Here is a 115,343-nt window from a genome sequence, read left to right as displayed (position 1 = left end):
ATAAAAAGACGTTCGGGGACATAACCGATTTTTTCTTTGATAAATTTTAAATGCAGAGGAAGATAAAATTCCAGATTCTGAATTTCCTGCGGAGTGATATTATAACCAAATTTTATTTCAGTATGAATATCTTCCGTATTCACATTAATCGTTGGGAACTGGTTTTGAGAAATAATAAATTCAGGATCGGAATCTAAATATCCGTTGAAAGAATTGATGTTGTTCTGTTGAAGATTTCCTTCCACAAAATAATTAATCGGGAGATCAAAATTAACCGTCCAATGGGTATTGAAGTTCACCGATTCTTCGGTGTCGAGGTAATTTCTTTTAGAAATATTGTCCGGATCAAAATGATCCGGAACAATAAAGAAATATTTTAAAGCGATGTTGTTTTCAGAAGTTCCGTAACCTGTAAAATTTTTATCAGGAAGCTGAATCTGATACTGTAAATCTAATGTAATGCTTTCGCCAACTTGCAAAGGTTGATTTAAAACAAAAAATAAATTTTCTTCAGAAACATTGCTGACGGAAACGGGCTGATTCTTTACGCTATTAATTTTAAAATCTAAAATTTCACCTAATGCTTCCGGCTTTGCAAAATGGAGACTGTTATTTCGATCTTCGAGTTTTCGGTAGACCAAAGAAGTTCCTCTTTTGTTGTAAGCGGCCACCCAATTGAGAAGTTTAATGCTGTCTAAAGGCTTTCCAGAATGATTGTGGTAAACAATTTCCTGATTAACTTCCAGAATTTTTTTATTTTGAGATAATTTTGCAGCAATATAAATGCTGTCTTTTTGTGCAGAAACCTGTACAACTCCCCAAAACAAAATAAAACAAATACTAAACTTTTTCAAATTGATGATAAAGCATCAAATATAACTTATTTTAAATACAATAAAGATGATTTTACTGCTGAATTGCTTTTTTTTCTAAAGAACTCAAATAGGCTTTCCAACCTTCATTTTTGTAAGTTACAGCGGCTTCTCCAGGATTTTCAGATTTGTAAATCCCTCTTCCTACGATGATGAAATCAGTATGAAGTGTTTTGAAAACATGATCAGGTGTGTTATACTGCTGACCCTTTCCGTCTCCAGAATCTGCAAGGTTCACGCCTGGAGTAAACAATAAGATTTCTTCAGGAATCGCATTTTGAGAAACACCACCAATCACGTTTGGATGCGAAAGAGCAACTTTTAAAGCTTCTTCTCTGTAGCTGTTTGTGGTTAAAGTTCCTTTAGAAGACATTCCGATAATCGCAACAACGCCTACGTTTTTGAAACAGTCTAAAGATTCAAAACCGCCAATCACCTGAGAAGTGACGAAGTCTGCCCAATCTGTAATTTTGAAAACTCCGCTTGTAAACTGAAGTTCCTGGGTATTTCCAATGTCAGCAAATTTTCTGTCTTCCATTAATAAAAACTGATGTTTTGCAGCCAGTTCTTTCAACGGAACGATTGTATTTTGATAATCGAAATCTGAAATAATATCGATGTGTGTTTTTAAAGCAATGATGTGTGGACCAACTTTATCTGCCAATTCAAGCAGCTCTTGTGTAGTAGTCACATCTGCAGAAGCAATAAGGTTTGATTGTTTTGCTAAAGCAGTTTCTAATAATTTTTTTGAAACCGAATGTTGTGCATTTTCATACTTTTCCTGATATGAAAGTCTTGTTTTTTCTTCAAACTGGATGTGGTTTCCGGCAAGAAAATCCTGAATTCTTTTTACTTCTTCATCAGATAGTTCCCCTTCTTCCTGAAGAATAGTACAAACTTCTGAAATGTTGAAAAGGGTATGAACTCTATAACCTTTACTTTCCAAAAGCTGTTTACCGCCTTGTTCTCTGTCTAGAACAACCACGATATCGGCTACTTTAAGATCTTCTTGCTCAACTTCAGCAATGGTTTCTATCAAAGATTTTCCGGAAGTAATCACGTCTTCTACCAACAGACAGTTTTGCCCTTTCTGGTAAATTCCTTCGATTAATTTCTTGGTACCGTAGTTTTTAGCCTCTTTTCTTTTGATAATTAATGGAATATAGCTTTCAAGAGACATCGCCGTAGCCATCGGAAGTGCAGCATAAGGAACTCCGCAAATCAAATCAAAATTATCCAAAGGAAGCATTTCCAATAAATAATTGGCCAAATTTTTTAAAATTTTAGGATCTGAAGCCAGAGGTCTTAAATCAACGTAAAACGGACTTTCAATTCCGCTTTTTAAGGTAAATCTTCCGAATTTGATGATGCCAAGCTTGTAGCACTCTAAAAAGAATTCTTTTTTACTTTCCATTATTTTTTATTAGATGTTGCAAATTTAAGGAAATGATGTTAAAAGTCAATTGTGAATTTTGCTTCACGAGTAAATAGTGAATTTAAATTTGAAATTTTTATCAATATTTTAAAACTAACAAAGAAGTTGATTCAAATTCAATTTAAAGTTCATAAAAAAAACCATCCCGATTAGAAATGGTTTTGAATTTTAATTTACAATTTCGGCATCAATTATTTTTGAGCCCTCAGTGCCATATTTTCTCTCAGCTTCCCAAAGTAGAAACTTATCTACTTCTCTGATTAGTTTCGGAATTGCTAAAGATAATACCGCTAAATCATCTAAAACTCCCGCAACTATAACGAAATCAGGAATGATATCAATAGGAGAGATTACATAGAGAAGACCAACTAACGGTAGAATAAGATCTATCGATTTTACGGGGTATTCTCCTTTTCTCCACATTTTCACCATTCTGAAAATGTCAGGAATTTTTTTTACGAAGCCTTTGTGGCTGATAGCTTCTTTAGCTAAATTGAGTTTTGAATATTTCATTTTGTGTTTATTTTTAAAAATAATTTTAACTCTATAAATTTCGCAAATTCTATACCAAGTAATTATAATATTAAGTTAAAGTTATTTAATGATATTATCAATAAACTGATGGATAGATTCAGCGTCCCAATCAGTTGCAGCGTCTTCTTTAATGAGAATTCTTCCGTTTTCATCGAGTAAGAAAGTCGTGGGGAAGGCTTTCGGAAGTATCTTTTCAGAGATTGGGCTTTGGGCAATATATACAGGAACAGTATAATTATTTTCTTTTAAAAATTTTCTGACAGCTACTTCTTCATCTTTCATCGCAATTAAAACGAAGTCAATATTTTCCTTTCGTCTATCGTATAATCTTTGGATTGATGGCCATTCTTTTCTGCATGGCGGACACCAGGTTCCCCAAAAATTCAAAAAAACAGGTTTGTTTCTGAAGTTTTTCATATTGGTACTCGGAACATTGATTCCCTGAAGGTCGATGTCATAGTCATCAGCTTCAATATGTACAGCGTTTTCTACCGTTGCAATCGGGAAAAACAGATCTTTCAGAGAATTTCTGATTCCGGGAACTAAAAATATAGCTCCTAAAACAGCAAGTACAACGACGTATATAATTAATTTTTTCATGTTGATTTTTATTGTTTTAAAGGTTACATGGAATCGTTTACTTTCATATCTGTCTTGAAGCAAAACAAATTATGCGATTTCATAATAACTCTAAAATTTCCTGAATCGAATCTTTCCCCCTGTTTCTTGAATAATAAACCTGCAGGTCATTATAAAATGATTCTTTCGGGTATTCTTCAGGATTTGCTTTGAATTTTAATAATAAATCGTGTCCAAATTTTGGTCTTGGTCCCCATGAATTTCTCACATTAAAATCTTTGTCCAATATAATAACTTTTGGGATAGATTGTGTACCATTGGTCAAAAATTGATCAATCAGGCTACTGTCGCTGTCTCTAAGGAAAATTTTCACTTCATTTTGACCTTCAAAAAATTTCACCAAAGCCGGAACAGTTGCACTGGCATCACCACACCAGGCCTCAGAGATGATTAAAATTTTTCCGTCGAAGTTTTTTGATTTGAGTTCATTCAATTGTTCTTCGTCGATGACAAACTTCTTCAGCGTTCTGTCCATTCTCTGAATGCCGAGTTCGTAATAAGGTTTGTATTCAATGTCTTTTTCGTTGTCAGGATTATTCAATCTCTGATTGGCAATTTGAAGATATTCGTCGAAGGTTATGGCTTTGTCCCAGTAATTTTGCATTACCTAAAATATTTATGTTTAAAATTGATTTAAATTTCTCGTTTTGTTGATCAAAAAAAGATCGGCCAAAACAAAAGCCGCCAGACTTTCAACCACAGGCACTGCTCTCGGAACAACGCAAGGATCATGTCTGCCTTTTCCTTCTACGGTTACGGTATTTCCATCTTTATCAACACTGTTTTGAGGTCTTAAAATGGTCGCAACAGGTTTGAAAGCTACTCTGAAATAAATGTCCATTCCATTTGAAATTCCACCCTGAATTCCACCTGAAAGATTTGATTTTGTTGTAAAATCGGTGTTGAATTCATCATTATGTTCGCTTCCGGTCATCTTTGCGCCGCAAAAACCGCTTCCGTATTCAAAGCCTTTGCATGCATTGATATTCAGCATTGCTTTTGCCAATTCTGCCTGCAATTTAGAAAAAATGGGTTCGCCAATTCCAACCGAAACATTTTTGATGACACAAGTGATTGTTCCTCCAATCGTGTTTCCTTCTTTTTTGATTTCTTTGATTTTTGAAATCATTTTTTCGGCAGTTTCTGTATCCGGACAGCGAACTTCATTGCTTTCCGTTTTAGAAAAATCTAAAGCCTGATAAGGTTTTTCGCAGAAAATTTCACCTACGGAAGAAACATAAGCATTGATTTCAATATCAGACAAAAGTTGCTTCGCCAAAGCTCCTGCAACGACCCAATTGATGGTTTCGCGTGCCGAAGACTTACCACCGCCACGATAATCACGGATTCCGAATTTTTGATCGTACGTAAAATCAGCATGACTCGGGCGATAAGATTGAGCGATGTGATCATAATCTTTCGACTTCTGATTTTCATTTTCAATCATAAAACCAATCGGAGTTCCTGTAGTTTTTCCTTCAAAAATTCCTGAAAGAAATTTCACCGTATCACTCTCTTTTCTTTGTGTAACGATTGCTGACTGACCTGGTTTTCTGCGGTCAAGCTCGTATTGAATTTTGTCTATATCGACTTCCAGCCCTGCCGGAAAATTATTGATAATTCCGCCGTAGGCCAAACCGTGACTTTCGCCGAAAGTCGTCAGGCTGAGCAGATTCCCTAAAGTATTGAACATAGTACAAAATTACCGATTTTTATTCAGATAATAAAGTCTTTGAATGGTTACTGTCTATAGGAGTTTTTGATTTTTTCTGTGATTTTTTTGACCTGCTTTTGTTCTTCAGGATTCATTTTTTTTGAAATGAAACCTTTCCGGATGTCATTTTTATCAATAAGTTGAGGGAAAACTCCTGCCTTTTGATAGTCAAAAATATAACTTTCAGAAATCGCCGGAATAGGAGTGTCGAAGTTGAAGGGATATTTTTCTGAAACATTAAATTTTAAATTTCCTGCTTCAAAAGAATGATACTTTTTATTTTCGTAGGTTGAAGGTTTGTATAATTGCTTCCATTCAAATTTCCCCATAAATGATGACATTCTGAAACTGGGAATCAACTGTGCAAGTACACTTGGGAAAGCTATGAAGAAAATGAAAATTAAGCTTAAAAAAGAATAGGCAATCATAGATTTTCTTTTTGTGAAAAAATCTAAAAGCATCACAAAAATAATTACAAAAAACACATCAATAAAAAATCTGTATTGTGCTGAAAATAGTAAAACTAAAGCACTTTTTATAATCAATGAAATACAGATAAAAGTGAGCGTTTTATTTTTTTTAATGAAAGTAACAATAGTAAAAATAAGTAAACTCAGAACAAATAAAATATTGATCACTGATTTTATTCCATTTAAAAAAAACCAGTTTTTTATGTAATCGAATGTTGAAAATTTCTGAATTTCTTCGTAAGAATATTGGTTGTCGAAAGTTTTTTGGATGGCGTATTGAGATGAAGAATTTAACAATTCTACATTGGGTTTCCAACTGAATCCAAAATCAATCATTGAGACCGGGAAAACAGGATAGCCGAATGTCCAGATATTTTTAAAACAAAATAAAAAGAGAATTAAAATTCCTGGAAGGAAGATTTTAAAATGAGATTTAAGAATAAAAATAGAGTAGAGGAATGTCAAAATCGGCAACCAAATCATTGTTGGCTTTATCGCAAAAACAAAAACCGAAAATGCAAATAGCAGAGAAGTATTTTTATTATTTACTAAAATCTCATTTAATAAAATTAAAGAAAATACAATCACCGGCAAATCAGGACTTGGAGATTGGGAAAACAAGAACAATATTGGAAGAAAACATAATTGAATCCAGCTTTTGTTTTCAATGATGTATACTAAGTAAATGACGAGTAAAACTGCATTTATTCTTAAAAAAGGATCAAAGAAATTAGAAAATCCAGCTTCGAAAATATGCCAGATTGACATTTGTCCTAAGACAAGATCAAGGTTTGAAATACCTTTTACCAAACCGTATTCACGCAGCCATTGTATGCTCGGTAAATAATATCCAAAATGGTCTAAGATATAAGGATAAAACGAGCTGCAGAATAAAATAATTAATAAACTTAAAGTAAATAGAATATTATCCTTTTCTGAGAATTTATAAAAATTCAGGAATAATTTCTCTTTAAAAAAATAAAATAATCCAATTAAGATTGTGGGAATTTCAATAAAAATATTTAATGGAATAAAGAAAGAAAGTACTGTCCAAATCATACTTATTCCGAAAATTCCAAACACCAGTTTTCCTGAAATTCCTTCAAAAAGCTCATTCTTGAAAATAGTCTCTAGAAGTTTACCCCAGCCTAAAAGAGTGGGAATAATGATAATTGAAGTGAGTAAGATGAAAAGCATAAAAAAGATTGCCTAAAAATAAGCAATCTTTTTAAAGTTTTTGAAATGATTTATCTATTTTGGCTGTACTCGCCCACTTTTTCTATCCTGTGATCTACCCAAAGTATATCCTGTTGCACCACCAATGATACCGCCAACTACGGCACCACCACCACGGTTTTTCTTATTAACAATGGCTCCCAATGCAGCTCCACTGACTACCCCAATTGCGGTACCTTTCGCAGCTTCACTGATTCCTTTTTTCTTAGCAGTAGTTCCTTGTGAAGAACCGCCTCCGTTGCTTGCAACGCTATTATTAGAAGAAGGAGTGTCTCTGTACACCGTTCTTGTTTCTCTTATTACCTGTGGTTTTGCGGCTGCCACGGCTGCTTTCTCTTTCTGAACTTCCGCTATACTGTCGGTTCTTTTTTGTGTTTCGTAAGCAAATCTTTCTTTTTCAATAGCCAATTTTTGCTTTTCTATTTCAAGTTGTCTTGCCTGAAATTCTATTTTTTGTTGTTCGAGCGTCTTTTCTGCAACTTGATCGTCTTTCTTACAGGCTGTGAGAGTAATTACTGACACGAGTCCTGCTAACAATATATTTTTCATAACTCAAATTTTTAAAATTGATAAACTTTACAGCTTGTTGATGTGGTATGTTCAATTATGAAGCCAAGGTTTAGTTAAGAAAATGTTAAAGTTTTAAAGTTCTTAATTCAGAGACTCAGTGAAGGTCTTATTGAAAATAAAAAACTCCGATCAAAAGATCGGAGTTTTTTTGCGAGGTGCCTAGCGGATTCGAACCGCTGTAGATGGTGTTGCAGACCACTGCCTAGCCGCTCGGCCAAAGCACCGTTTAGAGTGGTGCAAATATAATGAAATTTATATTTTTTCCAAATTTTTCAGGCAATTTCTTTTGTTCCGATATTATCTATTTCGTTTTTGGCCTGTTTTTCAGCCATGTAATTTTTAAAGTTAATTACTCTGGTATCCGTCATAGCGTCGTGCAATCCATCTGTTCCGAAAAAAGTAAGAGCTTCAAACGGAATTACCCTGTAAAGACTGCGTAACAGATATTGCTTTTTGTTTGGCCTTTCTCCGTCAATACTTATGACTTTGGTTCCAGTTACATATTTTCCCGGTGTTTTTCCGTCAGAATAATATTCCCACAGATAAAAATAGATAAATGCAACCAACGCACCAATGAAAATATCCCAAAGAAAGCCACCATTATTAAAAAAGAAGAAAAATCTGCTGTATGTAATACTATAAAGTAATTGAGATATAACTGCCAGTATGATATGAATAACTGCAAGAACAATAAGATCAATTAAATTGTTGACAAATCTTGTTGGCAGCGAAGCTTTTTGTCTGTCGACAATTTGTAAATATTTTCTCATAATTATTACCAGTTTCTAGTTTTATAAAAAGTTTAAAATCCCTTTAAAGTAAATCTTAAATTGGCATTGGTGTCAATCACAGCCGTGATTCCGGAATCGTTTAGAAGAATCTGATGAGGCTTCAGATTAGACACTTTTCCCGTCATTTTAAGGCCTTTGTAATATTCTTTGTTAAAGGCTTCTTCGATGCTTTTTTTTGATGTAGTTTCCAATTCAGCGGTAGGAATTCCGTATTCGTCTTCAATCATTTTCACTATTTTTCCTTTGAAAAGAGAAGTGGCTAATTTCTGAAGGATGTTGGATGTTTTAAGCTTAAATTTTGTGTCCGAAAGTACTATTTTTCTTTTAGTTTCGTCATAAACAGGAATGCCCGAAATAAAAGCTGTTCCTTTCACATAACCTTCTGTGTCAGCTTCTATCATAATTCGGTTTGCTTCACCGTATACTTTGATACTCGAAATTTTTACCTTAGAATCTCTAATGTCAAATTCTTTATTTAGAAAAGTTTTTTTCGCAATATTTGTCGCTTCAGAAAACGGAATATTCGCAGTGGTCTGCAACACAAACTGGTCTGCTAGTAACGGAATAAAATTAAAATTCATTACTGCTTTTGCAGGTTGCGAAGCTTCAGGTTTTGTTCCTGTATAGGTTTCCGAGAAAATATCGATGCCGATGTTGGTGTTAATTTGATTTCCATAGAATTTTAACGGTGTAATATTGACATTAATTGGTGTGATTTTCAGCCAGGTATTATATTCCTCAGAAATATTAAAAGGTTGCGAAAATGCATTCCACGCCAAAACTGCATATTGTTGGAAATTCAACTGTGAAGCCATTTGCTGGTCTATCGTTTTGCAAAAATTATATTGTTGTTCCTTTAGACTTTTTTCAACCAAAGAAGTAATTGGAATTTGAATTTTTCCAAAATCTAGAACAGGTTTTTTCACCCATTTGAATCCCATCGGCTGAGTAAAAGTGCTGATAGACCAGTTGTTTTTAAAATCTAATGCCGTTTTAAAATACATGACCGTTTCAAAAGTCGTCTCCTGATATGTATAAACTCCCAATGTACCGATGCCCTTTTCTGCCCAGATTTTTAACGGAACTTCAATCAATATGCTCTGATTTGTACTTCCAACCAAGCGTATTGGTCGGGTTTTCCAGACTTTTACTTTAAATTGGTCATTATCATTGTCTGTGTAAGAATCATCTTGGAAAATCAGATCCTTTACCGAGGCATTAATCATATTGCTGATTTCCGACAACGGAATTGTAACAGGCATCGTAATGCTCGATTTTATTTTCGGAAAATTATAAATAGCATATCCGGACGTGTTACTCTGTCCAAAAATTACAACAGAAAGAAATAGAAATAATATGTTAAATATCTTCACTATGTTTTGCTTTTTTTAAAACTGAAAATTACTCAATTTCCGTAATTCCGCCTAATAAAAAACTTTTTTCCAGCTCAATACTTGCGCCTTTCATTTCACCTTTCATGGGCGGACTGGTTTTGGTAATTCTTAATTTGATGTAAGAAATCTGATTAAATTTCTCGTTGATTTTGGTAATAATTCTTCCTGCAACATGTTCAAGTAATTTAGATTTAATCTTCATCTCGTCATGAATGATCTCATTTATATCCGCATAACTTATTGTATCATTCAAATCATCAGAAACTGCTGCATCCCACAAATCGGTATGGATTTCTGCATTTAAAATATAATACGTTCCGATGATGTTTTCTTCGGGAAGAACGCCGTGGTAAGCGTAGATTTTTACGTCTTCTAAGAATATTTTTGACATAGATTGTAGATATATTTAAATAAAAAAGTACTCGTTATGAGTACTTAGTGTTTTAGCAATTTCCTGGAATATATTCTCCTTTGGGGACACATACCGGACCATAACATCCTATGATGCATTCTTCAAAGGTTTCACACGTCAAATTGCAGATGAAATTAGGTCCGCCACTACCGTTAATGTTTTTTAAGCTAGTTCGGTTTAATTTTTTTAATTTTTTCATTATAGATATTTTTGTATTCCAAATATAATGAATTATTTATATAAAAATTAAAACCCTCAAAGAATAATTGTAAATTTATTTAATACTTTTCGAAAGATCAAGCATTGCTTCAATGGGCTTTAGTGCTCTAAGTCGAAGTTCTTCGTCGATAAGAATTTCAGGAAGTTCATATTTCATACACAGATACAATTTTTCCATTGTATTTCTCTTCATGTAAAAACATTCTGAGCAGTTACAGCTTTCGTCAAAAACCAAAGCAGGAATCAGTTCTTTGTGTGGTGCACGTTTTCTCATTTCGTGAAGAATTCCTTCCTCAGTAGCAATAATAAATTTTTGGCAGTCGTCTTTTTCCACAAAATTTAAAAGTGCAGAAGTCGAACCGATGAAGTGAGCCAGTTTTAAAACTGCTTCCTCACTTTCAGGGTGAGCGATCAGTTTTGCATCTGGATTTTTTGCCAACTGTTTTGCAATTCTCTCCATTGAAAAAGCTTCATGAACGATGCAGCTTCCATCCCAAAGAATCATATCACGACCCGTTTTTTGAGATAAATATCTTCCTAAGTTTTTATCCGGAGCGAAAATAATAGGTCTGTTTGTAGGTAAAGCTTCAATCACCGTTTCAGCGTTTGAACTGGTTACGATGATGTCACTTTCTGCTTTGGTTTCTGCGTTACAGTTGATATACGTTGCAATCAAAGCGTTCGGATGCTGCTCACGCATTTTTCTCAAACCTTCACCTGAACATCCGTCTGCCAAAGAGCAACCTGCCATTGTATCGGGAAGAACTACTTTCTTCGTTGGGTTCAGAATTTTTGCAGCTTCTGCCATAAAATGTACTCCACAGAATACAATCATGTCAGCATCCGTGTCTTTTGCCTGTCTTGCTAGTTGAAGAGAATCTCCAAGGAAATCAGCAATATCCTGAATTTCTCCCGGTTGATAATAATGCGCCAGAATTACGGCATTTTTTTCTTCTTTCAGTTGGAGAATGGCTTTTACCAAATCTTCTCCTTGAGGAATTGCGATATCTTTCAAATCTAAAAATCCTTTTACAGGAAGTGTAGATTTAGCTTTTTCTAATGTTTCGGTACTCATGTTGAGCTATGTTTTTGTTATCAAAATTAAAGGTAAGAAATAAGAAGTTAGTAGTGATTAAATTTGATTTTTTAACGAATCAAACTTCCATCATCCCGCTTCCAACTTCCAATCTTTATTTTCCGATAAAACTTTTTATTAAACTTTCTATTTCTATTTTTGCCTGATTCAAATCGTTGTTGATCACGATTTCGTCAAATTCTATCGCATAGGTAAGCTCTTCTTCGGCTTTTTCTACACGGGTTTTTATGGTTTCGGCATCATCCGTTCCTCTTGAATTCAATCTTCGTTCCAATTCAGCAATCGAAGGTGGTTCTATGAAAATGGATAATGCTTTTTCGCCAAAATATTTTTTTAATGAAATTCCGCCTTTTACGTCTACATCAAAAATAACAACTTTTCCCTGATTCCAGATCTTTTCTACTTCAGATTTTAAAGTTCCGTAATATTTATCGGTGTACACTTCCTCAAATTCCACAAAAGCCTCTTCAGAAATTTTCTGTCTGAATTCGTCAGGCGAAATAAAGTGATAATCAATCGCATGAATTTCACTTCCTCTCGGCTGTCTCGTTGTGCATGAAATGGAAAATTCCAGTTCCGGAATTGCTTCCAGAGAATGTTTTACCAATGTCGTTTTTCCACTTCCCGACGGCGCTGAAAATATGATGACCTTATTCATAAATAATAAGAGATAAATTATAATTGATTTTTATTCAACTTTTTACTTTTAACTTGGCTCTTTTATCTTTTTACAAAACGTTTAACGTTTGTTCTTTAATTTTCTCCAAATCATCTTTCATCATCACCACCAATTTCTGAATTTCTGCGTGATTGGCTTTTGATCCTAAAGTATTGATTTCTCTTCCGATTTCCTGTGAAATAAAACCAAGTTTTTTTCCATTAAAATCTTCATTTTCCATCACTTCAGAATAATATTTTAAATGCTGGGAAAGTCTAACTTTTTCTTCCTGAATGTCTAATTTTTCTGTAAAATAAGCCATTTCCTGATAGAAACGAGTTTCATCAACGTTCTCAAACTCTTTTAAAGTTTTCATGTAACGTTCTTTCACCGCATCAATTCTTACTTGCTCGTAAGGAACTACCTCTGCCAAAGATTTATCGATATTTCTAATGTTTCGTTCTAATTCTTCGTGAAGAATTTTTCCTTCCGTTTTTCTGAATTCCTGAAATTTATCAACTGCGTTATTTACAATTTTCGCCAAAGATTCCCATTCACCTTCCGTTAATTCGTCCGGTCTTGAAGTGATAGCATCCGGAAGTCTTACCGCCATTTTCAGGTATTCGAAATCCGGTCCGTCAGAAGCGATATTTTTAAGCTCATTCATGTAAGAATCGATTAAACTTCTGTTGATTTTCACATCATTGGTTTCTTCAAGATTCTCGATATTGATATAGCAATCTACCTTTCCGCGGATGATTCTATCGTTCAGAATTTTTCTTACTTCAAATTCTTTTTCTTTGTAACGTAAAGGAATCTTGATATTCAAATCAAAGCTCTTGCTGTTCAGTGATTTAATATCGATCGAAATTTTTTTCCCTTCAAAAACACCTTCGGCTCTACCGAAGCCGGTCATTGATAAAATCATACTTTTTTATTGTCGTACAAAGATAAACATTTAACTCTATAGTTTTGCTAAAGTAAAATGTCGGGAAGCTGGAAGCGGGAAGATAACAATGCTTGTGCTATTTAATGAATATTCATATTTTTGTCTGTTGGCAGAATATTGTAAATAATTAAATTTTAAACTTCCATCTCCCAGCATCCATCTTCCAGCAAATACTGTACTAAGAAAACTAACTCATTTTCGTAAATTAGCAGAGTGAAAAATAAAACTTTAATCTCTGTTGTAGGCACTACCGGAATTGGCAAAACAAAACTAGCTATAGAACTTGCTAAACGATTTAATACAGAAATTATTTCCTGTGATTCCCGACAGTTTTTTAGCGAAATGAAAATAGGAACTGCCGCACCTTCGGAAGACGAGCTTTCACAGGCAAAACATCATTTTATCGGTCAGCTTTCTGTAAAAGATTATTATTCGATCGGTCAGTTTGAGCATGATTCTTTGGAATTATTAGACCAGCTTTTCGAAAAATACGACATCGTCATTATGGTCGGCGGAAGTATGATGTATGAAAAAGCGGTAATTGAAGGATTAAATGATTTGCCTGAAGCCAACGAAAAAAATCAGGAAAAGCTGGAGGCTATCTGGAAAACTGAGGGAATCGAAAAACTTCAGGAAATGCTGAAAGATTTGGATCCTGAATATTATGAAAATGTGGATATTCATAATCAGAGAAGGCTTTTGAGGGCAATCGATATTATCTGGCAAACCGGGAAAACATATTCTGAAAATATTTCTGAAAGTACTACACCGAGAAATTTCAAAACAGTAAGAATCGGCATTGAGGCACAAAGGGAAATCGTTTATGACAGAATCAATCTGCGTGTTGATAAAATGATGGAAAACGGTTTGCTTGATGAGGCTAAAAGTCTTGACGAATTGAGAAAATCTCAGGAAGGAAGGAATCTAGCTTCACTCAATACAGTTGGTTATTCAGAACTTTTTAAATATTTTGACGGAGAATGGGATCTGGATTTTGCGGTTTCTGAAATCAAGAAAAACTCAAGAAGATTTGCAAAACGACAGTTGACTTGGTATAGGAAGGAAGAGAATATTCATTATATACAGGTTGGATATTCTGAAAGAGATTTTAGTGGGTTGATTGAATATATCATTGAGCAAATTCAAAATTAATTTTTTTTAAACGCAAAGTTTTATCTAAAAACTGTATCATTTTTAAGGATCAAAGAATAGCGACAATGTCGCCTAATGCAACAGCTTCGTCAGAATCAATTTTATTGATTCCAATCTTTGCTCCTTAAAAATTACGCATACCTTAAATAAGACTTTGCGTTTAAATTTGAACAATTAAGATTTTTATTAAGAAGTTAAGTTGAATTAAGAAAATATCAAATAGATTTTGAAAAGCATTGAAACTAAAAGCGAAGCTCAACTTAATATTTCTTAACTCCTTAAATAATCCTTAATGTTTCAAAAATGTTTAAACAAAAAAAATGCGATCCCGAAAGACCGCACTTCAAACAATATAATTAATTTACTACTTCCATCCGCCACCTAAAGCTCGGTATAAATCCACAATACTGCTTAATCTCTGTCTTTTTACGGACGCAAGATTAAGTTCAGCCTGTAAAGAATTTCCCTGAGCGGTAATCACTTCCAAGTAATTGGCCATTCCGCCTTTGTACAACATTTCGGCACTTTTGATTCCGTTTTTCAACGTTGTTACCTGTTCGCTTGCTTTTTGTTCCTGAACTTTTAAACTTTCATTAGAAACTAACGCATCAGAAACTTCACCAACTGCATTCAAAACAGATTGACGGAACGCCAAAACGTTTTTCTCCCTTTGAATTTTAGCAACATTTAAATCTGTTTTCAACTGTCTTTTCTGGAAAATAGGTTGTGTTAATCCTCCTAAAACAGAACCGAATAGTGAAGCCGGAATTGAAAACCAATTATCAACTTTAAATGAATTGACTCCGCCATTTGCGGTGATTTTTAATGCAGGATACATGTTTGCCTGAGCAATTCCCACCAGTGAATTAGATTCCAATAAAACCAATTCCTGTTGACGAACATCTGGACGACGGCTCACCATTGCTGCCGGAAGTCCCGCAGAAATATCCTGTGGTAAAGAAGTGTCAGACATTTCAATCGTTCTGTTGACTTTGTTCGGATTTTCACCGACCAAAATACTTAAAGCATTTTCCTGAATGGCAATATTTTGCTCCAGTTGAGTGATCAAAAGTTCTGTCGATTGTTTTTGAGCGGTTGCCTGCTGAACTCCTAATGAAGTCGTATCGCCACTTTGCCACAGTTTTTCTGTCAGAGACAGGGTATTGGTGCTTAAATCTAAATTTGATTTTGCAATCTGCAATTGTTTATCGAGCATCAATAAGTTATAATAACCCTGAGCAATCGCCGCAACAACTTGTGTCTGAATGGCTTTTGTCGCTTCGTAAGTCTGCAGATACTGCATTTTTGAAACTTCCTGCTGATTTTTGATTTTGCCCCAAATATCAGCTTCCCAAGATAAATTGAATGCTGCATTATAATCTTCAACGTGACTTTGACCTAAAAATAAATTTAAGCTTTGCCCATTCATGCTGTTCTTAGAAGGTTTTGAAATCTGTGCCGAAACTCCGAAACCAACATCAGGATATTGAAGATATTTTGCCTGTTTCAGTTTTTCCTGTGAAGAAGCGACCTGTTTTAAGGCAATTTGTAAGTCGTAATTATTTTTAATTCCTTTTTCGATTAAATCCTGTAAAATGGGATCATTGAAAAATTGTTTCAACTCCAAATTGGCTACACTTGCGGTATCGGCTGTTGCGGTATATTTGAATGTTTCGGGAAGTTCAGGTTTCGTTTCCTGATATGCCAATTTTGGCACACAAGAAACTGCACCCAATGCAATCCCAAAAGCGATGATTATATTTTTTACTCTTTTCATAAGTCTATATATTTAAATTGATCACAAAACTTTGAGTGATAAGCAAAGTTGTCTTTAGTAGGAGAAAATATTTTGCTTAATTTGAACCATTAAGAACAATTAAGAAGTTAAGTTAGGTTAAGAAAAATCAATAGATTTTTTAAGAATCGTGCTTCAAGCGAAGCTCATCTTCATATTCTTAACTTCTTAAACAAAATCTTAATGGTTCAGAAATTCTTTAAAATTAAATTTGAAGAAAAATTTTTGCGAATTTCAGATCTCAAAGTTTTGTTAATCATTTATTATTAATGTGCTGTTGCTAAAAGTTCCTCCTCCAATTTTTGTTTTTGAAGTCTTTTATTCTTTCTGCTTGGCATTTTTTCATGTAAATACTGGAATATCACGTACATCACCGGAATAATGAAAATCCCGAAGACAACTCCTGTAAACATTCCACCAACGGTGCTGATTCCTATAGAGTGATTTCCTTTTGCAGCTGCACCTTGAGTCCAAACTAATGGAAGCATACCGATGATGAAGGCAAATGAAGTCATCAGGATTGGTCTTAAACGTAATCTTGAAGCCTGAAGAGCAGATTCAATCAATGTTTTTCCAGCTTTTCTTCGCTGAACGGCAAACTCTACAATCAGAATCGCATTTTTCGCCAACAATCCGACGAGCATGATTAAACCAACCTGAACGTAAATATTGTTGTCAATTCCTGCCAATCCTGTGAAAGCAAATACTCCAAAAATCCCTGTAGGAATGGTTAAAATAACCGCAAAAGGAAGAATATAACTTTCATACTGAGCTGCCAATAGGAAATACACGAACAAAATACTTAACATAAATACAAAAGCAGTCTGTCCACCGGTTTTGATTTCTTCACGGGTAATTCCTGTCCATTCATAACCGTATCCACGAGGAAGTGATTTTTGGGCAACTTCTTCTACTGCTTTGATGGCATCTCCGGTACTGTAACCAGGTTTTGGAGTTCCGTTGATGGTCACGGCGTTGAATAAGTTGTTTCTTGAAACTGTTTCTGGTCCGAAAGTTCTTTTTAATGTCACCAAAGTTTTTACAGGAACCATTTCGCCAGTTTTATTTTTAACATAAATTCCTTCCATAGAATTCGCATCAGTTCTGTAAGGAATGTCTGCCTGAGCCATCACTCTGTAATATTTCCCGAATCTGTTGAAATCTGAAACGAAACTACTTCCGTAATAAATCTGCATCGTCTGCATTAATTCAGTTACAGAAACTCCCAATTGATTAGCTTTATCTGTATCAACATCAATCGTGTATTGAGGATTTCCTGCTGCGTACGTTGTAAAAGCAAAAGCAATTTCAGGACGTTTCATTAATTCTCCTATAAATGTTTGAGTGGTTGTTCCCAATTGTTCAAAAGAACCGTTGGTTTTATCCTGCAACATAAATTCAAATCCTGAAACGTTACCAAAACCTTGTACGGTAGGGAAGTTGAAGAAAAATGCGTTGGCATCTTTTACTTGTGCTACTTTTCCTGTCAAGCCCGCAGCAATCTGATCGGGATCTTTCACTTCACCACGATCTTCAAAGTCTTTCAGTTTAATAAAACCTGCGGCATAAGGAGAAGCGTTAGAATTACTGATAAAGTTCATTCCATCGGCAACCCAAAGGTGGTTTTTGGCTTTTTCACCGTTGATGATTTTATCAATTTGTTCAGTGGCTCTGTGCGTTCTGTCTAATGAACTTCCCGGAGGCGTATTCACTGCGTATAAAACAAATCCCTGATCTTCTGTTGGAATAAATCCTGTAGGAGCTTTATTAATTAAGAAAACACTTGCGGCTGTGATCAATGCTAAACCTGTAACGGCAACCCATTTATTTTTAATTAAAAATTTAAGGCTGTAAATATATTTTCTGGTCATTTTGTTGAAGCTCTTGTTGAAAGCATTGAAAAACTTCGCTCCAAAACCTTTTTTCTGACCGTGATCGCCATGTTCTCCCTGAGGATCATTTAATAATAATGCACATAAAGCAGGACTTAATGTCAAAGCATTAACTGCTGAAATCATAATCGCAATCATCAAAGTAAAAGCAAACTGTCTGTAGAAAACTCCCGCTGGACCCTGCATGAAACCAACCGGAATAAACACCGCACACATTACCAATGTAATAGAGATAATTGCCCCGGAAATTTCACTCATTGAGTTGGTAGTTGCCTGTTCGACTGGCATTCCTGTCTGTTCCATTTTAGAATGGACAGCTTCCACGACGACAATTGCATCATCCACCACAATTCCGATGGCGAGTACCAAGGCAAACAATGTCAACATATTGATACTGAAACCAAACATCTGAAGGAAAAAGAATGTACCGATAATTGCTACCGGAACTGCAATCGCAGGAATTAATGTAGATCTGAAATCCTGAAGGAAAATATACACTACAATAAATACCAAAATAAATGCAATCACTAATGTCTCAACAACCTGATGAATCGACGCATCCAAAAAGTCTTTGGAATTGTACATGATGATTGGTTCAACTCCCTTTGGAAGAGTAGTTTTCATTTGCTCAACCTGCTTTTCAATATCAGTTAAAATTTCATTTGCATTAGAACCTGCAGTTTGCAAAATTGCAAATCCTGCTACAGGTTTCCCATCCATTCTGTTGGCTGCGGTGTACGTGTAAGAACCGAATTCTACTCTTGCAACATCTTTTAATCTTAAAAACGAACCGTCACTATTCGATTTGATGGCAATGTTTTCGTAGTCTGCATTTTTGTTTAATTTACCTTTATATTTTAAAATATACTCGTAAGTTTCCTTGCTTCCTTGTCCCAAACGTCCCGGTGCAGCTTCAAGATTATGGTCTTTTACTGCTGCTAAAACTTCCTGTGGAGAAAGATTGTTGGCAGCTAAACGGTCTGGTTTCAACCAAAGTCTCATCGAATAATCTCTCGTTCCGAAAACCTGCGCCTGAGCAACTCCAGGAATACGCTGTATTTGCGGAATTACGTTGATTTTCAAATAATTCTGTAAGAAAAGTTCGTCATATTGTTTTGGGTCGTCACTTGATAATCCCATAAACATAATCATACTGTTCTGAACTTTCTGCGTCGAAATTCCCGCCTGTACAACCTCCTGCGGAAGCTGGCTCATCGCTTTCGAAACACGGTTTTGAACGTTTACCGCAGCATTATCAGGATCTGAACCTTGTTTGAAAAATACGCTCAAAGTCATGGATCCGTCATTACTTGAATTGGAGGTCATGTACGTCATGTTCTCAACACCATTCACGGCTTCCTCAATAGGAACAGCAACGGAGCGGGCAACAACTTCAGCATTCGCTCCCGGATAAAATGCCGTCACCTGTACGCTCGGTGGTGCAATATCGGGAAACAGCGTAATCGGAAGGTTGAAAACCGACATCGCTCCCAACAGCAATAATATAATGGAGATAACCGTAGAAAGTACCGGTCTATCTATGAATTTTTTTAACATAAGAAGTTTATTTTTTAATGTTATTTAAACTTTTAAAGAGCAGTTTTTTAAAACACTTAAGTTTTTTTTAGTTGTATAAATTGAAAACATAAAGTAGACTTGAGATGAAAAATCAAAGATTTTTTTAAAAACTTAAGTGTTCTTATTCTTCATAAATATTTTAACTAAAGATTTCTAAAGTGTTTAAAAATCTTCTCTGACTTTTGTGGTTAAAATTTAAACGCTTTTTACAAAGGTCTTGCTCTTAAAAGACTGTCAGAAGAAATCGCTTTTGGCTGAATGGTCACCCCATCTTTCAACGCTCCGATTCCTGTATAAACGATTTTGTCACCTGCGGCAAGTCCCTCAGAAATAAAGTAGTAACTGTCTGTTTTCCCAGAAATTGTTATTGGTTTGCTGGTTACTTTTTTATCTTTTCCAACAACATATACATAAGTTTTATCCTGTATTTCAAAAGTTGATTCTTGCGGAATAACAAGTGTGTTGGCAAACAATTGTGGCATACGAACTCTACCTGTATTTCCTGTTCTCAAAGCTCCGTTTGCATTTGGGAATACTGCACGAACACTGATTGCACCTGTGGTTTTATCAAACTGTCCGTCAACAATGCTCATCTTACCTTTTTCAGGATAGGTGGTGTTGTCGGCAATAACTAAATCTACCATCGGCATGTTTTTAAGTTTTTCGTTTAAGGTTGCTCCCGGATATTTTTTCTGAAAACCAATAAAATCCAATTCGCTTAAAGAGAAATATGCATAAATTTCGCTGATGTCTGATAACATGGTCAACGGATTGGCATCTGTTCTTGAAATCAAACTTCCTTTTTTGTAAGGAATTCTTCCGATGTAACCGCTTACTGGTGCAGTAATGGTTGTGAATCCTACGTTGATTTTTGCTCCACCGACTGAAGCTTTTGCCTGTGAACCTGCTGCAACAGCTGCTGCATAATTTGCTTTTGCAGTTCTCAGTTGTACATCAGAAACTACTTTTGCAGCAACCAATGGCTGAAGTCTGTCAACTTCCACTTTAGCTTTCTGAATGTTGGCGTTGGCAACCTGTAGATTGGCGTTTGCCATATTCATCTGCTCTCCGTAAGCTCTTGAATCTATTTTGAATAAAGCTTGTCCGGCTCTTACATAAGCACCTTCTTCTACATAAATTTTATCTAAATATCCGTCAACCTGCGATCTTATTTCCACATTGTTTTTTCCTTCCAATGCAGTTGGGAATTCTTGGTAAATAGTTGCGGGTGACGTAGTAACGGTAAATACGGGTAATTCTGGAGCGGGTGGAGCAGCATTATTGCCTTCTGCCGCTTTTGTACAACTTTGTAAAAAAATGATACTCGATATAAGTATGATTAATTTTGCTTTTGCGGTTGTTTTCATTTTAAGTTTTATTTTTTTAATGAAGTGTTAGATTATGTAATGTTGTTTTAATTTTAAATTATGTTATATTTTCTAACGGTGTTAATTAACAAAGCAAAAAAATAACATGATTTGAGTGGCAGATTATTTTGCTATTTCCATAGTTACAGTTTTTAATGTTGATTTTAAATATAAAGGAGGTTTTTGGTGTTATTTTTCTTAACAGTGTTAATGATAAGGGAAAAAAATTGCCAGAAATAATGTAAAGAAGTTATGTTTCATTTTAATAGATTTTCTTTTTTAATTTATAATAATTAAATAATGTTAATTATTCCGTGTTACTTTTCCTAACGGTGTTAATTTTTGGTTCAAAAAAAATTTACAATGATTTAATAAAGGCCGAAACCGTTTCGTCTAAAGTTGTTTTATTCATCGTTGAAGGAATGTCATCGTTTCTCATCATCATAATTGAGATCAATCCGTGAACTGCTGAAAACAGAGCATGAGAAGAGTGACAAGCATTGTTCTCATTTGAACCTTTCTTCTTTATAATTTCAAAAGTACAGTCATACAACATATCCTGGAAAGACGAAAATTCTTCTTTCATCAAACCTTTTCCGCTGCATTGCATTCCGAGACCGAACATCAATTGGTAATATTCTTTATTCTTAAAAGCGAAATTCCAATAAGCATCTACAATTGCGGTAAGTTGATCCTCTGGAGTTTCGTGCTTTTTCTGAGCTTTTATTAATTCTATTTGTAAGCAATGAAAACCATTGATTGATATTTCATACAAAATCGCTTCCTTGTTTTCAAAGTGATCGTAAACTACAGGAGCACTGTACTCAATTGCATCAGCTATTTTTCGAATAGAAAGTGAGCCCCAACCGTCAGTTTTAGCCAAAGTAAATGCAGCCTGCAAAATATTTGCGCGGATAGATTCTTTTTCTCTTTGACGACGTTCATGTAAACCCATGATTTTTATTTTACTAACAGTGTTAGCAAAACTACAAACATTTAACCATACCAACCAAATAATTTTTGACATTTAACTTCTAACAAAATACTTTGAAGAACTTTTATAATTGCCGTTTGCTGACAGAATGGGCGTTGGAGTAAGTTATATTTTAATTATTGTAAAAATTAATAAATGAAATAGCCTAACTCAATTAAATTATTGTTTTAGCAACAACTAAAAGAAATCTTATCTTTGTGGACAAATAAAAAGATATGAATACTCCCTCAAATATGTTGGCATTAGGCACAAAAGCCCCATTTTTTGAACTTCCGAATCCTTCAAAAAGCAATGAAGTACAGTCATTAGATGATTTGAAAGGTGAAAAAGGTACATTGGTAATTTTTATGTGTAACCATTGTCCGTTTGTGCTTCACGTTATCGATAAGCTGACAGAACTGTACGAAGATTATAATGAAGCAGGAATTGAATTTATTGCGATTAGTTCAAACGACGTAGAAAAATATCCTGCAGATTCTCCGGAAAAAATGATTGAATTCCAGATTGAAAGAAAATTTGATTTTCCTTACTTATATGACGAAAGCCAAGCTATTGCGAAAGCTTATGATGCAGCCTGTACTCCAGATTTCTTTTTCTTTGATGATAAATTAGATCTTATTTACAGAGGACAGATGGATGATTCAAGACCTGGAAATCATAAAGAAGTGACTGGTGAAGATTTGATTATTGCTTTTGAAAACCTTTTGATTGGCGAGCCACAGGAAGAAATTCAACGTCCAAGTATGGGATGTAATATAAAGTGGAAATAAATTTTGGTTGTTGGTTGTCAGTTGATGGTTTGTAACTTCAAAAATATATAAAGCTGTTCTATAATAAGAACAGCTTTTTTAATTTAATAGCAAGTGATCATTTTATTTACATTCAGGAAGCGATAATAAATTATTTTTTGTTGAGTTATCTGCTTCTGTTTTTAAATATTTGGTACCACTATAGGTTTCTGCAGTAATAACTTTAGCTCTATTTCCATAAGCATCTGTAACATAAGCATCCCCATTTTTATCCTTAATCCAGCTGTATATTTCTAAACGAGTATTTTTTCCTGTTTCTCTCGTTTGTTCATTAATCCAACCTAAATGTGTAATTGCTAAGTTTGGATTTTCGTGATGTCCGTTGTCTTTGTTAATGCATGTAATTTTAATTGCCATAATTTTGTAATTAAGATTGTTAATAAATTATTTTTCACGAAAATAACTTAAGTAATTTTTTTTACCTTACGGCTTTCCATAAAATGAATTTATTTTTAAAAACTAGCCTTAACCTCAGCTTCAATCTTCAAATCTACATTGACTTTATTGTGCGAGAAATTCTTCATAAACTCTGAAGGTGTTTTTTCTGTATATTTTTTAAACATTCTATTGAAGTAAGTTACATTGTTAAAGCCGCAACTGTAACTGCATTCTGAAATGCTTTTATCCTGCGCCATCAACAGGCATGCTTTGTTAATGCGATACCGATTCACGAATTCTGTAAACGTGATTTGGGTTGCTTTTTTAAAGAAATTACAGAACGCCGGAAGCGTAAGATTTGCCAGTTTTGCGACATCTTCAATATTAATTTCTTTGTCGTAGTTGTGTTCTACAAATGTGAAAATATTTTCCAGTCTTGTTTTGTTTTTTGAAATGATGGTATAGGGCATAATTTCGTTATTCAAAAGCTCGTAATCTTTAGATTTTGAAAGCTCAAAAAGGATTTCCAACAACAGTAAATATCTTTTATAACCTTCAGATTCAAGCATCAGTCTTAGTTTTGGAATCATTAATTTTTTGATCTTTCTGTGAAATTTTATACCGTATTTCGAAAGCTCCAATAAATCTTTAATAGATCTTGCTTCCACTTCCTGTTCCGGAAACTGCAGAATTTCCTGTCTGAATTGTAGAACAATTTCTTCATGCGGATCAATTGAATTTAAACCAAATCCTGAATGTGGAATATTTGAACCAATTAATACCAAATCTCCTCTCGTATAATTGCTTTTATGATAACCAACGTGCCTTGTTCCGCTCCCGGAAATTACGCACACGAGCTCAATTTCGGGGTGATAATGATATTCCCATTTGAATTCTGAGATCGGTGAGTTGTTGTGAATCGTGCGAAAAGAACTCTTTTCATCGGGGATTACTCGTTCAAATGTAACTTTCATTTAATTAATGGTATTTTGTTGTCTAAAATAATAATTATATTAATATAGTTCAAATATTCATTTACTATGTTAAATTAACGTTAACCAAAATGCTTCTATCTTAGCCACCAAGAAATTAATTAATGAAAAATTTCAACATCAAGGCGGTTCTATTTTTAAACTATTTCGTTTTTGCAATTCTTTTGAATTCGGTAGGAACGGTGATTTTACAAATGCAGCAAAATTTCGGAATTTCAAAATCTTCTGCAAGTGTTTTGGAAGGTTTTAAAGATTTACCGATTGCGATTTGCTCATTTATTTTAGCATCTTTTTTACCAAAAATCGGAATTAAAAAATCAATGTTAATCGCATTGTTTTTGGTAAGCTGCATGTGTTTTGTAATGCCATTTGCTAATGACTTCTGGTTTTTCAAATTATTGTTTACCATTGTCGGGATTTCTTTTGCTTTAATTAAAATTTCGGTTTTCACTTCCATCGGATTGGTGACAAATACAGATAAAGAACACTCAAGCTTTATGGGTTATCTGGAAGGGTTTTTCATGATTGGCGTTTTGGTAGGGAATGTTTTATTCAGTCTGTTTATCGATGATCTTAATCCCAAATCTACTCATTGGCTTAAAGTATATTGGGTTTTGGGTGGACTTTCTACATTGTCTTTTTTGTTTTTATTCTTCACAAAACTGAATGAAACGGAAGCGAAAAGCGAGAAAACAGATTTGTTGGGAGATTTAAAAAACAGCATCAGCTTATTCAGTTACAAAAAAGTACTGTTCTTTTTGCTGTGTGCTTTCCTTTTTGTTTTGGTAGAGCAGAGTTTCCAGACCTGGACTCCGACTTTTTATAAAGAAATTTTAAAAGTTCCGACCTCGATGTCTATTCAGGCGGGAGCGGTTTTGGCAGGAGCTTTTGCATTGGGAAGATTTTTATCAGGGTTTTTCTCTAAGAAATTCAGCTGGATTTATGTGGTTTCTTTCTGTGTAGTCGGCTTCGCAATAAGTATCCTGTTGGTTTTACCATTAACCCATAACATTCATATAACCACAAATACCAATTGGTTCAATGCTCCGCTCGTCGTGTATTTATTTCCATTAATGGGCGGATTGTTGGCACCGATTTATCCGAGTATCAACTCTGTAATTTTAGCATCAATTCCGAAATATCTGCACAGTGCAATGGCAGGTTTAATAGTCGTTTTCTCAGCCATCGGAGGTACGGTAGGTTCTGTCATAACCGGTTTTGTGTTTCAGGAATTCAGCGGACAGCAGGCGTTTTATCTTTCATTGATTCCGCTATCGTTGTTGATCGTTTCTGCAATGATCATGAATAAATTAAAAATAAATCCTAAAAAATAAAGATGAATAATCAACTATATATCAACGAAATTCAGACTCTTTTTGATGAGGTTCAAAGGTCTCAGATTTTTGAAGACCAAAAAACAATGACGGATGCAGTTCCATTATTTTCTGTTGCTGAAATTAATTCTAAATATGAAAATGAAAAAAATGAAAAAGGTTTTGATTTGAAACAATTTGTATTGTCAAATTTCGATTTTTTAGGAGCTAAAATTTCAATTAAAAGAGAAGCTCAATTGCCAATTGATGAGCATATCGAAAAACTTTGGGACGAATTGACAAGAACGGCTTATGAAGAAAAAGGAACTTTATTGAAACTTCCAAAGCCGTATGTCGTTCCGGGAGGTCGTTTTAACGAATTTTTTTATTGGGACAGCTATTTCATTATGCTCGGTTTGCAGGTTTCCGGAAAAGTGGAAATGATGGAAAATATTATTGAAAACTGTTCTTATTTAATTCAGACAGTTGGTTTCGTGCCGAACGCGAGCAGAACTCATTTTCTAAGCCGTTCTCAACCGCCATACTTTTCGTTGATGCTTGATTTACTTTTTGAAACCACAAAAGATGAAAATATTTATATTAAATATCACGACACGTTAGAAAAAGAATATGCTTTCTGGATGAATGGCGAAAAAGATTTAGAGAATGGTTCAAGTATAAAAAGAGTAGTGAAAACTGTTAACGGAGATGTTTTAAACAGATATTACGACGCAGAAAACGAACCACGTCCTGAAAGTTATTTAATTGATATTGAAGACAGTGAAAATGCTGGCGAAGAATTTTACAGAAATATAAGAAGCGCCTGCGAATCAGGGTGGGATTTTTCCAGCAGATGGTTTGCAGACGGAGATACAATTCAGACAATTGAAACTTTAAATCTTACTCAGGTTGATTTGAATTGTCTTTTATGGCATTTAGAAAACACTTTAGCAAAATCTTCATCACTTCAAAATTTAGCTGAAAAAGGAAAATGTTATTCAGGAAGAGCAGCGAATAGAAGGCAGATGATCGACAAATATTTCTGGGACGAAAATTCAGGAACTTATAAAGATTATCACACCAGAAAAAATACAACAACACTGTCCGAACATATTGCGGCTCTTTATCCTCTATTTCTTGGTCTAGCGAGTGATGAACAGGCGAAATGTGTTGCTAAAAATATTGAAGAAAAATTTCTTCATCAAGGCGGATTGGTTACTACGACCAAAAATTCAGGTCAGCAATGGGATTTTCCAAACGCTTGGGCACCTTATCAATGGTTAGGTTTTCAATCAATGAAGAACTATGGTTTTGATTATTTAGCCGAAAAAATTAAAAACAATTGGTCTTCAAACGTTGAAAGAGTCTATAATAATACCGGAAAATTGATGGAAAAATACAACGCTTTAGATATAGAAACCGTTGCAGGGGGAGGAGAATATCCTAATCAGGACGGCTTCGGATGGACGAATGGCGTTTATCTTAAATTAAAAAATAATTAAACAAACTATATAAAAACAATTTGGCTATGAAAAACAAATCAATCTTTTTGCTTGCCGGAATTGCTACGCTTTATTTCAATAATACGTATGCACAAGAAACTCCACAGGATTCTACAAGAACTGCATCTATTGACCAGGTGGTCATCACAGGTAACTCCAGACCAAAACCAAAAATCGAATCGAGTACGGCGATTTCTACGTTCAGTGCAAAAGAAATTCAGAAACAAAACCCGATCAGTGCTGCTGCTTTATTGCAGAGAGTTCCCGGTTTTGCGGTTGAAACTTCCGGTGGTGAAGTAGGAAATAACCTTTTCGCAAGAGGGATTCCTTCTGCCGGAGCTTATGAATTTGTACAGGTTCAGGAAGATGGACTTCCGGTTTTTGAAGACGGAGCGTTGCAATTTGCAAATGCAGATAACTTTTTCCGTGTTGACAATTCTGTTAGCAGATTAGAAGCTTTGAGAGGTGGTTCAGGATCTATTTTTGCAACCAATTCTCCAGGAGGTTTAATCAACTTTATTACGAAAGAAGGCGGAAACGATTTCAAAGGAACGGCAAAATTAGAAACAAGTACTTACGGTTTGATGCGTACAGACGTCAATGTTGGCGGAGCTTTGGTTCAGGATAAATTATTCTTTAACGTTGGTGGTTTTTACAGAACCGATGACGGAATCAGAAAAACTGGTTTCAAAGCAAATCAGGGCGGACAGATCAGAATGAATCTGAAATATGTCTTTGATAAAGGTTATGCTAAAGTTTACTATAAAAAATTGGATGACAGAAATACATTCTACCTTCCGATTCCTTTGGTACAAAATGGAAATGATCTAAAAGAATTTAACGGATTTGATGCTAATTACGGAACGTACAGCTACAGAAATATCAGCCAATTAAATATCCCACAAGCGGGTGGAGGTTTTTTCAGTAGAAATTTAGAAGACGGAATTCATCCGAAAGTTGATGTTTTGGGGGCTGAATTTAAATATGACTTAGGTGGAAATTTCTCTGTTTTAAATAAAACAAGGTATACTAATATCGACATGAATTATACCGGAATTTTCCCGGCAGGCGGTCCGCAAACTGCTGCAGATTTTGCAAGCTCTTATGGAATTACAGGCAATAACTTCCAATATTCATCAGTAAGTTCTGGTGCAGTTATGAATCCGGCTTATGTGCAGAAATTAGGTTTCTGGGCAATCGACAAGCAGATGAATAATTTCGTGAATGACTTACAGTTCAGTTATAAATTTGATAAAGGAAATGTAACGGCAGGTTTCTATAAATCTAACTGGAAATCTCATCAAAACTGGAATTGGAGTAATATTTTAGCAACAGCTTCGGACAAACCAGAGTTATTAAATTTAGTGGATACTTCTCTTGCGCCAACAAGTACAGGTTATTCTAAAACATACAACGGAGTTACAGAAATGTCTTTCTTGTTGAGAGATTCTCAGGTTCAAGGGAGTTTGAATGATCTTTATGCAAATTTAGACTTCAATATTACAGATGATTTAAGCTTCAATGGAGGAATTCGTTACAGCCGTGATTTCTACAAAGGGTATGGTGTCAACACAACTTCCGGAAATTTAAATAATTCTGGCTTGACAACAGACGGAACGCACAGTTTTTTAACGACAACTGCGGATGATAATATGTCTGTTTTGGGGAATAAATTCACATATTGGAATTATGATGTCAACAGAGTATCTTTCACTACGGCTTTAAATTATAAAATTAATTCAGAAAATGCAGTCTATGCACGTTTTTCTAATGGTTTCAGATCTCCGAATGAAGAAGCGTACTACAATAATATGATGGATCTTTCAGCAATAAAACCTGTTACGACCAATCAATTAGAAGTTGGATACAAATACTACTCAAGAACTTTTGATATTGCGGTAATTCCGTTCTATTCAACATTGAAAAACTTATCGTTTACCGATGTTTTCTCTGACGGAACTTCAGAAAACAAATTTGCCAACACTAGCAATTTTGGGGTAGAATTAGAGGGTTATGCGAGATTGTTTAATAATTTATTGGAAGTAACTTTCAACGGAACCATTCAAAATCCGAAATACAAAGATTTTACAGGAAATAATGCGGACGGATCTACATTTAATTATGATGACAACACCGTAAGAAGAATGCCTAAGTTTTACTTCAATATCGCTCCGGCTGTAAATATTACTAAACAATGGAGAGCGTATGCAAGTGTAAATTATTACGGAAAACGTTTCCAGGATGAGAAAAATGCGCAGACATTGCCTTCATTCTCAGAGGTAGGAGCGGGAACTTCTTATCAGTTGGGGAAAATCAGATTTGCAGTTGACGGAACAAATATTTTCAACACCATCGGAATTACAGAAGGTGACCCAAGAGCAGGATCTCCATCTGGAGACGGAACGATTATGGCAAGACCGATTATGGGGGCGGCTGTAAGAGCTTCGATTACTTTGGATTTCTAAATAATTATTCTAAATATTTAAATTGAAAACCGTCGGAATTTATTCTGACGGTTTTTATTTTTAAGAGATGCTTCGACTCCGCTCAGCATGACAATTCTAATACTAACTGTTTTTATTTTAACAGATTATTTGTAGCGATGTCATGCTGAGCTTGTCGAAGCATCTCAATATTTTCAAGACTCTAATAAAACCCTAAAACTCTCATGTATTCGAACCCAAACTTCTACTGAAAAAACGGATTGTACTCCTTCTCAAAACCAATCGTTGTAGGATTTCCGTGCCCAGAGAAAACCTGCGTTTCATCATTAAGAATAAAAAGCTTGGTTTTAATTCCTTCAATTAGCTGCTCATAATTTCCTTTATATAAATCTGTTCTTCCGATGCTTCCTTCAAATAAAACATCACCGGAAATGATAAATTTCTGAGTTTCATTGTGGTAAACCACACTTCCAGGCGAATGTCCCGGAACGTGATAGATTTTAAATTTCTCGCCGTCGAAATCCAATTCATCATCTTCGTTTACATATTCTAAATCAACGTTTACTGCAGGAATCTGAAAACCAAATCTTATTCCGCTTGCCTGAAGCATATCCAAAACTTCTTTATCATCTTCATGCATTGTTACAGGAACTTTATACGTGTCAAATGCCCATTGTAAACCTAGAACATGGTCGATATGAGCATGAGTTAAAATGATTTTTTCAATCTTTAATCCGTTTTCTGTGATGAAACCTTCAATTGCTTTGCTTTCCTGCTCGTTCATATTTCCCGGATCGAGCAGCCATGCATTTTTGTTTTCATTAAAAAGAACGTAAGTATTTTCACTTGCAAAATTGAACACGAAAGCCTGTATTTGAAACATATTCTGAATATTTTTTTATCAAAAATACAATATTCTTTAGAGATTCGTTATCTTCGTCATAATGAAAACGTTGCAGATATTTTTACTCAGTTTAGGTTCTTTAGCTTTCGGGCAGAACATTCAAAGTATTCAGTTGTTTAATCCTCAGACGAATGACGAAACGCCGGTCATTACAATGAACCAGCAGTTGGTGTTGAGTTTTGATGATTTGACTAATTCTAGTACAATTTACAGATACACCATCAAGCATTACGACAGAAATTGGCAGGACGATAATCTTTTCTTCACGGAAATTGCCAATGGAAGCATGAATGCATTGCTCGATCAGTTTGAATATTCTTTCAATACGATACAGCCTTACACACATTATAAACTCAATTTTCCAAATGATAAGATCAGACCGAAAATTTCCGGAAATTTTGAAATCATCGTTTATAAAGATTCTGCAGACAAACCACTGTTTACCAAAAGATTTTCTTTGGTGGAAGATCAGGCAAATTTAGCTCTGAATATTTCAAGAATTGCAGATGCGAGAAATCCGAATGTCAATCAAAGGGTAGAGGTGCAGGTGACTTCAAAAGGCGGAGATCTGTCAGGAAATGTGAATTCTATGACGCTGAATGTAATGCAGAATAACAATCAGAATATGACGATTACTAATCTTAAACCGAGTTCTACTTTGGGAAGTCAGATTTTGTTTCAGCAGATGAGTATTGTGTTTCCCGGAAATAACGAGTTTTATTATTTCGATAATAAAAACATGAATATGCCTGCAGATATGGTGCAGGAAACGGGTTTGAAAGATGGGGTTAATCAGACTTATCTTCATCCGGTTTGGGCGTATCCTTTAAATTATCAATATCAACCAGACGTTAACGGAGCATTTTATTACCGAAGAAATGATTTAGGTTTAGAAAGAAATGCAGAAAGAGAAGCAGATTATGCCTGGGTTCATTTTTCTCTAGATTCTGATCCGATGGATAAGGAACTGTATGTCGTGGGAGGCTTTAATAATTTTAAAGCAAACAAAGAATCTCAAATGATTTATAATGCAGAAAAGAAACAATATGTCGCAAAAATTTTCCTGAAACAAGGTTTTTATAATTATATTCTCGCAACCAAAGAAGCCAACGGGTCTTTGAATTTGGGAGAAATCAACGGGAATTTCTGGCAGACAGAAAATCTTTATCAGGCATTTTTGTACTATAAACCTTTCGGAAGAAATTATGACGGATTGTTGGGGTATGGGGAATTTAGAACGCCTGTGAGATAATTTGAAATTTCACAAATGATAAAAATTTTTTTAAATAAAAAAACCTTACAAATTTTCCATTTGTAAGGTTGCTGTTTTAAGGTGTACAAGACCTTTACAGATAAAATCAAACTATATAATAATGTCAAAAAAAGTCGTCAATTAAATATCTTTTTTTAATTCTTAAAAATGGCAGTAATAAAAAGGCTGTCGTTGTCTTCAAACAAATAATGAATGTTGACAGGAAAATTTTCGGTTTTGTAAACCTGAATTTCCTTGCTTTTTATATCTAATTTCTCGTAGTTACTTAAAATAGTGTTGATGGATTCTTTTAAATCATCCAAAAAATACTTGTCTTTATTGTGTTCCTCAGCATTAAAAACCCTCATCAGCATTCGAATGTCATTCTTTGCAATTGATGACAATAAAACTTTCATTACGCACAGATTTTTTCTAATTCAGAGATGCTTTCAAAGAAATCAAGTTTAGTCTTGTTATTTTCAGAATGAAACTGAATTCTTTGAGAAACTTCCTCCAATTGAAACTGCGGAACATTAGATTTTGGAGTTGTATCTAAATTTTCCACGATTCTAATGAAAGCCTCTGCAAGTTCTGGAGTGAAACTTTCAATTTTTCTTTTTAGAATTTCTATACTTGAGTCCATTATTTCTAAATTTTTAAATTGTCCCTATCTTTTGATATGGTAAAAGTACAAAAAAATATCAAAAAACCAAATTAACCCCTATTAAATTTTAAATTATTTTAAAATAAATATGTTTTTAATTTAAATTGGTGTGTTTTTGAGGGGGTGTTCCCAAAATAAATAGAAAAAGGACATTTGATTGCTCAAATGTCCTCTATATTTTTAAAAATTGAATTTAAACGAAATAAAACTCGTTCAGTTTTTCTTCGCAAAGTGTTTTTACGACATCAATCCATCGGTCTTCGTCATTTAAACAAGGAATGTAATGGAAATTTTCTCCGCCACCATGCTCAAATTGATGTTTTCCTTCGACTGAAATCTCTTCCAAAGTCTCCAGACAGTCAGAAACAAAAGCCGGACAAACTATAGCAAGGTTTTTAATTCCTTTTTTTCCAATAGTTTCTAAAGTTTCGTCAGTATAAGGTTCCATCCATTTATCTTTCCCCAATCTTGATTGGAAGGTGACCATCACTTTTTCTTTTGGTAATCCCAATTTTTTAATCACAGAATTGGTCACGTCAAAACATTGATGACGATAGCAAAACTGATGACTCGGATTATTCTCACGCGAGCAACAGTCGTTCAGATTACAGGTATTCGTAGGATCGGTTTTATAAATATGTCTCTCGGGAACGCCGTGATACGAAAACTGTAATGCATCAAAATTTTCAGGAAGTTTTTCTCTGATGCTTTCCGCAAGACAGTCGATGTAAATTTCTCTATTGTAAAAAGGCTGAACATAATTGATCTTAACTCCTGGAAATTTCTTTTTTCTTACTTCTTCTGCTTTGTCAATCACCGTTTCAGTTGTGCTCATCGCATATTGAGGATACAATGGAAATAAAACAATTTCCGTTACACCTTGATCAACTAATTTCTGAATTCCGGCTTCAATGCTTGGTTGAGCATATCGCATCCCGATTTCTACAGGAACGTCAACCAATTTCTGAAGTTTTTTCTGAATTTTCTGAGTGATGACAATCAAAGGCGAACCTTCATCTGTCCATACTGTTTTATAAGCTTCGGCAGATTTTGCGGGTCTTGTATTTAAAATAATTCCCTGAACCAAAAGTGCACGGAAAAACCATCGGTAATCAATCACTTTTTCGTCCATTAAGAACTCGTCTAGATATTCTCTTACATCAGGTACAGAGGTTGATCTTGGTGAACCGAGATTGACTAATAATATTCCTTTCATTCTATATATGTAATGAGTAATTGGTAATGAGTAATATCAAGTAAAGAAAAATTACTTTTACTCATTGCTTATTTCTTGTGTTTATCCGTTAACTGCTTCTACTCGTTCTACTAAATCAGGTAAAAATTGTTTCAGAATATTTTCTATACCGCCTTTCAATGTAGCTGTAGAACTTGGGCATCCCGAGCAAGCACCCTGTAGAAGCATTCTTGCTGTTTTTGAAGATTCGTCGTATTCCATTAAAGATATTTTTCCACCATCGTTTTCTACTGCAGGAGCCACATATTCATTCAGAATATCAGAAATTTTTTGCTCATCGTCTGTGTAATCTCTATTGATGATTTTCTCTACCGGATTTTCATGTTTTTGAGATTCTATTGTCGAAATTACTCCGCCAGTCTGCAAGTATTCAGCAATAAAACCACGCACAGCCATCATTACCTGATGCCATTCTACAGAATTATCTCTTGTGACAGCCACAAAATTATCAGATATGAAAACTTCTTTAGCAAAATCGAATTCAGTAAATAGAGCTTGCGCCAAAGGAACTCCTTCAGATTGTTCTCTGGATTTCACTTCTACAAATCCTTCCATCAATATTTTGCTCGAAACAAATTTCATCACGTTTGGATTAGGAGTCATCTCCGCATAAATTTGAACCATTTCCTTTTTCTTCTGAAGATAAATTCTTGGGTTTGCCAAAAGCTCGTCCTCAATTACATTTTTCAGGTTTTCGGCAATATGTTCCCATTCTACGGTATCCTGTTTTGCAATGGCTACAAAATTAGCAGTGATAAAAATTCTTTCCACAAAAGGATAGTTGAAAACTTCCTGTGCTAAAGGGATTTCTGATATATCTGAATTTCTGTCCAGTTCTAAAGACCCTGGAATCAAATTGTAATCAGCTACAAATTTCATCACTTTTGGGTTTTCTGTTGGCTCTATAAGAATAGTATGCATTTTTTCTTTAAATTTGAGATACAAAAATACGGATTTAGAAGTTAGAAGTCGGAGGTTAGGAGTTAGATTTTTGCTATCACTGTAATTTAGAATTTGTGATTTCATGTTTAATTTTTAATTGGCTCATTATCAAATTTCAAAATAAAAATATGGCACTTGTAAAAGAACTTTTAGGAAAAACACCGCAGATCGGAGAAAATACTTTTTTGGCAGAAACCGCAACGATCATTGGAGATGTGGTGATGGGGAAAGACTGCAGTATTTGGTACAACGCAGTGATAAGAGGCGATGTAAATTATATCAAAATGGGAGACAAAGTAAATGTACAGGATAATGCCATGCTGCATTGTACTTACGAGAAATTCCCCTTGGAAATAGGAAATAATGTTTCAATTGGTCACAACGCAATTGTTCATGGATGCAGAATTAAAGACAATGTTTTGATCGGAATGGGCTCTATCGTAATGGATGACTGTCTGGTTGAAGAAAATTCTATCGTTGGTGCGGGTTCTGTAGTAACGCAGGGAACTCATATCAAATCTGGTGAGGTTTGGGGCGGGGTTCCGGCAAGAAAAATCAAAGATATTTCTTCCGCTTTGCTTGAAGGAGAAGTGAATAGGATTGCAGATAATTATGTGAAATATTCTTCTTGGTATAAAGAATAAAATGAAATTATTCAATAGAAACTGGCTTTAGCTCGTTTTCAATAAAACAAAATCAAACGGCTTTAGCCAAAAACTTATCAACGCAAAAAATACAAAAGCTCTGAACTAAATTTTAGTCAGAGCTTTTATTATATTTAAAACTAATTAGTTACGGATAGATCAAAACCGCTTTTTCGGCCTGACATTTCACGCCTTTAGGTTCTGCTGCCATCATACAATCTGAGGTAATGTTGTATTTCTTATTAAATTCAGACATTTTTGCAGCGTACTCTTCAATTTTTGGTAAAATGGTTGCTTCATTTTTCTTTGGATATGCAATATAAGAAACCGGTCCTCCACAAGCTTTTGTTCCCAAAGGTGAGAAAGCCCAATCTGCAGCATTTGTACATTTTTCTTTAGTAACCATTGATTCTATTGAAGCTTTTAATTTATCTAATTGCGCTTCATCATATTTTTGAGAACTCTCATCTGCTGGTCTTTCTGAAATATCTTTTGGCATATCTGCAGGATCGTTATTTTGTGCAGATTTGCACGAAAAGATGGTAAGACTTGCAAACAATACAAGTGTAGGGATTTTGATTAACCAGTTTTTCATAGGTAGATTTTTATTTTTTTAAGGCCATCAAATTTCGTTCCTTATTTTCAATTTTTGTACTTTTGCATCGATGAATAATCATTTTTTTGACTTAATAGAACATACCAACCGAAGCGTTTTTCTTACCGGAAAAGCAGGAACGGGAAAGACAACATTCCTTAACGAATTTGTAAAAAAAACCAGAAAAAAACACATTGTTGTAGCTCCTACAGGAATTGCTGCAATCAATGCCGGTGGCGTAACCATTCATTCAATGTTTGGATTGCCATTGCGTACTTTTTTACCAACAACAGACAGAATTGACGGAAGTTTAGGCAATAATATTGCGGACCTTCAACAACATTTTAAATACAGAAAAGATAAGCTCAAACTTTTGCGTGAGGTTGAAGTTCTGATTATTGATGAGGTTTCGATGTTGCGTGCCGATGTTTTGGATATGATGGATTTTTCCCTGCGATTTATCCGAAGAAATAATCAGCGTTTTGGCGGTGTTCAGATGTTATTCATCGGAGATTTGTATCAGCTTCCGCCGGTAGTGAGAGATGAGCATATTTTAAAAATGTTTTATCAGTCGCCTTTCTTTTTTGACAGTCTTGCGATCAAAGATATTCCTTTGCTGACGATTGAGCTGACGAAAGTTTATCGTCAGACTGACGAAAATTTTCTTGAAATTTTAAATTCAATCCGTGACGGCGACGTTGCCAATATTGATTTTGAACATCTGAATGAAAGATATAATCCTGATTTTAATGCGGGTGAAGATTCTTACATCTATCTCTGTTCGCACAACAAATTTGCGGACGACATTAATCAGCAGAAATTGGCTGAAATAAAAGTGAGTCCGGCAACTTTTGAAGCAAAACTTTTTGGTGAGTTTAAAGAAAACCAGTTCCCTAATGAGCAGTTTTTAGAATTGAAAATTGGCGCTCAGGTCATGTTTATAAGAAATGATATTTCCGGAGAGAAAAAATATTTTAACGGAAAAATAGGTGAAATTTCAGCTTTAGACGAAAAAGAAATCAAAGTTATTCTTGAAGGCAGTGAAAGAGAAATTACTGTAAAAAGAGAAGTCTGGGAACAGAAAAAGTATTCTTTAGACGGCGAAAAAAATATTAAAGAAGAAGTTTTAGGAAGCTTTGAGCAGTTTCCGATAAAATTGGCTTGGGCGGTGACGATTCATAAAAGCCAAGGTTTGACGTTTGACAAAGTGATTATTGATGCCGGAAAAAGTTTTACGGCAGGTCAGGTTTATGTGGCTTTATCGCGTTGCCGAACTTTGGAAGGAATTGTGTTAAAATCTAAAATTACTCCAGAAGTTATTTTTAAAGACAACAGAATTCTTCAGTTTCAGGGTGATACTTTTGCCAATGATAACGTGGAAGAAATTCTGAACAGAGAAAAGTATGATTACAGCATCAGAAAAGTGCTTCGTTCGGTAGATTCTCAATGGCTTTTAAAAGAAGTTGAGCTGTGGAATAATCTTTCGATCACGACCAAAAGTATCGACAACGTAAAATCAAAACAGTTGTATCTTCAATTAAAACGGGATGTTGTCAATCTGGGTAAAATTTTCGAGAAACTGGAACGAATTATCTTTCAGAAAGTCAATAATTTCATCAACCAAACCGAAGAGTGGAGTGAGATTGAAAGTAAAACCAAAGGTGCCGTTAATTTCTTTTTCAGTGAAGTGAAAGACAAAATTTTCAGTCCGTTGAAAGAATTTTACTCTGAAATAAAAGGCGTAAAGGGTCTGAAAAATTACAACGAAGAATTGAGAAGCTGGCTCGAAGATATTGAAGAATATTTGAATGGTCTGAAAACCGCTCATCTTTTGGAAACGAAACTTTTAGATGAAAAAAACGACAAAGAAGTCAGCATGAAAATTGCGAAAGTTCCTTCTCAGGTTCTGACTTTCCAATTATTTGAACAAGGGAAAACCATTTCAGAAATCGCTTTGGAAAGAGGTTTGGTCAAAGAAACCGTTTTGGGACATTTGGCGAGATTTGCCGAGCAGGGTTTGCTTGATTTGTCGAGAGTGATTACTTCTGATAAAATTAAAACTTTCGAAAAAGCTTTTAAAACTGATCCCCAAGAAACTTTAAACGAATGGAAAACTGCGTTGCCTAATGATTTTGATTTTAATGAAATCAGGATATTGATTAATCATTTTACACATAAACGTTCGAAGGAAAAAGAAAGTTAAGTATTTGTTACTCAATTTCTTCTTTCGCTATATGATTGATGTGGTAGCCTACGATCTTTATTATTCCATCTTCTTTTAGCATAGAGAAGGTTTCTTCAGTCATACCAGATTCTCTTGCAACATTGTAGATCAGGAGATATTGACTTTTGGCGTCCGAACCTTTTACCACCAACGTTTCCCATTTTACAAGATCATTTTGCTTTATAATGCCGCTGTGGTTTTGAGTATCAAGATTAAGCTGATTAAGTTTTTCTCTGCTTGTAATTTTAAAAAATTGATCACTAAATAATTCATACATTTTATCTTGATTAGAACCATATTGCAGTTCCCAATAAAATTTTTCGGATACTTTTTGTGCTTCATCTTTATCTGATTCTCTGTTTGAAAATGTTTGATTAAAAGAGCAACTTACTAATGTTACTAAAATAAAAAATAGTATAATTTTTTTCATGTGATATTCTAAAAATAAAAGTAAAGTTTGCTGGAAAATTAAAAAACTAAACTAAATCTAAGATTAGCTTTCTCTTGTTATTATCCCAGAAACTAGCAGAACGGCTATCGTTTCTAAATTCAATTTCTGAATTCTCAAGTTCGTTGAATCTTGTCTTATTAGTTTTTTTAAATTCAATTACAATAAAATACTTTTCGTCGACTACATCAAAATCAACTAATTTTAGATATTCATTAATAGAGCTTCTGTCAATCATAATTTTTCCTCCTCCGCACCAATGTCTATCTTGTCCGTTCTTTTTCACGCCCGAAACCCAATATTCTTCGCCAGTTTCTATATCAAAATGATTGGCATTAATTCCTGGATTTTTCAATTTCTTTAGTGCTTTTCCATCGAAGTAAATCGTTTGCCCGGTTTTCGAAAATTCCACAAAACCAATCCAAGCTAGTCCATTGTGACCACTTGATTTATTTTCGAGATACATTATTTTTGATTTCATGATTTAAATTTAGTAAAATATTAAATGAATATCCGTTTTTAATCATAGCATTCAAATCATCAGTCATTTTGTCATTCCGGAGGAATCCAAACTGCTTTATTTTCAGCATGTTTAGATTCCTCCGGAATGACAAACAAACCTTTAAAAACTAAGTTATTACTAATTACGGACATTCATAATATTAATAAGTTATTTGTTTAAATGTTAATTAGAATTATAATATTCTTCTAATAGTTTTTCTCACAACATAACCATTATTCCTATCAATTACAAAAAGTAACTAATGCAGTTTATTAACTCTAAATTTGTATTTCAAATTATTTATAAATGAAATCGACAAAGGAGATTGCATATCACTTTTGAAGAAATAAACAATCCGATATGAAAAACTTTGAAATATCTGTTTTAGACCTCGCTCCCGTAAAGCAGGGAAAAAGCATCAATGATACTTTTCAGGATAGTCTGTCTTTAGCAAACTTTGCTGAAAATTTAAATTATAAAAGATTCTGGCTTGCCGAGCATCACAATATGGAAAGCATTGCCAGTTCTGCAACCTCAGTTCTGATTGGTTTCATCGCCAACGGAACGAAAAAAATCAGAGTAGGCTCCGGTGGAATTATGCTTCCGAATCACAGTTCATTAATTATCGCCGAACAATTCGGGACATTAGAGTCACTTTTCCCGGGAAGAATAGATTTAGGTTTGGGAAGAGCTCCCGGAACAGATGGTTTAACGGCACAGGCTTTGGGAAGAAATCCAGCCATCATCAATGAACAGTTTCCGAGACAGATTTTAGAATTACAGAGATATTTTTCTAAAGAAAACTCGAATGCTTTGGTTCGTGCAATTCCCGGTGAAGGTTTAGATATTCCGCTTTATATTTTGGGATCGAGTACAGACAGTGCTTGGTTGGCTGCGGAATTAGGACTTCCTTATGCTTTCGCAGGTCATTTTGCTCCCGATCAGATGGATATGGCCTTCAAGATTTACAGAGAGCATTTTGAGCCATCTCAATATTTGGATAAACCTTATATTATTGCTTGTGTAAATGGAGTAGCAGCTGAAACGAGCGAAGAAGCAAATTTTCTTTCTACAACGTTATTTCAGGCATTTATTAATATTATCAGAAACGATCGAAAGCCTTTTCCGAAACCTGTTGAGGATATGGATAGCATTTGGTCGCCCATGGAAAAAACAATGGTTTTAAAAATGTTGAAATTCAGCTTCGTGGGAAATCAATCTGAAATAGCTGAACAGTTGAGAAATTTTCAGGACAAATATCAGGTAGATGAATTAATGATCAATTCTCACATCTACGATCACTCAAAAAGGCTAGAATCTTATGAGATTATTAAAAGAGCGGTAGACTCGTTATTCTAAGCTTAACAAACCATCTATATTAATTGTTGATGCTTATTTTTATGAGTATCTTTGCGAAAATTAAAGTAAAAATGTCAGATTTGAAGTTAAATACTATTCCAGAGGCTATTGAAGACCTTAAAAATGGTAAAATAATTATAGTGGTAGACGATGAAGACAGAGAAAATGAAGGAGATTTTCTTTGTGCTGCCGAACTTACAACTCCCGAATTGATCAATTTTATGGCATACCACGGCAGAGGTCTTATCTGTATGCCACTTCCCGAGAAAAGATGCGATGAGCTAGGCCTGGATATTATGGTAAGCAGAAGCAGCGATCCTAAAGAAACTGCGTTTACCGTATCGGTTGACCTTTTGGGAGATGGTACTTCTACCGGAATTTCTGCTGGTGACAGAGCTAAAACGATTTTGGCTTTGATGGATGAGAAATCAAAACCAACAGATTTTATGCGTCCAGGTCATATTTTTCCATTGCGTGCTAAAAAAGGCGGTGTTTTAAAAAGAGCCGGACATACGGAAGCTGCAATTGATCTGACTTGTCTTGCAGGTTTGAAAGAGGGTGGTGTGATCTGTGAAATCATGAACGAGGACGGAAGTATGTCTCGTTTGCCTGAGTTGTACGCTTTTGCACAAAAACACGATATGAAAATCGTTTCTATTGAAGATTTGATTCATTATCAGCTTAAAAAAGGAAATCTCATTGAAAGAATTGAAGAGAGAGAAGTGAAAACCGCGTATGGTGATTTTGATTTCCTGGCTTTCAGAGAAACTTCTAATGACCAGATTCATTTTGCTTTAACGAAAGGTTCTTGGACGGTTGACGAGCCGGTTTTGGTAAGAGTACAGTCTTCAGATTCGTATTTCGATGTCTTAACGAGATTGAACAATGGCGAAAAACCTCTATTGGAGAAAGTAACAAGCATGATTAATGAAGAAGGAAAAGGAGCAATTATTTTTATCAATAATGTATCTAATTCTGAAAATACATTGAGAAAATTGCAGCAGTTTTTGAATTATCAGGACGGACAACAAAAACATCCGACTGCAGCTTTCAATTACAGAGACTACGGTATCGGAACGCAAATTTTAAAAAATTTAGGAATCAATAAGTTTAAAGTAATCACTCAAAATCCTAACGTAAAACCACAAGTTGGCGGTTATGATGTTGAGGTGACGGAGATGGTTCAGCTTTAAAAGTGAATTGACTTCGAATAAAATTCACAATTAAAACATATAAAAAATGGCTTGAGTAATCAAGCCATTTTTATTTCGTCGAAATTTCTAAATCCGTTGAGGAAATCTTTGACATTCATTCTCTTCTTTCCTTCTAATTGTAATTCCAATGGATAATAAATTCCGTCTTTGGTGTAAATCTTAAATTCATTTTTAGAAATATCTAAAGTTCCGGAAGTTTTCTCGTGATTAGTAATTTCAAATTTTCCGCCGTAAATTTTCAGTCCTTTTTCTTCTTCTCCGATTTTTAATGTGGTGAAAGCTGCAGGATATGGCGACATTCCTAAGATGAATTGATGAACTTCTTTTGAAGTTTTAGAAAAGTCGATTCTTGTATCTTCTTTAAAGATTTTAAAGGCATTTTTGGGCTGTTCAACGTGTGGCTGAGGTTTTTCTGTTATTGAATTTTCAGATAGGCCATCAAGCGTTTTTACGATTAATTTTGCGCCCATTTCCATGAGTCTGTCGTGAAGACTTCCTGCGTTTTCATCGGGCAAAATTTGAATTTCTTCCTGAAGGAGAATATTTCCCTCGTCAATTTTTTCGTTGATAAAAAATGTTGTGGCTCCGGTTTTTTCTTCACCGTTAATTACAGCATAATTAATCGGTGCAGCTCCGCGATAATCAGGAAGTAAAGAAGCGTGAAGGTTAAAAGTTCCTAATTCTGGCATTTCAAACAAGATTTTCGGCATCATTCTAAAGGCAACGACAACGAAAACATCAGCGTCTAAACTTTTAATTTCTTGTAAAAATTCAGGATTTCTTAATTTTTCTGGCTGCAAAACATGAAGATTGTTTTCTACAGCATAAACTTTTACAGCAGACTGATTGATTTTCTGTCCACGCCCGCTCGCTTTGTCAGCAACAGTTACTACGCCTACTACTTCATGGTTTGATTGATGAATGGCTGCCAAAGCAGTTTTTGCAAACTCAGGCGTACCAAAAAAAACGACTTTCAATGATTTCATCATGCAAAGATAAAGGTCTTTGATTTATTTAAAAAATAAAAGATTAAAAATGGGAAGTCTTTAGTATTGCTTATTACTTATTTCAACGCGTACGTTCTGAAGTTCAGCATTTTTACTTTTCCGGAATCTAAAAGAAAGATGAGATGTTCTAAAATATCTTCTTTTGCATGAAAATTTAACTGAATTGAAAGTTCTTCGATTGTAGCCGGTTTTTTAGCCAATAAACCTGTGATTTCTGAAGAGATATTTTTCCCAAATATGGAACGTTTATTTTTTTCGCAAACCGTACACTGTCCACAGTTTTTTGAGTTTTTTTCGCCAAAATAAGCAAGAATCAGTTTCATTTTACAGTAGGTGGAATCTTCGATATAAAATTTCATTTCTTCCCACTTCTGAATTTTATTTTTCTGAATCTGTTCAAAAAGTTTCCAATAGATGCTGGTGGTCACTCGTTCATCTCGTGGCTTAAGAAATTTCACACTTGCCAAAGCTCCATCGATATATTCAAGATAATTTTTCTGTTGTAGTTCTTTTAATCTTTCTTTAATTAAATGAATACTTACTCCAATTTTGTCGCTCACTTTCTGTTCACTGAACATCACTTTGTGACTGGTGATTCCTGAAATCGAACGCAAAAGAAGTTCAATAAAGTAAGCGTCTTTTTGAGGAATCTGATCAATTTCGTCTGCTTTTACTGAAAGTTCTAAAGATGATAAGCTTTTGTTGCTGTTGTAATAAATAATCTCTTGAGTGTGTAGAAAATTTAAAACGTTTTTAATTTTGGCCGTTGAAAGTTTTGTGAAGTTTTGAATTCCTGAAATATTTAACTGAAAAACTTTTTCGGGAAGTTCAAATTCTGCCACCTGAAACTTAGAATATAGAAAGGAAATAATTTTCAAAAACTCAGCTTTGTTTGGGATTTGATTTCTTAGAATCTGATCAAAATTTAAAATTTCCTGCTGATCCCAAAGCATGAACGCAAAACTTTTCTTTCCGTCTCTTCCTGCACGCCCGATTTCCTGATAATAGTTTTCAATCGATTGAGAAGGGGAGAAGTGAATGACGAAGCGCACATTATCTTTATCAATTCCCATCCCGAATGCGTTGGTGGAGATCAGTACATTTTGATCGCTATTGTTCCAGAAATTCTGTCTTTCATTTTTTTCTTTGGTCGTTAATCCGGCATGGTAATAATCTACGTTGCTTATTTTATTTCTGTGAAGATATTCTGTAAGCAGCTCAGCATCTTTTCTGGTTCTTACATAGATGATGCCGGATTCTTTAGCATATTTTAGAATATTAAAAATCCTTTGGTATTTATCCGAAATTTCTTCTGAAAAGATTTTAATATTATCTCTTTTAAAACTTTTCTGAAAAACGTTCGGTTTTTTTAATTCAAGTTTATTTTTTATCTCCTCTAAAACTTTTGGAGTTGCTGTTGCCGTCAATGCAAGACACGCAATTTCAGGATTGTTTTTTCTGAAATCTTTAATGTTTTGATAACTCGGTCTGAAATCTTGTCCCCATTCTGAAATACAGTGCGCCTCATCTACCGCAATAAATGATAATTGTATTTCTTCAATCTGCTGAATAAAATGAAAGTTAGTCAATCTTTCCGGTGAAACGTAAAGGAGTTTGGTTAAACCATCTTTACATCTGTTGTAAATAACTTCGGCATCAAAATCGTCTAATTCTGAAGACAGATATTCAGCTTCAATTCCTCTGAATTTTAACTGATTGACTTGATCTTTCATCAAAGCTAATAACGGAGAAATAACCAAACAAACACCTTCTCTCAATAAAGCCGGAAGTTGATAGCAAAGTGATTTTCCCGCGCCGGTTGGTAAAAGAACCAAAGTGTCATTTCCGGTAATCACAGAATCGATGATGTCACCTTGAGAATCTCTAAAGGTGTCATAACCCCAAAAATGCTTTAGGGTTTTATTTTTCAGTTCCTGAAAATCTTGAGAAGAAATCATCCTGTAAAAATATAGAAACTAATTTAGCAAAAAAAGTCACGCAATGCGTGACTTTTTAAAATATATAAGAAGTTTATTATTTAGCTTCGAAATAAACTCTTCTGTTTGCTCTGTTTTTCCATTCAGGACATTTAGTAGCAGGATCACACTCAGGATATTTAAGGTCTTTTTCACCTCTACCTACAGCGTTGATTTTAGAAGAATCTACACCATTTTTGATCAAATAGTTTTTCACACTGTTTGCTCTTCTTTCAGATAACTTTTGGTTATAAGCATCAGAAGCTCTGGTATCAGTTGCTCCAATTACAGTATAAGCACCGTTTGAAGAATTAATATAGCTAACTGCGTTGTTAAGGATTGGTGTGTTTGAAGGTAAGATTCTGTCAGAATTTAAATCAAATTCAATTCCGTTCATCTCCATTACAGTTTCAACTGGACCTTCTGGTGAAGTGGTTGGAGTAAGTGGACATCCGTCGTTTTCAACAGGACCAGGTACTGTAACACACTTATCGTGAAGATCAATAACACCGTCTAAATCTGCATCAAGAGCAACACCTGCACCATCCACTCTTGCACCAGCAGGAGTATCAAGTTGTCTGTCCCAATCGTCACAAACTCCGTCGTTATCAGCATCACCTTTCTTACAAACTTCGATATCTTGGTTTTTATCAGCCAACACATCTAATTTATAATAAATCTCTTGCAATGGGTCATGCCACATTAAATGAGATTCGTGTTTTCCTAACTTTAAAGATAAACCTACAGTCGCATTGAAAAAGTTGTCTGAGATCTGATCTTCTCTTTTGTTGATAGTACTATACTGTGCACCACCACCGTCGAATTCATCATCACCTGTGTAAACATACATTAATCTTGTTTCAAGATCTAATCTTCTGTTTACTTTAAATTTAAGTCCTGCACCGGCTTGACCGAAGAATGAACCAAATTTGAAAGGTTTGATTTCTGTCATCAATCTCTGACCAGATAAATCTTTTTGATAGGCCCTGTATGCTAATGTACCTACACCTGCATAACCGTGTAATGCCCATCTGAAAGTAGATTTATTATCAACTCTTCTTAAAAGATTTGAGAAATTAATATCACCTAAAATTGAGATTGCATCGTATTGAGTTCTTGCACCTACTTGCTGATATGTTGAACCTGCAGGAGCTGAATCTTTAGTATTGAACCAACCTTGTCTTGTCTCACCTCTGTCATACTGTAAGTTAATACCAAAAGCATGAGTAATCGCTTTGTCTATACTTACATAAGCAGAATAACCGAAAAGGTTTTTTCCGTTACCGTTTTTTATTGATGTTAAATCTGCAGACTGAACTAATGGCACACCTGCACCAAATGAGATAGCCCAATCGTTGAATCTCTTAGATTTTTGTGTAAACGGGGATACATTAGCAGACCCAGATGAGAATGTATTTGGATATCCCTCATTTGAAACTACCGCTATTGAATCTTGTGCAAACGCTACAGTAGGAACTGCCAACGCAAATGCAACAATTGCTAAACTTAATTTCATAGTGTATTTTTTATTTAGTTAATTAAATGATTTGTTATTATTTGATAATATGATTATTTAGGACAACCATTATTATCAGCAGATCCTGCTACTGTAACACACTTATCATATAAGTCGATTACACCATCAAGATCTAAATCTAATGCTACCCCAGAACCGTCAACTCTTGCTCCGGCAGGCGTATTCAATTCTCTGTCCCAGTCATCACAAACACCATCGTTGTCGTTATCGCCTTTTTCACATACTACAAGCTCATTTGAAGTGTTTTCCAACACATGAGTTCTATAATATATTTCTTGTAAAGGATCATGCCAAGATAAGTGAGTTTGATGCTTACCTAATTTAAATGATAAACCTAAATTAAATGTCATCATAGCATCTGAATAAGAATCATTAATTAAGTTATAATTGATCCTGTCACCAGTTGGTGTTTCAAGCGCTCTTCCTTCGCCACCTCCATCGAATTCTTCATCAAAGCTGTTGATGTACATCATTCTTGCTTCGATATCGATTAGTTTTGATACATTGTATTTTAAACCAACACCAGCCTGCATGAAAAATGATTCAATTCCCAATTTCTGATCGATCATAATTGGAATTCTTGCAGGACTAACATTCCATCTTGAAGCGTCACTGTCAATCAATTCAGTTTCATATCCCATAAAGCCGGCTCCCAAATATCCATGAAGAGCCCATCTGTAAGGAGAATGATTGTCAACTCTTCTTAATAAATTAGATAAGTTAACATCTCCTAAAAGAGAAACCTGATTAAACTCAGTCCAAGCAGTACCAACTCCTGCAGCAGGATTGTTTGGTAATTTAGCCTGTTGATTTGTTTTACCCATTGAGTATTGCAAACTAAGACCAAAAGTATGCGAAATCTGTTTGTCGATACTTGCATAAGCATTCCATCCCCAATTTACTTTTCCATCATAAAAAGATGTAACGTCTGCGAACGTCATAAATGCAGGGCCTCCACCGATTGATACAGACCAATCGTTGAACTTTCTTGCCTTATTGTCAAATTTTTGAATATTCGCTGAACCAGAAGAAAAAGTATTGGGATACTGGTCTGTGGTGTTAACCGCGATACTGTCTTGAGCATAAGTAGCAATAGGCAATGTGGCCAATAGTAGTAAACCTAATTTCATACAATATGTTTTATGTTTTATTAAATAAAATTTTTTAATAATATTTTAGAAAATTCCCTTTCAAAAAGATGTTTCTTATGAGGGATTTCTAACCTTTCTGAAGTGAATTTTAACTCATTATATTTGATAATGTCAATATCGATAATTCTATCTGTGTATCCTCCTGATATTTTAGAATCATTAAGTCTCCCCATTTCAATTTCAATTTTCTTTATTTTATTAAGTAATTGAATTGGTGAAAAATGAGTAAATATTATTGTTGCAATATTACAAAAATTATTGGAACTAACAAACTCTACGGCCTCGGATGTTAAATATTCACTATTTTGTAATATATCACCTACCTCTTTTAGTCTTTCTAAAGCAGTGTCTAAATTATTTTTTTTATCACCAATGTTACTTCCCAGTAACAAAACCACCTTATGTTGCGACATATTGAAAAATGATTATTTATGAAGAGTTTCTTTAAAAATGTATTGGCAAATATAGTAGCAATTATGATACTATGTGCTGTGTTTTTCTTCTTTTTTATCGTCATGATTGCATTTGGATCGATGAGTGGCGAGCAATCTGTGAGTGTGAAAAAGAATTCTGTTTTAACGATTAATCTTAAAACAGATATCATCGACAGCCCTACAGAAGATCAGCAAAGTATTTTCAATATGAACAAAAAAAATACGAGCATCCTTATATATGACGCGTTGGAAGCGGTAAGAAAAGCTAAAGATGACGATAATATTAAAGGTATTAGTATAGAGGTTGATAATTTAAATGCCGGAATTACACAGATTGATGATTTGAGAGCTGCGATTCAGGATTTTAAAAAGAGCAGAAAATTTGTGTATGCTTATGGTAATACAGTTTCGCAGTCTTCTTATTATTTAGGATCGGTTGCTGATCAGTATTATTTGAATCCGTCTGGTGGAATTGAATTGAAAGGTCTTGCTACTGAAGTAACATTCTTTAAAGATTTTGCTGAAAAATATGGAATCGGGATTGAAGTAATCCGTCACGGAAAATTCAAATCTGCAGTTGAACCGTTCTTAAGAAATGATATTTCACCCGAAAACAAAGAGCAACTAAGTACGCTTCTTAATGATATTTGGGATAATACTTCTTCCAAAATTGCTGCTTCAAGAAAAATGGATATAGGTCAATTTAAAACTGTTGTTGATAGTTTGTACGGAATGATTCCTGACTTAAGCTTGCAGCATAAATTAGCAGACAAACTTATTCAGAAGGCTGAGTATGATGAAATCATTAAAGCAAAATTAAGCTTAAAAGGAGATGATAAATTAAATAAAATCTCTTTGGCAAAATATATCGATTCTTACTCTGACAAAGATAAATCAGGAGAGAAAATTGCAGTATTATACGCATCTGGTTCTATCAATAATGGTGATGAATACAGTGATATTTATTCTGAAAAATATATTAAATACATTAAAGAGCTTCAGGATGATGATAAAATTAAAGCGGTTGTTCTACGTATTAATTCTCCTGGTGGAAGTGCAAATGCTTCGGACGAAATTTTATTCGAGCTTCAACAATTAAAAAAGAAAAAACCACTCATTGTGTCTTTCGGTGACTATGCGGCTTCGGGCGGATATTATATCGCAATGGCAGCTGACAAAATCTATTCAGAACCTAATACGCTTACAGGATCAATCGGGGTGTTTGGAGTAATGCCTTACTTTAAAGATTTGGCTAACAGAAACGGTGTGCGTTCTGATATTGTTGCAACCAATGCCAATTCTGCATATTATTCTTCATTAAACGGATTGACGCCTTACGGAGTAAATCTTATGACCAGAAGTGTAGAAGGTACTTACAAGAGATTTGTGCATTTTGTGACTCAAAACAGAAAAAAATCTTTTGAAGACATTGATGCAGTAGGAGGTGGTAGAGTGTGGAGTGGTACTCGTGCAAAGCAAATAGGATTGGTAGATGAATTAGGAAGTCTAGAAGATGCTGTGAAATTTGCAGCACAAAAAGCAAATCTAAAATCATACAACGTTTCTTCTTATCCTAAAAAGATGAGCGCATTTGAACAAATCTTTTCAGATTTAAATGAAGATGACATCTCTGCAAGAGTGATCAAGAATAAAATTGGTAAAGCAAACTATGAAATTTTAGAACAGATTACAGACAAGAAACTGAAGTCTGAGGTAAAAATGGAAATGCCTTATCAAATTAAAATAGACTAAATTATATTGTTCATAAAAAATCCCGATTTGAAAATTTCAAATCGGGATTTTTGTTTTATTAAATGAAAGTTCTATTTCTTAGTAGCCATTCCGTAAAGCCAAAGAACAATGATTGCACCTCCAATGGCAAGGAACCAGCTTTTGAAGTTCCAAAAAGAATCTACATCACCCCAGTGAAGAATATATACTCCAATAAGACCTCCAACGAATGCGCCTACGATACCTAAAATAATCGTAATCAACCATCCGCCGCCTTGTTTGCCCGGCATAATTAATTTAGCAAGAGCTCCTGCTATCAGACCGAAAATAATCCATGTAATGAATCCCATAGTTTTAATTTTTTTTAATGTTAGTAAGTATGTTTATTATTCAAAAGATATTAAATTATCTCTTCTTGAAAAATGAATCTACAAACTCTGTACCATTAAATAATTGAAGGTCCTGCATCTTTTCGCCTACACCAATGTATTTCACAGGAATCTGAAACTGATCAGAAATTCCGATTACTACACCTCCTTTTGCCGTTCCGTCTAATTTTGTTACAGCTAAAGCGTTCACTTCAGTCGCGGCAGTAAATTGTTTTGCCTGCTCAAAGGCATTCTGACCTGTAGAACCGTCTAAAACCAATAAAATCTCGTGTGGAGCATCAGGAATTACTTTCTGCATCACTCTTTTGATTTTAGAAAGCTCATTCATCAAATTGATTTTATTGTGAAGTCTTCCTGCGGTATCAATGATTACCACGTCTGCATCTTGAGCCACTGCACTTTGTACCGTATCAAAGGCAACAGACGCCGGGTCTGAACCCATTTCCTGCTTTACAATGGTTACTCCGGCTCTCTCACTCCAAATCGTAAGCTGATCTACTGCAGCAGCACGGAAAGTATCACCTGCACCTAAAATTACTTTTTTTCCATCGGCTTTAAACTGATGAGCTAATTTACCGATTGTTGTGGTTTTTCCTACACCGTTTACTCCTACGACCATGATGACGTAAGGTTTTTTTGAAGTGTCGATGTTTCCGGTATTTGCCTGTGGATTTTCTAGAAGCAATCCTGAGATTTCCTCACGAAGAATACGATCCAATTCGCTTGTATTGACGTACTTATCTCTTGCGATGCGTTCTTCTATTCTCTGGATGATTTTGATGGTGGTAGACGCGCCTACATCGGAAGCGATAAGTATTTCTTCAAGATCATCAAGTACCTCGTCATCTACTTTGCTTTTGCCGACTACGGCTTTTGTCATTTTTTCAAAGAACCCCTGATTAGATTTTTCCAAACCTTTATCTAAAGTTTCTTTTTCTTCTTTTTTAAAAATATTTTTAAACCAACTCATCTTATGAATTATGGAATTTTATTGTTACTGATGGAAGCTGGGCGTTGGAAGTTGGATGTCGGCAACTTTGCTTACAATATTTTAACTTCGTGCATCCAGCTTCTGACTTCCAGCCAGATTAAAAGCAAAGATAACAAAAAAACTACCCAAAATATGAGTAGTTTTTGTATTGTAAATAAAGTAACTGATTATTTTTTCAAATAAGCGTCTACTTCGTCTGCATTCATTACTTTTTCTTCGAAAACGTAAGCTTCTGATTTAGAAGACTTCACCATTTTCACAACTTTAGTCATTTTTTTTGACTGTCCGCTTTGTAGGGTTGCTACTACTTTCTTTGCCATGGTAAATTATATTTATAAATTACTTGATTTCTTTGTGAAGGGTAGATCTCTTAAGAACAGGATTGTATTTTTTCAATTCCAATCTTTCTGTAGTGTTCTTTTTATTTTTTGTAGAAATGTATCTAGACATTCCTGGCATACCACTTTCTTTGTGCTCTGTACATTCAAGAATTACTTGAACTCTATTTCCTTTTTTTGCCATGATTTAGTTCTTTTTAATCAATCCTTCTCTGATGCCTCTTTCGATAGCTTCTTCGATTCCAATCTTGTTAATGATTCTCAATCCATGAGCTGAAACTTTTAGCGTAACGTGCTTGTCTTGCTCTGGAAGGTAAAATTTCTTTTCCAATAAGTTAATTTCAAAACGACGCTTCGTTTTGTTATTAGCGTGGGAAACGTTGTTACCAACCATTGCACGCTTTCCTGTTATCTGGCAAATTCTTGACATATCTCGATGTTCTTATTTGTATAATATTTGAGGTTGCAAAATAACGAATAATTTTTTAGACAGACAAATTTTATGTAAAACTTTTATAATAAATATTTGCCTTTTATTTTTATTTTAAAACCAATTAAATTTAATAATTCCTTGACAGAGCACTTTTAACGCATTTCAAAAATAAATTGATGTGAAAATTAAGCGTTATAATTCTTATTTGAAGAGATGGAAAAATAAAGCTTTAATTCATATTGAATGAAATTCTTAGTTTGAACTTCGATAAAATTACAAAATTACTTATCTTGTTAAAAAAACAGTTTTAAACATGAAGAGTCAATTGCGTGATCACATTGTAAAATTAGTTCCAGGATTTGAAAAGGAGATAGACAAAGTGCTTCATTATTTTGAAGAACAGAATTTTCCAAAAAATCATATGGTGATTGATGAAGGAGATTTTGTAGACCAATTTTATTTTGTGATTAAAGGATGTTTACATATTTATTTTAAAGATCATCAAGGAAAAGATAACACCATTCATTTTGCGATTGAAGATTGGTGGGTGACAGAATATAATGCTTTTTTAGGGACAATTCCCTCTAATTTTGGTATTGCAACGCTTGAAGAGACCAAAGTTTTAATGATTACAAAAGATAATTTAGAGAAATTATTACTGGATTATCCTTTTATGGGAGTTTATTTCAATAAAATACACATGAGAGCTTACGGTGCTTCATTGCAGAAACAGAAAACTTACCCGATGACCAGTAAAAAAGATTTTCACGCTTATTTTTGTAAAACTTATCCTGATTTGGTGAAGCGATTTCCGGAGGATGTCTTTGCCTCTTATATTGGAATTTCTACGGATGAACTTAGAGTTTTTAATGAAAATTTTCGTTCTTAAACCAGTTTAAGTTTTTTCATGTCGAAGTTGCTGATCTTTGTTTTAATAAAAAATTAGAACAATGAAAATAGTAATTATCGGAGGTACCGGTTTTATCGGATCTCAATTGACCAATCTTTTAAAAGATCAGCATGAAGTTATCGTAGCATCACCAAACACCGGAATCAATACTATTACGGATGAAGGTCTGGATGCTGCGCTTGAAAATGCAGATGTTGTTGTAGATGTATCAAATTCGCCTTCTTTTGCAGATGAGGATGTGATGAATTTCTTTAAAATTTCAACCTCTAATCTTTTGGAGGCAGAGCAAAAAGCCCATGTAAAGCATCATATCGCTTTGTCTGTTGTGGGAACGCAGAAATTAGGGGCGAGTGGTTATTTCAGAGCAAAACAGGCTCAGGAAGAATTGATAGGGAAGTCTCATGTTCCTTACTCCATCGTGCATGCAACGCAGTTTTTTGAATTTGCAGGCGGAGTTGCAGCTTCCAGCGTAAAGGACGGCGGAATGTTTGTGACTGATGCATTGGTACAGCCTATTGCCAGTTCAGAAGTGGCGAAATTTTTAGCCAAAACTGTAACTGAAAACCCCTCTTTTGGAATAGCAGAAATCGCTGGGCCTGAAAAAATGCCTATGAATAAATGGGTTGAAAATTATCTGTCTGTAATGCAGCGTCCGTCAAACATTACTATAGAAAAAGATGCGCCATATTTCGGAGCGGTTTTAGAAACAGATACTTTAGTTCCTGGAAAAGCCGTTTTTGAGAGTACCGTAAAATATGAAGACTGGATTGCGAATCCTCAAAACCAAAGATAATATGCTGGTTTAAGAGATTTTTCACGAGTTCTATCGGCAGAATTTATAATTTAATCAATCCAGAAGTAGATTTTTAGAACTGAAATAAGAATTTTTATATTCTTACTGAAGCAGATCGTTTTTCTGTTGAATCTTTTTAAATGAGTCCTTATTGAAAGATTTTTCCTTTCAATAGAATTGGTTTCGAATCTTTTGGTTTGATGGATTTCTTTAGGAATTAAATATTGATAGTGTCGGAGTTTATCGGTGTAAATTTTTTCAGGATTAGAATTAAGCAGCGTTGTTATTACAGTCTTTAAGATTTTGTTTGTCCTTTTACCGATGTAAAAACCAGCCACTATTTTACTTTTTTTATCAATAGCATAAACCAGCCATTGCGGGTTTGATTTTTTTCTGATGAAAAATCTCATTTAATAGAGCTCATAAGATTGATAAAATGAAATTTTAGGTTGGCTTATATTGTCTGCAATCTTAATAATTCTTCTAAGTAAAGTGGTTGCGGAAATCTTCAAAACTCTGGCTGTACTTCTGATTCCTAAACCTTCCTTTGTTAGTTGAATTATTTTTGAATTGATGTTCTTATGATAAGCTTTGTAATTGTAAAACTCTATAAATCTTTTATTACAATTCTTACAGATGTATTGTTGTTTTTTAGTCTTTGTAGTTCCGTTTTTAATAATATTTTTTGAATTACAGTTTTCGCAAATTCTAGTATCACTAACTCTGATACACGAGGAATGATCTTCAATCATTTAGATCTATTTTTATCGCCAAAAATAAACAAGAGTAGGGAATGCCTACCTTTGTAAGTCTCCCCGAACGTTGGACAGAATTATACCCTCATTTTGTTTTGTAAAACTATAAAATATTTCATTCTGTTGTTGATGCTGGCAAAATTTGTTGAAAAGGAGAAAACTCGTTGTTGGGATTAGCGTCTGGCGAGTTTTCCTTTTTTAACAAATACTGCATTGGAGATAGGTTTCCCAAGCTTTCATGAGGTCTGTTATTGTTGTAATGCTCCATCCAATCAGAAGTTATTTCCCGTACTTCTATCAAATTATTGAAGATTCTTGCATCCAGAACCTCTGTTCTATAGCTTCTGTTGAACCTTTCAATAAAAGCATTCTGAACAGGTTTCCCCGGTTGAATGTACCGGATTTCAATTCTGTGTTTATGACACCAATTCGTAAAAACAGAACTCGTAAACTCGGGATCATTATCTGTTCGTATTGCTTTTGGTTTTCCTCTTTCCTTTACAATCCATTCCAATAGATCGGTCATATGCATCGCTCCGATGGAAAGCCCGGCTTCGATCCAAATCGATTCTCTGTTATGATCATCAATAATGTTCAACGTTCGGAATCGTCTTGAGTTAAACAAAGAATCACTCATAAAGTCCATACTCCAAACTTCATTGTATTTTTCAGGAACTTCCAAGTTTTGTCTTTCTCTTGAAGCAAGTCTTCTCCTTCTTTTTCTCAAAATATTCAGTCCTAATTTCTTGTAAATTCTATATACTTTCTTATGATTCCAACCAAAACCCTCATTACGAAGACTGTGAAACATTTTCTTGAATCCATAGCTGGGATGTTTTTCAGAAAGTTGATTCAGGCAATCAATGACGTCCGTATCATCTTTTCTTTTAGGATGATAGTAATAGCTGCTTCGCTCCAAATTCAAAGATTTACACGCCTGCCGAATGTTCATCGGATATTCTGAAACCAGATAAGCAACCACTTCCCGTTTTGTGGCAGGCTTTACCACTTTTTTGAGAGTACGTCTTTCAGTGCTTCATGTTCCAAACTAAGGTTGGCAAACATCTTTTTCAAGCGATTATTCTCTGATTCCAGTTCTTTAATTTTTGCCAGTTCTTTGGTAGAATTAATCCCGCTGAATTTCTTTTTCCAATCGTGCAAAGTCTGATAATGAAATCCATATTTCCGAGACAATTCTTTTGCAGTCTGTCCCGAATCATACTCCTTTAAAATAGCCAAAATTTGGCTGTCTGTAAATTTGCTCGTTCTCATAACCTAAAATTAATCGTTTTTTGTTAATATTTTCAGGGTTATAAAATGTCCAGTTTTTAGGGAGACTTACAGATTGACACCTTTATAAACCAGAAAAAATTTAAAGATTTTGTAAAACAAAATGTTGCTCTATAAAACACAAAAAACCTCGCAAATTGCGAGGTTTTTTGTTATCTATCACACTATATAATCGTGCGGAGCGAGGGGCATACAAATAAACGTTTTTTATTTTTTCATAATTAGTCATAATCATATTTTATTACAAAAACCCAGAATAAAATACATAATATCACAAAGCTTATAACCATTCTTCTAGATTCTTTTACAACTTTTTTATCGTCATAAAAATTGTTGATTTTTTCGGTAAGGTCTTTTTCACCTATTAACCAAGAATCAAAATATAAATGACCATATGCAATTCCTATTAATATAAGATACATCCATTTCCCAATTTCAAATTTATTTCCAAAAAAAATAACCGCTGGAAAAATCAATAAAAATGCCAGAACTCCCCCAAGAGTCATACCTGAATAAAAATTTTTGTTTTTATGATCTTTATAATAAATATGTGTTTGTAAATAACATTCGTAATAGGCATACAAATAAGCATTCTTTAGCTTGTTTTTCATAATTTAAGGATTTAATGATTACTTTTTTATTCTGGATCACCCCAGGTCCAGATATTCCAGTAATTTACATTGCTATTATCAATCAGCAAAGAAGCAGCAGGTCCCGAGTAAGGAACAAAACCTACTCCAAAACTAACAATTCCTCTAGAAATATAACCAGGATGATGAGTTTGTCTGAATTGTTCAAATGAAATAAACAACCCTAGACGTCCAATTCCTTTTACTACTTTGGAATTATTGAGTGCGTTAATTCCTTTAACATTGTTCAAAAACTTTCTCCCAGAAATATATTGGTTACCATTCAGATACCCATTGCTTCTGTATAAGTTGTAAGTTTTGAAAATATTGGATGCTTTTATCATTTTACCCGCGCCTACCAGATCATTTGATACTTGAGCAGTTGTCCCCAAAGTGAGCCCAATGCCATTAGTTGCATAAGATTGTGCTGTACTTGCATTATTGAGTAACCCCCAATAATCCATATAAAAATCATTACCTGTTAATTTTGCTCTATGCATGGTCATATCAGCGGACGAAACTTGCGTCATACCATTACTGTCCACATACATAGAATCTGTTCCATCTAGAGTATACCATCTAGCTTCTCCATTCACAAATGATATTCCATTTATACTTCCACCATTCACAAAATAATTGTACATAGACCCAGCGGCATTTCCAGTAAATGAGTAACTTCCTCCCCCGCCACCTGAACCACCCGCATCAATATAACTGTTTTGCTTGTATATTGGGTTGGTGTGCATATAACCCTGACTGTCTACAGAGAACATCGGACGATATTCATTAGAAAAATTATGGTAGTCATAGAAGCTGTCCATTGCACTTCTCCCATCTGGATCAATAAACCTCACAGGATTATTATTTCCGTAGTGATAAGGAGTAAACCTTCTTGCAATTTCCGCTAAAGGATCTACGACTCCCCATCTTCCCAGGTCGGGCATATAGAACCTTGCACCATAGTCATACATCCCAGACTCCTGCAATTCTTTACCATTGTACTTATACTGATAGGCAGCGTTAACATCATGATAATTACTGTTATGCAACATCCCAAACGGATAATAATTGCTCATTCCTTCCATTTCTCCCGGGATGATGTAGCTGCTGCAATTTCCACCCCAACATTCTTCAACAACTACATCTCCTGTCACCACCCCATTTCCGTCTGCATCGCTATAACTTAATCTTACGTTTCCTAAATGATCGGTAAAGTTATAGAAATACGCATCTCTCTGCGCATCATAATACCCTTCCGAGGTAGGAATGATCACCAGTTTTATTTCAGATCCTACACTTTTATACTGAAAACCATCTACATAATGGGTTTCTGTACTTCCAAAGAGCTTCTTCACTTTTACGCCGTCTGCTCTGTACGTGTAGTTGGTCACTGCAGAGTTTTGGGTAACTTGTTTGGGTAAATTTAAATAATTATACTGAATTGAAGAAATCCCTTTATCTTGATAAGAAGTCATGTTCCCATTATCATCGTAGGTGATATTGGTGGGTGTTGCCTGATAAGGGTAACCAAATGACAGAGGAACAGTTTCGGTCACTTTTTGTAAACGGTTGCTAGCATTGCCGTTTTCGTACTGGTAAGAAAGATCGTCTATCAATTGAGCAGTAGGGCCTCTTCTCTGTCCGGTTCTCTTCATCGACATGATGTTTCCATTACTGTCGTAGGTCACTTTTTCGTAATACTCTCTGAGCGAAGGGTTGGTAGCATCCTGATAAAATCCTGCAGACAGCCTGTTCATATCATCATATACATATCCATACGTTTTCAGAGATTCATTTTCCTGTGTTGCGGTTTTCCAGTCTACTTCTGCAATATTACCATTAAAACGAGGTTTTACCTGCAATGCAGTATCTGAAGTGTCAGGAGTTTCCAAGCCTTCAACCTGATTGTATTTAATTTTATACCCGAATAAATCCCCTGCGAGGTTATTAGGATCATTGATCTGAGTCATCCAACCACGGATATTGTAGGTGTAATCAACCTGCTGTAGTGGATTTGCCAATACCGTTCCTCCCACTTTTTTGTGTTCAAGCTGAGAAAGCTCATTGTATTTGTTTCGGGATAAAATTTCTTCAGGCTTACTGTCTACTTTGTGCTTATGGGTCAGCAGTCTGTTTTGATGATCGTAGGTAAAAGTCTCTGTAATTACTTTTTCGGCATCAGAATTAAGTCTTTTATGTCTTATCACCGACTGTTGGGGAACACCTGCAAAATCCAGCAACGATTCCGTTTTGGTATAGCCGCCCAGATGGTTTTTTCCATGACTTCCGATGGCTCTTCCCAACTGATCGTACCAGATGTGGGTAGAAGACCACGCATCGTTATCAAGGTTTTTGACCAAAGATGCGGTAGGCATAGATTTCAGGTTTCGTATGCTGCTTACATTATTGACAGTAAGATTCACAGAACTGCTGAGTGTTTGTACACCCAATATGTTTTGAGGTGCAGATGTAGTTCCGGGATACGAGTCATAATAATTGACAGAATAAGGAATAAAAGCTGCTGAAGGATAAGCGGTATTGGTATAGAATATTTCCTGCCCGTTCAGTGTAAAAGATTCAGTGCTTCTTGTTTCATTATTTAAGCCTTTCGCATTTGCATTGGTTTGTTCCTGCGCTCTGGTACCTCCCGTGAAAACTCCGGTATACAATACCCTTCCGAACTTGTCATATCTTGTAAACATCCACCTGTTAGGATTGGCAGTATTGTTTTTCATATTGGCATCCTGAGAAGCCACCATACGGTTCTGCTGGTCGTAGACCATATATTCCCATCCTTTTCCGGGAAGCTTTTTCTCGACCTGCCTGAACCGGTTGTCATACACATACTGATAACAAAGGTCATTTAAAATCTGAGAAGTGACTACATTACCATTGGTCGTGATCTTTTCATTTCCTTTGGGTGAGATGACGAATGCCAGCTGGCTGTAATTGTTATAAATATAATAGGTATCCAGCTTTCCGGCTGAGCTTTCTTTCCTTAGAAGCACTGTTTTTCCTTCAGAGTTTTTAAAATCAATCGTGATGTTTCCGTCTTCATCGGTTACTTTATTCTTAGACAACTGATTCGGTGCATAAAACGTAACATTGGTAATGGATGTAGTGAGTACACCGTTACTCCATGATGCTGTGGTATTGAATCTTTTAACCTGATCTCCTTCAATATTCGTGAGATACTGCATTTTGGTGGTGTGTCCCGAACTCATTGCCCATGCTGCACCGGGATGTGCCACTTCTAGCACTCTACCCAAAGGGGAAGCTTCTAGTTTTTGCTCAGAATAGGCATTGGCAACTCCGTAATAGCTGTTAACGGAGTTTTCATCTACCGCCTGTATTCCAGAGTTGGCTGTAGATACAGGGATGGGAAGCAGTGTTTTGGTCTGTCTTCCTAATGGATCATAAGTTATGGGTACCACAAGATCCTGACCTAACGGGGTAGCTTTTACCTGAACGACCTGCTTGGGTCTTCCCAATCCGTCAAAATACTGTACGGTTTCAGATTTTTTGCTTCCGTCCGGAGAAAGATAGACTTTGGTGTAAACATAGTTTTCACTTGTGGTAAGAGTTTGTGCCAGAATGAGGTTGACCGCAAACAATAAAACTAGAATGATTATTTTTTTCATGATTTTGGTTTTTAGTGTTTGTAGTTGTACTTGTGCTCTTTGATGGTATTGCCGTTAACATCTACGGTTTTCAGCAGTCTGTTGAAAGAATCGTATTTGTAGAGTTCCATCATCCCGTTGGGCGGTATGGTGGTGGTGATTCCTATCAAAGGATTGTAAGTATAACAGGTAATCATGAAATTCTGAAGGGAAACATCATTTTTAAAAGTATTCAAAGCATTGATCAAAGCCTGTTCTTTAGCTTCTTCCTGAGCCACTGTAGCCATTCCGTCTTCATTGGAAGCGTTCACTATCGCTGTAATGAATGATGCAGGAATGTCAGATAATTTAGCACCTTCTATTTTTGCAATAGGAAGGGTTTTATCATATCCATAGATAATGGTCGTAGATATTCCGGTACTTCCTACCTCAGGAAATGAGGTATACTGAACAAGGTTTCCTTTATCGTCATAGATGTCGAAAGATGCATTTTTAAGAGACTGCGAAAGATTATCCGGCAGAAAGCTGAGCTGTGAGGTTGGATAGAAATGGGAAGTGTTTTCAAACTTAGTTTCAGATTTTGAAATAATAGAGCCGTTGCGTTTAGATTCTACAATCAATGGAATGGATGTTATATTAGCATTCCAAAGTTTTGGATCGGTTTGAAACTGTCCCCAAGGATAGATGATATTGACCTCAGAAACAGTTCCGTCTGATCCGGTATTTTTTTCGTTAATCACATTGAAATCATTTTTGTCGCGGGTAATCTCTGATATATTAGAATATGCTCCTGACGCAGTGTATGCAGTAGAAATTGTTTTTTGATATTTTATCACACCGTTTCTTCTGAAATCAAAGCTTTGCCCGTTGTAACTTCCAGTACCCACATAGGCGCTTCTTATTGAAAGCATTTCTGAGTGGATGCTGTCTTTCTGAATCAGTGAATTGTCAGCAGCAAAAACCTCTCTTTTAGCTAATAATCCGTCTTTTAAGATATTTACAAATCTAATCGTATTGCCGCCAACTAATATAGTGTCTTGAGGTGGAGTAGGCTCTAGCAAGTCGTACAGCGTTTTGTAGTAGTATTTTGTATATCCGTTATTCTGTCCGATGGTTTCTTTAACATTTTGATAAACCACCGATTCTTCATTTTCGATTTCATTAAAAAATCCACTTGTCGGACTGCTCCCGTCAAATTTTTGATAGTTATAGCTTTTGGTCAAACCTTCGTTCACTACATTATTATCAAGGTATTCTATTTTCTTTATTCGAACTCCTTTTCCGGTGGAATAGTTTGGCAGGGGAACTGACTTATAACGGATTCTGTGGATGGTAACAATACCCTTACCACCTGTTCCAGTAAGGGAGAATGACCTTTTTCCCGGCGGATATTTTTTAGATACATCGTAACCGTTTACTCCACCAAGTAATTCTCCAGTTACAAAAAAATTACCATCTGTTGGCTGAATCGGTCCGTTTGTATATAATTCGTCAATTCTTATATGGAAAAAAAGATAACTGTGTCCATCTGGTTCATCAGGGTTTACAGGAAGCGTAAATCCTCCGTTATATGGCCCATACTGGAAATCAAAAGGATAAGATCCGATATATTCGAAATACTGTGCGTCACGATCCTTCACTTCATGTGGGGGTGCCAGATGCTGATAATTTGGAAAACTTTTATCTACATAATATATATTAGGTTCAAACGTATATCTAACTTCTGTTCCGTTAGGATACTTTATGGACTGTAGTAATCCGGCACCCAAATACTTTGGATTATTATATTCTGCTGTAAAGCATGTAAATGCATCTAAATTAGGATATGTAGACCAATTTTCTGATACCACAAAATTATTTCCTGGGTATGTAGCAGGATATTTTATCTCAGTAGTTTCGTAAGAGTTTCCTGTACCATATTTCAAAACTTTTGTTAACTGTCTTTTCTGTTGATTGAGATAATAACTACATCCAAAATTTACTCCACTGTCAATAAATCCGTAAGGATATCCTGTAGCCAAATACTGAGATTGAAGCGCGTATTTTTCAATCAGCTTACCTGCCTTATTTTTTAATTCTACAAAGTTCAATTGAAATGGATCTACGTAAGATTTTCTAAAATTACTGTCAAACGAATAACTGAACTGAATACTTCCAAAATCTCTTGATGTAATTTTATTGATTTTCAAAGATTTGACGGATATTTGAGATGTATTTCCTGCATTTGCAGGAACTTGATAACTATCTTCCTGATATTCAAAAACAGCAAGTTCGTTTGCGTTTAGATCATCAATTCTAGTCAAATAAAAGCAGCTCGTGAAAGCTTTGTGCATTGCATTTAATGCATTATAGTAATAAGAATTATCTAATGTTTCAAAATAATAAGAAATACCGTTTTCATCTATTATTTTAAATTTGTAGAGATCCGTTCCCGTCTCAGTCACGGAAATCTGAAATCTATTTTCTGTTACTTTGTTAATAATTAAAGCGTTCCCTTCTTTAAAAAATTGAAAAGTTCCACCTCTTCCCAAAAAATTAAAGTGATAGTTATTGTTAGGTACCCCATTGCCTTGATCTACTTCACGATAAATCAAATTCGTAGAACCTGTCAAATTCCATCCTAAACCTACATCACTGGCTTTACTTTCCATGAAAGTATTGTTGGGATGATAGGTAAGCCCAAGGTTAATGGCAACCCCCTTTTGATGGGCAGCCAATGAAAAAAAAGGAATTTCAATCTCAGGAATTCCTGTTGACATTGCTGATGGTGATTTTATTTTACTGGCAATCCCAGATGCCGTAGGAGCAGTAATATTTGACCCTAGAATTGTTGATTCGTAACCCTGTGCGTTCAAAAAAGCAGAGCAGATCATTATTAGAAAAACTAAAAATTTATTCATTGTTTTGTGTTTTTATTTCTTAATTAATTTAGCATTAGCAGTTTTATTCGCATCCGTTTTCACCGTCACCAAATACGCCCCTTGAATCAGATTCTGCGTATTGATCTTCGTTACCTTATTTTTAGTTTTTAGGCTTTGAATCTGTCTGCCACCCATATCGTAAAGCGTGATATCAGCTTCTTTAAAACCTTGCTCTGAGCCTGTCGAAGAGTCAAAACCAATCTCAACATAACAGTAATCAGATACCGGATTTGGGTAGATCTTAATGTCTGATTTTTCGATCAGCTGATCCAGTTGTTTATCACCCAGCTTCACAATTTTCCAGTTTTCTTTCCCCAACTCTTCTGCACTGGTACCCGCCAACACAATAGAGCCGTCTCTGTTTAATTTAATGTCAGATAACCTTTCCTCCTTTTTTCTGGATTCTCCTTTCACATGCTTTCTCCACTGCTCATTTCCGTTTTGATCAAGATAGATCATCCAAAAAGTCTCATCATCTGATTCTATTCTGCCTTCCGCCTGAGTATAACCGCCAAGCAAAATTCCTTTTGAAGTTTTATCGTCTCCGGTTTTCACCACATTCATGCCCATCAGAACATCTCTGTTCTTAAAATTGTAGGATTTCTGCCACAGTTCTTCACCTCTTTCATTAAGGGAGATCAACCAAAGGTCTGTTCCTTCTTCAATGCTGACGGTTTTATTTCCGGATCTTTCAGATCTCGATTCACCACCCACGATAAATCCTGTGGAAGTCATTGCCAAAGTTCTTAAATGGTCATCGCCTTTTCCTCCAAAGTTCTTCTCCCATTCTACTTTTCCGTCTTTATTAAGCTTGACGATCCAGTAGTCACCTTCACCAAAGTTTTCAGACTTTTTTGAAATGGATAAGACTTCGTTTGAGATCGCATGGGTTTCTTTACTTCCAGCTTCAGACTTCAGACTTCCAGCTGAATTTCCGCTTCTCGAATACATCCCTAGCAATGCACCTCCATCTAAGGTCGGAATCATCTTCTCCACTTCATCCAGACCTTTTCCACCTAAAATAATCTGTGAAAGCTCTTTTCCGTTTTTATCGATTCTTGAAATTAGTACATCTTTAGATCCATATCCTTTGGGTGCGTTCTGAACATTTCCGGCAACAAAAAATCCGAAATCTGTAGTTTGAATCACTGCTCTGGCTTCCTCATCCTGAGAAGTTCCCAAAGTTTTCTGCCATAGCTCATCACCATATTCATTGATTCTAATCAGCCAGATATCAGATCCCCCTTTAGCATCCTCTTTTTTATCTAACCCTTTTCCGGAGTAAGAAGTCCCGGCCAACAGAAAACCACCTTCCTGAGTAGCGACTGTTGCGGAAAGAAAATCATGGTTCTGTCCGGAGAAATACTTTTCCCAGACTTCTTCACCTTGTTGGTTGAGTTTTACCAAGTGAAAATCGTAACCATTGTTAGCCTGTTGTTTATCTGAAGCTGAAATGGTACTTCCTGCACCCAGCTTCCCGCTTCCTGCTTGGATACTGCTTCCTGTAATGAGATATTGCTGGTCGATTGTTGTGGTGACCTGCGAAAGAAAATCCTGAGTAGAGGATTTAATGTCTTTTTGCCATACCACATCCTGAGCATACCATACTGCGGTAGTGCATAGTAGAACTGCACTCATGTAGAGTTTTTTCATGATTTATGTTTTTAATAATTGTTATTTTTTTGCTAATATAAAAATATATTTAACTCCTGCTATAAGGAAAACCTTAAAAGAAGTAAATATTGATTATAATTTAATTTTCCATGTTTTTTCATATCATTTTTTATCTTTACGAATGCCCGCAATAGTAATAAACCAGTTTTTACCATTCACTTTTCACCGTTCTTTTTTTATCATTCACTTTTAGCAGCCACTTTGTCATCCCGTAGAGATCTGGACACAGTAAAAAAATGAGTTATGATTCCTCCAGAAATCATACAAAGTCAATAACAAAGTGACTGCTAAATTTCATTAATACGATTAATAAAAGACATTCATTTTTATTTTTTTTATACTCTCTACGCAAATATCAATATCTAATGCGACAGAAGATGACGTGTTATTTTAATTCAAATTTATTATCTCTAGAAAATAAAAAGGCGTGGAGCTATATCTACTGCCTTGGAGATACTAGTATATCTAATGAACAAATAGACAAGCCCACGCCAAGCGTGAACACTGCTATTCTTGTTCATCTTATAAATTACCTTAATCACTTGTCAAGATTTCTTTCCGAGACATACAGAAACTATTCCGTGATATACATTTTGTTTTTCGAAGCGTACAGATGATATCCCGAATCATACATAAGACATTCCGAGCCATGTAGAAGACATTCCGTTCCTTACAGAATACATTCCGAAGCGGACAGATGGTTTCCTGATCGTGCAGATGGAATTTATTGAAAATAGGAAATGTATTGATCAGTAAAGAAATATTCTTCAGACTGCTAAATTGCGCTTTGTAGAATAAAAGATATTAATTATAAAGTGGATGATGTAGCTGATGATTTATTGTCTTCAATTACAGTGATATTGTCACAAAAAAACCTTCCAATTCATTGGAAGGTTTTATAGTATATAATGTAGATCTTATTTTATAATCCGAATTGCTTCGCAAACAAATCAGGAAAAACTCCTAAAGCAACCAGCGATAATATGATTGCTACTGCAACGATATTGTAAGTAACCGTTACTTTTTCTGAAGTTTTAAAAGTTGTTTCTTTAAAGAAGAACATCGCAATGATTAATCTTAAATAATAAGCAATAGAAATCGCCGAACCTAAAACCGCTACGATTACTAAGAACGTATTATCATCTCTTGTCAACGCCTGAGCAAATAATGAGAATTTACCCATAAAACCTGCTGTCAAAGGAATTCCCGCCATTGATAATAAAGAGATTGTTGCAACTACAGCCAGTAAAGGTTCTGTTTTTGCCAATCCTTTAAAAGCTCCGAACGAAGTTTCTCTTTTGATTTTTTCTACCCAAATCAGACACATAAAAACTCCCACTGTAGACAGTGAATAGGCGAATAGATAGAAAGCTAAAGTATACGTAGAAAGCGCATTCATTCCGAAGAAAACCAAACCGATATATCCTGCGTGAGATACTGACGAGTAGGCCAACATTCTTTTTGCATTGGTTTGCGCAAGTCCCATAACATTCGCAAGAACCAGAGTGATGATTAAGAATACTCCAAGAATATTGATCCATTCAGCAGTTACGCCCGAGAATCCAATCGTCATTAATCTGAACAAAGCAAAGAAACCTGAGATTTTTACCACACTCGCCATGAAAGCCGTAATCAATGAAGGTGAACCTGCATAAACATCAGGACTCCACATATGGAAAGGTGCTAAAGCCACTTTGAATGACATAGCACATAGCATTAAGATAACACCTAAAATCAACATAATATTTTTAGGATTTGTGATCGTAAATTCCTGAATTCTATATAAATCAAAAGTTCCTGTACTTCCGTAGATAAATGCAATACCAAACAACAGGAAACCTGTTGCAAATGCACCCATCAGGAAATATTTAATAGAAGCTTCGTTTGATCTTAAATCTGTTTTGTTCGCTCCCGCCATTACATACAACGGAATAGAAAGAATCTCAACGCCTAAGAATAAAGTCACTAAGTTTTGGAAACCAAAAAGGATAATTCCGCCACAAAGCGCAAACAACATTAATGCATACAATTCTGACTGATGGCTTCTGTGATTGCTGAATGCAAAACCTCCCAGAAAGAATAACAGTAAAGTCGTTACAATAGAAATCTTTGTGAATAAAGCTGCATTTGCGCTGAATTCATACATGTGTCTGTACTGCTCAAAGAATGAAGCTTCCGGCAAGAAACTCACATACAGGGCAATGATTAATCCAAAAATCCCAATGTATCTTGCGAATTTTCCTTGCTCAAAAACTCCCGAAAATAACGCAGCAACTGCAGTTAGGAAAACAATAATTAAAACACTCATAATTTATATTTGAGATGAGAAGGTTCAAAGTTTTATCAGTTCAGGACAAAAGGTTGAGGTTTTGAGTTTTAGTTTTTCACTTAGCTCTTTTTACATTTACCTTTTTACTTTTATCTTGGCTCTTTTTACTTTTTACCTCTTAATTCTTTAATCTTTTACTATTTAAATTTTAGTTAACCATTGAAGTATAAATAAACTTCAGTGAACTACTTACCATATCAATGACCGGCTGAGGGAAAACTCCCAAGACAATTACAAATACTGCAATGCTTGCCAATACCGAGAATTCTACTGCTGATAAATCTTTAGCTGTACTTAAAACTGCATCGTCTCCCTGTCCGAACATTGCTTTTCCGTAGAATCTTAAAAGATATACTGCGCAAAGAATAACGGTAAGACCTGCGATAACTGAAGCCAATACGTTAAAGTCAAAGATCGATTTAATCAAAATAAATTCTCCGATAAAACCATTCGTCAATGGAACACCCATTGAACCTAATATGATAATCAGAAACAAAACGGCAAACTTAGGAGCGACTTTCGCCAAACCTCCCATCTGTCTGATGTCTCTTGATTTAAATCTTTTGTATAAAATATCAGCACAGAAGAATAAACCTGCCACGTTGATCCCGTGAGCAAATGTCTGTACCAAAGCTCCTTCAGCTCCTTCAATCGTAAATGTTCCTCTTAAAGTAAGAACCGCAGAAGAGAAAATACCTGCCACCATCAATCCAACGTGTGAGAAAGAAGAATACGCAATGATTCTCTTCATATCAGTCTGGATGATCGCAATTAAAGCTCCGTGAACAATTCCTACAATCGCCAGGATGATTACAATCTGTCCTGAAATTCCGAAGATTGCGGTCGGTGTGATCGGAATCAGATAACGAAGTACACCATAGATTGCCATTTTAAGCATAATCCCTGATAACAACATCGATCCCTGAGTAGGAGAGTAGGTATAAGTATCCGGTTGCCAAGTATGGAATGGGAAAACCGGAAGTTTTACTGCGAATGCAAAGAAGATAAACCAGAAAACAACAATCTGCTGAGTCTCGCCAAGGTCTGCGTTATACAAATCTGTTAAAGCAAATGATGCTGAATGCGTGTAAACGTAGATTAAACCAGCCAACATAAACAATGATCCTACGAAAGTATACACGAAGAATTTTGTGGTGAACTCAAGTCTTTTGTTTTCCTGACCCCAAAGTGCGGCGATAAACCAGATCGGGATTAAAGTTACTTCCCAGAAAATGTAGAATAACAATCCGTCTAAAGCAGTGAAAACACCCACCAATCCGAACTGCATCAGCAAAATCAGACCGTAGAAAGAATTTTTATAACTTACATTCTCATTAAAAGATGATAAAATAATGATCGGCATCAAAATATTGGTCAGCAGTAAAAGAAGTAAGCTCATTCCGTCAATTCCGAAATGAAGGTTACTTTTTATAAACTGTGACCAAGGATAGTTGATCTCGTACTGCAATACGCTGTCTACGGTTGGATTAAAATCAAAATCCGAAACAACGTAAAATGTAAGCAGCATTTGAATCAAAGCAATTCCTAATGCCAGGTATTTGCTGGAAGTATTCCTCCATGCAAAGACCAATCCCGAACCTACTAGAGGTAAAAGTAATAATGTTAATAGTAAATAAGACATTATTGTAATATAAAGTTAACAATTAATATAATTCCCACAGCTAAAGACATGATCAGAATGTAGTTTTCTACATTTCCGTTCTGTATACGCTTCATCGATCTTCCGCTGTCTTCAGCACCTTCTCCGATGTAGTCTACAAAACGATCAAGAACGCCTTTGTCAAACATTTTTCCGCCACGTCCCAGTCCTTCAACAGTTTTTACAATTAATGCATTGTAAAGTTCGTCAACGTACAATTTCTTAGCAGAAAGTTTTTCCCATCCTGTATAATCGTCTTCAGCGATAGCTCTTTTTTTCTTATTTACATAAGTATTTTTCACGATAAACCAAACTGCAAAAAACATGGCAACAGTTGCACCTAAAAGAATAAATTCGGTGCTTTCTGCTACTCCTGTAAGTGTAGTTTCCATTTGCTTAAAGCTTTCTTCTGTCAAAACAGGTTTAAGCCATTCCATTAATTTAGCATAATGACCGTGACCAATGAAGTGAGGAAGGTTAATAAAACCTCCAAGCACTGAAAGTACAGCCAAAACGATTAATGGTAAAGTCATATTAAGAGGACTTTCGTGTAAATGATGTTTTTGTTCCTCCGTACCTCTGAAATCTCCATGGAAAGTCAGGTAATACAGTCTGAACATATATGTTGCAGTAACAGCAGCCAAGATGAATAACATCACCCAGTAAATTGGGTTTTTAGAATAAGCCGCTACTAAAATTTCGTCTTTTGAAATCATCCCTGATAATAAAGGGAATCCTGAGATTGCTAAAGTTCCGATAAGGAAAGTAGCGTGAGTGATTGGAATATATTTTTTCAAACCTCCCATGAAACGCATATCCTGCTCGTTGCTCATTGCGTGAATGACAGAACCTGCACCTAAGAATAACAAAGCTTTAAAGAAAGCGTGCGTCATTACATGGAACATTGCGGTTGTATATGCTCCCAAACCTAAAGCAATAAACATAAAACCCAATTGTGAAACTGTAGAATATGCCAATACTTTCTTGATGTCGTTCTGACGAAGCGCATAGAAACCTGCCAATGCTGCGGTTAAGAATCCGATTAATAAAATTCCATCCTGAACCGTTGGGGCTAAAGTAAATAAGAAATTAGATCTTACCACCAAATAAATACCTGCCGTTACCATCGTCGCCGCGTGAATCAATGCAGAAACTGGAGTCGGACCAGCCATCGCATCTGGTAACCAAGTATATAAAGGAACTTGAGCAGATTTTCCGGTCGCACCAATAAATAAACTCGCCGTGATAAATATGATAATTGTTCCGTCTAATTCAAATTTTCCTACGTTTTGAGCAACAGTTAAATAATCAACTGCATTTGTCTGAGAAGCAATCATGAAAATTCCAATCAACAAAGCAAGGTCACCAATTCTGTTCATGATGAAAGCTTTTCTTGCTGCTTTCCCATATTCTTCGTTCGTGTACCAGAAACCGATTAGTAAATAAGAACACAAACCTACACCTTCCCATCCGATGAATAAGATTAAGTAGTTGCTTCCCATTACCAATAGTAACATAGAGAAGATAAATAAATTTAAATAAGTAAAAAACTTATAAAAACCTTTATCATGACTCATATATCCGATAGAGTAGAGGTGAATCAAAGACCCGATTCCTGTGATGATCATCACCATCATTAATGACAGCTGATCGATCTGAAAACCGAAGTTGATTTGAATTCCGTTAACTCTGAACCATTCAAAAGCTTTTACGATTACGGGCTGACTTTCAGAATCGAAATTCATGAAAATGCTTACTGCAATACAGAACGGAATAAAAACCATTGCCGTTGCCAGAGAACCCACCACTTTTTTTGGAAGATTTTTTCCGAATAAACCGTTGATAAGAAAACCTAAAAGTGGTAAAAGTATTATTGCATAGACTAAATTCTCCATTCTTTATCCTCTTAATTTATTAAATATACTTACATCCACAGAACGGGTATTTCTGTAGAGCATCGCAATAATTGCCAAACCTACCGCTACTTCCGCAGCAGCAACCACCATAATGAAGAAAACTAAAAGCTGTCCGTCACTGTTCCCATTGTACGCTGAAAATGCAGCCAGCAAAAGGTTCACAGAATTCAGCATAAGCTCCACACAACCCAAAATTACAATCGCGTTTTTTCTCAGTAATACTCCCAAAACCCCAAGACAGAACAATACTGACGAAAGGATGATGAAATATTCCAGAGGGACGCTTTGCATAAAAGTATTTACTTCTCCCATAATTTATAAATCTTTTTTACCGATTAATACCGCACCTACAATACCTGCTAAAATCAGGATGGAAGCAAGCTCAAACGGCAAAACATATTCGTTGAATAAAAGTCTTCCCAGATTCTTTGTAAGGCCAACGCCTTTGTCTACGTTTTCTACCACTACATGTTGTTCCTGAACTCCTCTGAAAACACCCAAAACCCCAATTAATAAAAGACCAGCTGTAAAAACTCCAACAAACTTTAAAGTATTGTTCTTCTTACTTTCGTCTTCCTTATTAAGGTTAAGCATCATTAAGATGTAAAGGAATAAAACCATGATCGCACCTGCGTAAACGATGATCTGTATGATGGCCAAAAATTGTGCATTCAAAAGAATGTACATTCCGGCGATTGAAAACATTGTAACAATTAATGACAGAATAGCGTAGAGAGGATTTCTCGCAAATACGAAGTAAACCGCACTTGACACTGCTAAAAACGCCACCAAGAAAAATAAAAACTGATCCATTATTTTACCGCATTTTTTTGTTTCTCGGACTGTCTTTCTGTGATGTCAATCCTTTCATTAATTTTTTCAACCAATTTATCTTTTCCATAAATGAAAGAACCTCTGTTGGTTTCTACATCTACCAAACGGTCTGTAAGATAAATTGCAGATTTCGGACAAGCCTCTTCGCACATTCCGCAGAAAATACATCTCAACATATTGATTTCATATACTGATGCATATTTTTCTTCTCTGTAAAGATCTTTTTCTTCTCTTGTTCTTTCTGAAGCCGTCATTGTAATTGCTTCGGCAGGACATGCCACCGCACACAAACCACAAGCTGTACATCTTTCTCTGCCTTCTTCATCTCTTTTCAGAACGTGCTGACCTCTCCAGATATCTGCTCTCGGTTTTTGTACTTCCGGATAAGAATAAACATTCGGAGCACGTTTTACAACGGTTCTCACAGCATGCTTAAAAGTAATCCCCATTCCCTTGAAAATCGCCGGAAGGTAGATTTTCTCAGAAAAGGTCATTTCTTTATTCGAAACAACTTTTGATCTGTTTGTAAGTTTCATTTTTTATTGTTTAAATGTTGGAAGATGGAAGCTGGGTGATGGAAGTTATCTCATCGCTGCTTTCTCATCAGCTCATTTTTCAAATTTATATTTCTGTTAGAAGTTGGAAGCGGAATTTAATCCTATTTTCAAATTCTCAAATTATTTCATTTTCAAATTAATTACCGAAAGCAAGAATAACAGCTCCTGTAATCATCAGGTTTACCAATGCCAATGGAATCAAAGTTTTCCATCCTAAGTGCATCAATTGGTCATATCTGAATCTTGGTAGTGTCCATCTGATCCACATAAAGATCAAAATTCCGACTATAGTTTTAGTTAAAAATGCTACAATACTTAAGATTCCTGCTGCATTTTCTCCCCAGTTTTGGGTTACCCATTCAATTCCCGGGTAATTGTAACCACCAAAGAAAAGAACCACGATAAATGCGTTTGAAATAAACATGTTCACATATTCACCAAACATATACAATCCTAATTTCATTGATGAATATTCTGTTGAATATCCTGTAACCAATTCAGATTCACATTCAGGTAAATCGAAAGGGTGACGGTTGGTTTCTGCCAAGGCCGATACAAAGAAAATTAAAAATGCTAAAGGTTGGTAAAGTATATTCCAGTTTAATCCGTCTATCTCAAAAAGACCCCAAATTTTTCCTGAGGTTTGAGTTTCGGTAATTACTTTTAAATCTAAACTTCCTGTCATCATAATGATAGAAAGTAGAGCAAGACCCATCGCCAATTCGTAAGAAATCATCTGCGAAGAAGCACGGATTGCACCCAGTAATGAATATTTGTTGTTGGAAGCCCAGCCTCCAATCATAATTCCGTAAACTCCGATAGAAGCCATACCGATGATGAATAGTACACCTACATCAATATTAGCAACCTGTAAATCGAAAGATTCACCACCAATATTCAGCGTTTTACCCCAAGGAATAACCGCTCCGGTAATCAATGAAATAAACATTACCAACGCAGGTCCCAATACAAAAAGGAATCTTTCTGCATTTTGCGGAGTAAAATCTTCTTTAAAGAAAAATTTCCCACCATCTGCAAGAGGTTGCAATAAACCGAATGGTCCAGATCTGTTAGGCCCAATTCTGTCCTGCATAATTGCCGCTACTTTTCTTTCTGCCCAAGTAGAGTAGGCTGCTATCGTTAATGATAACAGGAAAAGTGCCAGTACAAGTATCAATTTAAATGTAAGTAAATCCATTTTTTATTTAAATGTTTGAAGATGGGAGTTGGAAGCTGGAAGTTTAGCAATTCTCGGCACTAACTCTTCATCTCATTATCAAATTCTTATCTATTTAAAGTTCAAAGGTTGAAATTGAAAGTGAATCTTGATTTATGAAAGTTAAAAACTTCCATCATCCAGCTTCAAGCATCCAACTTTTTTATTTTTAGTCTTTTTCGCTGATTTCTTTCGCCATCGGATTGTCTAAAACTCTCAATTCGTCTTTAGGTTTCTCGTAATGGTTTAATGAAATAACAGAATGTCTGTCGATATTTCTAGGACCTTCAATGTTCCAGTCTGACAATGACTTTCTTTCGAAACGGCAAGTGTCGCAGATAAATTCTTCAACTTCTCCCCACTGATCTTTTCTTGCAGTAACTCTTACGATCTCATCACCTTTCATGTAAACAGTAGCTTTCCCTGAACATTTATCACATTTACAAGAAGCATTCATTGGCTTTGTAAACCAAACTCTGCTTGCAAAACGTGCTGTTCTGTCAGTCAATGCTCCAACCGGACAAACGTCGATGACGTTTCCGATAAAGTCATTATCTAAGGCTTTGTTTAAATAAGTAGAAATTTCAGCATGATCTCCTCTGAACAAAATTCCGTGCTCACGCTCACCAGTCAACTGATTCGCAGCTAGAACGCATCTTGCACATAAGATGCAACGGTTCATATTCAGTTTGATGTGTGGACCTAAGTCGTCAGCTTCGTATGTATTTCTCTTAAATTCAGTTCTGGTTTCAAGATTTCCGTGCTCGTAACCTAAATCCTGAAGATGACATTCTCCAGCCTGATCACAAACCGGACAATCTAATGGGTGATTCACCAACAAGAATTCAGTAACCGCTTTACGGCCTTCCTGTGCTTTATCAGAAGAAAGATTTTTCACTTCCATTCCGTCCATCACATTGGTTCTGCAGCTTGCTACCAATTTAGGCATCGGACGCGGATCTGCTTCCGAACCTTTAGAAACCTCTACCAAACATGTTCTACATCTTCCTCCACTGGCTTCCAATTTGCTGTAATAGCACATTGCTGGTGGCACAGATTTTCCGCCGATTTGTCTTGCTGCTTCCAAAATGGAAGTTCCAGGCAAAACTTCAGTAGTTTGTCCGTCTATTGTTATTTTAAATTTCTTAACCTCTTCGCTCATATTCTTTCGCTTTATAATGCGCTAAGCAATAGTTCTATTTATTAATTAAAATCAAATTACTTTGATCTTTTTGTTGTATTAAAAGTATATCCAATTCCAAAATTGAATTGTGCATATACAAAATCCTGAGAAGCTTTATCCGGCTTGTTGTTTAGTGTTGTTTTAATATCCGGCATATTTATGTATCCAAACTTTCCTTCTGCCTGAAGTACAATATGCTTAATAATAACTACACTTACACTTGCTCTTGCATCTAACCCAAAACCCGCTAAATGGAATCTGTCACTTCTTTCATTTCCCATTAACTGAACATTAGATTTTGGCAATAAAGCTCCTAATCCACCTCCATAACTCAGGAAAATATCAATATTTTTTTTATCTAAAATGTTATGATATTTCTGAGCACCAATGTTGATATAATTAAGACCGTCTGTGTGTTCGAATGTTAAAAATTCTCCACTGTTCAGGTCTACCTTTCCGTTATTCACCATTCCTGCATATTTAGGATCATTAATATATCCTCTCATATTAACAGTTTGGTTTTGATCCATTACATACTTCATATGATCCATTCCTAAAGTAATTCCAAAATTATCTTTCGGGAAATAGGTAATCCTGTAATTAACCTGAGGAATCGTTATACTTCCCGGATTAAAATAGGTTCCCCAATCAAAATGAGTCTGTCTGTCGTTTGCAACTACATTATCCAACTGAAAATCATAACCATCACCTTTGAAACGAATGTCTGATTTTGAATATTTTGCATTATTCCATCCCCAAAACACCAAGAAGCTTCCTTTTTTAAAAGGATTATCTGATGATTTTAATTCGCTTCTATCATATGGTGGAATAAGATCATTTTTTAATCTTCTTTCACTAATTAAAGTGTCTTGTGTAATTTGTCCGAAAACAAAATTCGACATCAATATTCCAACAACAATAATCTTCTTCAAAATTTCAATCTCTATTAATTACTTGTTGCAACTGGAATCGGGTCTGCATAATTGGCCAATCCGTAGTTTTGAGTTTGACTTAGTTCGGGATTTTTCACATGCCATTCAAATTCATCTCTGAAATGACGAATTGCTGCTGCTACAGGCCATGCTGCAGCATCACCTAACGGACAAATAGTGTTTCCTTCGATTTTTCTCTGGATGTCCCAAAGTAAATCGATGTCCTCCATTTTTCCTTCTCCTTTTTCTATTTTCTTTAAAATCTTATGCATCCATCCCGTTCCTTCACGGCAAGGAGTACACTGTCCGCAACTTTCATGGTGATAAAATCTCGCCAAAGTCATGGTATGTTCTACAACACACTGGTCTTCATCCAATACAATAAAACCTCCTGAACCCATCATCGTTCCGGTAGCAAAACCACCGTCAGCAAGAGATTCATAGTTCATATATCTTGGTTCACCGTTTACCGTTTTCAATAATAAGTTTGCCGGAACAATTGGAACTGAGCTTCCTCCAGGAATACAAGCCTTTAGCTTTTTACCGTTTGGAATTCCACCGCAATATTCGTCAGAATAAATGAATTCTTCAACAGTAATGGTCATGTCGATTTCATATACTCCAGGCTTATTAATATTTCCGCAAGCAGAAATTAATTTTGTACCTGTAGATCTTCCAACACCGATTTTAGCATATTCCGCACCTGTAATATCAATGATAGGAACGATTGCTGCGATAGATTCAACGTTGTTTACTACGGTCGGTCTTTCCCAAAGTCCTTTTACAGCAGGGAAAGGTGGTTTTAATCTTGGGTTTCCTCTTTTTCCTTCCAGAGATTCTAGCAAAGCAGTTTCTTCACCACAGATATAAGCTCCGCCACCTCTTTGAACGTAAATTTCACAATCGAAACCTGTTCCCAAAATGTTTTTACCTAAAAATCCTGCAGCTTTAGCTTCATCAATCGCTTCTTCCAAAATATCAGGAATCCATGAATACTCTCCACGGATGTAGATATAAGAAACATTTGAACCTAAACAATATGAAGAAATTAGCATTCCCTCAATCAAAAGATGAGGAAGAAATTCCATTAAATATCTGTCTTTAAAAGTTCCCGGTTCAGATTCGTCTGCATTCACTACCAAGTGTCTTGGCACACCTTCCGGTTTTGCCAGAAAGCTCCACTTCATTCCTGTTGGGAAACCTGCACCACCACGACCACGAAGACCTGAAGTTTTTACCTCTTCAAGAATTTCATCGGGTGTCATTTTCAAGGCTTTTTCAGCTGCTGTATAACCTCCCTGTTTACGGTAAGTTTCATAGTAACGGATACCTTCGATGTGTGCGTCTTTAAGTAAAAGTTTTTTACTCATTTTAATATGCTTATTGCAATTGGCTTTTGGCTTCTTGCATTTAATTGTTAAAATTTAAATTAATTTAAAACCAAAGATTTTAAATTGTATTAGCCCAAATCAACTTGTCCTTCTCTGCAAAGATCAAGGATTTCGTCCACTTTTTCTATGGTTAAATTTTCGTGATAGAACTTTCCTAACTGTAGCATAGGAGCATATCCGCAAGCACCAAGACATTCAGCTGGCTTTAATGTAAACATTCCGTCTGCGGTAGTTTCACCATCCTTGATGTTCAGTTTTGTTCTGATGTGATCTAATATTTTTTCGCTTCCACTTACCATACATGGTCCGGTTCTGCAAACTTCCAAAACATATTTGCCGACAGGCTTCATATTAAACATTGTATAGAAAGTTGCCACTTCATATACTTCAATTGGTTTAATGCTTAATAATTCAGCAACATAATCCATCACAGGAACATCTAACCAACCTCCAAATTCTTTCTGTGCAATATGCAGCACTGGAAGAAGAGCCGATTTTTGTTTTCCTTCGGGATATCTAGCGATAATTTTATCTACCTGCTGTAAACTTTCCGGTTTAAAAGCTATTGTTTCGCTCATTTTTTATCTAAGATTTCAGATGCCAGATTTCAGACATCAGATTTTAAATTTATATATAAAGCGAAGAGTCTAACATCTTAAATCTGATGTCTAACGTCTTCTTTTTATGCGTCTAATTCTCCCGCAATAATATTCATACTACACATAGTAACGATCGCATCAGAAATTACTGAACCTGTAATCATTTCAGGATAAGCCTGATAATAAATGAAACAAGGTCTTCTGAAATGTAATCTGTATGGCGTTCTACCACCATCACTTACCAGGTAGAATCCTAATTCGCCGTTTCCACCTTCTACTGCGTGGTAAACTTCGCCTTTCGGAACATCAGTTTCTCCCATTACAATTTTGAAATGGTAAATTAAAGCTTCCATTTTCTGATAAACATCTGCCTTCTCAGGAAGATAAAAATCAGGAACGTCCGCATGGAAAGGTCCTTCTGGAAGATTATCGTAAGCTTGGTTGATTATTTTTAATGATTCCCAAATCTCTTGTTGACGAACCATAAATCTGTCGTAAGTATCTCCTGCAGTTCCCACAGGAATGATGAAGTCAAAATCTTCGTAAGAAGAATAAGGTTCTGCAACTCTTACATCATAATCAACACCTGATGCACGTAAATTCGGACCTGTAAAACCATAGCTTAAAGCTCTTTCAGCAGAAATTGCTCCTGCACCAATGGTTCTGTCCATAAAGATCCTGTTTCTCTCTAACAACTGACCAAATTCAGCAAATCTTGCAGGGAAAGTTTTTAAGAAGTCTTTCAGCAATTCATGGAATTTTGGAGTGAAATCTCTTTCAAAACCTCCGATTCTCCCCATATTGGTCGTCATTCTTGCACCGCAAATCTGCTCGTACATATCATAAATACGTTCTCTTTCGATGAACATATAAGTCAATCCTGTAATTGCACCTGCATCCATTCCAGTTACTCCGTTACAGATTAAGTGGTCACCGATTCTTGCCAGTTCCATTAAAATAACACGCATATAATCTACACGTTTCGGAACTTTGATGCCAATTAGCTTTTCAACTGTCATGTGCCATCCTAAATTATTGATAGGAGCCGAGCAGTAGTTCATACGGTCTGTAAGCGTAGTGATCTGAGAATAGTTTCTTCTTTCAGAAATTTTCTCAAAAGCTCTGTGGATATAACCAACTGTCTGCTCAGCATGAAGAATTCTTTCTCCATCCATCGTCAACACATTCTGGAAAATTCCGTGTGTTGCAGGGTGAGTAGGTCCGAGATTTAAGGTATATAACTGCCCGTCAATCTGTTCTTTACTTTCGTGTTGGTTAAGTATATTAGATAATGAGTTATCTTTCATAATATTTGCTTTTAGCTATTTGCTTCTGGTTATTGGCTAATTGCCATCCGCCATTGGCTATATTATCTTCCGAACATTGAATCATCCTTGTCTGTTCTTGTACCATCTTCCAGACGATATTCTTTCAACATAGGGTGGTATCCAAGATCTTCCATATTTAAAATAGGTCTTAGATCCGGATGACCTTTAAATTTAATTCCGTAGAAATCAAAAGTTTCTCTTTCCATCCAGTTAGCTCCTGCGTATAATTCAGTCAGAGAATCTACTTCAATATTTTCTCTCGACATGAAGATCTTCAGACGCAATCTGAAATTAGTCATCATGTTTTGTAAATGATACACTACACCGATTTCTTTATCTGGAAATTCTGGGTAATGGATTCCACAAACGTCTGTAAGGAAATTGATTTCCAATGAAGAGTCTTTCAAATAATGAATGACTTTTTTGATATCTTCTTTTTTAATTTCAATTGTCAGCATTCCGTAAGGTTCTGAACTAGAAATTACAGTTTCCGGAAATTCTCTCGTAATTGCTTCTAATACAAATTCGTTCGTCATTTCTCTTAGTTGCTAATGTTATAAGAGTCTAGTAAATGCTGATATTCTGGTGCATCTCTTCTTCGTAAACTCTCGCTTTCTGCCAGAGCCTGAACCTGCATTACACCTTCGATGATCTGCTCTGGTCTTGGCGGGCATCCAGGAACGTAAACGTCTACAGGAATGATTTTGTCAATTCCCTGTAAAACAGAATAACTGTCGAAAATACCGCCGCTTGAAGCACATGCTCCAACAGCTACAACCCATTTTGGCTCAGCCATTTGAGTATAAACTTCTTTTAAAACAGGTCCTAATTTTTTAGATATAGTTCCGCAAACCATCAGCATATCAGCCTGTCTTGGTGAGAAAGAGTTTCTTTCCATACCAAATCTTGAAGCATCATACGTTGGGTTTAGCGTCGCCATAAATTCGATACCACAACAAGAGGTTGCAAACGGTAGAGGCCAAAGTGAAAACTTTCTTGCCATTCCGATAACACTGCTCAATTTCGTTGCGAAAAAACCTTCTCCTTCAAATCCTTCGGGAGCTGGTGCATCTGTTCTTATAATTGGTTTTTGATCTGACATTTTGTTGATTTTAATATTCTAATTTAGATTCTAAATTACGATTAATGTTAACCTTAATTCAATTGTGTTTATCTAAATCTCTTATTTAAAATGATGATTGATTATTTATCCCAATCTAATGCTCCACGTTTCCAGACATAAAAAAATGCAAGGAAGAAGATTGCTACGAACATTAGTACTGCAAAGAATCCTTCCATTCCGAATTCTCTGAAATTAACTGCGTAAGGATAAAAGAATACAATTTCGATATCAAACAATACAAAAAGTACTGCCGTTAGGAAATATTTAATAGAGAATGGAGTTCTTGCATTTCCTTCAACAGGAATACCACATTCCCAGCTTGAGTTCTTTACAGAATTCCCTTTTTTTTGCTGCGGACCCAAAAAATGAGCGCCTAGCAAAGAAATGGCAACAAAACCAATGGCTACACCGGCTTGTATGAGTATTGGAATATAACTTTCGGGTAAATTCATTTTTACATTATTATCTCAAGTTGCAAATTTAGGCAATAAACAATAAAGCATGAAATTAATCAACTTAAAAGTCTGATGAAAATAGGAAAAACCGATAATTTAGAATCAATAAAAATAATGTTTACTTCTTCAGTTTTTTGAGGAGAGAGAATGCCATAAATGAAATGTAACCAAAAAGCACACTTGCATACAAAATGTTGATGATGGTATTTATACGGTTATCCTCAGGCTGTAAAAAGAGATTGTAAGAGATAAAACCTGCAATTAAAATTGCGAAAACAATGAGATGTATTTTCATATCAGAATTTTAAAGAATAGGTTCTTCTTCTTTTATGATTCACAGGGTTATAATCTTGCCAAAGCACTTGCACGCTTTTGTTTTCTTCCAGTTCTGGATTAGTTTCAGCGAAATCGATTCCCATATTGTTGAAGCGGACGAAGATTTCTTTAAAAATAATTGCCGTTACGCCACGTCTTTGGTATTCCGGATGAATTCCGATCAGATAAAAATTGGCTCTATCGTTTTTCCTTTGAGCCTGCATAAAATGCCACCAGCCAAATGGAAAAAGTTTACCTTTCGCTTTTTGTAGTGCTTTAGAATATGAGGGCATCGTCACTGCGAAAGAAACCAGTTCGTCATGTTCATCAACAACACAAATCACGTAGTTTTTCGCAATCATCGGGAAGAACTTCTCTTTGTAAGTTTTGATTTGCTCTTCGGAAATAGGGGTGTAAGTTGAGAGGTGTTTGTAGGTTTCGTCAAGCAACTTAAACATAGGTTTTACATACGGTAAAATCTCTTCTTTGCTTTGGAAATCTAAAACTCTCAATTTATATTTTTCAGCAATCAGTTTGCTGAATTTTTCCACTTTAGGAGGAAGAACTTTAGGGAAGTTCATCTCAAATTCTACCCATTCTTTTTCTTTTACAAGTCCAAGATTTTCGATGTGCTGAGTGTAATATTCATGATTATAAATTCCGATCATCGTGGCAATTTTTTCAAACCCGAACGTCAACATTCCTGCTTTGTCAAGATTTGTGAAACCCATCGGCCCTTCAATTTTGTCAATCTGATGCGACTTGGCATAATTGATAACGGTATCGATTAATGCTTTTGAAACTTCTTTGTCGTCAATAAAATCAATCCATCCGAAACGAACTTTTCTGATGCCGAGTTCTTTTTCTTCTTTATGATTGATAATTACGGCAATTCTTCCGACTATTTTCTTGTCTTTCCATGCCAGAAACTGCTTTGCTTCAGAATACTGCAACGCAGGATTTTCCTGAGAATTCCACACGTTCAACTCGTCTTTCACAAATGAAGGAACGTAGTAAGGATTGTTTTTGTACAAATCCATCGGGAATTTTACAAATTGTTTTAATTCGTTAGGTGTTTTTACTTCAAGAATTGAAACTTCTGACATAGTATTTTAGGGTAATTTCTACCACAAATATAATTAATAATTGTTAATACTTTGGCACAATTATTACATCTCATATATAGAATTATTATATTTTAAATATCAGAAAAAATGACAGGTTATTATCTTATTATAGGAATCTCGATGCTCCTAAGCTGGCTGGTTTCCTCAAGATTGAAATCTAAATTCGAGTATTACTCAAACGTACATCTTAGAAATGGACTTTCAGGAAAAGAAGTGGCAGAAAAAATGTTGAGAGACAACGGAATTAATGATGTACAGGTGATATCAGTTCCGGGACAACTCACAGATCATTATAATCCAGCAGACAAAACAGTAAACCTTTCAGAAGGTGTTTATATGCAGAGAAATGCAGCAGCAGCAGCGGTTGCGGCTCATGAATGTGGTCATGCTGTACAACATGCAGTTGGTTATTCGATGCTGCAATTAAGATCTAAATTGGTTCCTGTCGTAAGCATCAGTTCTAATTTAATGCAGTTCGTTCTCATGGGAGGTATTGTGGTGATGGCAATGAGTGGAAACAAAATAGTACTGCTGATTGGAGTCATTATGTTCGCATTGACGACACTTTTTGCATTCGTAACACTTCCGGTGGAGTATGATGCAAGTAACAGAGCGATGAAATGGCTGAAAGATACGGGAACGGTAACTGCGGAAGAATTTGTTGGCGTGAAAGACAGTCTTACTTGGGCTGCTAGAACGTACCTTGTTGCTGCTCTTGGTTCTTTAGCTCAGCTTCTTTATTTTGCTTCTCTTTTGATGGGCGGCAGAAGAGATTAGAATTTAGTCTTTAAAATCAAAAGAAATATGTTGCATCTCAGAGAGTTTTTCTGAGATGCTTTCTTTTTGTGCTGTTTTTAAAGTAGCCGTAAGAATACAGTTTTCATCAGCGTCAAAGTTCAAAACTTTTGCATCGAATTTTGAGAGCAAAGTGAAAATAACATTTTGCTGATTGAAGTTAAACTGAATTTCAATCTCGGTTTCTAATTCTCTAGTGATGATTTTGGCATCCTCTAAAGTTATTTTTGCACATTCTTTATACGCTTTTACCAAACCTGAAACGCCCAATTTTGTACCGCCATAATAACGAACGCTGATGACCAAAACATTAGTAATTTCGTTTGCTAAAAGTTGATTGTAAATTGGCAAACCCGCACTTCCGGAGGGTTCTCCATCGTCATTTGCTCTGTAGTTTTCTCCATTCAAGCCCATTCGGAAAGCATAACAATGATGGGTCGCTTTCGGGTGTTCTAATCTTACTTTTTCTAAAGCATTTTTGAGCTCAGTTTCATTATTGACGGGAAATGCAAACCCGATAAACTTGCTTCCTTTTTCTTTAAGAAGGGTGTTTTCAATCGGTTTTTCAATGGTTTTATATTCGTGTATCATTTCTTCAAAATTCTAATTTGAATTTTTATGAAATTCCATCACATTATCTCTGAATTTTTTAACTTCAAAAGGTTCATGCTGAAATCTTGGAGCTTTCGTTCCGTTTTCAATTTGGAGATTTTCATTTTTAATAACAATGGTTTCATCCCACAAATTAGCATCTATAAATTGCTGTAAAACCAAATTCCCACCCTCAACAATTACAGATTGTGTTTGCAACTCATATAGTTTGTTAAGTAATTTTTCAATAAATCCTTCTCTTTCAGTTTTGATAAATCTAATATTCCCTTCATCGGAATTTTTTACTGAATTAAACACTAAAGTTTCTGCTTCATTGTTGTAAATGTGATAATCAGTCGGAACTTTCAGATCAATATCAATCAGGATTCTTATTGGATTTCTTCCCGTCATCTCCCTTGTGGTAAGGCTAGGATTATCGCGCAAAGCAGTCATCGTTCCGATAAGAATAGCATGCTCGTTGTTTCTCAATTCATGCACGTATTGTTTCGTAAGGGAATTGCTAATCTGTGTCGGTTTAAAATCTTTATCTATAAACCCGTTTCCGGACTGAGCCCATTTTAGAACGATAAAAGGGCGTTTTTTCTCGTGGTAAGTGAAAAATCTTTTATTTAAATCAATACAGTCATTTTCCGAAACTCCGGAAATTACTTCAATTCCTGCATCCTTAATAATTTTTTTTCCTTTTCCGTTCACTTTATCATGAGAATCCATTGCGCCGATAACGACTTTTTTAAATCCTAATTCCACGATTTTTAAAGCACACGGCGGCGTTTTTCCAAAGTGAGCACAAGGTTCCAGCGAAACATAGATGGTAGATTCCGGGATCAGACTTTTATCTTCTACAGAATTAATGGCGTTGATCTCAGCATGGTTTTCTCCTGCTTTATGATGGCAACCTTCACCAATGATTTTTCCGTTGTGAACAATCACGCTTCCCACCAAAGGGTTGGGGTAAGTGTCTCCTGTAGCTTTTTTAGCTAACTCGATGCATCTTTTTATATAAAATTCCTCTTGCATAATATGAAAAAAGCGAAGACAAATTTCTTTGCTTCGCCTGTATAAATTGTATTAAATATTTTAATCTCCAGAAATGATATTGTGCAGATTCTGCTTCAATGTTTCTAAGTGACCTTTTTTATTATCGATTGTATTAAACGTTTCTGCAAGCATCGGGTTTTCTCTCGATGGTTTTTTGAAGAAAGATAAGTTGTTCTCTAGTTTTACGATTTCAGCTTCAAGATCAGAAATCTGGCTCTTGATTTTTCTCGCTTTATCAGTCAATTGGTTTTCAGACAAACCTTCTTCTTTCAGTTCCAATTCATTGATTTTATTCAACTTTAATTTTTCTCTTAAAGTCTTATTAAATTCAGAGTTGATGCCGATTTTATCTCTAGGAACTTTCCCGATGTTGTTCCACGCAGTTTTGATGTTTTCAATTTTCTCGATGCTTCCTTCATCGTCAGAAATAGTTTTAAGCTCTTCAAGAATTTCTTTTTTCTGCTTATAATTTTCTTTCCAGTTGTCGGTAGAAGCACTGCTTTTTTCTCTGTAATTATTAAAAAATGTGTTGCAAGCCTCACGGAACTCATCCCAGATTTTATTGGTCATGCTTTTCGGAACGTGACCGATTTTTTTCCAGTCTTCCTGAAGTTTTTTGAAAAGAGCAACCGCAATATCCCAATCTTCAGAAAGCATATTGTCTTTTGCAGTCTGAATCAATTTTAATTTTTCATCCAGATTCTCTTGTTGAGAACCTTTCAATGATTTATAGTAATTGTTTTTTGTAGTATTAAAACTTCTCAGCGTAGATTTAAAATCGTTCCAGTTGTTGTTGGATAATTTTCTAGGAACACTTCCTGTTTTTAAAAATTCTGAACGAAGTTCTTCCACTCTTTTGATAGAATTCTGCCAATAATTATGGTTTGGAGTATCTTTCGGCTCAGATAATTTCTTGATCTCAGCAATAATTTCGTTTTTCTTCTCGAAATTAGCATTTTGTTCAGTTTCAATCGCTGCAGAAAGTTCAGATTTTCTTTCGTGAATTTTGTTTGAAATTTCTTTAAACTCATCCCAGGTTTTCTCACGGAATTCTTCAGCAACGGGCTCAGCTTCTTCTTTCCAAAGCTTATGCAGATATTGCAATTCGTTTAAAGCTTTTTGTACAACCGGCTCGTTTTCCAACTCTTTTGCACGGGCAATGATGTGTTGTCTTTTTTCAAGATTGTGGCTGTATTCCTGCTCAAGGAATTCTTTATTCAAATCCAACATCTGATAAAACTGATTCAAATGATGGAAATAATTATTGTTGAGGATTTTAAATTCAGATTTTGCAACCTGTCCGGCTTTCGACCACTCTTCTTTAATCTCACGAATTGATTTGAAAAGATTGACTCCAGGCTCAGAATTGGTATATAGATTTTTTAATCTGTCAATTAAATTTTGACGGTGATCTAAGTTTTTTTTCTGTTCCTCTTCCTGACCTTTTTGAAATGCGTCGTGCTTTTCTTTGTAAATATGAATCAGTGCAGAAAGTTTAGACTGCGCAGGATGCTCATAGCTGAAATTTTCAGGTGCATTTCCGGCTTCTGCATATTCGTGCTTTTTGTCTTCGATCTCATCGTGAATGGCATGATTTGCTTTTTCTTTCAATGCATTAAACTGTCTGAAATTTTCTCCCGCAGTTGTAGAATTGATTATTTTTTCCATTTCTTTCAAGGCATCCGCCAGAGAAATATCTGCATCTACATGTTCTTCTGTATGTTCAGTTTCTTCTTCGTGGGGTGTTTCTTCTGAAGAAACTGTAATTTCAGATGTTTCCTGTGGAGTTTCCTCGGTAGAAATTTTATTTTCTTCGTTTTCAGAAAGGTTGTTTTCTGTAGTCATAGCAAATCTTTTATGTGAGTGGCGTTATTTCTCTATATGTAGTAAAAGCCTAATAATGTACTAATTTATGTTATTTTTTTTTATTATTCCAAATTTCCCAAGCTTTTTCTGCTTGTTGCTCAAGCATGTAAAATCCGTTCGCCGTTTTTGCTTCATTTTCGGCAGATTTAATGATGAATTTTGAATAATTCGGATTGTAGATTAAGTCAATCACCAAGTGATCTTTTGTAAGTCCGTCAAAAGGAAAATCTAAACAGTCATCAATATTAGGAAATGTTCCAACTGGTGTACACTGTACGATGATCTTATGATTTTGAACTGTTTCTTTATCTAAATTTTCAAAATTTAAATCTGAATTTCTTGATACTATTTTTGATGAAATTCCATTTTTGGATAAAACATATTGAATTGCTTTTGCAGCACCGCCGTTTCCTAAAATCAATGCGGTATTTTGTTGTGCTTTTCTGTGAATTTTCAGTGTTTTTTCAAAACCAAATGCATCGGTGTTGTAGCCTGTTTTTTTACCTTCATGAATCAAAACACAGTTCACAGCACCAATTTCTCTGGCTTCATCACTTAGATCATCCAGATAATCGATGATTTTTTCTTTGTAAGGAATGGTAACATTAAAACCTAAAAGTTCAGAGTCTTGAAACAAATTTTCAACCTCATTAATTTCCTGAAGGTCAAAAATCTGATATGAAAAATGATTAAGCATTTGCTTTTGAAATTTTTCTTCAAAAAAATTCTTAGAAAAAGAATACGAAATGTTTCTCCCGATGAGACCTAGTTTTTTATTGGAATCCATAATTCAAAAATAAAAAAAAGACCGAAAAAATCGGTCTTTTAGTTGAATAATATTTAGTTTAATTAATCTACGATGAATTTTGAAGAGATGTTATCTGTTTTCAAGATATAAACTCCTTTTGTAATTCCGTGAAGATTGATTTTGTTTGAGTTTTTAAAAGGATTTGCAATCGACTGAATCAACTTTCCTGATAAGTCATAGATTTCAGCGTTTACAATTTTGTTTAAGTTTTCACCTTTTACAAAAAGCTCATTGTTTTTTACCGGGTTAGGGTAGATGCTGAAAGATTTTTCTTTCGTAGTCTCTAATGTTGACAGTGTACTGAAACACGTCCAACTAAGATCATCAATCGCTACTCTGTTTGAAGAGTTTGGATTTATTAATTTGATCACGACATTTCCTGAAATATTAAGATTGTTTATAGTAGTCGTATTGACTGTGAAGTCTACAGGTATAGTTCCGACAATATTTCCGTTTATTTCAAGGTTTAAAACGCCAGCAGTACCATTGGTAAATTTTATTTGTGTGGTAACTGTCAATGATTGAATTCCTCCTGAAACGGTTGAGCTTGTAAGATTTCCATTTTGTATGGTAATTGCTTTTCCGTTAATAGTTTGATCAATCCTTGCATCAGTGGCTGTCCATGTAATATTGTTATTAGTCCAAGTTCTTGTAGCGTAAGCTGGAGTTGTAGAAGTTGGAATATTTGTGAAATTCTCAGTTCCACAGCTTCCGCTTCCGCCTCCCGGCTGTCCTGCAAGAGTAGTTTCTGTTGCGATATTACTTTGTGGAGAGGGGTTTCCTGCAGCATCTTTAGCAATTACGTAGAAGTTGTAAGATGTTAAAGGAGTCAGACCCTGAACCGTTGCTGTTGTTCCTGATACTGTAGTTTTATATACAGAATTTGCATAAATATCATATCCGGCAACTCCTATGTTATCTGTTGAAGCTGTCCAATTTAATGCAACAGTGTTTGAAGTCGGATTATTTGCAATTAAATTAGTTGGAGCAGTCGGAGCTTGTGTGTCAATAACAGGAGTTCCCCAAACTGCGTTTACGTATGATGGGTTGTCAATGTAAGGATTTCTGTTACCCTGAAAAGTGTAAGATGCATTATTTCTTGCAATCTCTGCAGGAGAAACAGGATCCATAGCATTCCACGCCAAAAGTTGATTAAGTTCCCATGTCTGTAGGCCAGGATAGGCAGAGCCTCCCAACATGTTTCCGGAAGAGAATCCGGAAAGCTGAGTTTCGTATCTTGTTACAAAATAGAATATCATTCTTGCAACATCGCCTTTGAATTCGTCTATAGGTTCAAATACAGTTCCCGAATATCCTGGTGACACTGAGTTTCCTACTTTAGATCCGTTTTCAGAAGTGAAAGAGGCTGTACCTACTTTACCAAAAGGATAATTCGATCTCTCACCATTTACCTTGCCGTCAGTTGCTCTGATGAAATGAACGTCATTTCTCATCGGAGATGCCTGATTAAATAAACTTTGAGGAACGATATGCTCTCTATTGTAACAATCTCCTTCACCTGCATAGCCATTGGATCCACACTGATTGGTAGTAATGGCGAAATTGTATGGGTCAGCTGCATTGGGTCTTTCGGAGTAAATGTCTAAGATAGATCCGTCGTTTTCGTAGAAATAATCACGATCTGTTGTTTGGTATGCAGTCCATAATCCAGAATACCCCATGTCGTTATGACCAGAAGTTATGATTAAATTAAGTTGGCTTTTCAGGTTCGATCCTGTACCCGTTGCGTTGTCATAATATCCAACCGGGATTTGTGCAAAAGCATTAACAAAAAGAATACTTAATACAAAAGAAAATAGAATTCGCTTCATTTTTTTTAAATTGGAAGGCAAATCTACGAAAATTTTTAACTGTAATATGTTAATTTTTAGTAATGTAATCTTTACTGATTTTTGAGAAAAACCAAGAAATAGAAATTCCGAATATAGAAGCGGTTGCAGCAACTATCAAATAATTTTCGGCAACAATTTTCACAGGGAATGGTAAAGTTTCAACTGCTTTGAAAAACTCAGTTTTCAGTTGGAAAAAACATAGTGCTGTTCCCAAAAGTAAGCCTGAAATAACCCCTAGTACAACAATTAAAATTCCTGTGTAGAAATATGTTTTTCTTAAATAACTCAAAGGGAATCCTAAAGAAATTAATGATTTTGCCTGTTGCTTTTTATCGAGTTGTAAGATGATAATTGCTCCGGCCAGATTGAATGTTGTAATAAAAATTACCAAAGCGAATATTAAATAAATGAAAAGTTTTTCTGTATTTATCATCTTCCAGAAAGCAGCGTTCTCTTCCTGTTTAGTTTTAATTTCGACTCCTTTGCCGATTGATGAGAGTAAATCTTTTTTTACCTGATTAATTTTATCAGGATTTTTAAGTTTAATTACAATTTGGTAAGCCGAGTTTTTTGGAAGATCAAGAAGTTCTTCAGATAATTCAATCGGTGCAATGATATAATTGTTTAATTGATCATTTCCCGGAAAAATACCGGTCACCAGAATATTCTTCTTATTATAGATGTCTTCTTCTTTATTAATGATACCGATGCCGGGTTTAGGCATGAAAACCGTAGCGAAATTATTCAAAGTATCAACAGGAATCGAAAGTCGCATCTCGAGACCGTGTTCCATAATGACCTCATTGGAATATTGAAAGCTGGGATATTTACCAAAAAAAATGGTAGTGTCAATCGGATTTACTTTAATATAAGAAGAATCTACACCTCTTAAATAGCCAATATCACCTTTTCCGTTATAATTGAGATAGACTTTTTCTTCGATAACACGAGAGAAATCTTGAATTTCTGTATTCTTTTTTAAAATACCTTTAATCTTATCAAAATCTTTTATGGTTTTCCCCGACGTGCTTTTAACCGTCAAATCGGCATGAAGATTTGAAATCAAATTCTGATTAAATACTTCTAAACCTGAAAATACAGAGATAATGACAAACATTGCAGCGACGGCAACCGTCATAGCACCCACCGCCAGCCACGTAATAAATGTGACTGCCGTACTTCCTTTTTTAGATAAAAGGTAGCGTGAAGCTATATAAAATGCAATGTTTTTCAAGATGATTTACAATACAGGATTGTCGCCTTCGCCTCTCAGTTCTTTTTCTATTTTTTCTACATCATCAAGAGCGGTATCAAGATAAAAGCTGAGCTGAGGAATTACACGAACTTGCTTAGCCATTTTCTGACCCAAGAAATTTCTGTACTGTGCTTTGTTAGTCTCAATCTCTTTCATGATTGAAGCTCTGAATTCCTGCGGAAAAATGCTTAAATAAATTTTTGCAACCCCTAAATCCGGAGAAATTTTGACATCAGAAACCGAAACTAAAAAACTTTGTTTGCTTTCTGCTGACTGTTTGCGGAATAATTCTGCGAAATCTTCCTGTATAATTTGTGCTACTTTTCTTTGTCTGTTACTTTCCATAAGTTCTGCAAATTTACTATTTTTGTTTGAATTGCTTATTTGAAAATAAACGAAACCATCAAATTTACGATTAATTAAGTCAAAACAGTCTTGAAATCATCATATCATCAATTTTCTGTAAGTGAAAACTGATGATATGACGGTTTCAGAGGACTTTAAAACAACATAAAATTTATGAAACTAGAACATATCGGTATTGCGGTAAAAACTTTGGGCTTCTCTGACGAGCTTTTTGAAAAGCTTTTAGGTAAAAAATCATATAAAAATGAAAAGGTGGAAAGGGAAGGTGTGACCACCTCTTTTTACCAAACCGGTGAAAGTAAAATAGAGTTGCTTGAAGCTACCAATCCTGAAAGTCCGATTTCTAAATTCATCGAAAAAAAAGGCGAGGGGATTCATCATTTGGCTTTTGGAGTAGAAAACATCATGGAAGAAGTGGAAAGATTAAAAAAAGAAGGTTTTCAATTTATCTCCGAAGAACCTAAAGAAGGTGCTGATAACAAATTAGTTGTCTTCCTTCATCCAAAATCTACGAACGGAGTCTTGGTAGAACTTTGCCAAGAAAAGCCATAAAAAATTTTGTAGTGAAAGAAATTTTACTATTTTTGCAAACACAAAATTTAACCAAATTTTGAGGTCCTATAGCTCAGTTGGTTAGAGCACCTGACTCATAATCAGGTGGTCCCTGGTTCGAGCCCAGGTGGGACCACAATAAAACCCTTGAATACTCTGATATTCAAGGGTTTATTTTTTATAGGGGGCTAGATAGGGGAGTTAATAATATTTTGTAATTTTATGGCATATCTATAAAAACATAACTTTGGGCGAAAAATTAACAAGAGAACAAATTATTAATGCTAATCTCGCCATCGCTGGTTGGGATATTAATAATAGAACTCAAGTAGTAAATGAGTTTAAGATAGTTGTTGATATGTCAGATGTTTCAAACGAACCTAAAGCTACATTCAATAGGTATCAGTTTTCAGATTATGTTCTACTTGGAAAGGACGGAAAGCCACTCGCTGTTGTTGAGGCAAAAAAAACTATTGTAGATGCTTCAATAGGAAGAGAACAAGCAAAACAATATTGTTATAATATTCAGAAAGAAATTGGTGGTGAACTTCCATTTTGCTTTTACACAAATGGACATGAAATTTACTTTTGGGATTTAGGAAACTATCCTCCCAAGAAAGTGATTGGTTTTCCGACAAGAGATGATTTAGAAAGATATCAATACATAAGAAAAAATAGAAAGCCATTAGCTTCGGAGCTTATCAATAACAGTATTGCAGGAAGAGATTATCAAGTTCATGCTATCCGTTCTGTAATGGAAGGTATTGACAAAAGAAAGAGAACGTTTCTTTTAGTAATGGCGACTGGTACGGGTAAAACTAGAACAACTATTGCCATGGTTGATGCTTTAATGAGAGCTGGGTGGGTTGAAAGAGTTCTGTTTTTGGTTGATCGTATTGCATTAAGAAATCAAGCTTTAGAAGCATTCAAAGAATACTTGCCAAACGAACCAGCTTGGCCAAAAATCGGAGAAAAATCAATCGCCAAAGATAGAAGGATTTATACTTCGACCTATCCAACAATGTTGAATATTATTAGAGATGAAGAGAATTCTTTATCTCCTCATTTTTTTGATTTGATTGTGGTAGATGAAAGTCATCGTTCTATTTACAACACCTATCAAGAAGTTTTAGATTACTTTAATACAATCACACTTGGCTTGACGGCTACACCAAGAGATGTAATTGACCATAATACATTTAAACTTTTTGAATGTGAAGATGGGATACCAACATTTGCTTATTCATACGAAGAAGCTGTAAATAATATTCCGCCTTATCTCTGCGATTTTCAGGTAATGAAAATTCAAACGAAATTTCAAGAGGAAGGAATAAGTAAAAGAACCATAAGCCTTGAAGACCAAAAACAATTAATCTTAGAAGGAAAAGAAGTTGCAGAAATAAATTTTGAAGGAACCGATTTAGAAAAAACGGTAATTAACAAAGGAACTAATGTTACCATAGTTAAAGAATTTATGGAAGAATGCATTAAAGACCCGAACGGTGTTCTTCCAGGCAAAACAATTTTCTTTTGCGGAACGAAGGCCCATGCAAGAAGAATCGAAGCGATTTTCGATTCGCTTTATCCTGAATACACTGGTGAATTGGCGAAAGTAATGGTGTCAGATGACCCAAGAGTTTACGGTAAAGGAGGATTATTACGTCAGTTTACACATAACGACATGCCACGTATTGCAATTAGTGTGGACATGTTGGATACTGGTATTGATGTAAGAGAATTAGTAAACCTTGTTTTCGTTAAACCTGTTTTCTCTTACACGAAGTTTTGGCAAATGATTGGCCGAGGAACAAGATTATTAGAAAAATCTAAAATAAAACCTTGGTGTCCTGAGAAAGATACTTTTTTAATTATGGACTGTTGGGATAATTTTGAATACTTCAAACTCAATCCCAAAGGTAAAGAATTAAAGGCTCAAATTCCTTTGCCAGTGCGTTTCGTAGGAATCCGTATTGATAAAATTGAAAAGGCATTAGGGAAAGGCAGACCTGAAATTGCTCGAAAGGAAATTGAAAAATTTCGAATTCAAATTTCTGAACTTCCTACAAAGTCTGTAGTAATCCAAGACTCAAAAACTGATTTGGCTAAGGTGGAACAAGAAAACTTCTGGACACACCTGACAAATGAAAAATTGGAATTTTTAAGACATACGATAAAACCATTGTTTAGAACCGTATCGCAAACCGATTTCAAAGCAATGAGATTTCAAAAAGATGTGTTAGAGATTTCTCTTGCACATCTTTCGGAAGAGAAAGAAAAGTTTGATACACTACAAGAAAACATAACCACCATAGTAAGTGAGTTGCCTTTATCAGTAAATATTGTTGCAAAGCACACATCATTTATCAAGCAAGTTTTGACTAATCATTTTTGGTCAACTATTTCTGATGATGGATTTGAAGAATTAGCAGAAACCATATCACCATTAATAAAATTCAGAGAACAACGCTTTCAATCAGATGGTCCTGCAAAATTCAATTTGCAAGATGTATTGAAAACTAAAGAAATGGTTGAGTTTGGTCCACAAAACGAGGCAGTAAGTATCACAAAGTATCGTGAAATGGTGGAAGCAAAAATTGCTGAACTCACAGAACGAAACCCGATTTTACAAAAACTAAAATCAGGAAATACAATTACTGAAGACGAAGCACAGCAATTGGCTGAAGAACTACATGAAGAAGATCCACATATCACTGAGTCTATTTTACGGAAAGTTTATAAACATCAAAAGGCAAAGTTCATTGAGTTTATAAAACACATTTTAGGAATTGAAATTTTGGAAAGTTTTGACGAACAAGTGAGCAAAGCAGTTCAGCAATTTATTATAGAACATACTAATTTATCGACAAGACAAATCGAGTTTCTTAACTTATTGAAAAATTACATTATTGAAAGAGGTAATATTGCAAAAAGAGATTTGATACAGGCTCCTTTTACCATCATTCATCCAAAAGGAATTCGTGGCATTTTTTCGCCATCAGAAATACAAGACATTTTAACATTAACAGAAAAATTCGCAGCATAACATGAGTTTAATCAATAGCAATCCGCAAATCGCGTCCAAAATAAATGACCTTTGGCAAAAGTTCTGGAGTGGCGGTATTTCCAATCCACTAACGGCCATTGAGCAAATTACCTATTTGCTTTTTATGAAAAAGCTAGATGAGAACGATTTGGAAAGTATTGCAAATATTGAATATGGATTACCATATGAATCAAAATTCGAGGGTATTTATTTACTTCCACAGGATAGACCAAAAGCTGATGCAACTCCTGAAGAAATTGCTAAAATTGAAAAAACAAAAGGAGTTGATAAACATAGTTTACGATGGAGCCAATTTAAACGAATTACTCCAACTGAAAACATGCTTAATTATGTGCAGCAATATGTATTTCCCTTTATCAAAGAATTAGACAAAGAGGATGCTTCATTTACTAGACATATGGCGAATGCAGTTTTCATTATTCCCAAACCTTCATTATTAAAAGAAGCCGTTGATGCCATAGATGCCATTTACTTAGAGATGGAAAAAGATTCCAATGAAAAAGGACAGGATTTTCAAGATATACAAGGTGACGTGTATGAAATGTTGTTGAGTGAAATAGCATCGGCTGGCAAAAATGGACAGTTTAGAACCCCTAGACACATCATAAAATTATTGGTAGAATTAGTTGACCCACAATTAGGACATCGTATTGCCGACCCAGCTTGTGGTACTGGTGGTTTTTTGTTGGGTGCTTATCAATACATGATTACGCAGCTTGATAAAGAAAAAGACCAAAAACAACCAGATGAAGATGGGTTTATTAGAAGTAGCCGAAGTGCATTATTAAACGAAGATGTAAAAGAAATATTAGGTAATAGTTTGCATGGATACGATATTGACCAAACTATGGTGCGATTGGGTTTAATGAACTTAATGATGCATGGTATTGACAGCCCTCAAATAGATTACAAAGATACTTTGAGTAAAAGCTATACTGAAAATGCTGAATATAAAATTGTACTAGCTAATCCTCCTTTTACTGGTAACATAGATAAAGGCGACATCAATGAAGAACTAGCATTAAAAACAACTAAAACTGAATTACTATTTATTGAACGTATTTACAATATGCTCGAAATGGGTGGTACAGCAGGAATTGTTGTTCCTCAAGGTGTTTTATTTGGCACAGGCGCTGCTTTTGTAGATGCAAGAAAGTTGATGATTGAAAAATCAGAACTTAAAGCGGTTATTACAGTACCTAGTGGTGCTTTTAAACCTTATGCAGGTGTAAGTACGGCTCTATTAATATTTACGAAAGGTGGCACAACCGAAAATGTTTGGTTTTATGATATGGAATCAGATGGTTATACTTTGGACGATAAAAGAGCAAAGCTAGAAGGTAACGGTGATTTGCAGGATATTGTTAATCAGTTTAGAACTAAAGACCCACAAATCGTAAATGATAGAATGAGTAAATATTTTTTTGTCCCAATTGCAAAAATCATTGAAGAAGGATACGATTTAAGTTTCTCAAAATATAAGGAAGATAATTTTAGCGTAATTAACTATGAAAAACCTGATATTATTTTAGATAAATTAATAGGAGAAAATGGTTTAGAAAAAGAAATTATTAAAGGGTTAGAAGAATTAAAAAGCTTGTTTTAATGGAAATCATTCAAAAAACAATTAGAGAAATTGAAACTCTTATTAAGACGGGAAAAACACCTCCATCAAAGGTTGAAAGATTCTATGGTGGAGATATTAATTGGTATACTCCTGGTGATTTAGACAAAGGTAAATTTTTAGGGAAATCGAATCGAACAATTACAAAAGCCGCTATTGATGAAAACAAAGCAACAATGCTTCCAAAGAACACTGTTGTTATTGGTGCGATTGGAGATATTGGGAAAATAGCAATAACGAGCATAGAATCCAGTACGAACCAACAAATAACAGCTATTCGAACAAATGAAGAAGTATATTTTGAGTTCTTTTACTATTGGTTGAAATCTAATAAGGAACTTCTTCAAAGCAGAGCTAGAAATGCATTACTACCAATCTTAAATAATGAAAATATTCGTTCAATAAAAATTCGGTTTCCGAAATCTATTGAATATCAAATGCAAATATCCAAGGTGCTTTCTAAATGTGACGAGTTAATACAAATGAGAAGAGAAAGTATTGCTTTGGTGGATGATCTTTTGAATTCAACATTCATGGAAATGTTCAAAGATGAATTAGCCGAAAAAAATAAAGAAAATTGGATACCACTTGGTCAGGCAATTGAATTACTTGCAGACTATCATGCAAATGGTAGTTATGAAAGTTTAAATGCAAAAATTACAATTAAAACTGAAAAGGATTTTGCATTGATGGTTCGAACCACCGACCTTGAAAAAAATGATTTTGATTCAGATTGTCGTTACTTAAATGAGGAAGAATATAATTATTTGTCGAAATCTAAAATATTCGGAAATGAAATTATAATTACGAAAATTGGAAGTGCTGGAAATGTTTATTTGATGCCTGTATTAAATAGACCTGTTTCACTTGGAATGAATGCGTTTTTATTAAGGCTGAAAGAAGCTTTCGAGCCAGTTTTTATATACCGTTTCCTTACTACTCCACTAGGTAAAAGTAGTATAATGAGAAATGTGAAAGGTGCTGTTACTAAAACAATTACAAAGGATGCGGTTCGTAGAATACAAATTCCAATAGTTGATCCGAAAAAACAAAATGATTTCAAATTAATTGTTGAACAAGTTGAAATAATAAAAAAGCAATTAAAGAATAGTCTAAAGGAACTTGAAAACCTTTATGGAAGCACCAGCCAAAGAGCATTTAATGGGGAACTAGATTTAAGTAAAGTAGATATTTCAGATATGGAAGATTTAAAAAAAGAAGACTTGGAAGCAGTGAAAGAAGATTTAACCGAAGAACAATTTGATGAATTAATCGACTCATTTGAGCATAATTTACCAACTGGAGAAGTGCCTTCAAATAGAGTAAAGGATATTCGTAATGTGAGTATTCGTCAATATCTGGGGTATCCTGAAGATGATGATGCAACAAAAGGAATTGAATTTTTCAAAATGGACAAAGATTATTTCTATCAATTCATTCTGACGCAAGGTTTTCCTGATAGAACTTTTACTTTGCCCGAATTAGAACGATATGCAAGCAGCTACATCTTGCGAGGAACAGGTTTTGAGTTTACTTATGAAAATTGGAAAAACATTATATTCCGATTTATCGGAGCCAAGCAACCAATAATTGAGCAAGTTTTTGATGAAGATGATAAAACCATAAAATTAAAATTAACAGATGAAGCTTTTAAGGTTTAAAGTAAATACACCCGAAGGTTTCAGGTCACTGCAAAGTGGTTTTGAAATCTATTTCTTAAGAGATTTTGACTATCAATTAGCTCATGATTTCAACCCCAATATTCTAGCTGGTAGAAATGGTAGTGGTAAGTCAAATATATTAGAGGCATTAGCCAATATATTTTATCATTTGGACTGCATGTACAATGATTACTTACCAAACGGATTTTTAAAAAGCGAAGAAAATGCAAAAGGATTTGACAATCGTGTTTGTGTGGTAGATGCTTTTGAATTGGAATATTTCATGCCAATCGCAATTGATTTAATGGATAAATCTGTAAGTGATTTACCTAAGATTCCTATAAACCAAGTAAAAGCTCATATTAGAATTTTAAAAGAAATAGGTAAAACTCCAATATTTGAATGGGTAAATAGGGAAGACTATTCAAATAAGATAACACCCCTTGGTAAAAAAGAAATTCAATTACTCCTTCCTAAGTATATATTAGGTTATTCATCAGGAGAAAATGAACTATTAAGTTTACCTTTTTTCAAAACTCGTTTTTTGCATTATGATGAGTATGCAGATAAATTAATTCATGAGGATTCTTTTGGCTTTCCACCAAAATCTGAGGGAAGCCTAGTATATTTAGATAATGAATACAGCCAAGCCATTCTATTGGCCAATTTCTTACTACAAGATAATTCCACTTTAGCCCCTTTTATGGACGAGGTTGAATTAGAAGATATTGATGAGTTTAGGCTGATTATTTGTATGGATAAATATCTTGATCTACATGAAGATATTTTGCGAGACAGAAATGTTGAATTAGAGAATAAGAGGACTTATCAAATTCAATTGACATCTAATTTAAAGGATAGCATAGAAATATTAAAACAGTGTGCTACATGTCATAACACTAAAATCTCAGACCAAGAAAATGGAGAAGAGGTTAAAGAATTTTTAATTTTAGATTTTAAAGTAACAGAAGCCACAAAAGCAGCTTTCCGTTTTCATTTTGCTAATGAAGAGTATAATCAGCCATTACAATTGTTTCAATTATTTCAAATTCTTCTAGAACTGAATGCATATGTATCTTCAAATGATGATAAGAAAAGAGTATATCAGTCTAAAAATATTTTTATTAATCATGATATTAATCCTATTCCCTTGGAAGATAATCGAATTCTTAGATTTAAGAATCTTTGGATAAAGAAAAAAGGATTAAGTAAACCTTTATTTACAAAAGAACTTTCAGATGGAGAACACCAATTTTTGCATTCATTGGGGCTTTGTTTGCTATTTAAAAACGAAAGTTGTTTGTTTTTATTAGACGAACCCGAAACACATTTCAATCCCGATTGGAAAGCAAAATTCATATCAAGCATTCGCCATTGTTTCGCTTTGGAAGAATCAAACATAATGAGGGAAATGTTGATTACAACACATTCTCCTTATTTAGTTTCTGATAGTGAATCAAAGTATGTTCATGTGTTTGTGAAAGACAATGAGACGAAAAAGGTTAGTTGTGGCTTTCCAGAGTTTCAAACTTTAGGAGCATCTGTCAATAAAATAACTATTGAAATATTTAAAACTCCAATTACTATTGGTAAGTATGCATATACTTTTTTATCAGATATTGAAAAAAGATTTGAAGACGGAGAGAATAGAGAAAAACTAATTGAAGAATTACAATCAATGTTAGGGGATTCTGTAGAAAAAACGTTGTTAATCCATAAAATGTTAAAGTAATGTTATTTCCATATAAATTTGTAGAACATAATATTTGTAGATTAAATGATTGGATTGAATTCCTATTTACTGAAGTTTGGTGTAATGCAGATGAAGAATATTCTCTAGACTTACTAAATGGTTGTCCGGATCTTAAAAAAGTTGCCGAGGAAGAGGCGTGGAAAGAAGACCCCTCTATGAAGCCAAATGATTATATCACAGGTCCTATTTCTGTTATTTATGATTTATTTAAGACAGAATTAGATGGCAAGCAAAGGAAAACTTTAAGAAAAAAATTTATTAAAAGTAGAAATTTAGAAAAAGTATTATTTCATTCTAAGTATTATGATGTTTTAGAGAATACTTACATTGAATCACTTTCGCCAATTTTAGCCAAAAATTTATATGATTTTTATACGAATTTATTTGATAATGTGTTAAATCTCACTGTAATAAAAGATAGGAATGGAACATTAAAAAATCATTATGATGCTTTCGTAAAAATAAATACCGCTGGTATATGCCCCTTTTGTGGTATTAATACAATTCGCTCCTATGAAATGGCCGGACATGAAGCATATGATCATTTTCTTCCAAAAGAAAAGTATGCAACTTATTCAATAAATTTTAAGAATTTAGTGCCAACATGTCACGATTGTAATTCTATTCATAAATTAAGAAAGAGTCCAATCTTTGACTTTAAAGTAGGACAAAATTTACGAGCTTTTTATCCATATTCACAAAATGCACTAGATGTTGATATTATCTGTAATGTTAATATTAAAAATTATAAAGATTATGGGCATAGGCATCTTACAATAAATTTTAAAGGAAAGAGCAGATTTGAACAAGATAAAATTAATACTTGGACTAATATTTATAATACAGAAACTCGATATAAAGACCATTTAACAAATGAATCTAAGGGTAAGTATTGGCTTGTGCAAATGTTAGATGAATTAGAAAAACAGACGGATAGAGATAAGGAAATTGCTAGATTGGTGAAAAATTACGACAGAAATAAATTTAAGGGTGACAATTTACTAAAAGTTCCATTTCTTAAGGCTTGTAGAACGGAAGGACTTTTTTAGTGCTATGCTTAAGTATTATATTATAAGAAGTGCAAATTAAGTTGTACTAATAACTACAAACTTGATCCGAATTAGGCAATACTTGATCTGACGGTTTACATCTTAAAATATTCAATATTATCTCTACTTCTAAAAGTAAGAATTTTATATTCTAAAAATAATTAAATATTTTCTTGTTAATTAATTAGTTGAATTAGCTGAATTAGCCAATTTTGAGGATGGTAAAATTCATTGAAATGCTTCATCTATCTTCGAAGAAAATTTTGAGGATTTATAGTCTCATCATTTTTCAAATCTTTTGAATTTTCTTTGATGATGTTATGTTTAATAGATTTACCATCTTTTAAATACCGAAATAGAACTCTATTATTTCTTTCAACTTTAAAGATCTCTTCAATAGCAACTTCAGGAATTTTATTTTTTTCTGCAATTTTTGCGCAGATTTTCGACATTGTTTTGTTTAATGTGTCTGTATTAACAGAAATTGGATACTTTAAGCGTTCCTGTAATATCGTTTTTCCAAGTAACTTAAAAATGGATTCTAAGTATTCTCTACGCTTCTGATTATAGAGTTCAACATTTGATAACAGCAGGTTATTGAGGTTTTTCAAGCTGAGAATATCATTTTTAAGGTCAGAGCATTCTGATTTCAGTTTGTCATTATTTCTAACTAAAACTTTATTATTTATTTTTGTCTGTGAAAGCTCAAAGTTTAGAGTTTTCGCATGATTGATAAAGTTTTCTACTGTTTTTTCAACACTCATTTTTGTAATCCCAAAGAAGTTGCTTTTTGTTTCATTGAGATTAAGAAAATTTTCAGGATCGATTGTACTTGAAAGTTCAGCAATTTTATTTTCCAGATCATCTAATTCCTTTAGTTTTTGATCGATTTTAAAATTTATAGCTTCAAGTCGGACTACTCCTTTTTTCTCACCTCTCTCCATTCCTAAACTCTTTGCAGCAATATCTTGCATTTGCGAATATTGGAAACGTGTATGCTTTAAAGTTTTTCCAGTTTTGAGATCTTGCCAGTCAGCGACAAGATGTGCATGAAAATTTGGTATCCATTCTTTTGAATCCTTATCATAATGCCCCTCATCTTTATGGATGGCAATTTGAAAAATGCGAATCCTTAATTTCTTTTCTAGTTCAGAAGCTAATTTTTGTAGTTCAAACATTGAAGTATCTTCATTGATCACAACGACAGCTTCTCTTAATCCAGTATATTTTTGGTATATAGTCAAGTTGTAATCTCTTAAAAAATAGCTCGACAGTTAGTCTATAATCCATTCTATATGCTGAATGTTTTTTTCGCTCAATATCTTTATGAATTAGAATTTTGAATTTTGCAAAAGCTTCGTCTCTATCGTGGAAGAAAAATATACACAATGCATTATCAATACTGAGATAGTTACCGGACTTAATTTTGGACTGAAGGGAATTATAATTATGTATTATTGCTTCATGTATTTCAGGAATTAAAGCCAAATGTAGTATTTTAGAAAAACTGTTGTCGGATTTGTTATATTTAGCAAGCATTCCAACCAGTAAAGCAGTATGCATTTCTACATTATGTGTTCTTTCGTAAGATTGAATTTGTTTTATGCAATTTTCTTTTATCCTGAAATCTTGACCGAGATATTTTCCATAAAAGATGTTGTCAATTGTCATGTTCTCTAATTGCTCTACCAATCCCCCAAATAATTTAGGATATTTGTTTTCAACGAAGTTTAAAAGATCTTTCAAGTCACCCTCGTTTAGCGTGTCAAGAATTTTCAGAAGCAAATCTTTAATATCGATTTCGGTGTAAACATTTCTATTAATGAAATCTTTAAATTGCTGCAGATAAGATTGCAGTTCAATATTTTTTTTCTCAAGCATTTTGTATTTTTTTTAATTCAAGCTATCCCAAGCTGATAAAGCTTTTTGTTTGTGAATTTCTGAAATGTTTACATATTTTCTGAAATTCTTTTCATCTTTATGATTAGATATTGATCTCACAACTCGTTCGGGGATTCCCAAAATCAAGCTGTTAGTAATGAATGTTTTACGTCCGCAATGTGAGCCAATTAACTCGTGCTTTTTAAATGTTTGACTGATTCTTTTAGCTCCAATGAATCTCGTTAGTTCAATTTCCTGCGTTAGTCCAATTTTTTCACAACAAATCTGTATTTTTTCATTTAATTTTTGTGAAGTTAATCGTGGGATCGGGTAGTAAATAGTATCTCTATATTTTTCAATAAGTTCTTTTGCCTGTTTAATTAAATATACATGATGATTGACTGTTTTTGTTTTCTTTACTGTGAAATGTAGATAATCATCTTCAATATTTGCATTTTGCAGAGAATACACATCGCTATGGCGCTGACCGGTAAACGCCAGTAGACACCACATATCTCGTGCTCTGTCCAATGCAGGATTGTCAAAGTTGTGATGGTACAATTTCATAAGTTCTTCTGAAGTAAGATAAATTACCTCAATATCCTCTTCTTTGCTTTTTAGTTTTTTGAAATTTAATGAGCTGTGATAGCCCCTTTCATACGCCCAATTTAAAAATGCTTTCAGACTTTTTACAATCTTAGCATAATAATTATTTAAAGTTTTTCGAGTATTAAAACAATAATCCATAAAGCTTTCTTCAAATCTGAAATCACACGTATCTAGCCTCAGGGTGTGATTAGAATGGAGCTCAAAAGCAGTTAAAAAATTTTTGACTGAATTATACTTAGTGATGGTAGAGCTGGTTTTTGTCAGTTTTGATATTTTGACAAATTCATCGTACGCATCAAAAAAACTGATTGTGACTTTAACGTCGCCTTCGTCAAATTTTTCATTAAAAATTGATGCTTGAAATGGGATTCCATTGTATTCAAAATAAGTGAATATTTTCTCAACCTTCTGAATGATGTCGGCAATATTCTTATTTGATTTCTGATATTCTTTGTAATTGGTGTTAAACTTAGAATTAGGGTTGTTGATTTTATTATTTTCTCTATCCCAGTCTTCAAGTTTTGTTTTTGCTTCAACACTTTTCCTGATTCTAGTTTTGGCATTCATCACTACCAGACGGATCGGAATCATTCCATCTTTATTAATTTTTTCTTTTCTGAGTTCGAAATAATACTTCATCTTAATATGCTTTAATTGGGGGCAAAATAGGGGGCAGAAATCAAATTAAAACATATTAAAGTACATTAAAGTGAATTAAAATGAATTGTAATAATTTGATTATCAGTCGATAAAAGTATATTAAATTCTATTAAGATCCAAATTTTGCCCAGGTGGGACCACGTTTAAAAAAGCACTTACATTGTCGTAAGTGCTTTTTTATTTAATTTAGATAAGCCTAATTGTACTTTACAACGGATTGATTTTTAATGGTCTTTGTGAATTTTCTTTTCTTTATTGATAATTTTAATTGTATCAGTCATGCTGCCTCTAGATAATGTTACAGAACTTGCCTTCCCATCATTAAATTCAAATTTCAGTAGATTTGGATAATCGATAATTTTGAATAATCCGTTTTTTAAATACACCAATTCATTTTCATTTTTCCCTTTAAAGTGTTCAAGGATCGCAGATTCTACATAAAGGCGGTTATTTTTTTCTACTATTTTGGTTTCCATTTTTTGTCCGTAAAGGAAGTCCTCGTAAGTTCCGATGAGCTTTTCTTTTAAGTTTGAAGGTATTTCCTGCGTTTCTTCGTTATGGAAATTTCCTTTCCAGTTCATCAATTTCAGAATTGCTCTTTGGGTTTGTCCCATCACCGGAAAGCGATTCGGTTTTTCGCCATTGGCAAGAAAGGCAAATCCATTTCCGTCTTTCATAGTTCCCATCACGTTGCCGCCAACTCCCGTGTTTGAGCCGTTGCAAGCAAACCAATCGTAATTATTATAACCAAAAGATTTTTGCCAACCGTAACTCCATCCGCCAACCGCATTTTTTAAAGCAGATACTTTGGTCATTTTTTTTGCTACATTGTGGGAAACGACTTTGTTGTTTTTATTGCGCAAAGCATTTTGAATTTCTATAGCAATGATTGCCAATTCTTTTGGAGTTGACCATAATCCTGACGGACCAACTTGTGGAGTTATTGGCAAACCTGTTTTAATTACTTTTCCGTCTTTATCATGAACCATAGCAACATTTGCCAGAAATCCTTTTTCATTCGGCTGAATCATGGTTGTGTGTTTTAAACCAAGTGGAGCGAAAATATATTCTTTTGCTAATTCAGCAATCGTTGTATTGAATTTATCTTCCAAAGCCATTTGGATAATCGTGTAACCGCCACCACTGTATTGCCAATCGGTTCCAGGCTCAAAAAGGAATTCGATTTCTTTATCATATCTCGGAATTTTACCCATTAAACTTTCTTCTAATGTTGGGATTTTTTCACCTTCATAATGGTCTTCAAATCCATCTTGAGTTGTTCCGGCTGTATGATTTAAAAATTGTTTCCAGGTCGGAACTTTGTTTTCTGTGAATTTACTTTTTGGTAAATGCCATCTTTTTAGAGATTTGTCAATCGGGTCATTCAGATTAATTAAACCTTTTTCTTCTAAAATAAAACAAAGAAGCGCTGTAATTGGTTTTGATATAGATGCTGTAGAAAATGCGGTATTTTCATCAATTTTTTCAGGAGAATTTGCTGATTTTACTCCGAATTGTTTGGAATATACAATCTTATAATTTTCAAAAACAACTACGCTGAATCCCGGAAGTTTGTATTTTTCTAATTGTTCATCAATTTTCAAACTGTCAGTAAGAAAGCTGTAGTCTTTTTTCTGAGCAAAAGCTTGAAGGCTTGTAAAGAATAATAGAAAAAGGCTGATGTAAGAAATTGTTTTCATTGTATCGTTATTTAAGGTTTGATAAATATTTCGATACAAAGATGTGGAAGTGCGAAATCCTGTGCGACCGAGTAAAAGTATTCGTCCAGATTTCGTAAAAAGAATTGGTAGGAATGATTAAATCGAGAAGTACGAGTAATTACAAGGCTTTGTCTTGCAGTGATTTGCGATATTCAGTTGGTGTGTTTCCCGTGTGTTTTTTAAAGGCCGTATTGAAAGAAGATTTTGAATTAAAACCTACTTCATACAAAATTTCAAGAATCGTAATCTTAGATTTTGATGGATCTTTCAGAATTTCCATAGCATTTTCAATTCGGTACGTATTGACGAAATCATAAAAATGTTGCCCCAATTGATGATTAATTAAAACGGATAATTCGCGAACAGGAACATTGATTTCTTTTGAAATATCCTGAATCGTCAAAGCCGGATTCAAAAATGGCTTTTCATCAATCATATATTTTTTCAGTCTTAGGAGATCCTCATTCAACGTTTCCGGCTCGATCTTTTTCTCCTCCAAAATCAAGTCGGAAACGAGTTTCAATTTCGAATCAATATTTCTGAAAAGTCCTGGATTATTCAGCGCTTTGTACAGATACCAGCAAATGATAAAAAGTTGCGATAGCAAGATCCCGATTTTGATCCAATCGGAAACGTATGGATAATCGGAAAATTTGAAAATATTTTTAAGAATGACAACCAGATAAAAAACCGTCAAAACACTCGTGAACTGAAACAGCCAATGGTAAGAACTAAGACTTTCTCCCGAATTATTTTCCAGATAAAGTTTCTTCGCCTTTCTCATCAGCAGAAAAACAGCTGTAAAATATACCACGACCTGAAGATGAAATAGCCAATGAGTGAACTGTAGCTCAATCATATCTTGTCGGTTGACAATAAAATCAAACTTCGAAGCCAAATCCACCGAATAAAAACGAGGCACCAAAGCAAGATTCGCAATCAAAAAAGGTAGTAAATGAACAAGATATTTGGTTTTCCACTTAAAATCAGAATAGCAAACCGACAAAACATACAGATAAAAAGCCGGAATCTGTAAAAAAGCTAACAAAGTTCGAAACATTCCAAGATTCGATGGACCTTCAGTTATTTGGCTGATTATAGGTTCGCTAATATCAATCGAAGTGATAATGAGAAAAAAGGCGAAAAGGCGATTACTGATTTTGTACTCAGTCTTCACAGTCAATAAAAAAAATGCCAGGAAAAACGAAATGAACAGCGAGATGATTGTCACAATACTTAATAAATTATCCATTCACGCTGATTTGTTGAGGTTATAGATTTTTTTTGTAAATATAGATGAAATACAATTTTCTACCAATTTCAAAATTCAGAAAAGATTGAAAAATATAAAATCAGAACATCTAAATATCATAAGAGTTTTAAAACTTGATTTCATTTATTTAAAAAAATCTCCAAAATCTAAAAGACTTTGGAGATTATATCGAACCATTTAAATCTAATCTGATTTTAAAAAGTTTTATTTACGAGGCTTTAAAGAAAAATTATCTACATAAACTGCTTGATGTACACCATTCAGCAAAACTTTCAGTCCCAAGTTTGAATCTTTTTTCAGAGAAATGTCATACGCTTTTTTTCCACCCTCAATTTTTGAAGATTTAGTTATTGAAACATAAGATTTTGCATCAGAAATATTATTGATTGAGAATAATTCTAATGCTGTTTCTCCACCATTGTCTGAAATATCAAGAGTTAATGTATATTTTCCGGCTTTAATTTTTGGAGTCACCAGATACATATTTTCTCCGGGATTGGTCATCGAATAAAATACGATTTTTTTATCACTTGCGTAAAGCATTGCTTTTCCTTGTTGAGCAGTCCAGCATTTGTTGATCTCTTTCCACGCATCAAAATTTTCTGTAAGGGTAGATACGGTTTTGCATTGTGCGTTTGCTGTTCCAAATCCTCCTAAAGCTATTATTCCTGCAAATACGATTTTTCTCATTATAATCATTTATCTATTGTGAGGTAAAAATACTTAAAAAAGGCTATATCAGAAAGGTATTGCTTGATGATTTATGTTAACTCAGACTTTCGAAAGTTTTAAATATTTTTTTAAAATTAAAGCTTTTGAATAATTTATGATAAAAGAGTTTTGATCATTTCCAACCTTTTTTCTGATATCTGCATCAATATATATAATTACATTTGTTAAACTTCAAACGCAGTTGATATGAAAAATTTATGGCTTTTACTTTTAGTATGGTTTCCGATGGTTTGCTGGGCTCAGATTCCGGTGATAGAAACGCCGGATGGCAAAGGAGCTTTCGGGAAGAATAATCAGGTTGTTCTTCAGAAACTCAATATTGAAACCAAAATTACGGGCAGTATCTCGACCAATACCGTGACGATGGTTTTTAGAAATAATTCTAATCGTTTGATGGAAGGCAGATTAACTTTTCCGCTTCCGGAAGGCGTAAATGTGAGCGGCTATGCAATTGATATCAATGGGAAATTGCGAAATGCAGTTCCGGTAGAAAAAGAAAAAGCAAAAGAGGTTTTTGAAACCATTCAAAAAAGAAATGTCGATCCCGGAATTTTAGAAAAAGTGGAAGGAAATAATTTCAGAACAAGAATTTATCCTATCAACGCAAATGGTGGTGAGAGAACGGTTCAGATTTCTTACAATTATGAATTAAAAAAATCGGCTGATCATTATCAATTTTTTTTACCACTGAATTTTAATGATCCCATTCCCGATTTTACATTAAAAACAATGGTTTTTCAGACTCAGATGACTCCAAAATTAGAAGAAAAGCCTGACGGAAGTTTTCAGTTTGTAAAAAATGGAAATGTCTGGACTGCCGAAACGCATAAAACCAATTATCGACCGACTCAAAATCTAAGAATTAATTTTCCGCAGAATAATGAGAACGAAAATGTTTTGATTCAGAAAGCATCTGATAATTCATCATATTTTTTAACAAACATTGCCATCAACTCTAATGAAAGATCTAAAAAATTATCTACAAAAACGGCTATCGTTTGGGATAATTCTTTGAGTGGTTCTAAGAGAAATCACATGAAAGAATTTGCTTTATTGGATGAATTTTTTAAAATTAATAAAAATATTTCGGTCAACATTTATTTCATTAACAATACTTTTGATGAAGGTAAAAGTTTTAAAATTAATGATGGAAATTGGGCTGAATTAAAAGCTTATTTATCCCAAACTACTTACGACGGCGGAACCGATTTTAGTCAGTTAAAACCAATAAAAGAAAGTGAAATCTTATTTTTCACAGACGGAATGTCATCTTTCGGAGATATGGATCTGCCTTGGACAATACCTGTCTATACGATTGCGGCATCAAATAAAGTGAATTTTAATCAGCTTAAATTCATCAGCACAAAAACCGGCGGAGAATTTTTAAATTTAAATGAAAACGATCCCGAAAAAGAGATTCGTAAAATATTGTACCAGCCATTGAAGTTCTTAGGTGTTGAGAGTAACGATTCTTTGTCGGAAATGTATCCTTCTTTACCTCAAAGCATTGCTCAGGATTTTGTGCTTACCGGTATTTTAAAAGGAAATCAATCCACTGTAAAAGTTTTGTTCGGATATGGAAATGAAGTTACGGAAACTAAAACAATACATTTAAATACAGAAAAACAGTCGGTAAAAGATTGGGAAATCTCAAAGTTTTGGGCTCAGAAAAAACTGAACGAACTGGAAATTTTTGAGCAAAAAAACAAAGACGAAATCAAAAATATTAGCAGACAGTTTGGGTTGGTAAGCAATAATATGAGTCTGATGGTTTTGGAAGATGTTAATGATTATGTACGATACAAAATTCCTCCACCGGCAGAATTGCAGTCTGAATACAACAAAATTGTAAAAAATAATAGGGAAGAGCGGGAAGAAAAGGTGCAGGATTTGATGTCTGATGCTGAAGAAATGGCAGAAAATCTGAAAGTCTGGTGGAATACCGATTTTAGTGCCCAGCAAAATTATTATCCTAAACCCGATCAAGCGCCAATACAACATGGTAGAAATGACTCAGATTTAGATGGTGCTGCAGATGAAATGATTGAAATTGTTCAAAATGTAGTTCCCGAGCCGGTTGCTGCTCCAAAAGCTGAAGCTGCTCTGCCAACATCGCCAATGGCAACTAGAGAAGTTCAGGCTTCTCAAGTAATTTCCGCAAGAGCATTAGCAAGTGCTGAAAGAAGTATGCCTACACTTCAGGCAATTCAAGGGCAAGTTGCTGGTGTTCAGGTTTCAGTGAGGGGTATACAATCGATTTCTAAAGAAACACAAATTGAGGAAGTGGTAAACAGCGGACGTATTATTGCAGTCGATGTAAAATCTGATGCAAAATACATGAAGTTTTTTGAATCTTTAAAAAAGCCTGCAGATATTTATCAAAACTATTTAAAATATAGAAAAGACTATCAGGAAATGCCACAATACTATTTTGATATTGCTCAATTGTTATTTAAAAATAATGATAAAAAATTGGGATTGAAAGTATTAAGTTCTATTGCAGATCTTGATATTGAAAATGAAGAATTGTACAAATTACTCGCTTACAAACTGAAGCAGGCAGAAGTATTTGATAAGCAACTTTGGATTACCCAAAAGGTTTTAGAGTGGCGACCTTTCGACCCGCAAAGTTACCGTGATTATGCATTGGCATTAGAAGATAATAAGCAGTATCAGGCGGCTTTAGATAATTTGTATAAAGTACTCACGCAGTCTTATACTCAGGAATTGGCAGACAGAGATGATGGTATTGAGGAGGTTATTTTAATGGAAATGAATCAGTTGATTTCAAATCATAAAAATCAACTGGATTTCACGAAAATCAATCCCAAAATTGTGGCAGATTTACCTGTGAACATCCGCGTTGTTATCAATTGGAACAAAGACAATACAGATATTGATCTTTGGGCGACAGATCCTAATGGCGAACGCTGCATGTACTCTAATAGCAAAACAAAAATCGGAGGAAGATTAAGTAATGATTTTACCAGCGGCTTTGGTCCTGAGCAGTTTTTACTAAAAAAAGCAGTCAAAGGAAAGTATAAAATTGAAACCAATTTCTTTGGCGAAAATCAGGTGAGTATTTCCGGTCCGACGGCGATTATGGCAGAAATTTTCATCAATTACGCTACCGGAAAACAGGAAAGAAAAGTTGTGGTTTTCCAAAATAAAACAGAAACAGATCGAGGCGATAAAGAAGGAGTTTTGATTGGAGAATTTGAGTTTTAAACTGAAATAAATTTAGATATAGCACTCTCAGAAATGGGAGTGTTTTGATTTGATAATAGTATTAAACTTGAGGTTTTTTTATTGCTACTGGAAATCATGAGATTCTGTTTCTTATCAATTGACTACTTATGCAGCCCTTCCCGAATCAGAATTTTTTATGCAGACCAAACAATACAGATCCTTTCTCCAAACCCGGTTTACTTTATAATTTAATACGGCATTAATTTCCTGAACGATATTTATATTTTGATCTGCAATAGATTTTTCAGTGTCAGATTTTGTTTGTGAAGTTTTTTTATGATCCGGACTTTTTATTTTCTTATCATCTGTAAGATTTTCTTTTTTCTTTTCTGATAGTAAAGCAGAATTATATGATTGAGATTTTCCATTATTAACATTCAAAATAGTATCTGTTTTAACCTTCACTTTTTGATTGGAAGAATCCGGTTCTTTATTTTGAGCTGAAAAAATGGTAAAACAGAAGATGAACAAAAGGTTTAAATATGATTTCATAATTTGACAATTGTGTCCCAATTTAGTGAAAATTTGAATATCTTTTTATTTCTTGTTTAATTTTTCAAAAAAGGTAAAATTTTGGAAGAATCATCCAGAATTTTGGTAATCAATCTTTCTTTATTCATTAAACAAAGTTATAGAATAACCATTAATGTCAAATGGTCTTTCAAGTTTTTTTGATCGGCAATTACAAGGAATTTTACTTATTTATTAATGAAATATCTCTTGACATTCGCTATTGAATCTGAACCAAAATATTGATGGCTTAAAATGACGAGGCTTTCATATTTTTCGTTTAAGGCTGCAAAGAATCTTGTCTTTCAAAATATTTTAAGGCATAATTTTTCGGAAGAAGCACCCTGAGATTAGTTGTTTTGTCATAGAAAATATAATTACTAAATAAATATGTAATAGTTTCTCCAGGCTTTCCGTTCACAAAGCTTTTCCTTTCAAATTTAGTCAGGTTAAAATTTCCTGAAATGTAAATATGAAGCTCAACCCTTACTTGTTTTCCATCATCATCAATGCTCTCAACATTTGAGTAGTGAGTATGAATTTTCCCATCGATTTGGGTTTCATCGATAAAAGTCCATTTCTTTTTTAGCAAAGTGGTTGGCCCGAATTGCCTCAGTCGGGAAGAGGAAATTGCAGTGTTCTGATTGTTTTTATTTTCATATTCATAGATGGTTTTTTCAGTGTGATTGACGTGATAATACAAACCATTTTTATAAAACTCTTCTGAACTTTCGTTCTTGCTATAGAATTCAAAATCTTTATTTTGAGGTTTGTAAATGGTATACAAAGCATTGGTAACAGATATTGCATATGTTTCAGGATTTGAATTTAATGCAGTTTCTTTGTAGCTGATTACATTGGCCTGAAAATATTTTCGTTTGGCTTTTTCGAGATCGGGAACTTGTGCGCAAAGTTGGGTGATGCTCAAGAGTAATAAAGTAGTTCTACCAATTTTCTTCACTTTTACAACAGCATTTATACTTAATTAAATTTACTTTTCAAACTTTTCTTCCAAATTATAAAGCACTTCACAGTCACAGAAACCGCCGTTTTCTTGTAGCCAGCTTTCAATCTCTTCGTTATTCATAATATGATTTGTTTCTAGAAATTGCTTTGTAAGTTTGAAACTGTCATCGCAATCATTTTCCTCAAGTTTTTCATCCAAAAAATCGAATAGAGTTTGAAATAATTCTTTGGAAATCGGAAGACTTTTTTCAAATTCTATTTTTGTTTTCTCCTGTAATTCTCTGTGAATTTGTCGGCGACTTTCTTTTTCGGTTTTGTCTGGCATATTTGACTAATGTATCACAATATTTAAGAGATTAATTGTAAATCTCTGCAATTATTTTTGTTGCTTCATCCTTTGCATATTCACTATTTTCAAAAGTACGTGAGTAAAAATAAAATAGCGCAACCTTAAATTTCGGCAATTCTATAAAGATAAAATCATTTATGTTATGGAAAAAGTGGAAGCTTTTATTTTTCGTTTTAAAAATTACCAAAGAATTTAAGTTTTTAACTTTGGATTTTATAGTAACTCTTTTTTGTGCATTTCTTAGTTGAGTAATTGCTTTTTCAGGAGAAAATTCGATTTCTTCTCTCATTATTGCCAAAGGAATATCTTTTAAAAACTCAATGAATTCAGATGATTTTGCTTTCTTAAAGCTTCTTCTAAACTCTAAAAGTTGGAATTTATATTCAATAATTTCTAGCCATCGAATTATATTTTGTATTTGTTCTAAACTATAAAATGAATCAGCTAATTTAGTATCAGTTAGAATGGAATTAATTTGACTTTCTATATTGGCTAATAAATTATTATTGCAATCTGCACAAACCGGAATAGTTGTTTTATTATAAGTCTGTTCAATACCATTCATGTTTGTCGTAAAGAATTTCTTAGTTGAGTTTTCAAATACCCAACGTGGAATTACATGTTCTTTAGTCAAATTTAATGTAGTTGCACAAAAAGCACATATTTCTTTTTGTAATTTAAAGTTGTTCTGGCTTCTCGAAACATTACGATTTATAACATCATCGATAATATTCTTTGAGTTACGTCTTAATTGGATTCGTAGTTTTTTTAGTTTTACATTAATTTCCATAATAGTAAATTTGAGTTCTCACCCCAAAACAATCCTACCCTCAACCTCCTTCAGCAATCCTTTCCCAATCAAATCCTCCACACAAAACTTCACCACCGCATCGATCTGAGAACCCACTTTCGCAAAACCAAAAATCTTACAAACCGCACGAATCAATTCCTCTTTATTCAGACTCAAACTCGAATGCATCAATTCCATCACCGCCACTGAAATTTCTTCCGTCGCAATCTCATCGATCAATCTTTTTTCTGCAGAATTATCTCGGTAAAAATCAAGATTTTGAGGCAGTGAATTTTCGCTCCAGTAAAATTTCTGGTAACTTTCTGTGGTTTGAATATTCGGAATAGAAGCCAAGGTTTCCAAAAGATAGGTATTCAGTTTTCCGCCGGCTCTTGAAGTATTCCAAAGCTTGAGAATCTTCCTGAACAAAGCATTCTGACTGATCGGAGATTCCGTATCGATGATGGTTTTTAGCTGACTTAAAAGAACCTGCCTGTTTTCAAAATGATAAATCGATTCTGAATTGGCATTGGCTTCAGGTTTTAAATCAGCTGCAACGTACGGAATCATTTTCGAAGGTTTTTCCACTTCCAAAACTTCACTCAAATAGACTTTTTCAGAAGTTTTCAGTTCGATAATTTCTTCCTTTTTCTCTTTAACCTGAGTTTTTATTTTTTCTAATTCTACCTTGATTTTTTCAACAATTTTCTCTTTATTTTTAATCCAGTCCAGCGTCCAGATTCTGAAAACATTCCAGCCGAGACCTTTCAGCACATTCGGAACGAGCAGTTCGCGGTCGTTAGTCGTGTGGATGTTGAAATAATTTTCACTGTCCAGCAAAATCGCCAGAAGATATTCGCTTTCATTTTCAGGATCAATAATTCCGATATCGATTTTATATTCAGAAGTTCCGATGTTGGTTTTGATTTTCAGACCGTTTTCTTCCAAAGTTTTCGCCACCGAATTCACCATCAGTTTCTGCTGATTCACGGTTGGATTTGAGTTTTGATACACCAAACCTTTTTCAGAAAAATTCAGAAAGTTCTTCAATCCCAAAACACCTTCCGAGCTGGTTCTGTTCATATCGATTTGGTCGCCTTTTAACGAAGAAAACACTTTCATTTCATAACGTGCTCTCGTCACGGCAACATTCAGTCTTCGCCAACCACCGTCACGGTTAAGCGGACCAAAATTCATTGAAACTTTTCCGTCTTCATCGGGACCATAACCAATCGAAAACAGAATAATATCGCGTTCGTCACCCTGTACATTTTCCAGATTTTTAATAAAAATCGGTTCCTCAGAATTGATTGCATATTCTTCCAGATGCGGATTTTCCTGAAATAATTTCTGCAGCAAATCTTCAATCAGACTTTGCTGAGTCTGGCTGAAAGTCACCACCCCAATCGATTTTTTATTCTGATTTTCGAGATGATTTTTAATGTATTCAATAATCGCTTCCGCCTCATTTTTATTGGTTCTCGTTTTTCCTTTGTCATAAAATCCGTCGATAAATTCAAACGTTACTTTTCGGTTTAAATCATCTGGAGACGGGAAAGTGAGCAGTTTATTGTCATAAAAATGAGCATTCGAGAACGAGATCAAACTTTCATGCTTGCTTCGGTAATGTCTCAATAAATAATTCGAAGGAATTGAAAGTGCTAAACAATCATCTAGAATACTTTCTAAGTCTTCGAGTTCAAAATTTTCTTCATCCACTTTTTGAGAAGAAAAGAAACTCGTCGGTGGCATCTGTTTCGGGTCGCCCACAATAATCGCCTGCTTTGCCCTCGCTAAAGCACTGACCGCCTCAGAAGTCGGCAGCTGCGAAGCTTCATCGAAAATCACCAAGTCAAAATGCTCTTCGTTCACATCAAAATACTGCGCCACCGAAATCGGACTCATCAGCATACACGGTTTCAGCCTCGGAATCAATGTCGGAATCTGATCAAACAGCTTCCTGATAGACAAACCTCGACCTTTATTGCGAATAGCTTTCTGCAAAATTCCGATTTCAGAACTTTGAATGGCTTCCTGAGAAAAATTCGGAATACGATCGCTGAGCTTCATTGTCAGTTGATTTTTCGTGAGTTCAGTAAATTCTTTATGAAGATTTTTATACTGCTGAATCTGAGATTCGTAAATATTGGCATCAAAACCGTTCAAAGTTCCGGAGCTGTAAATGGTTTTAATGAATAAATTCAAATGAATGATTTTTTCAAATTCTAGTTCGAGAGATTCTGTATCGAACCAGCCTTTTTCAAGGAAATCAATGAACCAGTTTAAGTTTAGATCCTGTGCTTTTTCTTTTAAACCATTAAAATTAATCCAGTCTTCCAGCTGATGAATATTCTGTACAACCGTCTGGAAATCGCCTTCGTTGGGGATTTCATCCACATATTCCAAAAGGTTTTCTTCGGCAGCATGAAATTCTTTCAGTTTTTCAACCTGCTCTGAAATATTTTGATTGTTATTTTGTTGTAATGAAAAATCTTTAAGCCATTCAGGGAAATTTCTGATGACTATTTTTTTGGCTAAATCTTTCGCATTTTCAATGGTTTTTAAATCTTTCTCAATCGCAGAAACGTCAAACGAATTTCCGTTAAAATAAAGATTCGTCACCGATGAAAGTGCGTTGTAATTAAGGTTTGAAAGTTGCTTTTTAAGCTCCTGATAATTTTCAAGCTTCTCAAAAAGTCCGTCAATCTGCACATCAGATTCTATTCCCGATTTGGCATAGCCGTTCAGTTGCTGCTTCACTTTCCTCTGTTTAAACCATTTCGGAATAAACCAAGTATGTTTTGCCTGATTCCAGATTAATTTTAATGAAGCAAAATCAATATTTAAAATGGAAGAATTGAAACTGGCTGTAATCTGACTTTCTATTTGCTGAAACTGCGTTTGCTGCGTCATCCAGTTTTTAAATAAATTCAGTTGACCTTCATTAAAAACCAAATCAACCAAACCGGATTTTACAGGATTATTTTTTAGAAATTCAAGGATTTCCACACTGTCCTCATTGGAAACTTCCTCGAGCTGGAAATGCTTTTTAATCTGCTCCGCAGCATTTTTCTTTTCATTAAACTGAGAAATCGCCGAGAGAATCAGATTTTTATTTTCAAACTGATGGCTCGACGTTTTTATCGGTCGTAAAGCATGAAGCGAGGGCTGCCCGATTTTCTGCACAATCGAAGCAAACGGAATCAGCCAGTCTTTCCACTGATTCCAGTTGAACACATCAGCACTTTCCAGAGGAAAATTAATATGGAAACGCTCATCGGCCTGTACGTGATTGGTTTCCAGAAAGGCAATCGTATCAAATAAACTCCAGCCAATCGGGAATTTTTTATGCAGTTCGTTTACATATTTTCCTAACTCTTTTCTGCGTTCGTCAAGCCGTTTTGCCTCCTCGTGATAATCGGCATTGATTTTATATTTCGGAACTTCCAATGTTCTTTCAAACTGTTTCAGAACATCCGACTTTTTAGATTTATTGGAATGCAGTTCAAGACAGAATGCACCCAAACCAATATTTTCCAGACGGTTGTGAACGAC

104 protein-coding genes and 2 tRNA genes (2 of these 106 cut by a window edge) are annotated in these 115,343 nt (G+C 34.7%); 23 read left to right on the top strand and 83 right to left on the bottom strand.

Translation table 11 applies throughout. The features are described from left to right. The 16 genes from LNP04_RS07565 to LNP04_RS07495 form a co-directional block, all read right to left on the bottom strand. A protein-coding gene (locus tag LNP04_RS07565) for an aminopeptidase (protein WP_229985919.1) crosses the window boundary here: on the bottom strand, positions 1-854 show its beginning. Its footprint begins 1,966 nt before the window's first position; only the first 854 of its 2,820 coding nucleotides appear in the window; it begins with the start codon at positions 852-854; its stop codon lies off the left edge, out of view. A gap of 52 nt (positions 855-906) precedes the next feature. Beyond that, entirely contained in the window at positions 907-2,286 is a 1,380-nt protein-coding gene (gene pyrF / locus LNP04_RS07560; RefSeq protein WP_229985918.1) for an orotidine-5'-phosphate decarboxylase, read from the bottom strand. Positions 2,287-2,475: 189 nt separating this feature from the next. Next, positions 2,476-2,820, bottom strand: a complete 345-nt coding sequence (locus LNP04_RS07555; RefSeq protein ID WP_229985917.1) for a YkvA family protein — start codon at positions 2,818-2,820, stop codon at positions 2,476-2,478. A gap of 81 nt (positions 2,821-2,901) precedes the next feature. Further along, positions 2,902-3,441 (bottom strand): TlpA disulfide reductase family protein, encoded by a 540-nt coding sequence (locus LNP04_RS07550; protein ID WP_229985916.1) that lies wholly within the window; start codon positions 3,439-3,441, stop codon positions 2,902-2,904. A 79-nt stretch (positions 3,442-3,520) separates the two neighbouring features. Continuing rightward, positions 3,521-4,084 carry a thioredoxin family protein gene (locus LNP04_RS07545; RefSeq protein WP_229985915.1) on the bottom strand — a complete coding sequence of 188 codons (564 nt, stop codon included), beginning with the start codon at positions 4,082-4,084 and terminating at the stop codon, positions 3,521-3,523. A gap of 18 nt (positions 4,085-4,102) precedes the next feature. After that, a complete protein-coding gene (gene aroC / locus LNP04_RS07540; protein WP_229985914.1) occupies positions 4,103-5,173 on the bottom strand; it encodes a chorismate synthase in 1,071 nt (356 codons plus the stop codon). A 47-nt stretch (positions 5,174-5,220) separates the two neighbouring features. Next, a complete protein-coding gene (locus LNP04_RS07535) occupies positions 5,221-6,861 on the bottom strand; it encodes an LIC_10190 family membrane protein (protein WP_229985913.1) in 1,641 nt (546 codons plus the stop codon). 54 nt (positions 6,862-6,915) lie between these two features. Then, entirely contained in the window at positions 6,916-7,449 is a 534-nt protein-coding gene (locus tag LNP04_RS07530; protein ID WP_229985912.1) for a glycine zipper domain-containing protein, read from the bottom strand. 174 nt (positions 7,450-7,623) lie between these two features. After that, positions 7,624-7,694 (bottom strand) — tRNA-Cys (locus LNP04_RS07525). A 48-nt stretch (positions 7,695-7,742) separates the two neighbouring features. After that, a complete protein-coding gene (locus tag LNP04_RS07520; protein WP_229985911.1) occupies positions 7,743-8,240 on the bottom strand; it encodes an RDD family protein in 498 nt (165 codons plus the stop codon). Between the two features lie 32 nt (positions 8,241-8,272). Further along, on the bottom strand, positions 8,273-9,634 hold the full coding sequence (locus LNP04_RS07515; protein ID WP_229985910.1) for a DUF4403 family protein: 1,362 nt from the start codon (positions 9,632-9,634) through the stop codon (positions 8,273-8,275). A gap of 28 nt (positions 9,635-9,662) precedes the next feature. Next, a complete protein-coding gene (gene folB / locus LNP04_RS07510) occupies positions 9,663-10,046 on the bottom strand; it encodes a dihydroneopterin aldolase (protein ID WP_229985909.1) in 384 nt (127 codons plus the stop codon). Between the two features lie 52 nt (positions 10,047-10,098). Further along, the gene (locus LNP04_RS19570; RefSeq protein WP_407928648.1) at positions 10,099-10,266 is read right to left on the bottom strand and encodes a bacteriocin-like protein; all 168 of its coding nucleotides are present in this window, start codon (positions 10,264-10,266) and stop codon (positions 10,099-10,101) included. 75 nt (positions 10,267-10,341) lie between these two features. Next, entirely contained in the window at positions 10,342-11,361 is a 1,020-nt protein-coding gene (nadA, locus tag LNP04_RS07505) for a quinolinate synthase NadA (protein ID WP_229985908.1), read from the bottom strand. 115 nt (positions 11,362-11,476) lie between these two features. Next, positions 11,477-12,040 carry a guanylate kinase gene (gmk, locus tag LNP04_RS07500; protein ID WP_229985907.1) on the bottom strand — a complete coding sequence of 188 codons (564 nt, stop codon included), beginning with the start codon at positions 12,038-12,040 and terminating at the stop codon, positions 11,477-11,479. Positions 12,041-12,110: 70 nt separating this feature from the next. Beyond that, positions 12,111-12,968 (bottom strand): YicC family protein, encoded by an 858-nt coding sequence (locus tag LNP04_RS07495; protein ID WP_229985906.1) that lies wholly within the window; start codon positions 12,966-12,968, stop codon positions 12,111-12,113. A gap of 234 nt (positions 12,969-13,202) precedes the next feature. Between LNP04_RS07495 and miaA the strand changes: the two genes are divergently transcribed. Next, positions 13,203-14,141 carry a tRNA (adenosine(37)-N6)-dimethylallyltransferase MiaA gene (gene miaA / locus LNP04_RS07490; RefSeq protein ID WP_229985905.1) on the top strand — a complete coding sequence of 313 codons (939 nt, stop codon included), beginning with the start codon at positions 13,203-13,205 and terminating at the stop codon, positions 14,139-14,141. A gap of 364 nt (positions 14,142-14,505) precedes the next feature. Here miaA and LNP04_RS07485 read toward each other — a convergent pair whose 3' ends face one another. The 4 genes from LNP04_RS07485 to LNP04_RS07470 all read right to left on the bottom strand — a co-directional run bounded on the left by LNP04_RS07485 (position 14,506) and on the right by LNP04_RS07470 (position 21,728). Further along, entirely contained in the window at positions 14,506-15,918 is a 1,413-nt protein-coding gene (locus LNP04_RS07485) for an efflux transporter outer membrane subunit (RefSeq protein ID WP_229985904.1), read from the bottom strand. A gap of 284 nt (positions 15,919-16,202) precedes the next feature. Beyond that, positions 16,203-19,385, bottom strand: a complete 3,183-nt coding sequence (locus tag LNP04_RS07480; protein WP_229985903.1) for an efflux RND transporter permease subunit — start codon at positions 19,383-19,385, stop codon at positions 16,203-16,205. A 227-nt stretch (positions 19,386-19,612) separates the two neighbouring features. Next, positions 19,613-20,773 carry an efflux RND transporter periplasmic adaptor subunit gene (locus LNP04_RS07475; protein ID WP_229985902.1) on the bottom strand — a complete coding sequence of 387 codons (1,161 nt, stop codon included), beginning with the start codon at positions 20,771-20,773 and terminating at the stop codon, positions 19,613-19,615. Positions 20,774-21,131: 358 nt separating this feature from the next. Next, positions 21,132-21,728, bottom strand: coding sequence for a TetR/AcrR family transcriptional regulator (locus LNP04_RS07470; protein ID WP_229985901.1), 597 nt, complete (start codon positions 21,726-21,728; stop codon positions 21,132-21,134). 254 nt (positions 21,729-21,982) lie between these two features. Here LNP04_RS07470 and LNP04_RS07465 point away from each other — a divergent pair, with 254 nt between their 5' ends. Next, positions 21,983-22,537 (top strand): thioredoxin family protein, encoded by a 555-nt coding sequence (locus LNP04_RS07465; protein ID WP_229985900.1) that lies wholly within the window; start codon positions 21,983-21,985, stop codon positions 22,535-22,537. A 102-nt stretch (positions 22,538-22,639) separates the two neighbouring features. Here LNP04_RS07465 and LNP04_RS07460 read toward each other — a convergent pair whose 3' ends face one another. Together LNP04_RS07460 and LNP04_RS07455 are read right to left on the bottom strand one after the other, a co-directional pair. Then, the gene (locus LNP04_RS07460; RefSeq protein WP_229985899.1) at positions 22,640-22,933 is read right to left on the bottom strand and encodes a DUF3892 domain-containing protein; all 294 of its coding nucleotides are present in this window, start codon (positions 22,931-22,933) and stop codon (positions 22,640-22,642) included. Positions 22,934-23,028: 95 nt separating this feature from the next. Beyond that, positions 23,029-23,928, bottom strand: a complete 900-nt coding sequence (locus tag LNP04_RS07455; RefSeq protein ID WP_229985898.1) for an AraC family transcriptional regulator — start codon at positions 23,926-23,928, stop codon at positions 23,029-23,031. Between the two features lie 122 nt (positions 23,929-24,050). Here LNP04_RS07455 and LNP04_RS07450 point away from each other — a divergent pair, with 122 nt between their 5' ends. Genes LNP04_RS07450 through LNP04_RS07440 form a run of 3 tightly spaced genes read left to right on the top strand, consistent with a single transcriptional unit; the run spans position 24,051 to position 29,226 of the window. Beyond that, positions 24,051-25,280 carry a sugar MFS transporter gene (locus LNP04_RS07450; RefSeq protein ID WP_229985897.1) on the top strand — a complete coding sequence of 410 codons (1,230 nt, stop codon included), beginning with the start codon at positions 24,051-24,053 and terminating at the stop codon, positions 25,278-25,280. Positions 25,281-25,282: 2 nt separating this feature from the next. Beyond that, entirely contained in the window at positions 25,283-26,761 is a 1,479-nt protein-coding gene (locus tag LNP04_RS07445) for a trehalase family glycosidase (RefSeq protein WP_229985896.1), read from the top strand. 26 nt (positions 26,762-26,787) lie between these two features. Further along, on the top strand, positions 26,788-29,226 hold the full coding sequence (locus LNP04_RS07440) for a TonB-dependent receptor (RefSeq protein ID WP_229985895.1): 2,439 nt from the start codon (positions 26,788-26,790) through the stop codon (positions 29,224-29,226). A gap of 223 nt (positions 29,227-29,449) precedes the next feature. On the opposite strand, the gene LNP04_RS07435 is transcribed toward LNP04_RS07440, so the two are convergent. Continuing rightward, entirely contained in the window at positions 29,450-30,088 is a 639-nt protein-coding gene (locus tag LNP04_RS07435) for an MBL fold metallo-hydrolase (RefSeq protein WP_229985894.1), read from the bottom strand. Positions 30,089-30,149: 61 nt separating this feature from the next. On the opposite strand from LNP04_RS07435, the gene LNP04_RS07430 reads away from it, so the two are divergent. Further along, positions 30,150-31,361: a type IX secretion system plug protein domain-containing protein gene (locus LNP04_RS07430; RefSeq protein ID WP_229985893.1), complete on the top strand. Its 1,212-nt coding sequence runs from the start codon at positions 30,150-30,152 to the stop codon at positions 31,359-31,361. Between the two features lie 155 nt (positions 31,362-31,516). Here LNP04_RS07430 and LNP04_RS07425 read toward each other — a convergent pair whose 3' ends face one another. The 4 genes from LNP04_RS07425 to LNP04_RS07410 all read right to left on the bottom strand — a co-directional run bounded on the left by LNP04_RS07425 (position 31,517) and on the right by LNP04_RS07410 (position 34,201). Next, entirely contained in the window at positions 31,517-31,777 is a 261-nt protein-coding gene (locus LNP04_RS07425) for a hypothetical protein (protein ID WP_229985892.1), read from the bottom strand. Further along, positions 31,777-32,004 (bottom strand): hypothetical protein, encoded by a 228-nt coding sequence (locus LNP04_RS07420; RefSeq protein WP_129534865.1) that lies wholly within the window; start codon positions 32,002-32,004, stop codon positions 31,777-31,779. The genes LNP04_RS07425 and LNP04_RS07420 overlap by 1 nt, the downstream gene beginning before the upstream one ends. Before the next feature lie 214 nt (positions 32,005-32,218). After that, positions 32,219-33,241, bottom strand: coding sequence for a ferrochelatase (hemH, locus tag LNP04_RS07415; protein WP_229985891.1), 1,023 nt, complete (start codon positions 33,239-33,241; stop codon positions 32,219-32,221). An 81-nt stretch (positions 33,242-33,322) separates the two neighbouring features. Beyond that, positions 33,323-34,201: a NifU family protein gene (locus tag LNP04_RS07410; protein ID WP_229985890.1), complete on the bottom strand. Its 879-nt coding sequence runs from the start codon at positions 34,199-34,201 to the stop codon at positions 33,323-33,325. 149 nt (positions 34,202-34,350) lie between these two features. Between LNP04_RS07410 and LNP04_RS07405 the strand changes: the two genes are divergently transcribed. Further along, positions 34,351-34,866, top strand: coding sequence for a gamma carbonic anhydrase family protein (locus LNP04_RS07405; protein WP_056012567.1), 516 nt, complete (start codon positions 34,351-34,353; stop codon positions 34,864-34,866). 148 nt (positions 34,867-35,014) lie between these two features. Here LNP04_RS07405 and LNP04_RS07400 read toward each other — a convergent pair whose 3' ends face one another. Beyond that, on the bottom strand, positions 35,015-35,461 hold the full coding sequence (locus LNP04_RS07400) for a hypothetical protein (RefSeq protein ID WP_229985889.1): 447 nt from the start codon (positions 35,459-35,461) through the stop codon (positions 35,015-35,017). A gap of 70 nt (positions 35,462-35,531) precedes the next feature. Between LNP04_RS07400 and LNP04_RS07395 the strand changes: the two genes are divergently transcribed. After that, the gene (locus LNP04_RS07395) at positions 35,532-37,664 is read left to right on the top strand and encodes a helix-turn-helix domain-containing protein (RefSeq protein WP_229985888.1); all 2,133 of its coding nucleotides are present in this window, start codon (positions 35,532-35,534) and stop codon (positions 37,662-37,664) included. A 7-nt stretch (positions 37,665-37,671) separates the two neighbouring features. On the opposite strand, the gene LNP04_RS07390 is transcribed toward LNP04_RS07395, so the two are convergent. Both LNP04_RS07390 and LNP04_RS07385 read right to left on the bottom strand, forming a co-directional pair. Continuing rightward, entirely contained in the window at positions 37,672-38,115 is a 444-nt protein-coding gene (locus tag LNP04_RS07390; protein WP_229985887.1) for a hypothetical protein, read from the bottom strand. Positions 38,116-38,161: 46 nt separating this feature from the next. Beyond that, positions 38,162-38,614 carry a hypothetical protein gene (locus LNP04_RS07385; protein ID WP_229985886.1) on the bottom strand — a complete coding sequence of 151 codons (453 nt, stop codon included), beginning with the start codon at positions 38,612-38,614 and terminating at the stop codon, positions 38,162-38,164. 381 nt (positions 38,615-38,995) lie between these two features. Here LNP04_RS07385 and LNP04_RS07380 point away from each other — a divergent pair, with 381 nt between their 5' ends. Continuing rightward, on the top strand, positions 38,996-39,994 hold the full coding sequence (locus LNP04_RS07380) for an LLM class flavin-dependent oxidoreductase (RefSeq protein WP_229985885.1): 999 nt from the start codon (positions 38,996-38,998) through the stop codon (positions 39,992-39,994). 71 nt (positions 39,995-40,065) lie between these two features. Continuing rightward, a complete protein-coding gene (gene ribB / locus LNP04_RS07375) occupies positions 40,066-41,187 on the top strand; it encodes a 3,4-dihydroxy-2-butanone-4-phosphate synthase (protein WP_229985884.1) in 1,122 nt (373 codons plus the stop codon). A 59-nt stretch (positions 41,188-41,246) separates the two neighbouring features. On the opposite strand, the gene fmt is transcribed toward ribB, so the two are convergent. From fmt to folK, 5 genes are all read right to left on the bottom strand, one after another. After that, positions 41,247-42,194 carry a methionyl-tRNA formyltransferase gene (fmt, locus tag LNP04_RS07370; protein WP_229986279.1) on the bottom strand — a complete coding sequence of 316 codons (948 nt, stop codon included), beginning with the start codon at positions 42,192-42,194 and terminating at the stop codon, positions 41,247-41,249. Between the two features lie 77 nt (positions 42,195-42,271). Beyond that, positions 42,272-44,173 carry an ATP-dependent DNA helicase RecQ gene (locus tag LNP04_RS07365; RefSeq protein ID WP_229985883.1) on the bottom strand — a complete coding sequence of 634 codons (1,902 nt, stop codon included), beginning with the start codon at positions 44,171-44,173 and terminating at the stop codon, positions 42,272-42,274. Positions 44,174-44,249: 76 nt separating this feature from the next. Next, complete coding sequence (locus LNP04_RS07360) at positions 44,250-45,707, bottom strand: OmpA family protein (protein ID WP_229985882.1); 1,458 nt, start codon at positions 45,705-45,707, stop codon at positions 44,250-44,252. 53 nt (positions 45,708-45,760) lie between these two features. Next, positions 45,761-46,858, bottom strand: coding sequence for an OmpA family protein (locus LNP04_RS07355; RefSeq protein ID WP_229985881.1), 1,098 nt, complete (start codon positions 46,856-46,858; stop codon positions 45,761-45,763). A gap of 20 nt (positions 46,859-46,878) precedes the next feature. Then, complete coding sequence (gene folK / locus LNP04_RS07350; RefSeq protein WP_229985880.1) at positions 46,879-47,292, bottom strand: 2-amino-4-hydroxy-6-hydroxymethyldihydropteridine diphosphokinase; 414 nt, start codon at positions 47,290-47,292, stop codon at positions 46,879-46,881. An 18-nt stretch (positions 47,293-47,310) separates the two neighbouring features. Between folK and sppA the strand changes: the two genes are divergently transcribed. After that, positions 47,311-49,065 carry a signal peptide peptidase SppA gene (sppA, locus tag LNP04_RS07345; RefSeq protein ID WP_229985879.1) on the top strand — a complete coding sequence of 585 codons (1,755 nt, stop codon included), beginning with the start codon at positions 47,311-47,313 and terminating at the stop codon, positions 49,063-49,065. A 71-nt stretch (positions 49,066-49,136) separates the two neighbouring features. Here sppA and LNP04_RS07340 read toward each other — a convergent pair whose 3' ends face one another. Together LNP04_RS07340 and ftsY are read right to left on the bottom strand one after the other, a co-directional pair. Next, a complete protein-coding gene (locus LNP04_RS07340; RefSeq protein ID WP_229985878.1) occupies positions 49,137-49,394 on the bottom strand; it encodes a GlsB/YeaQ/YmgE family stress response membrane protein in 258 nt (85 codons plus the stop codon). 55 nt (positions 49,395-49,449) lie between these two features. Further along, positions 49,450-50,403: a signal recognition particle-docking protein FtsY gene (gene ftsY, locus LNP04_RS07335; RefSeq protein WP_229985877.1), complete on the bottom strand. Its 954-nt coding sequence runs from the start codon at positions 50,401-50,403 to the stop codon at positions 49,450-49,452. 3 nt (positions 50,404-50,406) lie between these two features. Here ftsY and LNP04_RS07330 point away from each other — a divergent pair, with 3 nt between their 5' ends. Then, on the top strand, positions 50,407-50,607 hold the full coding sequence (locus LNP04_RS07330) for a hypothetical protein (RefSeq protein WP_229985876.1): 201 nt from the start codon (positions 50,407-50,409) through the stop codon (positions 50,605-50,607). Here LNP04_RS07330 and LNP04_RS07325 read toward each other — a convergent pair. From LNP04_RS07325 to rpmB, 3 genes are read right to left on the bottom strand one after another with little or no spacing between them, the layout of a single operon-like run. After that, complete coding sequence (locus LNP04_RS07325; protein WP_082002123.1) at positions 50,592-50,744, bottom strand: DUF4295 family protein; 153 nt, start codon at positions 50,742-50,744, stop codon at positions 50,592-50,594. The two genes, LNP04_RS07330 and LNP04_RS07325, sit on opposite strands and share 16 nt — an antisense overlap. Before the next feature lie 19 nt (positions 50,745-50,763). Continuing rightward, positions 50,764-50,946, bottom strand: a complete 183-nt coding sequence (gene rpmG, locus LNP04_RS07320) for a 50S ribosomal protein L33 (RefSeq protein ID WP_027373683.1) — start codon at positions 50,944-50,946, stop codon at positions 50,764-50,766. Positions 50,947-50,949: 3 nt separating this feature from the next. Beyond that, on the bottom strand, positions 50,950-51,192 hold the full coding sequence (gene rpmB, locus LNP04_RS07315; protein WP_034760742.1) for a 50S ribosomal protein L28: 243 nt from the start codon (positions 51,190-51,192) through the stop codon (positions 50,950-50,952). Between the two features lie 316 nt (positions 51,193-51,508). Between rpmB and LNP04_RS07310 the strand changes: the two genes are divergently transcribed. Beyond that, positions 51,509-52,084 (top strand): Crp/Fnr family transcriptional regulator, encoded by a 576-nt coding sequence (locus tag LNP04_RS07310; protein WP_229985875.1) that lies wholly within the window; start codon positions 51,509-51,511, stop codon positions 52,082-52,084. A 61-nt stretch (positions 52,085-52,145) separates the two neighbouring features. Next, positions 52,146-52,898 (top strand): SDR family oxidoreductase, encoded by a 753-nt coding sequence (locus LNP04_RS07305; RefSeq protein ID WP_229985874.1) that lies wholly within the window; start codon positions 52,146-52,148, stop codon positions 52,896-52,898. A 50-nt stretch (positions 52,899-52,948) separates the two neighbouring features. Here the strand turns inward: LNP04_RS07305 and LNP04_RS19530 are convergent, their stop codons facing one another. The 25 genes from LNP04_RS19530 to LNP04_RS07185 all read right to left on the bottom strand — a co-directional run bounded on the left by LNP04_RS19530 (position 52,949) and on the right by LNP04_RS07185 (position 80,731). Beyond that, positions 52,949-53,308 carry an IS1 family transposase gene (locus LNP04_RS19530; RefSeq protein WP_324292112.1) on the bottom strand — a complete coding sequence of 120 codons (360 nt, stop codon included), beginning with the start codon at positions 53,306-53,308 and terminating at the stop codon, positions 52,949-52,951. Continuing rightward, positions 53,309-53,650: an IS1-like element transposase gene (locus LNP04_RS19525; protein WP_324292111.1), complete on the bottom strand. Its 342-nt coding sequence runs from the start codon at positions 53,648-53,650 to the stop codon at positions 53,309-53,311. 118 nt (positions 53,651-53,768) lie between these two features. After that, complete coding sequence (locus LNP04_RS07295) at positions 53,769-54,662, bottom strand: IS3 family transposase (protein WP_229985873.1); 894 nt, start codon at positions 54,660-54,662, stop codon at positions 53,769-53,771. After that, positions 54,656-54,925 (bottom strand): transposase, encoded by a 270-nt coding sequence (locus LNP04_RS07290; RefSeq protein WP_229982911.1) that lies wholly within the window; start codon positions 54,923-54,925, stop codon positions 54,656-54,658. The genes LNP04_RS07295 and LNP04_RS07290 overlap by 7 nt, the downstream gene beginning before the upstream one ends. 239 nt (positions 54,926-55,164) lie before the next feature. Next, entirely contained in the window at positions 55,165-55,554 is a 390-nt protein-coding gene (locus tag LNP04_RS07285; protein ID WP_229985872.1) for a hypothetical protein, read from the bottom strand. Between the two features lie 26 nt (positions 55,555-55,580). Next, a complete protein-coding gene (locus LNP04_RS07280; RefSeq protein ID WP_229985871.1) occupies positions 55,581-59,213 on the bottom strand; it encodes a DUF6443 domain-containing protein in 3,633 nt (1,210 codons plus the stop codon). An 11-nt stretch (positions 59,214-59,224) separates the two neighbouring features. Further along, on the bottom strand, positions 59,225-62,092 hold the full coding sequence (locus LNP04_RS07275; RefSeq protein WP_229985870.1) for a hypothetical protein: 2,868 nt from the start codon (positions 62,090-62,092) through the stop codon (positions 59,225-59,227). Positions 62,093-62,104: 12 nt separating this feature from the next. Then, positions 62,105-63,766, bottom strand: coding sequence for a T9SS type A sorting domain-containing protein (locus LNP04_RS07270; protein ID WP_229985681.1), 1,662 nt, complete (start codon positions 63,764-63,766; stop codon positions 62,105-62,107). 943 nt (positions 63,767-64,709) lie between these two features. After that, positions 64,710-66,095, bottom strand: coding sequence for an NADH-quinone oxidoreductase subunit N (locus LNP04_RS07265; protein WP_229985869.1), 1,386 nt, complete (start codon positions 66,093-66,095; stop codon positions 64,710-64,712). Positions 66,096-66,264: 169 nt separating this feature from the next. Continuing rightward, positions 66,265-67,758 (bottom strand): NuoM family protein, encoded by a 1,494-nt coding sequence (locus LNP04_RS07260; RefSeq protein WP_229985868.1) that lies wholly within the window; start codon positions 67,756-67,758, stop codon positions 66,265-66,267. Further along, a complete protein-coding gene (gene nuoL / locus LNP04_RS07255) occupies positions 67,758-69,671 on the bottom strand; it encodes an NADH-quinone oxidoreductase subunit L (protein ID WP_229985867.1) in 1,914 nt (637 codons plus the stop codon). The genes LNP04_RS07260 and nuoL overlap by 1 nt, the downstream gene beginning before the upstream one ends. Positions 69,672-69,674: 3 nt before the next feature. Further along, positions 69,675-70,004 carry an NADH-quinone oxidoreductase subunit NuoK gene (nuoK, locus tag LNP04_RS07250; RefSeq protein ID WP_047447237.1) on the bottom strand — a complete coding sequence of 110 codons (330 nt, stop codon included), beginning with the start codon at positions 70,002-70,004 and terminating at the stop codon, positions 69,675-69,677. A gap of 3 nt (positions 70,005-70,007) precedes the next feature. Further along, positions 70,008-70,505, bottom strand: a complete 498-nt coding sequence (locus tag LNP04_RS07245) for an NADH-quinone oxidoreductase subunit J (protein WP_047447235.1) — start codon at positions 70,503-70,505, stop codon at positions 70,008-70,010. Beyond that, a complete protein-coding gene (locus tag LNP04_RS07240) occupies positions 70,505-71,062 on the bottom strand; it encodes an NADH-quinone oxidoreductase subunit I (protein ID WP_076452809.1) in 558 nt (185 codons plus the stop codon). The genes LNP04_RS07245 and LNP04_RS07240 overlap by 1 nt, the downstream gene beginning before the upstream one ends. 157 nt (positions 71,063-71,219) lie before the next feature. Continuing rightward, a complete protein-coding gene (gene nuoH, locus LNP04_RS07235; protein ID WP_229985866.1) occupies positions 71,220-72,281 on the bottom strand; it encodes an NADH-quinone oxidoreductase subunit NuoH in 1,062 nt (353 codons plus the stop codon). A gap of 187 nt (positions 72,282-72,468) precedes the next feature. Then, on the bottom strand, positions 72,469-73,461 hold the full coding sequence (locus tag LNP04_RS07230; RefSeq protein ID WP_229985865.1) for a 2Fe-2S iron-sulfur cluster-binding protein: 993 nt from the start codon (positions 73,459-73,461) through the stop codon (positions 72,469-72,471). Positions 73,462-73,517: 56 nt separating this feature from the next. Continuing rightward, positions 73,518-74,414, bottom strand: coding sequence for a hypothetical protein (locus LNP04_RS07225; protein ID WP_229985864.1), 897 nt, complete (start codon positions 74,412-74,414; stop codon positions 73,518-73,520). A gap of 14 nt (positions 74,415-74,428) precedes the next feature. Further along, positions 74,429-75,784: an NADH-quinone oxidoreductase subunit NuoF gene (gene nuoF, locus LNP04_RS07220; RefSeq protein ID WP_229985863.1), complete on the bottom strand. Its 1,356-nt coding sequence runs from the start codon at positions 75,782-75,784 to the stop codon at positions 74,429-74,431. A gap of 89 nt (positions 75,785-75,873) precedes the next feature. Beyond that, positions 75,874-76,383 (bottom strand): NAD(P)H-dependent oxidoreductase subunit E, encoded by a 510-nt coding sequence (gene nuoE / locus LNP04_RS07215; RefSeq protein ID WP_229985862.1) that lies wholly within the window; start codon positions 76,381-76,383, stop codon positions 75,874-75,876. Between the two features lie 104 nt (positions 76,384-76,487). Then, a complete protein-coding gene (gene nuoD, locus LNP04_RS07210) occupies positions 76,488-77,711 on the bottom strand; it encodes an NADH dehydrogenase (quinone) subunit D (protein ID WP_229985861.1) in 1,224 nt (407 codons plus the stop codon). A 62-nt stretch (positions 77,712-77,773) separates the two neighbouring features. Beyond that, a complete protein-coding gene (locus LNP04_RS07205; protein ID WP_229985860.1) occupies positions 77,774-78,268 on the bottom strand; it encodes an NADH-quinone oxidoreductase subunit C in 495 nt (164 codons plus the stop codon). A 5-nt stretch (positions 78,269-78,273) separates the two neighbouring features. Next, entirely contained in the window at positions 78,274-78,834 is a 561-nt protein-coding gene (locus LNP04_RS07200) for an NADH-quinone oxidoreductase subunit B (protein WP_229985859.1), read from the bottom strand. 101 nt (positions 78,835-78,935) lie between these two features. Beyond that, complete coding sequence (locus LNP04_RS07195) at positions 78,936-79,307, bottom strand: NADH-quinone oxidoreductase subunit A (RefSeq protein WP_229985858.1); 372 nt, start codon at positions 79,305-79,307, stop codon at positions 78,936-78,938. Positions 79,308-79,428: 121 nt separating this feature from the next. Then, positions 79,429-79,605 carry a hypothetical protein gene (locus tag LNP04_RS07190; protein ID WP_229985857.1) on the bottom strand — a complete coding sequence of 59 codons (177 nt, stop codon included), beginning with the start codon at positions 79,603-79,605 and terminating at the stop codon, positions 79,429-79,431. A 1-nt stretch (position 79,606) separates the two neighbouring features. Next, entirely contained in the window at positions 79,607-80,731 is a 1,125-nt protein-coding gene (locus LNP04_RS07185; protein ID WP_229985856.1) for a GTP cyclohydrolase, read from the bottom strand. A 108-nt stretch (positions 80,732-80,839) separates the two neighbouring features. On the opposite strand from LNP04_RS07185, the gene LNP04_RS07180 reads away from it, so the two are divergent. Next, the gene (locus LNP04_RS07180; protein WP_129534826.1) at positions 80,840-81,529 is read left to right on the top strand and encodes a zinc metallopeptidase; all 690 of its coding nucleotides are present in this window, start codon (positions 80,840-80,842) and stop codon (positions 81,527-81,529) included. A gap of 3 nt (positions 81,530-81,532) precedes the next feature. Here LNP04_RS07180 and LNP04_RS07175 read toward each other — a convergent pair whose 3' ends face one another. The 7 genes from LNP04_RS07175 to rbfA form a co-directional block, all read right to left on the bottom strand. Then, positions 81,533-82,138 carry a YigZ family protein gene (locus LNP04_RS07175; protein WP_229985855.1) on the bottom strand — a complete coding sequence of 202 codons (606 nt, stop codon included), beginning with the start codon at positions 82,136-82,138 and terminating at the stop codon, positions 81,533-81,535. Positions 82,139-82,150: 12 nt separating this feature from the next. Continuing rightward, on the bottom strand, positions 82,151-83,176 hold the full coding sequence (gene ribD, locus LNP04_RS07170; protein ID WP_229985854.1) for a bifunctional diaminohydroxyphosphoribosylaminopyrimidine deaminase/5-amino-6-(5-phosphoribosylamino)uracil reductase RibD: 1,026 nt from the start codon (positions 83,174-83,176) through the stop codon (positions 82,151-82,153). A gap of 60 nt (positions 83,177-83,236) precedes the next feature. Next, positions 83,237-85,042, bottom strand: coding sequence for a DUF349 domain-containing protein (locus LNP04_RS07165; RefSeq protein WP_229985853.1), 1,806 nt, complete (start codon positions 85,040-85,042; stop codon positions 83,237-83,239). 70 nt (positions 85,043-85,112) lie between these two features. Further along, positions 85,113-85,850, bottom strand: a complete 738-nt coding sequence (locus LNP04_RS07160; protein WP_229985852.1) for a shikimate dehydrogenase — start codon at positions 85,848-85,850, stop codon at positions 85,113-85,115. Between the two features lie 62 nt (positions 85,851-85,912). Then, positions 85,913-87,703, bottom strand: a complete 1,791-nt coding sequence (locus LNP04_RS07155) for an endonuclease (protein WP_229985851.1) — start codon at positions 87,701-87,703, stop codon at positions 85,913-85,915. A 49-nt stretch (positions 87,704-87,752) separates the two neighbouring features. Continuing rightward, positions 87,753-88,958 carry an ABC transporter permease gene (locus LNP04_RS07150; protein ID WP_229985850.1) on the bottom strand — a complete coding sequence of 402 codons (1,206 nt, stop codon included), beginning with the start codon at positions 88,956-88,958 and terminating at the stop codon, positions 87,753-87,755. A gap of 6 nt (positions 88,959-88,964) precedes the next feature. Next, entirely contained in the window at positions 88,965-89,324 is a 360-nt protein-coding gene (rbfA, locus tag LNP04_RS07145) for a 30S ribosome-binding factor RbfA (RefSeq protein ID WP_129534819.1), read from the bottom strand. Positions 89,325-89,498: 174 nt separating this feature from the next. On the opposite strand from rbfA, the gene mce reads away from it, so the two are divergent. The 7 genes from mce (at position 89,499) to LNP04_RS07110 (ending at position 99,048) form a co-directional block, all read left to right on the top strand. Further along, positions 89,499-89,897 (top strand): methylmalonyl-CoA epimerase, encoded by a 399-nt coding sequence (gene mce, locus LNP04_RS07140; RefSeq protein ID WP_229985849.1) that lies wholly within the window; start codon positions 89,499-89,501, stop codon positions 89,895-89,897. Positions 89,898-89,959: 62 nt separating this feature from the next. Then, positions 89,960-90,033 (top strand) — tRNA-Ile (locus LNP04_RS07135). 111 nt (positions 90,034-90,144) lie between these two features. Continuing rightward, the gene (locus LNP04_RS07130) at positions 90,145-92,940 is read left to right on the top strand and encodes a DEAD/DEAH box helicase family protein (protein ID WP_229985848.1); all 2,796 of its coding nucleotides are present in this window, start codon (positions 90,145-90,147) and stop codon (positions 92,938-92,940) included. A gap of 1 nt (position 92,941) precedes the next feature. Then, positions 92,942-94,567: an N-6 DNA methylase gene (locus LNP04_RS07125; RefSeq protein WP_229985847.1), complete on the top strand. Its 1,626-nt coding sequence runs from the start codon at positions 92,942-92,944 to the stop codon at positions 94,565-94,567. After that, entirely contained in the window at positions 94,567-96,246 is a 1,680-nt protein-coding gene (locus LNP04_RS07120) for a restriction endonuclease subunit S (protein ID WP_229985846.1), read from the top strand. The genes LNP04_RS07125 and LNP04_RS07120 overlap by 1 nt, the downstream gene beginning before the upstream one ends. Next, a complete protein-coding gene (locus LNP04_RS07115) occupies positions 96,227-97,978 on the top strand; it encodes a restriction system-associated AAA family ATPase (protein ID WP_229985845.1) in 1,752 nt (583 codons plus the stop codon). Before LNP04_RS07120 ends, LNP04_RS07115 begins: the two co-directional genes overlap by 20 nt. Then, entirely contained in the window at positions 97,978-99,048 is a 1,071-nt protein-coding gene (locus LNP04_RS07110) for a hypothetical protein (protein ID WP_229985844.1), read from the top strand. Before LNP04_RS07115 ends, LNP04_RS07110 begins: the two co-directional genes overlap by 1 nt. 245 nt (positions 99,049-99,293) lie before the next feature. On the opposite strand, the gene LNP04_RS07105 is transcribed toward LNP04_RS07110, so the two are convergent. The 6 genes from LNP04_RS07105 to LNP04_RS07080 form a co-directional block, all read right to left on the bottom strand. Further along, entirely contained in the window at positions 99,294-100,292 is a 999-nt protein-coding gene (locus LNP04_RS07105; protein WP_229985843.1) for a hypothetical protein, read from the bottom strand. Beyond that, entirely contained in the window at positions 100,237-100,929 is a 693-nt protein-coding gene (locus tag LNP04_RS07100) for a hypothetical protein (protein ID WP_229985842.1), read from the bottom strand. Before LNP04_RS07100 ends, LNP04_RS07105 begins: the two co-directional genes overlap by 56 nt. Positions 100,930-100,941: 12 nt before the next feature. Then, positions 100,942-102,177 (bottom strand): tyrosine-type recombinase/integrase, encoded by a 1,236-nt coding sequence (locus LNP04_RS07095; RefSeq protein ID WP_229985841.1) that lies wholly within the window; start codon positions 102,175-102,177, stop codon positions 100,942-100,944. 245 nt (positions 102,178-102,422) lie between these two features. Further along, positions 102,423-103,898, bottom strand: coding sequence for a serine hydrolase (locus tag LNP04_RS07090; protein ID WP_229985840.1), 1,476 nt, complete (start codon positions 103,896-103,898; stop codon positions 102,423-102,425). A gap of 139 nt (positions 103,899-104,037) precedes the next feature. Further along, positions 104,038-104,979 carry an AraC family transcriptional regulator gene (locus tag LNP04_RS07085; protein ID WP_229985839.1) on the bottom strand — a complete coding sequence of 314 codons (942 nt, stop codon included), beginning with the start codon at positions 104,977-104,979 and terminating at the stop codon, positions 104,038-104,040. Positions 104,980-105,396: 417 nt separating this feature from the next. Further along, positions 105,397-105,882, bottom strand: coding sequence for a hypothetical protein (locus LNP04_RS07080; protein WP_229985838.1), 486 nt, complete (start codon positions 105,880-105,882; stop codon positions 105,397-105,399). Positions 105,883-106,110: 228 nt separating this feature from the next. Between LNP04_RS07080 and LNP04_RS07075 the strand changes: the two genes are divergently transcribed. After that, complete coding sequence (locus tag LNP04_RS07075) at positions 106,111-109,152, top strand: VIT domain-containing protein (protein ID WP_229985837.1); 3,042 nt, start codon at positions 106,111-106,113, stop codon at positions 109,150-109,152. A 126-nt stretch (positions 109,153-109,278) separates the two neighbouring features. On the opposite strand, the gene LNP04_RS07070 is transcribed toward LNP04_RS07075, so the two are convergent. From LNP04_RS07070 to LNP04_RS07050, 5 genes are all read right to left on the bottom strand, one after another. Then, positions 109,279-109,665, bottom strand: coding sequence for a hypothetical protein (locus tag LNP04_RS07070; RefSeq protein ID WP_229985836.1), 387 nt, complete (start codon positions 109,663-109,665; stop codon positions 109,279-109,281). 298 nt (positions 109,666-109,963) lie between these two features. Next, a complete protein-coding gene (locus LNP04_RS07065) occupies positions 109,964-110,644 on the bottom strand; it encodes a hypothetical protein (RefSeq protein ID WP_229985835.1) in 681 nt (226 codons plus the stop codon). Positions 110,645-110,674: 30 nt separating this feature from the next. Next, positions 110,675-110,974, bottom strand: coding sequence for a DUF2695 domain-containing protein (locus LNP04_RS07060; protein ID WP_229985834.1), 300 nt, complete (start codon positions 110,972-110,974; stop codon positions 110,675-110,677). 31 nt (positions 110,975-111,005) lie between these two features. Then, positions 111,006-111,788 (bottom strand): hypothetical protein, encoded by a 783-nt coding sequence (locus LNP04_RS07055; RefSeq protein WP_229985833.1) that lies wholly within the window; start codon positions 111,786-111,788, stop codon positions 111,006-111,008. A gap of 18 nt (positions 111,789-111,806) precedes the next feature. After that, positions 111,807-115,343: the 3' portion of a DUF3320 domain-containing protein gene (locus LNP04_RS07050; RefSeq protein ID WP_229985832.1), read on the bottom strand. Its footprint extends 2,157 nt past the window's final position; only the last 3,537 of its 5,694 coding nucleotides appear in the window; the start codon falls outside the window, past its right edge; its stop codon occupies positions 111,807-111,809.

This window comes from Chryseobacterium sp. C-71, from assembly GCF_020911865.1.
Classification (GTDB): Bacteria; Bacteroidota; Bacteroidia; order Flavobacteriales; family Weeksellaceae; genus Chryseobacterium.
Note: the sequence above shows the minus strand (reverse complement) of the source record. Positions and strands in the feature narration are given on the sequence as shown.

Bases quoted from the DNA above. Each gene is read 5' to 3' on its own strand.
- LNP04_RS07285 (WP_229985872.1), bottom strand. From the start codon at position 55,554: ATGAAAAACAAGCTAAAGAATGCTTATTTGTATGCCTATTACGAATGT.
- LNP04_RS07275 (WP_229985870.1), bottom strand. From the start codon at position 62,092: ATGAATAAATTTTTAGTTTTTCTAATAATGATCTGCTCTGCTTTTTTG.
- LNP04_RS07175 (WP_229985855.1), bottom strand. From the start codon at position 82,138: ATGATACACGAATATAAAACCATTGAAAAACCGATTGAAAACACCCTT.
- LNP04_RS07310 (WP_229985875.1), top strand. From the start codon at position 51,509: ATGAAGAGTCAATTGCGTGATCACATTGTAAAATTAGTTCCAGGATTT.
- LNP04_RS07520 (WP_229985911.1), bottom strand. From the start codon at position 8,240: ATGAGAAAATATTTACAAATTGTCGACAGACAAAAAGCTTCGCTGCCA.
- LNP04_RS07465 (WP_229985900.1), top strand. From the start codon at position 21,983: ATGAATACTCCCTCAAATATGTTGGCATTAGGCACAAAAGCCCCATTT.
- LNP04_RS07055 (WP_229985833.1), bottom strand. From the start codon at position 111,788: ATGGAAATTAATGTAAAACTAAAAAAACTACGAATCCAATTAAGACGT.
- LNP04_RS07245 (WP_047447235.1), bottom strand. From the start codon at position 70,505: ATGGATCAGTTTTTATTTTTCTTGGTGGCGTTTTTAGCAGTGTCAAGT.
- LNP04_RS07090 (WP_229985840.1), bottom strand. From the start codon at position 103,898: ATGAAAACAATTTCTTACATCAGCCTTTTTCTATTATTCTTTACAAGC.
- gmk (WP_229985907.1), bottom strand. From the start codon at position 12,040: ATGAATAAGGTCATCATATTTTCAGCGCCGTCGGGAAGTGGAAAAACG.
- LNP04_RS07400 (WP_229985889.1), bottom strand. From the start codon at position 35,461: ATGAAAAACTGGTTAATCAAAATCCCTACACTTGTATTGTTTGCAAGT.
- rbfA (WP_129534819.1), bottom strand. From the start codon at position 89,324: ATGGAAAGTAACAGACAAAGAAAAGTAGCACAAATTATACAGGAAGAT.
- LNP04_RS07200 (WP_229985859.1), bottom strand. From the start codon at position 78,834: ATGTCAGATCAAAAACCAATTATAAGAACAGATGCACCAGCTCCCGAA.
- LNP04_RS07305 (WP_229985874.1), top strand. From the start codon at position 52,146: ATGAAAATAGTAATTATCGGAGGTACCGGTTTTATCGGATCTCAATTG.
- LNP04_RS07460 (WP_229985899.1), bottom strand. From the start codon at position 22,933: ATGGCAATTAAAATTACATGCATTAACAAAGACAACGGACATCACGAA.
- LNP04_RS07075 (WP_229985837.1), top strand. From the start codon at position 106,111: ATGAAAAATTTATGGCTTTTACTTTTAGTATGGTTTCCGATGGTTTGC.
- LNP04_RS07070 (WP_229985836.1), bottom strand. From the start codon at position 109,665: ATGAAATCATATTTAAACCTTTTGTTCATCTTCTGTTTTACCATTTTT.
- nuoD (WP_229985861.1), bottom strand. From the start codon at position 77,711: ATGAAAGATAACTCATTATCTAATATACTTAACCAACACGAAAGTAAA.
- LNP04_RS07430 (WP_229985893.1), top strand. From the start codon at position 30,150: ATGAAAACGTTGCAGATATTTTTACTCAGTTTAGGTTCTTTAGCTTTC.
- rpmB (WP_034760742.1), bottom strand. From the start codon at position 51,192: ATGTCAAGAATTTGCCAGATAACAGGAAAGCGTGCAATGGTTGGTAAC.
- LNP04_RS07205 (WP_229985860.1), bottom strand. From the start codon at position 78,268: ATGACGAACGAATTTGTATTAGAAGCAATTACGAGAGAATTTCCGGAA.
- LNP04_RS07100 (WP_229985842.1), bottom strand. From the start codon at position 100,929: ATGCTTGAGAAAAAAAATATTGAACTGCAATCTTATCTGCAGCAATTT.
- rpmG (WP_027373683.1), bottom strand. From the start codon at position 50,946: ATGGCAAAAAAAGGAAATAGAGTTCAAGTAATTCTTGAATGTACAGAG.
- LNP04_RS07380 (WP_229985885.1), top strand. From the start codon at position 38,996: ATGAAAAACTTTGAAATATCTGTTTTAGACCTCGCTCCCGTAAAGCAG.
- LNP04_RS07485 (WP_229985904.1), bottom strand. From the start codon at position 15,918: ATGAAAAGAGTAAAAAATATAATCATCGCTTTTGGGATTGCATTGGGT.
- LNP04_RS07195 (WP_229985858.1), bottom strand. From the start codon at position 79,307: ATGAATTTACCCGAAAGTTATATTCCAATACTCATACAAGCCGGTGTA.
- pyrF (WP_229985918.1), bottom strand. From the start codon at position 2,286: ATGGAAAGTAAAAAAGAATTCTTTTTAGAGTGCTACAAGCTTGGCATC.
- LNP04_RS19570 (WP_407928648.1), bottom strand. From the start codon at position 10,266: ATGAAAAAATTAAAAAAATTAAACCGAACTAGCTTAAAAAACATTAAC.
- LNP04_RS07160 (WP_229985852.1), bottom strand. From the start codon at position 85,850: ATGGATTCCAATAAAAAACTAGGTCTCATCGGGAGAAACATTTCGTAT.
- LNP04_RS07095 (WP_229985841.1), bottom strand. From the start codon at position 102,177: ATGAAGTATTATTTCGAACTCAGAAAAGAAAAAATTAATAAAGATGGA.
- ftsY (WP_229985877.1), bottom strand. From the start codon at position 50,403: ATGAGTTGGTTTAAAAATATTTTTAAAAAAGAAGAAAAAGAAACTTTA.
- LNP04_RS07395 (WP_229985888.1), top strand. From the start codon at position 35,532: ATGAATAATCATTTTTTTGACTTAATAGAACATACCAACCGAAGCGTT.
- LNP04_RS07115 (WP_229985845.1), top strand. From the start codon at position 96,227: ATGAAGCTTTTAAGGTTTAAAGTAAATACACCCGAAGGTTTCAGGTCA.
- LNP04_RS07360 (WP_229985882.1), bottom strand. From the start codon at position 45,707: ATGAAATTAAGTTTAGCAATTGTTGCATTTGCGTTGGCAGTTCCTACT.
- LNP04_RS07420 (WP_129534865.1), bottom strand. From the start codon at position 32,004: ATGGACTCAAGTATAGAAATTCTAAAAAGAAAAATTGAAAGTTTCACT.
- ribD (WP_229985854.1), bottom strand. From the start codon at position 83,176: ATGCAAGAGGAATTTTATATAAAAAGATGCATCGAGTTAGCTAAAAAA.
- LNP04_RS07425 (WP_229985892.1), bottom strand. From the start codon at position 31,777: ATGAAAGTTTTATTGTCATCAATTGCAAAGAATGACATTCGAATGCTG.
- LNP04_RS07330 (WP_229985876.1), top strand. From the start codon at position 50,407: ATGAATTATGGAATTTTATTGTTACTGATGGAAGCTGGGCGTTGGAAG.
- LNP04_RS07110 (WP_229985844.1), top strand. From the start codon at position 97,978: ATGTTATTTCCATATAAATTTGTAGAACATAATATTTGTAGATTAAAT.
- LNP04_RS07555 (WP_229985917.1), bottom strand. From the start codon at position 2,820: ATGAAATATTCAAAACTCAATTTAGCTAAAGAAGCTATCAGCCACAAA.
- LNP04_RS07280 (WP_229985871.1), bottom strand. From the start codon at position 59,213: ATGAAAAAAATAATCATTCTAGTTTTATTGTTTGCGGTCAACCTCATT.
- LNP04_RS07535 (WP_229985913.1), bottom strand. From the start codon at position 6,861: ATGCTTTTCATCTTACTCACTTCAATTATCATTATTCCCACTCTTTTA.
- LNP04_RS07410 (WP_229985890.1), bottom strand. From the start codon at position 34,201: ATGCATACTATTCTTATAGAGCCAACAGAAAACCCAAAAGTGATGAAA.
- nadA (WP_229985908.1), bottom strand. From the start codon at position 11,361: ATGAGTACCGAAACATTAGAAAAAGCTAAATCTACACTTCCTGTAAAA.
- LNP04_RS07440 (WP_229985895.1), top strand. From the start codon at position 26,788: ATGAAAAACAAATCAATCTTTTTGCTTGCCGGAATTGCTACGCTTTAT.
- LNP04_RS07550 (WP_229985916.1), bottom strand. From the start codon at position 3,441: ATGAAAAAATTAATTATATACGTCGTTGTACTTGCTGTTTTAGGAGCT.
- LNP04_RS19525 (WP_324292111.1), bottom strand. From the start codon at position 53,650: ATGATTGAAGATCATTCCTCGTGTATCAGAGTTAGTGATACTAGAATT.
- LNP04_RS07180 (WP_129534826.1), top strand. From the start codon at position 80,840: ATGACAGGTTATTATCTTATTATAGGAATCTCGATGCTCCTAAGCTGG.
- aroC (WP_229985914.1), bottom strand. From the start codon at position 5,173: ATGTTCAATACTTTAGGGAATCTGCTCAGCCTGACGACTTTCGGCGAA.
- LNP04_RS07355 (WP_229985881.1), bottom strand. From the start codon at position 46,858: ATGAAATTAGGTTTACTACTATTGGCCACATTGCCTATTGCTACTTAT.
- LNP04_RS07390 (WP_229985887.1), bottom strand. From the start codon at position 38,115: ATGAAAAAAATTATACTATTTTTTATTTTAGTAACATTAGTAAGTTGC.
- LNP04_RS07545 (WP_229985915.1), bottom strand. From the start codon at position 4,084: ATGCAAAATTACTGGGACAAAGCCATAACCTTCGACGAATATCTTCAA.
- LNP04_RS07265 (WP_229985869.1), bottom strand. From the start codon at position 66,095: ATGAGTGTTTTAATTATTGTTTTCCTAACTGCAGTTGCTGCGTTATTT.
- LNP04_RS07060 (WP_229985834.1), bottom strand. From the start codon at position 110,974: ATGCCAGACAAAACCGAAAAAGAAAGTCGCCGACAAATTCACAGAGAA.
- nuoH (WP_229985866.1), bottom strand. From the start codon at position 72,281: ATGGATTTACTTACATTTAAATTGATACTTGTACTGGCACTTTTCCTG.
- LNP04_RS07340 (WP_229985878.1), bottom strand. From the start codon at position 49,394: ATGGGATTCATTACATGGATTATTTTCGGTCTGATAGCAGGAGCTCTT.
- LNP04_RS07445 (WP_229985896.1), top strand. From the start codon at position 25,283: ATGAATAATCAACTATATATCAACGAAATTCAGACTCTTTTTGATGAG.
- nuoK (WP_047447237.1), bottom strand. From the start codon at position 70,004: ATGGGAGAAGTAAATACTTTTATGCAAAGCGTCCCTCTGGAATATTTC.
- LNP04_RS07365 (WP_229985883.1), bottom strand. From the start codon at position 44,173: ATGATTTCTTCTCAAGATTTTCAGGAACTGAAAAATAAAACCCTAAAG.
- LNP04_RS07475 (WP_229985902.1), bottom strand. From the start codon at position 20,773: ATGAAAACAACCGCAAAAGCAAAATTAATCATACTTATATCGAGTATC.
- LNP04_RS07385 (WP_229985886.1), bottom strand. From the start codon at position 38,614: ATGAAATCAAAAATAATGTATCTCGAAAATAAATCAAGTGGTCACAAT.
- LNP04_RS07085 (WP_229985839.1), bottom strand. From the start codon at position 104,979: ATGTTTCGAACTTTGTTAGCTTTTTTACAGATTCCGGCTTTTTATCTG.
- LNP04_RS07230 (WP_229985865.1), bottom strand. From the start codon at position 73,461: ATGAGCGAAGAGGTTAAGAAATTTAAAATAACAATAGACGGACAAACT.
- LNP04_RS07530 (WP_229985912.1), bottom strand. From the start codon at position 7,449: ATGAAAAATATATTGTTAGCAGGACTCGTGTCAGTAATTACTCTCACA.
- LNP04_RS07455 (WP_229985898.1), bottom strand. From the start codon at position 23,928: ATGAAAGTTACATTTGAACGAGTAATCCCCGATGAAAAGAGTTCTTTT.
- LNP04_RS07125 (WP_229985847.1), top strand. From the start codon at position 92,942: ATGAGTTTAATCAATAGCAATCCGCAAATCGCGTCCAAAATAAATGAC.
- hemH (WP_229985891.1), bottom strand. From the start codon at position 33,241: ATGAAAGGAATATTATTAGTCAATCTCGGTTCACCAAGATCAACCTCT.
- LNP04_RS07155 (WP_229985851.1), bottom strand. From the start codon at position 87,703: ATGAAGCGAATTCTATTTTCTTTTGTATTAAGTATTCTTTTTGTTAAT.
- LNP04_RS07480 (WP_229985903.1), bottom strand. From the start codon at position 19,385: ATGTTAAAAAAATTCATAGATAGACCGGTACTTTCTACGGTTATCTCC.
- LNP04_RS07290 (WP_229982911.1), bottom strand. From the start codon at position 54,925: ATGAGAACGAGCAAATTTACAGACAGCCAAATTTTGGCTATTTTAAAG.
- LNP04_RS07260 (WP_229985868.1), bottom strand. From the start codon at position 67,758: ATGTCTTATTTACTATTAACATTATTACTTTTACCTCTAGTAGGTTCG.
- ribB (WP_229985884.1), top strand. From the start codon at position 40,066: ATGTCAGATTTGAAGTTAAATACTATTCCAGAGGCTATTGAAGACCTT.
- LNP04_RS07240 (WP_076452809.1), bottom strand. From the start codon at position 71,062: ATGAAACTTACAAACAGATCAAAAGTTGTTTCGAATAAAGAAATGACC.
- folB (WP_229985909.1), bottom strand. From the start codon at position 10,046: ATGTCAAAAATATTCTTAGAAGACGTAAAAATCTACGCTTACCACGGC.
- LNP04_RS07120 (WP_229985846.1), top strand. From the start codon at position 94,567: ATGGAAATCATTCAAAAAACAATTAGAGAAATTGAAACTCTTATTAAG.
- LNP04_RS07270 (WP_229985681.1), bottom strand. From the start codon at position 63,766: ATGAAAAAACTCTACATGAGTGCAGTTCTACTATGCACTACCGCAGTA.
- nuoL (WP_229985867.1), bottom strand. From the start codon at position 69,671: ATGGAGAATTTAGTCTATGCAATAATACTTTTACCACTTTTAGGTTTT.
- sppA (WP_229985879.1), top strand. From the start codon at position 47,311: ATGAAGAGTTTCTTTAAAAATGTATTGGCAAATATAGTAGCAATTATG.
- LNP04_RS07435 (WP_229985894.1), bottom strand. From the start codon at position 30,088: ATGTTTCAAATACAGGCTTTCGTGTTCAATTTTGCAAGTGAAAATACT.
- LNP04_RS07165 (WP_229985853.1), bottom strand. From the start codon at position 85,042: ATGACTACAGAAAACAACCTTTCTGAAAACGAAGAAAATAAAATTTCT.
- folK (WP_229985880.1), bottom strand. From the start codon at position 47,292: ATGTCGCAACATAAGGTGGTTTTGTTACTGGGAAGTAACATTGGTGAT.
- nuoF (WP_229985863.1), bottom strand. From the start codon at position 75,784: ATGAGTAAAAAACTTTTACTTAAAGACGCACACATCGAAGGTATCCGT.
- LNP04_RS07450 (WP_229985897.1), top strand. From the start codon at position 24,051: ATGAAAAATTTCAACATCAAGGCGGTTCTATTTTTAAACTATTTCGTT.
- LNP04_RS07325 (WP_082002123.1), bottom strand. From the start codon at position 50,744: ATGGCAAAGAAAGTAGTAGCAACCCTACAAAGCGGACAGTCAAAAAAA.
- mce (WP_229985849.1), top strand. From the start codon at position 89,499: ATGAAACTAGAACATATCGGTATTGCGGTAAAAACTTTGGGCTTCTCT.
- LNP04_RS19530 (WP_324292112.1), bottom strand. From the start codon at position 53,308: ATGAGATTTTTCATCAGAAAAAAATCAAACCCGCAATGGCTGGTTTAT.
- LNP04_RS07495 (WP_229985906.1), bottom strand. From the start codon at position 12,968: ATGATTTTATCAATGACCGGCTTCGGTAGAGCCGAAGGTGTTTTTGAA.
- LNP04_RS07405 (WP_056012567.1), top strand. From the start codon at position 34,351: ATGGCACTTGTAAAAGAACTTTTAGGAAAAACACCGCAGATCGGAGAA.
- fmt (WP_229986279.1), bottom strand. From the start codon at position 42,194: ATGAAATCATTGAAAGTCGTTTTTTTTGGTACGCCTGAGTTTGCAAAA.
- LNP04_RS07080 (WP_229985838.1), bottom strand. From the start codon at position 105,882: ATGAGAAAAATCGTATTTGCAGGAATAATAGCTTTAGGAGGATTTGGA.
- LNP04_RS07470 (WP_229985901.1), bottom strand. From the start codon at position 21,728: ATGGGTTTACATGAACGTCGTCAAAGAGAAAAAGAATCTATCCGCGCA.
- LNP04_RS07190 (WP_229985857.1), bottom strand. From the start codon at position 79,605: ATGAAAATACATCTCATTGTTTTCGCAATTTTAATTGCAGGTTTTATC.
- LNP04_RS07185 (WP_229985856.1), bottom strand. From the start codon at position 80,731: ATGTCAGAAGTTTCAATTCTTGAAGTAAAAACACCTAACGAATTAAAA.
- nuoE (WP_229985862.1), bottom strand. From the start codon at position 76,383: ATGAGCGAAACAATAGCTTTTAAACCGGAAAGTTTACAGCAGGTAGAT.